This is a genomic window from Pandoraea thiooxydans, assembly GCF_001931675.1.
In the GTDB taxonomy this organism is placed as follows: Bacteria; Pseudomonadota; Gammaproteobacteria; order Burkholderiales; family Burkholderiaceae; genus Pandoraea; species Pandoraea thiooxydans.
Map to the genome: position 1 here is coordinate 2,107,393 of NZ_CP014839.1, position 115,343 is coordinate 2,222,735.

Here is a 115,343-nt window from a genome sequence, read left to right on the forward strand (position 1 = left end):
TGAATGCAGTCCTGACTGGAAAACCAGGCCGGCGTGTTCGCGCAGCGCGTGGAACGAGATCTTTTCCCAACGCTCCTTGAGCACGGTGAGTTCGGCGGCATGCCCGACCAGCACGACCGGCGCGTCGACCGCGTCGAGCGCGACCCGGTGCGCATTGGCGCTCATGAAGCGCTTGAGTTCCTCGGGGGATTCCGCGGTGACCCAGCGGGCCATCCGGTAGGAGCTCGGCATCAGGCGAGGCTCGACCCCATATTCATGCCGCAAGCGGTGCGCGACGACATCGAATTGCAGCGCGCCGACCGCGCCGAGCAGCAGCATGCCGCTGGTCTGCGGACGAAACACCTGGATCGCCCCCTCTTCGCCCAGATGCATCAGGCCCGTGCGCAAATGCTTGACGCGCATCGGATCGGCCACCTCGACGCCATGGAACATTTCCGGCGCAAAGAACGGCAGGCCGGTGAATTGCAGATTCTCGCCCTCGGTCAGGGTGTCGCCCAACTGCAGCAGCCCGTGATTGGGAATACCGATGATGTCGCCGGAATAGGCTTCTTCCATCAGATCGCGGCGCTGCGACAGGAACGATACGGCGTTATTGGTCCGCACTTCCTTGCCGTTGCGGCAGATCTTCAGCCGCATGCCGCGCTCGAAACGCCCCGAGCAGATGCGCACGAAAGCGATCCGGTCACGGTGCGCCGGATCCATATTGGCCTGGACCTTGAACACCACGCCCGAGAATTTGGCCTCGTCGGGCAGCACGGTGCGCTGCAGCGCCTTGCGCGGCCCGGGCGATGGTGCCAGGTCGACCAGCGCATCGAGCACTTCGCGCACGCCGAAGTTGTTGATGGCCGAACCGAACAGCACGGGAGTCTGGCGACCGGCCAGAAACGCCTCGCGATCGAACGACGGCGAGGCGGCCCGCACCAGCTCGACCTCCTGGTGCGCCTGCTCGAAGGTATCGCCGAACCGCTGCATGTTGGCCGGGTTGTCGATTCCTTGAATCGTTTCGGGCGGCTCGCTCACGCGGTCGCTGCCCGGCTCGAACACCCGCATGCAGTCGTGGCGAATGTCGAATACGCCGGCAAACTGCTTGCCCATACCCACCGGCCACGTGAATGGCACGGCCGGCATGCCCAGCACCCGCTCGATTTCGTCGATCAGATCCAGCGGCTCGCGCACCTCGCGGTCCATCTTGTTGACGAAGGTGATGATCGGCGTGTTGCGGGCCCGGCAGACTTCCAACAGGCGCAGGGTTTGCGCCTCGACGCCGTTACCGGCATCGATCACCATCAGCGCGGCGTCGACGGCGGTCAGCACGCGATAAGTGTCTTCCGAGAAGTCCTGGTGACCGGGGGTGTCCAGCAGATTGATGACGCAGTCGCGATACTCCATTTGCATCACCGAGCTGGCGACCGAGATACCCCGCTGCTTCTCGATCTCCATCCAGTCGGAGGTCGCGTGCCGGCTCGCCTTGCGCGCCTTGACGCTGCCGGCGATGTGAATCGCGCCGGCGAACAGCAGCAGCTTCTCGGTCAGGGTCGTCTTGCCGGCGTCAGGGTGCGAGATGATCGCGAAAGTGCGGCGCTGGGCCGCTTGTTGGGTCACACTCATCGTGCATTCCTTGCTGTCATGGTTGTCTTGCCTGGCCTATTCACGCTGCCGCCCAGGCGCCGCACATCGCTGCCGAAAACAGCCAAGTCGGCGCTAAAACGCGAACCGAGCGGCGACAACATGGGAAATGGCGCTATCGATTTCTGGTTTTGGCAAGACCCACGCGTGCCCGCCTGAAAGCGGCTCCGAGCCGATGGACACGTTCGTGTGCGAAATTTGGTTTATCGTGAACCCGGGCCGCCCAGGCGGGCAAGCCCGTTGCCGGGATGCGGCATATTCCGGAAAAGCCGGAGGACCGCGGCGGTGAACGGCGCCAAAGATAGCAAAAGTCGGCCGTTTTATCAACGCTCCCGCCCATATCTGCCCGCCGGGCCGGGAGTGCGCCCGAGCGCCGGTAATCCACTATAATTCGGCACCACCCCGTTCCTTTTCCGCGATCCCGGCAAGGGAAACGGCCGCCGCCCCGAGCGCCAGCGATCGGGCCGGCCCGACGCCTCAGACATACCGGCCAGACAGCCAAAATGACTTCTCCACTGTTATTCGCTACCGCATGGGCGCTTGCCCTGGTGTGCTGCGCGGCGGCCGGCTATCAGGCCTTCGCCGCGCTGAGCACATTCAAGGCGGCAAAGGCCCGGCGCGTCACTCCGGTCGGACCGGTGCCCGGCGCGGTGAGCGTACTCAAGCCGTTGTGCGGCGCGGAACCCCGGCTGTTCGAGAATCTCGCCACATTCTGCGAGCAAAGCTATCCAGAAATGCAGCTGGTGTTCGGCGTGAGCGCCTCGGATGATCCGGCCATCGCCGTGGTCGAACGGCTGCGTTCGGCCTATCCCCGGCAAGACATCGCACTGGTTGTCGACTCGACCGTACATGGCCAGAATCTGAAGGTCAGCAACCTGATCAATATGGCCGCGCAGGCGCGGCACGACCTCCTGGTGATTGCCGACAGCGACATCGCTGTCGAGCCGGACTACCTCACACGCGTGCTGGCGCCCCTGGCCGATCCCGCTATCGGGATCGTTACCTGCCTGTATCGTGCGCAAGCTGTCGGCGGCCTCTGGCCACGTCTGGGTGCGCTGTTCGTCAATCAGTGGTTCGCGCCGTCGGTGCGCGTGGCCCACGCCGGGGGGTCGACCGACTTCGGTTTCGGCGCGACGCTGGCGCTGCGGCGCGCGACGCTCGAGCGCATCGGCGGCCTGGCGGCATTGCGCGACGAACTGGCCGACGACTACTGGCTGGCCGAACACGTGCGCCGGCTCGGTCTGCGCACCGTCCTGTCGGACGTCATGGTGAGCACCGATGTCGTCGAACCCGATTTCGGTACGCTGTGGGCACGCGAGACGCGCTGGTTGCGCACCATCCGCTCGATCAACCCGGGCGGCTACGCGTTTTTGTTCATCACTTTCGCCTCGCCGTGGCTGCTGATGGCAGCCTGGCTGGGCTATGGGTGGGCCGCGGCCGTGCCGCTGGGCTGGCCGGCCCGGTTGGCCGCCGGCAGCCTTTGGCTGGGCCTGGCGGCCCGCCTCGCGGTGCATGCGCTGGGCTCGCGCAGCGCCAGGCACTTTTGGCACGACCTGGCCCTCGTACCTGCGCGCGACGCGCTGCTGGCGCTGGACTGGCTGATCGCACTGTTCGGCTCGCATGTGCGGTGGCGCAGCGCGCAAATGCGTGTGAACAGCCACACAAACACTCTCGAGATAACCGATGGCGCGTGATTTCCGCTGCGCGCCAGGGCTTCCCCCCGTGATTATCGAATCGCGAGTATCATAATCCCCTAATTTTTCCTTCGCGCTTCAGGCTCAATGATGATGAAAACGCTGTTCCTGCAGGCCCCGTCGTTCGACGGTTTCGATGGCGGTGCCGGCTCCCGTTATCAAGCAAAACGTGAAATCCGTTCGTTCTGGTACCCGACCTGGCTGGCGCAACCGGCCGCCATGGTGCCGGACAGCCGTGTGCTCGATGCGCCGGCCGACGGCCTGTCGGTCGAAGCCACGCTCGACATTGCCGCGCAATACGACCTGGTCATCATCCACACCAGCACGCCGTCGTTCCCGACCGACGCCCTGTTTGCCGAGCACCTGAAAAAGCGCAAGCCATCGCTGAAAATCGGCATGGTCGGCGCCAAGGTCGCCGTCGAGCCGCATAATTCGCTGGCCGCCAGCGAGGCGATCGATTTCGTGTGCCGCGAGGAATTCGACTTCACCTGCAAGGAAATCGCCGAAGGCAAGCCGTTCGCCGAAATCCTCGGCCTGAGCTACCGTTTGCCGGACGGCTCGCTCGAGCACAATGAAGCGCGCCCGATCCTGGAGAACATGGACGAACTGCCGTTCGTGGCGCCAGTCTACAAGCGCGACCTGAAAATCGAGAATTACTTCATCGGCTACCTGAAGCACCCGTACGTGTCGATCTACACCGGTCGCGGCTGCCGCTCGCGCTGCACTTTCTGCCTGTGGCCGCAAACCGTCGGCGGCCATCGCTACCGCACCCGCTCGGTCGAAAACGTACTGGCCGAGGTGAAATGGATTCGCGACAACATGCCTGAAGTCAAGGAAATCATGTTCGACGACGACACCTTCACCGATTTCAAGCCGCGCGTCGAGGAAATCGCCCGCGGACTCGGCAAGCTCGGCGTGACCTGGTCGTGCAACGCGAAGGCCAACGTGCCCTACTCGACCCTCAAGATCATGAAGGAAAACGGCTTGCGCCTGCTGCTGGTGGGCTACGAGTCGGGCGACGACCAGATCCTGCTCAATATCAAGAAGGGCCTGCGCACCGACATCGCGCGCCGCTTCAGCGAAGACTGCCGCAAGCTCGGCATCAAGATCCACGGCACGTTCATTCTCGGCCTGCCGGGCGAGACGCACGAAACGATCGAGAAAACCATCCAGTACGCCAAGGAAATCAATCCGCATACGATTCAGATTTCGCTGGCTGCACCCTACCCCGGCACCTCGCTGTACAAGCAGGCGATCGAAAACGGCTGGCTGGAAGAAAACAAGGTCATCAACCTGGTCAGCGCCGAAGGCGTGCAACTGGCCGCGATCGGCTATCCGCACCTGTCGCGCGAAGAGATCTACCATCAGCTCGAGCGCTTCTACAAGCGTTTCTATTTCCGCCCCTCCAAGATCTGGGAAATCGTCAAGGAAATGCTGATGAGCTGGGACATGATGAAGCGGCGTCTGCGCGAAGGGGTTGAATTCTTCCGTTTCCTGCGCTCGCACCAGGCTTGACGCGGTGGCATTGCCGGCACAGCGGGCGCTGATCATCACGGCCGACGACTTCGGCTTGCATGAGCGCGTGAACCGGGCGGTCGAACGGGCCCACCGGCAAGGTGTCCTGACGGCTGCCAGCCTGATGGTCGGCGCGCCCGCCGCGCCAGAGGCCGTGGCAATCGCGCGGCAAATGCCCAGCTTGCGGGTCGGCCTGCACCTGGTGCTGGCCGATGGCGCACCGACGCTGCGGCCGGCGGCAATTCCCGATCTGGTCGACTCGCAGGGCCGGTTTGGCGACGACATGGTGCGCGACGGCGTGCGTTTTTTCTTTCTGCCTGCCGTGCGCCGGCAACTGGCGCTCGAGATTCGCGCGCAATTCGAGGCATTCGCCGCGACCGGCTTGCCGCTCGATCACGTCAATACCCACAAGCATTTTCATTTGCACCCCACGGTGCTCTCGCTGATCGTCAAAATCGGCCGCGAATTCGGCATGCGTGCCATGCGCCTGCCGTTCGAGGCCCAAGCGCCGGTCTGGCTCAGGCCCTGGATCGCATTGGTGTGCAAGCGGCTCGATCGGGCGGGCATCGCCCACAACGACTACGTTGCCGGCATCGCACATACCGGGCGCATGGACGAGCAAGTGATGCTGCAAGTGCTCGGCCAATTGCCGCCAGGCGTCGGTGAAATTTACTGCCATCCGGCCGAATCCGGTCACGAGGCGATCTCCTCCGGCATGCGCGATTACCGCCACGACGACGAGCTGGCGGCCCTGCTCTCGCCGCGGGTGGCCGATGCCATCCGGTCGGCCGGCGTCCGGCGCGGCGGCTTTGCCGACATCTTCGCCAGCCCGGGACGGCCGTCATGAAAAAATGGTTGCGTTGGGCTGGCTGGCCGGTTGGGATTGCAATCCTGCTGGCGCTCGTCTTGCACGAAGGATTGGGCGACGTCCTCGGTGTGATCGAAAAGGCCGGCTTCAGGCAATTGTGGCTGGTGCCGTTTCACGCGCTGCCGCTGCTGCTCGATGCCTTCGCGTGGAGCCTGCTGCTCGATCGACGGGCGTCGCTGCTTTTTCTGTGGTGGATCGCGGCGGTGCGCGAGGCGGTCAGCCGCCTGTTGCCGAGCGTGGGCATCGGCGGCGAAATCACCGGCATCCGCCTGGCGTCATGGCGCGTGCCCGATACGAGCCTGGTCAGCGCCTCGGTGATCGTCGAGGTGCTGGTGACGATCGCCGTGCAGTATGCGTTCGCCGCGCTCGGACTGGTGCTGATTGCCGCGCACACGCCCCACAGCGACCTCTTCAGAACCGTCGGACTGACCCTGCTGCTGTCGGTACCCGTGCCCGTGCTGACAGTCGTGCTGCTGCAACGCGGCGGAATTTTCCATGCGATCGAGCGCTGGGCTCGTCACCTGCTTGGCGACGAACATCCGCTGCTGCAAAAAATCGACGGCAAGCGTCTGGATGCCGATATCGACCGCATCATGCGCCGCACCGGCCTGCTGCTCCGTGCGTTCCTGTTGCAATTCGGCGGTTACGCGCTGGGCGCCTTCGAGAACTACTGGGCGTTGTCGATGCTCGGCCACCCGGTGTCGATCGCCGGGGCGTTGGCCATTGAAGCGCTGACCCAGGCGGTGCGCCATGCGGCGTTCATGATTCCGGGCGGGCTGGGCGTGCAGGAGATCACCGTGATCGCGCTGGCCCAGGTGTTCGGCGTCGATCGCGACGTCGCCCTGTCGCTGGCGCTGGTCAAGCGCATGCGGGAAGTGCTGTTCGGCTCCCTGGCGCTGGGGACCTGGCAGCTTGCCGAAATGTTGCGCAGCCGCGGCCTGCATTCGACGCGGATGCGTGAGACCCGGCCGGCCAGTCTGCCCGATTAGCGCGCGAGGCTGACGTCAGGGCCCCGGGTGCCGCTCTCAGCGGCGCTCGTCCCCGCCTTTTCGTTCGCCCTCCTTCGCATCGCCCTTGCCGGTATCGACCGCGACCGGATCGCTCGCCGGAAATGTTTCCCGCAGCGCTTCATCCAATTCGTCTTCCTGCTGCGCATCCTCCGCCGCTTGCTGCTCCTGTTTGCGTGACTGTGTCATTTGCATCTCCTTGGCGCGCCGCGCCCTTGCCTGATTCCATGGTCCTCGCTCGGTGCGACGCGCACAAAAAAAGAGGCCCGGGTCACCCCGAGCCTCCGTTTCAAAATCGACGTTTGACCAATCGAGCGGTCACGCCGCCGATACTGAGCTTACTTGAAAAGCCCCATGGCCTTCGTCAGCGTGTTGATCACGCCCCATGCCAAAGGAATCAGGACATAGGCCCAGAATATCACCATCAGGACCTTGTTTGTCGGGTGTTCTTGCGTTTGCATCATGGCTCCTTGCTGTTATATCAAACGGCGTCCGCTGCCATATGGTGCTTCTCGTGCACCGGCTTGACCAGAAGATTGCAGATAAAGCCCACCACCAGCAGTATCACCATCAAATGCAGCGTCATCGTGTAGGCGCCGGATTTGGCGACGCCGTGCGCGACCTGATAGGCACGGATGTAGTTCACCAGCACAGGGCCGGCGATCCCCGCAGCAGCCCATGCGGTAAGCAACCGGCCGTGAATGCCGCCCACGTGCATGGTTCCGAAGATGTCAGCCAGATAGGCGGGCACCGTGGAAAAGCCGCCGCCGTACATCGACAGAATCACGCAGAAGGACAGCACGAACAGGACGGTATTGCCGCTCGACGCGAAACCGGGCACGAAGTAATAGAGAATGCCGCCCAGCACGAAGAACACGTAATACGTCATTTTGCGACCGAGCAGATCCGACGCCGAGGCCCACACGAAACGCCCACCCATGTTGAACAGCGACAGCAAGCCGACGAATCCGGCGGCTGCAGCCGCGGTGATGGTGCCCTTGAAGCTCTCCTGGATCATCACCGACGCCTGCCCAAGCACCCCGATGCCGGCCGTCACGTTGAGAAACAGCACCAGCCAGATCAGGTAGAACTGGGGGGTCTTGAGCGCCTGGTCGATATGCACGTGATGGCGCGTGATCAGCTTGTGCGAGGCTTCAGCCGGCGGCGTCCAGCCCGCGGGCTTCCAACCGTGGGGGGGAATGCGGATGGCCAGCGAACCGATCATCATGGAGATGAAATACACGACGCCCAGCACGACGAACGTCTCGGCCACGCCGATACTGGTGGCGCTCTTGAAGTGATTCATCAGCGCCACCGACAGCGGCGCGGCGATCATCGCACCGCCGCCGAACCCCATGATGGCCAGGCCGGCGGCCATCCCGCGCCGATCCGGAAACCAGCGGATCAACGTCGACACCGGCGAAACGTACCCCAACCCCAAGCCGATGCCGCCAAGCACCCCATAGCCGAAATACAGCAGCCAGATCTGATGCGCCCATACACCGATTGCCGACACCAGGAAGCCGCCGCCGAAACAAAACGCTGCGGTCATCATCGTGCGGCGCGGTCCGACCTTTTCGAGCCAGCGGCCGGCAAATGCCGCCGACAGGCCCAGAAAGAAAATGGCCAGCGAGAAGATCCACCCGAGCGTGGTCAGCTTCCAGTCGTCAGGAGCCGACTGGGTGATGCCGATGACCTTCGTCAGCGGCCCGTTGAACACAGAAAAGGCATACGCCTGGCCGATACATAGGTGCACCGCCAATGCAGCGGGCGGCACCATCCAGCGATTGAAACCGGGCCCCGCAATCGTGGCCTCTTTGGAAAAAAAGGAAGGAGCACCTAAGGTTACCCCGTTCGCATTTGCACTCATTGATACGTCTCCGTTCTTAGAATAGAGAAAGCGCCGCCTGTAGCAACGGCTTTAGAAAGCTTCCTGCGTTTTGCTGCTGTCCTTCCTCCCGTAAAAGAAGTCGATCAAAAAAAAGCGCGGTTACCGCGCCTTGGCACCTCGGGTCATGTCACTGGGGTGGAGTCAGCGATGTGCGGTGCGCCTGCAGCGCCTCGCGCACGATGGCCGACATCGATTCGGCCTCCGGTGTATCGAGCATGGCCAGAATCTGACGTCGCATGCGCGGCTCCCATGAACGACGAATATGACTGGCAATATCGGCTAACGCCTGTGTGTGGTCCGGCATGGACGCAAAGAATCCGCCGATTTGGTTTGCCATGATGACCAACTGTCGCCCATTCATTCAAACGCTCCCTTCGATTCTGTCAAAACCTGTATAGATCACGCATTCGTCGCCGCGCACGAAGCCCACCAATGTCATGCCGGTTTGTTCGGCCACTTTCACGGCCAGGTGGGTGGCGGCCGAGACTGCGGCGACGATCTCGATGCCCGCCTGAGCGGCCTTCTGCACGATTTCAACGCTGGCGCGGCTGGTCATCAGCACGAAGCCGTCCTTGCCACGCCAGCCGGGCGTGCGAGCCAGCGCGCCGATCAACTTGTCCAGCGCGTTGTGACGCCCCACGTCCTCGCGAAACAGCACGATCTCGCCTGCCGAAGAACACCACGCCGCCGCATGCATGGCGCCGGTGCGCCGCTGCAGTGCCTGGTTGCCGACCAGCGCCGCCTGCGCGGCGGCGATCGCCTGGCGGCTCACGCGCCGAGTCCGCCCAAGCGCAGCCACCTCGCGCAATACCTCGGCCAGATTCTCCGTGCCGCACAGGCCGCATCCGGTACGCCCGGCCAGATTGCGACGGCGCACCTTGAGTTGTGCGAACGCGCGTGCGGCAATGTCGATATGCATCGTGATGCCCTGCGGCGAGACGCTCGGCTCGGCGCCGTAGCACTCGCCCGGCTCGGCGATGATTCCTTCGGACAGCGCGAAACCCAACGCGAAATCCTCCAGGTCGGCCGGCGTGGCAAGCATCACCGCGTGCGAGATGCCGTTGAACTCGAGCGCTACCGGCACCTCTTCGGCCAGATCGTCGAGCGCGCTTTGCCAGGCGCCCCGCCGGAAGCGCCGAACCTCGCGCGGCGCGTCCGGCGCCGGCAGCGCATCCAGATCGAGCGGATCAGCCGGCATCATGATCGACGTACCCGTTGGTCATTTGGCCCCCGCCGGCGCGGCGGCCGACTCCCGCTCGCGCAGCAACGCCAGCTGCTGTTCATTGAAGCGCGAGTAAGAACGCTGCCAATCCGACGGCTGCGTCACATGGCTGACCTGCACCGCCGTCACCTTGTATTCCGGGCAGTTGGTCGCCCAGTCGGAACTGTCGGTGGTGATCACGTTGGCACCGGACTCCGGGAAGTGGAAGGTGGTGTACACCACGCCCGGCTGCATGCGATTGGAAATCTGCGCGCGCAGGACCGTGGTGCCGGCGCGCGATTCGATGCCAACCCAATCGCCTTCCTTGATGCCGCGATCCTCGGCATCGTGCGGGTGAATTTCGAGCAGGTCCTCATGATGCCAGTGCACATTTTCAGTGCGACGGGTCTGCGCCCCCACGTTGTACTGGGACAGAATGCGCCCGGTCGTCAGCAGCAGCGGATATTTGCGCGTCACTTTCTCCATCGACGGGACGAATTGCGTGATGATGAAACGCCCCTGCCCGCGAACGAATTCACCCACGTGCATGATCGGCGTGCCTTCCGGCGCCTCGTCATTGCATGGCCACTGCAGGCTGCCCATCGCATCGATCTTGTCGAACGACACACCGGCGAAAGTTGGCGTGAGACTGGCGATCTCGTCCATGATCTCGGACGGATGCGAATAATTCATCGGATAACCCAGCGCATTCGACAGCAATTGCGTGGCTTCCCAATCCGCATAGCCGGCCAGCGGCTTCATGACCTTGCGCACGCGCGAGATGCGGCGCTCGGCGTTGGTGAAAGTGCCATCCTTCTCCAGGAACGACGAGCCGGGCAGGAAAACGTGCGCGTACTTCGCCGTCTCGTTCAGGAAAATGTCCTGCACCACGATGCATTCCATCGCCGACAGGGCTTTGGCCACATGCTGCGTGTCCGGATCCGACTGCACGATGTCCTCGCCTTGCACATACAGGCCAAGGAAGCTGCCATCGACTGCCGCATCGAACATATTCGGAATGCGCAAGCCAGGCTCGGACTGCAGCTTGACGTGCCATGCCGCTTCGAACTGGCTGCGTACTGTCAGATCGCTGACATGCCGGTACCCGGGGAATTCATGCGGGAACGAGCCCATGTCGCACGAGCCCTGCACATTGTTTTGTCCGCGCAGCGGATTGACGCCCACGCCCTCGCGGCCGACATTGCCGGTGAGCATCGCCAGATTGGCGATGGCGATCACGGCGGTCGAGCCCTGTGCATGCTCGGTCACGCCCAGGCCATAGTAGATCGCGCTATTGCCCGGCGTGGCATAAAGTCGCGCGGCTTCGCGCACCCAATTGGCCGGCACACCCGTCATCGCCTCTGTCGCTTCGGGCGCGTGTTCGGGCCGGCTGATGAACTCACGCCATTGCCCGAACGCCTTCTGCTCGCAACGCTCGGCAATGAAGCGCTCGGCAGCCAGCCCCTCGGTCACGATCACGTGCGCCATGCTGTTGAGCAGCGCCACGTTGGTGCCGGGGCGCAGCGGCAAATGGTAATCGGCCTTGTAGTGCGGGCCGCTCACCAATTCGATCTTGCGCGGATCGGCAACGATCAGCTTGGCGCCGGCGCGCAGGCGCTTTTTCAGGCGCGAGCCGAACACCGGGTGGGCGTCGGTCGGATTGGCACCGATCACGAACACGACGTCGGTTTTGTCGATCGACGCGAACGTCTGGGTCCCGGCCGATTCGCCCAGGGTCTGCTTCAACCCGTAACCGGTCGGCGAATGGCATACGCGCGCGCAGGTGTCGACGTTGTTGTTGCCAAAGGCGGCGCGCACCAGCTTCTGTACCAGATAGGTCTCTTCGTTGGTGCAGCGCGACGACGTAATGCCGCCGATCGAGTCGCGTCCGTACTTGGCCTGGATGCGCCGGAATTCCGAGGCGGCGTAATTGATCGCCTCTTCCCAGCTGACTTCGCGCCACGGATCGCTGATCTTGGCGCGGATCATCGGCTTGGTGATGCGGTCGGGGTGGGTTGCATAACCCCATGCGAAACGACCCTTGACGCACGAGTGTCCCTCGTTGGCCTTGCCGTCCTTGTAAGGCACCATGCGCACCACTTCGCTGCCCTTCATCTCGGCCTTGAAGGCACAGCCCACGCCGCAGTAGGCGCAAGTCGTGACCACCGAGTGTTCGGCCTGGCCGAGCTGAATCACCGTCTTTTCCTGCAACGTGGCGGTCGGGCAGGCCTGCACGCAGGCGCCGCAGGACACGCACTCGGAGTCCATGAACGGCTGGCTCTCGCCGGCCGACACACGCGACTCGAATCCGCGCCCGGAGATCGTCAGCGCGAACGTGCCCTGCGTTTCCTCGCAGGCGCGCACGCAACGGTTGCAAACGATGCACTTGGACGGATCGTAAGTGAAGTACGGGTTCGACTCATCCTTTTTGTCCTGCAGGTGGTTCGCTCCGGCAAAGCCATAACGCACCTCGCGCAAGCCGGTCACGCCAGCCATATCCTGCAGCTCGCAATTGCCGTTGGCGGCGCACGTCAGGCAATCGAGCGGATGGTCGGAGATGTAGAGCTCCATCACGTTGCGGCGCAACACCTGCAGCCGGTCGCTTTGCGTGCGCACCTGCATGCCGGCCTCGACCGGCGTGGTGCACGAGGCCGGCGTGCCGCGCCGGCCTTCGATCTCGACCAGACACAGGCGGCATGAGCCGAACGGCTCGAGCGAATCGGTCGCGCACAGCTTCGGAATGTTCACGCCGGCCTCGACCGCCGCGCGCATCACCGACGTGCCCGCCGGAACCGTCACCGACTGGCCGTCGATCGTCAAAGTCACATCGGTATCGGCATAGCGACGCGGCGTGCCGTAGTCGATTTCCGAAACCATGCCTGCCTGGGTTTTGCATCCGCAGGATGCCGATCCACAACTCATTGTCTTGCTCCTGAGAAAGGCCTGTTGTCAGCGGCCTCAGGCCGCGGCAGCGTGTTGACCGGGAAGCCCGAAATCCTCGGGGAAATGTTCCAATGCCGACATGACCGGATAAGGGGTCATGCCGCCCATCGCGCAAAGCGACCCGCTGAGCATGGTGTCGCACAACTCGCGCAACAGCTTGACTTGCTGGGCGCGCTGTTCGCCGCGCTGAATTTTTTCGATGACCTCGACCCCGCGTACCGAACCGATCCGGCAAGGCGTGCACTTGCCGCACGATTCCTTCACGCAGAAATGCATCGCGTAGCGCGCCAGGTCGGCCAGGTTGGCGGTATCGTCATGCACCACCAGACCGCCATGCCCGACCACCGCTCCCACGGCCGCATAAGCCTCGTAGTCGAGCGGAATATCCCATTGCGACTCGGGCAGATAAGTGCCCAGCGGGCCGCCCACCTGAACCGCCTTGATCGGCCGGCCGCTGGCGGCGCCGCCGCCGTAGTCATGGAGCAGCTCGCGCAGGGTCACGCCAAAGGCCAGTTCGATCAGACCGCCCTGCTTGATGTTGCCGGCCAGTTGAATCGGCAGGGTGCCGCGCGAGCGGCCCATGCCGTAATCGCGGTAAAAGGCCGCTCCCTGGGCGAAGATGATCGGCACCGAGGCCAGCGTCACCACGTTATTGATGACGGTCGGCTGGCCGAACAGGCCTGCCAGCGCAGGGATCGGCGGCTTGGCGCGGACGATGCCGCGCTTGCCCTCCAGGCTCTCCAGCAATGCGGTTTCCTCGCCGCACACGTAAGCCCCGGCGCCCTTGGCCACGGTCAGTTCGAACGCACGGCCGGAGCCGAGCACATCCTTGCCAAGCCAGCCGGCGGCGCGAGCCCGCTCGATCGCCTCGTTGAGCGTGGCGATCGCATGCGGATATTCGCTGCGCACGTAAATGTAGCCTTCGGTCGCGCCGGTCACCACCCCGGCGATGGTCATACCCTCGATCAAGCCGAATGGATCGCTTTCCATCGACAGGCGATCGGCGAAGGTTCCCGAGTCGCCCTCGTCGGCGTTGCACACCACATATTTTTGCGCGGCCTGCGCCTGCAGCACGGTGCGCCATTTGATGCCCGCCGGGAATGCCGCCCCGCCCCGCCCGCGCAAGCCGGAATCGATCAGCAGCTCACAGGCCGCCGCACCATCGAGCGCCAATGCTCTGCGCAAGCCGGCCAGCCCGCCGTGCGCGAGGTAATCTTCGGTCGACAGCGGATCGGTAATGCCGATGCGCGCGAACGTCAGGCGCTGCTGGCGCTTCAGGTAGGGGTGCTCGTCGACCACGCCGATGCGGCTGGCGTGCTCGCCGCCCGCGAGCCAGCCGGCGTCGAACAGTTCGGCCACCCGTTCGGGTTCGACGTTGCCGTAACCGACACGGCCCTGCGCGGTCTCGACTTCGACCAGCGGCTCGAGCCACAGCAGCCCGCGTGAGCCATTGCGCACGATTTCAACCGACTCGCCACGACGTTGCGCCTCGGCGGCCACCGCGGCGGCGATTTCGTCGGCGCCCAGCGCCAGCGCAGAGGAATCGCGCGGAATATACAGTCGTGTCATGCCGAAGCTCCTTCTTCCTGTGCGCGGGCCAGAATGGCATCGAATTTGGCTGGCGTCACTTTCGCATACAGCCGGTCGTTGATCAGCAGTGCCGGCGACTGCGCGCATTGCCCCAGGCAATAGATCGACTCGAGCCCCAGTGCCCCGTCGCGCTTGCCGTCGAACCGGCAACCGGTGTGTTCTTCGATGTGCGCGGCCAGCGCTTCGGTACCCATGCTTTGGCATGCCTCGGCGCGACACAGCTTGACAACCACTCGCGGCGGCGGACTATCGCGGAAATCATGGTAGTAGGTCAGCACGCCGTGCACTTCGGCACGCGAAAGGTTGAGCTTGCTGGCAATTTGCGGCACCAGTTCGGATGGCACGTAACCGGCGAGATCCTGCAATTCATGCAGCAACACGAGTAGTGAGGCGGGCTTGCCGGCATACCGCTCGATCACCGGCAGCAATGTTTCAGACGATTGTGGGGCCATGCGTTTATCTCCGGCGCGTTTAATATGCAAATACATGCATATTTAATCTCGGCGTTTTCTGATATATCACGTACCGAACAGTAGTGGAAATCCGCTTTTCTTTCAATCCTAGGGAAACTACCTACGCCTTGAATTAAACGGATATATCGATGAAATTATAATAATTTTTCTGGAAAAAAGCTTGCCGCCGGAGATTCGATCGGGCTGCTTATCAAAACTCAAAAGCAGTGAAGGCGAAGAATTTTAATCGTATTTTTTTGCATATGAAGCACTATGATCGTCGCTTCGCCGCTCAAACCGCCAGTTCCGGGAATAGATCAGCCAGCAATGTGACCTTACCGGTATCGCTACAACTGTAGCCCGGAATGGCGGCGACGGCCTTCTGATACGCGGCGCTCTGCATGATCGCCAGCAATGCCGCAACACTTGGGTTGTCCATTGCGTCGGCGGGAAAGATCAGGCTGTAGCGCTCGGTCAGAATCGGCAGGAAATCCAGATCGAATTGCGCGGCCGACGCTTCGATGCCCAAGCCGGCATCGGCCTTGCCACTGGCAATGTAGGCAGCGACCGCGGCATGAGTGAGCTCGACCGTTTCGACGCCATGAATCGACGCGGGACCATGACCGGTCTTGGCCAGCAACAAATCGAAAATAATGCGCGTGCCGGAGCCGCGCTCGCGGTTGGCAAAGCGCAGCGCACTGCCCGGTAGATCGTTGAACGAACGGATGCCGTGCGGGTTGCCGCGTGCCACGATCAGTCCCAGGCTGCGGGAAGCCACATCGGCCAGCATGTAGGATTTGCCCCTGATCAGCGATGCATAATGCGCCAGCACGGGCTTCGCAAACTCTCCCAGAGGCATGTGAAAGCTGGCCATCTCGCATTCGCCGCGCGCCAACGCCGCCACCGCCTCCATACTGCCCCGATAGCTGATATCGAGCGGCACCTCGGTGCGGGCAGCGAACTCCGCGAGCGCGGCCACCGCCATGCCATGGCTGGCAAATACGCGCAACTGCGGGCTCAGGTCGGCAACGGCTTCGTCCAGTTCATGCTGCAACTCCGAGGCCATGGTCTCGAGCAACGGCCCCAGACGGGCCAGCAGACGCTTTTCGCCCCAAATCAGCCGGCGCGAAAATTCCGTGAGTTGCGCGCCGCGGCCGCGTGCGGTCTCCAGCAGCGGCACGCCGAACGCATGCTCCGCATCTTTCAAATGGCCCCAGGCACCACGGTAGGACAACCCCAGTTGCTGGCTGGCCGCCTGTAGATTGCCATGACTCTCCACGCTTTCCAGCAGCGCCACCAGCCGCTCCAGGGATTGCTCCCCCTCGGCCAGACGCAGACGCAGCTGCGGATAGATCGCCAGTCTTTTCATATGCTTCATAGGACATGAAATAAAAGATAAATTACTTTAATTTTTCGGATTAAAAGCTTGTTTTAAATCTATTTTTTAAAATAACGCACCTGCTTCTTCATGTAAATGAATACCGAAATGAGTCGATTTCGCATTCTAGCCCGCTGGACCTGCAACGCAAGCGCCATGTCGTCACCAGCTCCACGAGACGCATTCAATCCCGGCAATGTTTGCTGGACGATCGAAAAATCGCATGATATAAATGCGACTCATTTTTATTTCGATTTGCAATATGCTCTCATCTAATCCGAATCCGGACATCTCTATCGCGTGCCGCACTGGCGCGACCCCGGCCCCATGAGTCTGCTTGGCGTCGGACTGGCGTTCGCCAGCGCCTTGGCCGCTTGTGGGGCCGCCGAACGGCAGCGTTACTCAGGCTCCTTTTGCTGCTTGAGTCGCCTGGGGTGGATCACCGCCCTGCTCCTGGCACTGCTGTCGTGGGCCGGCTGGATCGCCGCCGAAGGCTGGACGGCCGGCAGCGCAGCGACACTTATGGCGCTTGCCGCCGGCAGTGTGGCCTGGCCGTTCGCCCGCTTGCTGGTGAGGCCCGCGCCCTTGCGAGACAGGCGTGCGCGCCCTGTGGGCTAAAGCCGCCGCCGGCGTGCTGCTCGGCCTGCCGCTGAGCCTGGCCGCATGCGGCGCGCTCAGCTATGCGTGGCCCGGCACGCGCTGGCAGAGCACGGTGAATGCGGTGCTGCTCGCCTTTTTCCCGTTATGGCTGGCCGTCATATCAGTCGCCGTGGGACAGCGCTCGGCGCGGCAGACGTGGCTGGCGCTCGGCGTCGCCAATCTGCTGGCGTTCTCGGCACTCTGGGCCGCACGCCTGTGGCACGGGTGAATCACTCGATCGAGGAGTTTTGAATTGCGTGCCGATACGCTAAAAGCTTACGGGGCCATCCACACCTGGGTCGGCATCGTCGGCGGCTTTGCCCTGTTCATCGGATTCCTGTGCGGCGCACTGACGATCTTTCACAAAGAAATCGGTTATTGGGAACGCCTGGGCGAGCGCCATGCCGCGCCTGCCGGCAACGACGATGCCCAGCGGTTGATCGACGCACTGCTGCGCGCGCAGCCGGCAGCCCGGCAGGCGTTCTGGCTGATACTGCCGAACGATGAAGAGCCCAGCCCTCGGGTCTTCTGGCGCGCGGCACAGCAATGGAAGCAGGCCCGTCTGGCGCCATCCGGGGCGAGCGGCGCAGCCCCCGGCTTGCTCGAGGCAGAGCCGCGCCCCGGTCTGGCCGACCTGATCGATACGCTGCATTACTCGTTGGCACTGCCCGGCGTCGGGCTCTATTTGATGGGCGTCGTCGCCCTGCTCTACGGTCTGGCGCTGATCTCGGGTCTGATCGTTCATTTGCCGCGCATATCGCGCGACCTCTTCGCGTTGCGCCCGGGCGCCAATTTGAAACGCTTCTGGCAGGACGCCCACAATGCGCTGGGCCTGCTCAGCCTGCCGTTCCATCTGGTGTTCGCCATCACCGGCGCCATCCTGTGCCTGGCCACCCCCTTGATCATGGTCTTCAACGGCCTGGTGTATCAACAGCAATTGAATGCTGCGCTGCCTGCCATCGACGGTGTCGTGCCGGAGCACCGGTTCGCCGCCGCAGCAGGCCGGCCCTTGAGTGTCGCGCGATTGACCCATCGCATTGCCGGTGTGGCGCCGGCACTCAAGCCCACGGCGCTGGGTTTCGTTCGCTATGGCGAGCCGACTGGCGCGGTGGAAATACGCGGGGAATCGCGCCACACGCTCGGTACCCTGGCTGCCGTCGGATTGCGCTTGAATGATGGCGCCGTGCTGGCGGATCAAAGCGTCGGGCGGCGCGACCTCAACCATGCGCTGCGCAGCGGCGTGTATGGCTTGCATTTCGGCAGCTACGGCGGCCTGCCAGTGCGGTGGCTTTATTTTGCATTGGGTCTGGCCGGCGCCGGTCTGGTCTACACCGGTAATCTGCTTTGGCTCGAGTCGCGCCGCAAGCGGCACGTCGCGCGGCAAACGCGTGCCTCGCGCGTCATGGCAAGCATCACGGTCGGTGTCTATCTCGGCAGTTGCCTGGGTATCGCCGCCGCGTTCGCTTCTGCCCTGGCTGCACCGCAGGTGTCGTCGCTTGCGCCGTTTCTGAGCGGCCTGCTGTTCGCGCTCGCGCTGGCGCTGTGCTGCTCGCCCGCCCGCGCGGCAATCACCTTGCTCACCCTGATCGCCATCGCCTGTGCGGCCACCCCGCTGCTCGACGCCGCGCTCACCCCGGACAACCTGATTCATTCGTTCATGCAGAGCAACTGGCGCTTGGCCGGCATCGACTCGGCGGCATTGGCGGCGGCGGCAGCGTTTGCCCTGGCCGCCCGGGTCACTTGGCGCCGCGCCTGTCACGGCGACCCTTGCAGTATCTGGGCTTTGCCGCGGCAATCGGCCTCGCCCGGCGCGTGCCCGATCGATGCCGGTGAGAGACACCGGCGATAACCCAACGACTCAGCGTATTTCCTGGAGCCTTGATTCATGCCTCGACCGAAAAAAAACCGTATTCGCCCTGCGCACACAGGTACCGCCAACTTGCCGGCCGGCAAGATGCCGCCACGTCTGCGCACATTGGGCCTGAGCCTGCCGCTGACCATCGCCAGCCTGACCCCGGCCTACGCGGACGACACCATGACCGAATCGGCGCTGCCCGCAACCGTGGTGAGCGCCAAGCGGTTCGACCCGTATCGGGTCGGCGTGATAGGCGGTGGCGCCCTGGGCGAGCGCGCGCCGCTCGACACGCCTTTCTCGGTCACGGCCGTGACCAGTGCGGCAATGGCGGACCGCCAGGTCACCACCCTCAACGATGTATTCCGCGGCGACCCGGCGGTGACACCGTTCTCGGACGGCTACAACGGCGAGAGCTCCTATTTTTCGGTGCGCGGCATGCAGCTTGACCTGCTCAACGGCTTCAAGCTCGACGGCATGGCGTTTCCCAACTGGAGCTCGGACCTGCCGCTCGAGAGCTTCGAGCGCGTCGAACTGCTCAAGGGCCTGGCCGGCTTCATGTACGGCTTCGGCACGCCAGGCGGCATCGTCAACTACGTGCTCAAGCGGCCGACCGACACGCCCACCCGCAACGCCACGCTGGGCTTCAAATCGGATGGCGTGCTGACCGAACAGGCCGATCTCGGCGGGCGCTTCGGCCCGCACCGGCAATTCGGCTACCGGCTCGATGCGGTGCACGAAGCCGGCGAGACCTATGTCCGCGACGGCAGCATCCGGCGCGACTCGATGTCGCTGGCGCTCGACTGGCGCATCACGCCCGACCTGACCTGGTGGGCCGACGGCATGTACCAGCGGCGCAAGACCCATGGGGTGCTGTATGGCATCTCGCTGGCCCCTGGGGTGGCAGTGCCCCGTGCCCTCGATGGCAGCGCCGCACTGGCGCAACCCTACACCTTCTACCTGACGCAACTGCAAACGGTCGGCACCGGCTTGCGCTACCGCGTCGCACCGAACTGGCATGCCAGCCTCGCATATCGCCTCGCGCAGGAAATCCGTACCAACCAGAACAGCTGGCTCGCGGTGCAGGACAACGCCGGCAACTACAGCGACACACAATATTTCGGACTGGCACGCTTCAATTACCAGCAATGGCAGGCCATGCTCCAGGGCAGCACGACGCTGGGCGGCATCAGGCATGAACTGGTATTCGGCGCCTCATGGCAGCAGCAGAGAAAATCGTCGGCGTTCATGTCGACGCTGCTCGGCGTGAGCAACCTTTATGCCCCCACACTGCTGCCGAATGCCGCCGTTTCGCCCGATCTCGATCCGCGGCCTAACGACCGCCTGACGCAAACCTCGGTATTCGCCAGCGACACCTTGCACCTGAGCCAGCGCTGGTCGGTCCTGGCCGGCCTGCGCTACACCGACTATCGCGACGTGAGCTACGGTGCCGGCGGCGCCCCCGGCGCCAACTACCAGCGCCGTCCGCTCACGCCGACCCTGGCGGTGCTGTTCAAGAGCAGTCCTCAGTCAACCTTGTATGCGAGCTACGTCGAGTCGCTCGAACAGGGCGGCACGGCCCCGCTCGGCACGGCCAATTACAACCAGAGCTTCGCCCCGCTCAAAAGCCGGCAGTACGAAGCCGGCTTCAAGACCGAGCATGGCCGCTGGGGAGGCAGTGCCGCGTTGTTTCGCGTCGAACGCGGCCTGGCCTACACCAATGCGGATAACCTCTTCGTGCAGGACGGCAAAGTGCGCTACCAGGGTCTCGAAATCGAGGGCTGGATCAAGCCGGCACGTGCATGGCAGTTGCGGGGCGGCGCCATGTGGCTCGACGCGAAGAACCAACAGGCGGCCGCCGGCGTCGACGGCAAGCGCGCTTATGGCGCGCCGCGCTTCCAGGCCTCGGGCCGCATCGAATACAGCGTCGCGGCACTGCCCGGCCTGACCCTTGCGCTGGGCGGCAAATATGTGGGCGATATCGCGCTGGAATCGAACAACACCCATACGCTGCCGTCGTACTACACGCTCGACGCCAGCGCCCGCTACCACACCCGTCTGGCCGGCCGGGCGGTGACGCTGCGCGCCGGCGTCAACAACCTGACCAATCGCCGCTATTGGCTCGGCAGTTGGGAATTCCTGATGTTGCCGGGAGCTCCCCGCACGTTCCTGGCCAGCGCGCAGATCGCCTTTTGACGCCCCAGCGGGCGACGCATTGCCGGCGTCCGTGTCATTCGGGCGTGTAGGGTATGCCGCTGAGCGCATCGGGCAGCATTTGATGATCGCGCTCGAGCGGGCCATTGTTGAGCACCAGATTGATCAAATCGCTGTACTGCCGGACGTAGGCGGCCTTTTGCGGATCGCCGTCGGGCAGCGATGCTATTTTTGGCTTGCTGACACCTGGCGTTGCCCGCAGGAAACCAGTTTGCGCGCTCACCCGGTCTGACAAGTCAAACATTTCCGTGTAATCGGCGCCTGCCAGGCGAGCATGCGCGGCACTGCGCGCGGCCGCGCTGGAGCCATGCTCGTAGGTATTTATATCGGACCTTATCGCCGCGTCCAGGGCCAACGCCTGTTTGATCACCTTCGGTGTCTGGGACAGCGATATCACGTCCGGCTGATTGCCGCCCGCCAGCGCTTCCTTGAGGTCGTGATCTTCTTGAGGACGCGCGCGCTCGTCCGCCGTTTGACTGTATTGACTGAAGTGCGGTGCGACACCGTCGCCGCCGGGGGTATTTGTTGCCGACGCATTGGTATCGTCCTGCCACAACCGGTCCGATAATTTCGCAGCAAGCCCCTGCGCCTGCTTGAGCATCGCAGGAGAAAGCTGACCGCGCTCATTGGCGGCGGCAACGCTGAACAGATGCTTCGACGCATCGTCTTCCAGGGCCGTCTGGCGATTGATCAGCGCCTGCTTGGCCGATTTATCGGAAAACCCGTTGAAGATCCCCCACCAGCCATGCGTCGCATTGGCGTCCTTGTAGTCGTTGGCGGTTACCTTGAGCGCGCTCAACTGTTTGAGATCGTTTTGGGCCTTCTGCAGGTCAGCCGCACCCACGTCATACGGCGAAAAGCCGCTGGAGCCCGCTTGCGCGGAAATCGGAGATAGGGACAAAACAGCACTCCTTATAAGACCGGCTTGGCCGAGAGAGGAGTCGACAAATTAGCGGAGGTGCCGACCTGTGCCTAGGCGGCACTTTCGTAGTTGTTTGCGCCGATGCGCATCGCTATCGAAGGCGATGGAAATGCGGCGCGTGGCTGAACCATTGACCATCGTGGTAGAGCGGGCCGCTGCCGGTTAGGCAGTCAATCAGATGATTGCGAGACACAGTGCAGCCGGCCTCAAGACCGGCCATGGTCACTGCGGCGGCCATGCGGCATCGATGCGGGCCGCGTTGCTTCTGGTCGAACGCGGCCCGGCGATACGACAACGCCCATAGCGTTTTTGTGCGGGACGGCAAGGCGCGCTGCCAGGATTTGAGAGCGAAGGCCGGGTGCTGACGCCGCGCGCCTGCGTCAACGGCCTGACCAACCGGCGCTATTGGCTCGGCAGTTGGGAATTACCGGCGTTGTCCGACGCGCCGCGCGGTATCCTCTCCCTTGATAAGCCGAGCCTTTCACGCTCTATCGAGAAACGCATTGAGGGCGCCCTCGCGACGGGCGCTTTGCCGGCGGCGCCGCTCAGCGCTTGTGTGAGCATTTGATGATCGTGTTCCAGCGAACCATTGCCGTGCACCAGATTGATCAGATCGCTGTACTGGTGAATATAAGCGGCCTTCTGCGGATCGCCATCGGGCAACGATGCGATTTTGGGGCCGCTGATGCCGCTCGTGGTGGAGCCGGAGCCCGTTTGCTCATCGACCCGGTCAAAAAAATCCGTCAGTTGGGCGGCATCGATGCCTGACAGCCGGGTCTTGGCCGCTTCGCGTATGGCCGGAGTCGCGCCATGCTCATAGGCGTTGACATCGGCTGTGATCGTCTTGTCGAGTGCCGAAACGTCCTTCATAAAGGCTGGCATATCGGCCGGTTTGATTGCGTCGGGCTGGTTGCCGCGCGCCAGCGCGTCCTGCAGATTGCGACCTTCATCGGGGTTGGCCCGCTCATAGGCTGTTTGACTGTACTGACTGATGTGCCAAACGTTGCCGCTGACGGTATCAGTGCTCGACGCATTGATGCAGTCTTGCGCCAGCCGGCTCGACAATTGACTGGCAAGGCCCTGCGCCTGCTTGAGCATCGACGGAGAAACCTGCCCACGCACATTGGCGGCAGCAACATTGGCGAGATGCTTCGAGACATCGTCCTCCAGGGCGGTCTGATATTTGATCAGCGCCTGCTTGGCCGATTTATCGGAGAAGGTATTGAAGATGCCCCACCATCCATGCGTCGCATTGGCGTCCTTGTAATCTTTGGCGGTCACCTTGAGCGCGCTCAACTGCTTGAGTTCGCATTGAGCTACCTGCAGATCTGAGTCGCCTGCGCCGCAGTGAGGCATGAGGTGGGGGTTCGAATAAGGGGAAATCACTGGCATGGTAAAAATCGCACTCCTGAAATTAAATAGGCTTTGCCGGGGGCGAGACTATGTGGGTGTGGGAATGGGAGGGCGGTGCAGCCTTGCTTCGCCTGCAACGCTGCCTGGTATACGCCAATTCGGATAACGCGTTCGCGCGGGACGGCCGGGTCACCGTCAGGGACTGGAAATCGAAGGCCGGGCGCTGACGCCGCGCGCCTGCGTCAACGGCCTGACCAACCGGCGCTATTGGCTCGGCAGTTGGGAATTACCAACGTCGCCCCGCGCACTGCGCGGTATCCTGACCATTGAGATGGTCGCCTTTTCGCGCTCTATCGTGCGACTCATTGAGGGCGCCCTCGCGACGGGCGCTTTGCCGGCCGCGCCGCTCAGCGCTTGCGTGAGCATTCGATTATCGCGCTCGAGCGAACCATTGCCGCGCACCAGATTGATCAGATCGCTGTACTGGTGAAGGTATGCGGCTTTTTGCGGATCTCCGTCGGGCAACGATGCGATTTTAGGGCCGCTGATGCCCGTGGTGATCGAAACATAGCCCGTTTGCTTGTCGACCTGATCGAAAAAATCGGTCAGTTGGGTGGAATCGATGCCCGACAGGCGGGCCTTGGCCGCATCGCGTATCGCCGGGGTCGCGCCGTATTGATAGGCGTTGACGTCATTCGTGATCGTCTTGTCGAGCGTGGCAACGTCCTTCATAAAAGCCGGTGTGCCTCCCAGCGTGATCGCATCCGGCTGGTTGCCGCCGGCCAACGCGTCCTGAAGATTATGACTCTCATCGGGGTTGGCGCGATCGTAGGCCGTTTGGCTGTACTGGCTAATGTGCGACACATTGCCGCTGAGGGTGTCGGTGCTCGACGCATTGGTATAGTCCTGCGCCAGCCGGTTCGATAAATCGGTGGCAAGGCCCTGCGCCTGCTTGAGCATCGACGGAGACACCTGCCCACGCTCATTGGCGGCAGCCACATTGAACAGATGCTTCGAGGCGTCGTCTTCCAGGGCTGTCTGGCGATTGATCAGCGCCTGCTTGGCCGACTTGTCGGAAAACCCATTGAAAAGCCCCCACCAGCCGTGCGTCGCGTTGGCGTCCTTGTAGTCGTTGGCGGTTACCTTGAGCGCGCTCAATTGTTTGAGATCGCTTTGAGCTTTCGATAAATCGGCGGCGCCGACGTCGTAGGGGGAAGAGTCGCCGGGGATCGTGCGACCGGAAATCGGGGCGAGGGACAAAATGGCACTCCTTCAATAAAACGGGTCTTGCCGGGAGGGGGAACCTATAAATTAGGCGAGGTGTCCGCGCTTGCCTAGGCGGTATTTTCGTAGTTGTCCGCGCCGATGCGCAGCGCTACCAAAGATGGTCCGGTGGCAGATGCAGCGCATCGTTAAGCCATTGACCATCGCGGTAGAGCGAACCGCTGCCGGTCTCCAAGTCGATCAAATCGTTGCGCTGCTGGAAGTAGCCGGCCTTTTGCGGATCGCCGTCCGGCAGCGCTACGGCTTTCCCCCAGGCAATGCCCGGCGCCTCAATGTCAAAGCCGGGGACAAAGCCGGTCTGCGCTTCGCTCCTGTCATACAAATCGGTCAGCGTGGCGCTATCGATGCCAGCCAGGCGGGCGTGCGCCGCATTGCGCGCGGCTGGGGTCGCCCCGTGCTCGTAGGTGTTGATGTCGGCCGCGATCGTTTTGTCGAGCGTGGCTGCCTGCCGCTCAAAGAGCGGCGTGTCGACCAGCCGAACCGCATCGGGTTGGCAGCCATCGTTCAATGCGTCGCTTTTGTCGATGGCATTCTGATCGCGCATGTAGGCGTCCCACGCCAGGCTGCTGTTGCCGCTGCGGTCCGCTTGCGTTGCCTTGTTGGAGTCCTGCAACAGGCGGCTCAACAATTTGTCCGAAAGGACTTGCGCCCGCTTGACCACCGATGGGGAAATCTCGCCGCGTTGATATGCCGCAGCGATATTGGACAGGCTTTTCGAGACGTCGTCCTCCAGTTGGGTTTGATGTCCGATCAGCTTTTGCATGTAGATTTTGTAGCCGCCCCAACCATGCTCCGCCGTCTTGTAGTCGCCAACGTTGAGTTTGAGCGAATTCAGTTGCTTGAGATCCGCCTGAGCCTGCCATAGATCGGCGGTGCCGACGTCGTAAGGAGAGAGATCGGGAGAGTACGAGCCGCCGCCGCGTGGAAATTCATTCATGATGAGGCCTCTGGGAGAGAGAATAAATCAGTTGATCCGGCGTCAAAATAGTGAAAAATTCCACCCCTGCCTAGACAGCGATTTCGTAGTGTGTTTCCGGCGTATCGAACCAGTGCGCCCAGAACCGCCGCCCCCGAAGGTCCATTGCACGAGCGATCCCGCTTGAAAGGTATCCGATTTCGGCGTAACCTTGCCGTGGCTGTGAATCAATCTCATTTACATTTGCATTGATTTCACCGTCTGGCCGTGCGCTCACAACGTCCCCCCAGAGAAATTCATGGCGCGCCGTTTTACCACTTAACGAAAGGAAATTTCATCGATGAGCATCGATAAGCCTCTGAACCGGCTATCGCTTCGCGCGGGGACGTTTCGCAGGATCCTCCTGGCTGGTCTCTGGAGCGGCACGTTGGCAAGCCCCCTGCTCGCCCATGCGGCGGACACCGGCAACGCGACCCCACCGGCTCAGGACGATCTCTGGACGCGCCAGACGCTGCTGGGCGACATGTGGGGCATCCGCCCCGCGCTGGCCCGATACGGCATCACTTTCAGCCTGAACGAGACCAGCGAATACCTGAACAACCTGCGCGGCGGCATCCGGCGCGGGGGCACTTACGACGGCGTCACCACCGCGACCGTGCAGGTCGATACGCAGAAAGCCTTCGGCTGGGCTGGCGGCACCTTCAACGTCAGTGCATTGCAGATTCACGGACGCAGCATCAGTCCGAACTACCTCGGCAGCATCCAGACCGCCAGCGGTATCGAGGCCGATGGCACGACGCGCCTATGGGAACTGTGGTACGAACAGGCGCTGTTGAACGATCGCATGAGCGTGCGCGTGGGGCAGCAGAGCATCGACCAGGAATTCATGAACAGCCCGAGCCTTGGCCTGTTCGTCAATACCATGTTCGGGTGGCCGACGGTGCCGTCTTATGACATGCCCTCGGGCGGACCGGCCTACCCGCTCTCGGCGCTGGGTGTGCGCGTGAGCTACAAATTGGCGAACAATCTGAGTGTGTTGGCGGGCGTGTTCGACGGTAACTCCACCGGCGCGACCCCCAGCCAGGACTCCCAGAAAATCGACGGCTCCGGCACCAAATTCAACCTGCATAACGGCGCACTGTGGATCGGCGAGTTGCAGTACAACCTCAATCCGGCCGATGGCGGCGCCACGAGCGGATTGCCGGGCGTCTATAAAGTAGGTGTGTGGTACAACTCCAACCGCTTCGCCGACCAAGGTTTCGACACCAATGGTCTGTCGCTGGCCAGCGCGCAAAGCAACGGCATCGGCTACGCGCACCGCGGCAACTACAGTCTGTACGGCATCGTCGACCAGATGATCTGGCGCGAGAGCCCGACCAGCGCGCGCTCGGTGAACTTCTTCACCCGCGTGATGGGCGCGCCGGGCGATCGCAATCCGATCAGCTTCAGCGCCAATGCCGGCCTGGTGATGCATGCGCCCTTGGCCGGACGCGACAACGACACCGCTGGCATCGGCATCGGTTACGCCAAGGTAGGCAACCACGCGGTCGCCCTCGACCGGGCCAACGCGAGCATCAACGGGGGGTTTTCGCCGGTGCGCAGTGACGAGACCTTCGTCGAGGCGACTTATCAGTACCAGGTTGCGCCGTGGTGGCAATTGCAGGCCGATGCCCAATACACCTTCAACGTAGGTGGCGGCGTCGTCGATCCGAACAACCCGACACAGAAAATCGGCAATACCTTCGTCGTCGGCGTGCGGACCAATATCGCCTTCTGACGAGGGATATACGCGGTGCGAGGCGCTGAGGATCAAGGGCGGCGGCGCGCGGCGGCATCAAAGTGATTGTGTTCGATGGAGGTTTGTCATGAGTAGTCATTGGCTGGCGCGCAAGCTGGCTCGTTTTACCCGCACTGCCCGTCTGGGTGTACTCGGCGCGAGCGTCGCACTGAGCGCCGTTGGCGTCGCGCATGCCGCGCCGACGCTCACGCTGTACAGCGCACAGCATGAACAACTGGTCAAATTGCTGGCTGCGGATTTCGAAAAGGCGTCGGGCATCGCCGTGCGCATTCACAGTGGCGAAGGGCCTGAAATTGCCTCTCAGTTGCTGGCCGAAGGCGCGCACTCGCCGGCCGATGTTTATTTCACGGAGAATTCCCCGGAATTGATGCGGCTGCAGGAAAAAGGGCTGCTGGCCAAGCTTGAGCCCGCTACCATGCAGGCCGTGCCGGCACGCTACAGTTCGGCGCAAAACGAATGGGTCGGCGTGCTCGCGCGCGAGAACGTGCTGGCCTATAACCCGGCATTGATCAAGCTGGCGCAGATGCCGGCCTCGCTGCTGGATCTGGCAAACCCGGCGTGGAAGGGCAAGGTGGCCATCGCGCCCACCGATGCCGACTTCCTGCCGCTGGTCAGCGCCGTGGTCGCGCTCAAGGGACAACCTGCCGCGCTCGAGTGGCTCAAGGGCTTGAAGGCCAATGCGCAGCTCTTTGACGACGACGAGGGGGTGGTTGCCGCGGTCAATCGGGGCGCCGTCGCCACTGGCATCATCAATAGCTACTACTGGGCGCGCCTGCATACGGAACTCGGCGACAAGGGTACTCACAGTCAGGTCTATCACTTTGGCCACGGCGATGTCGGCGCGCTGGTCAACGTGTCTGGCGCGGCCGTGCTCAAAAGTTCACGCCAGCCGGCGCTTGCCCAGAAGTTCGTCGCGTATCTTGTCAGCCAGCGCGGCCAGGAACTGATGGCCAAGAGCCGGATCGACTTCGAATATCCGCTGCGCCCGGGCGTAGCGCCCGACCCGCTGCTCAAGCCGTTCGGACAACTTCAGCCGCCCGCGCTCAGCGTCGAGAAGCTGGGCGATGACAGCGAGGCAGGCAAGTTGCTGCGGCAGGCAGGCCTGCTCTGATGAGCGCATTGCCCGGCACCGCGTTCGAGACCGCGCCGCCGGCTGGCGGCGCCCGGCATGCGCGCGCGCCACGCGGCCTGGTGCTCGCCGCTGCGCTCAGTGCATGTCTCGTACTGGTGCCGTTGCTGTTCATCGTCGCACAGGCCGTGCGAGCCGGCAGCGCGCAAGCGGTCGAATTGTTATGGCGGCCGTTGGTCGGCGAGCTGCTGGTGAACACCCTGGCGATCGTCGTGGCCGCCACGATCGTGAGCGCCGTCGTGGGCACCGCCGCCGCCTGGTTCGTCGAACGAACGGTTTTGCCGGGCCGGCGCGTCTGGGCGGTGCTGTTGGCCGCCCCGCTGGCGGTGCCGGCCTTCATCACCAGCTATGCATGGGTGTCGCTGAGCCAGTCGCTGCAGGATTTTGCCGGGGCGCTGCTGGTGGTCACCAGCGCTTACTACCCCCTCGTGATGTTACCGGTGGCGGCCGCCTTGCGCGGCCTCGATCCCAGCCTGGAAGAGACCGCCCGCTCGCTTGGATGCGGCGCATGGCGCTGCTTCCTGCGTGTGGTCCTGCCGCAACTGCGGCCGGCACTGCTGGGCGGCATGCTGATGGTCGCACTCGGCGTGCTGGCCGAGTTCGGCGCCTTTGCGCTGCTGCGTTTTCGCACCTTCACCACGGAAATTTACGCTGAATATCGAGCCGGCTTCGACGGACTGGGCGCGGCCATGCTCGCGTGCCTGCTGCTCGCCCTGTGCCTGGTCTGCCTGGCGGCCGAATGGCGGGTGCGCGGCGCGGCTCGCTACGATCGGGCCGGCCGGGGCGTGCGGCGCGCGGTAACCCGCTACGACCTGGGTGCCGCACGCTGGCTGGTGGTCGCGCTGTGCGCGGCGCTGGTATTGATAACGCTCGGCGTGCCGCTGGGCATGACCGGCTATTGGCTCACGCAGCACAACTCGGCAGCCATTTCGCCGACCGATAGCTCATGGCAGGACCTGCTCGGCGCAACACTCGCGTCACTGCGTTTCGGCCTGGCCGGCGCTGCGCTCACCACGGTCCTGGCGCTGCCGTTGAGCTTTTTGCTGGTGCGCTTTCCGAGCCGCTTCGCGGTCCTGCTCGAACGCACCGCCTACCTGTCGCAAGGCATGCCCGGCATCGTGCTGGCGCTGGCCATCGTTTCGCTGGCCGTGCGCGTGCTGCTGCCGCTTTACCAGAGCACACTGCTGCTGATTGTGACCTACGCGATCCTGTTTCTGCCGCTGGCACTGGTCGGCGTGCGTGCTGCCCTGATGCAGGTGCAGCCACGGCTGGAGGACGTCGCCCGCTCGCTCGGCCTGCGCTGGCACGAGGTGGCGCGACGCGTACTCCTGCCGCTGATCGGCCCGGGGTTGGGCGCGGCGGCCGCACTCGTATTTATCTCGGTAGTTACCGAACTGACCACCACCCTGCTGCTGGCGCCGATCGGCACGCAGACACTTGCCACCCAGGTGTGGGTCGATACCTCGACGCTGGCGTTTGCCGCGGCTGCCCCCTACGCCGCCCTACTGGTCGGGATTTCACTTGGCGGTTCCTGGTTATTGATGTCGCTGTTCGGCAAGTCGGCCGTATTGGGAGAGTCGCAGTGAGCGAATTGAAGATTACCGGGTTGAGCAAGACTTTCGATGGCCAACCGGTATTGCGCGACGTCGATCTATTGGTTGCAGGCGGCAGCCTGATGGCCATTCTGGGCCCGTCCGGCAGCGGCAAGACCACGTTGCTGCGGCTGCTGTGCGGCTTCGAGCGCGCCGAGGCCGGCACCATCCGGATTGGCGAGCGCACGGTGTCCGCGCCTGGCCTGCACGTGCCGCCCGAACAGCGTCACATCGGTTATGTGCCGCAGGAAGGCGCGCTGTTTCCGCATCTATCGGTGGCCGACAATATCGTGTTCGGCATGCCGCGCGCCCAGCGGCGCGCTCGACAACGGGTCGACGAATTGCTGGAGATGGTGGGATTGCCCACCGCCTACGCCGCCCGCCCACCGCAACATTTGTCCGGCGGCGAGCAGCAGCGCGTGGCGCTGGCCCGGGCATTGGCGCTCTCGCCATCGGTGGTATTGCTCGACGAACCGTTCTCGGCGCTCGATGCAGCGCTGCGCAGCGAAACGCGGCAAGCCGTCGCACACGCGCTCAAAGCCGCTGGCGCCACAGCGGTGCTGGTCACGCACGACCAGGGCGAGGCGTTATCGATGGGCGATCGGGTGGCCGTGCTGTGGCAGGGCAAACTGGCCCAGGTGGCGACGCCGCAAACGCTCTACCGAGCGCCCGCGACCCGCGAGCTGGCTTGTTTCGTCGGTGAGGCGGTGCTGCTGGAGAGTATCGTGGTCGGCCAGGAAGCCGTTTGCACGCTGGGTCACCTGCCGCTCGCGTCCCCCACCGCGCAAGGCCCGGCCGATGTGCTGGTGCGCCCGGAACAGATCCGCCTGATGACGGCGCAGCATCGTACCGGTGCGGTAGAGGCGCGCGTCGAGAACGTCACGTTTCTCGGCGCCGATGCCAACGTGCAATTGGTGTTGCCGGCCAGCGGCGAACATATCGTCGCACGCGTCGATGGCCAGGCATTGCCGACACCGGGCGCACGAGTCTGGGTCTGGGTCGACGGGCCGGTGATTGCCTACCCGCGCCAGGCCGGCGGCAGAGCCGCCGTCGCCAGCGCACCCTGGCTGTCGGTGGTCGGATCGAATTGAGGCGACGACCGACACACCGACCGACGGCGACCGTTCAGAACGCGTAGCCCAGGCCGACCAGGAAGCGTTGCTCGATGGTTTTCGAGTCGGGCTCGAAATAGACGCCGACCGGCGACTGACCATACTTGAACTCGGTGGCGCGGTAGCTCGCGCTGGCGTGCAGGCGCGGCGTCACCGCATAGTCCAACCCGACGCTCAGCGACGTCTGGGCCTTGCTGCCAAGACTGAAATCGCCGGTCGAGCCGGTGGTAAGGCGCGGGTTGATCGTCCTGGCCACGCTCAGGTCGGCGCTGCCGACCAGCTTGGGAGTAAATGAGTATTGCCCCAGCAGCCCGATGCCAAGATATTGATGGCTATAGGTTTCCTTGTCGCCATAGGGCTGCGCCAGATCGCGCACCCAGTTATGGTAGCCGTACGTGATGTAAGGCACGACCTGCGCCCGGGATTGCGCACCTAGCGCAAATGCCGGACCGACCTTCAGGTTGACGTCGAACGTGGTGTTGCGTGTGGTCGACGAATAGGGTACCGCGGTATGCGTGTTGTTATTGACAAGATAACCCTGGTAGTCGGTGTTGCCGTGCGAATAATCCAGCGACAGGCTGGTATAGATGTTCTTCAGTCCGAACAGACTGCCCTGACGCGTCAGGCCGCCGCCGAATGCCGCCTGGGTGCCGTGCTCGGAATCGAGCTGCCCGCCCGGCCCAACCAGCCCGGAGGTATTGTTCGTGTCGGTTTCGTGATAATTGAGGTGGTGCCCGCCGACCCACAGCGAGGCTTGATTGTTGGCACGAAGAATCGCTTCATCGGCACGCGCGGCGCCAGTTGCGCACAGCAGCCCTGCCGCCATGGCGAGGGCCAATCGCTTGGACATAATATCCTCCCAGATACCTTGTCGATTATTGTTTTAAAAACCGGGACAGCGGCCCGTCCCGCGTTGGTCGTCACATCGCTTCGACAACAATTTGTAACATTCTCATTTTTCCCGACGGCGGTCAATTTGATTTTTTCCTACAAGGAGTACTGAATGCCGGTGCGGGATCCGGCGTCCGCGACGTTGGCCTAGCGCTCGTCGTAACTGACCGCCACCCGGTCCGTTAGTGGATGGCACTGGCAGGTCAGCACAAACCCGTCCTTCACCTCCTGCGCTTCGAGCGTGTAGTTTTTGTCCATTTTGACGCTGCCCTCGGTGACTTTGGCCCGGCAGGTGCAGCACACGCCGCCCTTGCAGGCGTAGGGCAAGGCCAACCCCGCCCGCAATCCAACGTCGAGCAGGCTGATGCCCTCGTAGGGCAATCGCAGCTTGCGGGTCTTGCCGTCGATGGTGATCTCCAGATCCGCCGCGGGGGTGTCGTCGGTAATCTCGATCGGCGGCACACCGGCCTGCGGCAGCGGCGTGCCGAACCGCTCGACATGGATTTTCCCGGGCGCCACCCCGGCCTGCCTGAGCGCGGCTTCGGCAGCATCCATCATCGGTGCGGGTCCGCAGATGAACGCCTCGTCGATGGCATCGGCGGGCTCGAGCGTGGCAAGAAAAGCGGCGCATTTGTCCTGATCGAGCACGCCATTGAAGAGCGCGACATCCTGTACGTCGTCCGACAGCACGTGATACAACGCAAAGCGGCTCAAATATTGATTTTTAAGGTCCTCCAGCACCTCACGGAACATGATCGCGTCGACGCTGCGGTTACCGTAGATCAGACTGAATGTGCTGGTCGTCTCGACCGCCAGGGTCGTCTTCAACAGCGCCAGCACGGGCGTAATGCCCGAGCCGCCGGCAAATGCCACGTAGTGCTTGGCGTGATCGGCATTCAGGTGGGTAAAAAACCGCCCGTCGGGCGTCATGACCTCGATCATGTGTCCGGGCTGCAACGTCTCGAATGCGAAATTCGAGAAGCGCCCGCCACGCACGCGCTTGATGCCGATGCGCAGCTCGCCGTGCCGCTCGTATTCCGTGACACCGACGCAGATCGAATAGGAGCGGCGCGTCTCCTCGCCGTCGAGGTGAACCTTGAGAGTGACGAACTGCCCCTGAATGAACCGATAAGCTTCGCGCAGGGCATCGGGCACCTCGAAGGAAACCGTCACCGAATCGGCCGTCTCGGGGCGAACTTCGCGAATGCGCAGTGAATGAAACTGGGGGGCTGCCATGACAGACACTCCACGTGATCCGCGCGGCTTTCGATCCGGGGATGGATCCCCCGGGGCCAGCTGCTTGGCTGAAGTATAGGAAAATCGCCGCGCTTTGCCATTCAATCCGCGCAACCCCGACTAAGCAGCGGCTAAGTATCCGGCGCTACACTGAATTCAACACGGTAGATAACCGTGCTTCAGTCAATTTTTCTTGAATGGACATTAAGATGAAAACCACACAGACGTTAATCGCTGCAATCGTGCTTTGCGCGGCAGGTGTTTTGCCCGCCATGGCCAAGGACAACCACCCCGGCTCGACGATGCCCGCATGGGTCAACCAGATGTGGCAAAGCCAACATGCCGCGGCGCAAACCGGCGCGCCCGCGCCGGCTGCCGTCAACGGCCAATCCCTGCCGGCCGGCGAGCGTCATCGCCCCTGAAACGGCCGGCTAACCGTCGACGCGCTCGCAAGCACCCATCTCAAGCGGCAAGCGGGCGCGTCCCTATCAAACCAGCCAGATCACGTCTTCCAGCCAAGTTCTTTCCCGCTTGCATTGCATCGCCGCTGCGCCCATCGCTCCGCCCTTCCTCCTGACGTGCATGAAACAGCTGCGGCCGCGGTTCTGTGCCGCGCTCGCCTTGCAACGCGGTTTGAGTCCCGGCTCGAACATCGGAAAATAGCACTACATGCTAAGAGGCAACTAAGTCTGCCCGCCTAGACTGAAATCGAACGCGGCGCCAACGCGACTCCGCATTCAGTCTCTTAATTTGATTTGGAGGTCGAAATGAAAACCGGATATACGATTGCCGCGGCTCTCCTGCTTTCCATTGCAGGCTCCGTGCCCGCCCTCGCCAGCGATGCCTATCCTGGCGGTTCGATGCTTTCCTGGGTTCACGCGGGTTCGCCGGTGAGTCAAGCCACGGTATATACCCACCTCGTCAAGGCCGAGCAGCACGGCCTGCTCGATCAAGGCAATACCGTATTCCCGATAACCCCGCAAGTGCCCCATGGCGCATGGCATATGTCGAGTCCGACAAACGTTGCCAGTATCGCGACCCCGGTACACTATCGGCACAACTAAGCCGTTCACGGCAAACCGTGCGACGCCCTCCGAACGGCGCGTCGCACGGATTTGGCGCGCTTGCCCAATGCGCCAATGCGGCACCGCGGCGATGATGTGAATTTCCGGCCCGAAAATGTCGGATAATCACGAAAGCCGCCCGGCAAAAATCAGGGCATTGCCGGCATCGCTGCGAATCGGGCGGTTATTTTCAGTTGCATCAACCGCCGACAGTCAACGTATGAAAAATTCATTGCAATACCGGCTGATCAGCTGGATCGCCGGCTGTATTTTAGCGATCGGGGCGATTGCGGGCTTTTTCTCCTTTTTCGGCGCATTCCAGCAAGCCTACCGGTTTCAGGACGAACAACTCATTCAGGTCGCGCGCCTGATCAACTCGAACCGGCTGGCGCTCGCCGATGCCGGCGTGCTTTCCAGCCCCGGCGCAAATGGCGATTCGCCATTGATCGTACAGCTGCTCGGCAACCCTCAATACCGCGGCAATCTGCCGCTGCCTCGCAATCTGGCCAACGGCTTCCAGACGGTCGACATCGCGGGACATTCGTGGCGCCTGTACGTCAAGCAACTCAATTCCGGCGACCGGGTCGCCGTCGGGCAACGCACCGAGGGACGAACCCAGATCGCACGGGCCAGCGGCTTGCGCACCCTCATGCCGTTTGGCATTTTGCTGCCGGTTCTGATCGGCTTGGTCGTACTCGCCGTGCGAAAGACGCTGGGATCGGTCGATCGACTGACCTCCGAACTCGACGCGCGCAGCGAATCTGACCTGCGCCCGCTCGACATCGCCGCCGCGCCTCATGAAATCAAACCATTTCTACTGTCGATCAATCGCTTGCTGCAGCGCCTGGGGCGCGCGCCGACGCAATCCCTTCACCGGTAGTCCCCTGGCGCCCGGCGACTCAGGTCAACTTGAGCGGTGTCGCGCGCTGGCGCACACCAGTCAGGCGAAATAGAGCGTTGGCTACGGCGGGCGCGACCGACGGACTCGACAACTCCCCCACGCCGCCAGGCTTGGCGACGTCGCCTTGGATGAGCACGATATCGATCTCTGGCATCGCATCCATGCGCATCACCCGATAAGTGTCGAAATTGCCCTGCCGCACACGCCCGCCCTCGATATCGACGCGGTCGAGCAGCGCGTGCCCCAACCCCCACATCAATCCGCCGTAGATCTGTTCCTCTACTCCGGCGGGCGAGACCATCAGCCCGCAATCGACCACGCAAGTCAGCCGCTGCACCAAGACGGCCCCGTTCGCGCCGTCGCCCTGCCGTTGCACGCGTGCGACCACCGCCACATAGCTGCCATAAGCCTGGTTCGTCGCCAATCCCAGTGCAGTGCCCTCGGGCAGCTGCTGCGCCCAGCCGGCGCGCTCGGCCGCCTGCCGCAGCACTTCCACGTGGCGCGGCCGGCCATGCATATGGGCGAGCCGATACGCCAGCGGATCGATACCCGCGGCATGGGCGAGTTCGTCGATAAAGCTCTCGAGTGCAAACACATTGGGAATAAAACTGACCGCCCGATACCAGCCGGTCGGCACGCCCGTCTCGTGCCGCACCCAGGCAAGATCGAGGTTGGGGGCACGATAAGCGAAGTCCCACTTGGAAATCGCTTCGGTCGTGCTGTAGTCCATTTTGTCGGGGCGTTCGGTGTAACCCGGCTCCCATTGCTCCGGCGACGCGGGGCAGACCGCGCGCAGTTGCAGCGCATCGAGCTGACCGTCGCTGCCGAGCGCGCCGCGCAACTTGTGGTAGGTCGCCGCGTGGTAATAAAGCGCGCGCATTTCATCTTCGCGGCTATGCATCAGCTTGATGGGGCGGCCGGTCGCCTTCGCCAGATAAACCACCTCATAAAGCCAGTACTTCGACTCGTGCGCGCCGAAGCTGCCGCCCGAGACCATGTCGTGCAGCACCACGCGTTCGGCCGGGATGCCGGTTACCACCCGAGCCGCTTCGCGGGCGGTCGAGGGTACCTGCAAGCCGCCCCAGAACGTGACCGTGCCGTCCTTGACCTGTGCGCTCACGCAGATCGGCTCGAGCGGATTCTGGGCTTTGTATGGCATCACGTATTCCGCCTCGATCAGACGCCCAGTCTTGCGCAGCGCGGTTGCGGTATCCCCTTGCGACACCGTGCTCACCGGCGCGGCAGCGGGACTGCCCAGGAATTGCGCCTGCCGGCGCGGCAGTGCGGCGCTGTCGAAGTGCGCGAACGCACCGTCGTCCCACGTAATTTTCAGGCGCTGGCGAGCGCTTTGCGCCGCCCAGTACGTGTCAGCCAACACCGCAACGCCCTCCTGGTTTCCACCAAGCACCGACGCGGGTGCGGCCGGTATTTTCAGCACCTGCCGCACGCCCGGCACGGCAAGCGCGGCGCTCGCATCGATCGCCCTCACCCGTGCGTCGATCACCGGCGCATGTTCGACCACTGCCACCAGCATGTCAGGCAGCTCGACATCGATGCTATAACGAAAGCGTCCGGTCGATTTCTCAAAGACGCCGCGCTTTTTCATCAGATGTCCGATGTATTTGAAATCCGCCGGGCGCTTGAGCGTGACTTTATCGGGCACCGGCAAACGGGCCGCCTGTTCGGCAAGCTCGCCATAGCTGGCGCTGCGCCCGCTCGAGGCGTGCAGCACGCGGCCATTGTCGGTAGTGCATGCCTGCGCGGCGACGCCCCAGCGCTTTGCCGCCGCGGCGACGAGCATGGCACGGGCGGTGGCTCCGGCATGGCGCAGGCGTGTGTACTCAAGCGAAACGCTGGTACTGCCGCCAGTCGAGAACACATGCCAGAGCGGATGAATGTACGCGATGAAAAATGGATTTTCCGGTGTGATGACGTCCACTCTGAACGGGTCGACGTCGAGCTCTTCAGCGACCACTGCCGGCAATGCCGTATGCGTGCCGGTACCGGAGTCGTGCTTGGCCACCACCAGCTTGATGGTGTCGTCGGGAAAAACGCGCACCCAGGCATTCGGCTCGAAGGCCGAGGGATCCGCCTGCGCAGGTTCAGCCGCGCCGCTGGTGGCCACGGCGTCGCACCAGCGGAATCCGACCGCCAGGCCGGCCCCCAGCGCCGCGCCGGATTTGAGAAACGCTCGTCGGGCAGCGCTTGGGCTTTGCGGGTTGCCGGTATCGTCGTATCGCATATCAGTCCCCCTGCTTCGCCGTGGCGTCGGCCGATATTTGCGCGGCGTGATGAATTGCGCGGCGAATGCGGCCGTAGGTGCCGCAACGGCAGATGTTGCCGCTCATCGCCGCGTCGATGTCGGCATCCGTGGGATGCGGATTTTGCGCGAGCAATGCCGCGGCCGACATCAATTGCCCCGATTGGCAATAGCCGCATTGCGGCACGTCCAATTCGACCCAGGCCCGCTGCAGCGGATGGCTGCCGTCGGGCGACAGTCCTTCGATGGTCGTGATGCGATGCCCCGCTACGGCCGCCAGCGGCAGTTGGCAGGCTCGCGCCGGCTGGCCGTCTAAATGCACGGTACAGGCGCCGCAGAAGCCGCCGCCGCAACCAAACTTGACGCCCTTGAATTTCAGATGATCGCGCAACACCCAAAGCAAAGGTGTGTCCGGCGAGACGTCGCCGACGATGCGCATTTGGCCGTTGACCTGGAATTTGAACATGCTGTCTCCTGGCGCGTCGGCGCGCCGCGCACCTGTTGGTGCATCGCGCCGCACGCTCGTTGTACTACGTATCGGTTTGCGCCATTATGTGAACGAACCGCGACGGCGGCCAGGCAGAATTTCTGAGACAGCCAGTTAGCCAGGCTAACACCCATGCACAAACGCTATCCTTCGCTCCAGGCCATGCAGGCCTTTCTCCAGGCCGCCGGCACCGGCAGTTTCACGGCAGCGGCCAAACGCCTGGATTTGACGCACGGCGCGATCAGCCAGCAGATTCGCACGCTCGAGGATCATGTCGGACAGGCCCTGTTCGCACGACACGGCGGGCGCGTTCAGTTGACCGATGCCGGCCAGTTGTTCGCCAGCGGGCTGGCCGAGGGCTTTGCGCAGATCGACCGCTCGCTGGCCGCGATCAAGCAACCGCGCGTGCCGCGCCAGTTGCTGCTCGACGTCGATCCGGAGTTGTCGCAGAGTTGGTTGATTCCGCGCCTCTACGTGCTCGCCCGCGCGCTACCCGATCATCAGATCGTGATCAGCTCGGCTTCGCGCGCGCTTGGCCTGGATACCCTGCGTTTCGATTTGGCGCTTCGCTATGGTTATGGCGAATGGGGCGACTTCCCCAGCGTGCAGCTGTGCGACGACCAGGTGCTGGCCGTCGGCGCTCCAGCGCTGCTGCGGGCGCACCGCGTAACGCCGGATCTGACGCCCGAGAAATTGATGGCGCTGCCGTTGCTCAATTACACCAAGCGCTCATGGGTGCTGTGGCTGGAGGCGGCCGGGTTGCTTCCGGTGGAGCCGCCCGCGCAGGCGGTATTCGACGATGCGGCAAATCTGATGGCGGCCGCCGCGCAGGGCCTCGGCGTGTGCCTGGTGCGGCGCCTGCTGGCCGCCGACGCGCTGGCCGACGGCCGCCTGGTGCAGCTCACACAGGTGACGATTCCGACGCGCTACAACTGCTACGTGATTTGGCCACAGGACCGGGCCGACAAGGTCGAACCGGCCGTGCGCGCGTTACGCGAGGCCGCCGCCAGCACGCTGATGTAACGGCCTCGATTGCGTTGAAGCGGAGTTGCTCGACGATCGCGCCAGGCCGGCGTTCAGCCGACGAACGCTTTTTCGACGACGTAGTGTCCGGGTGACGCGTTGTGGCCTTCGACGAAACCCATGCTCTCGAGCAGATGGCGCGTGTCCTTGAGCATCTCCGGACTGCCGCACAGCATCATGCGGTCGCGTTCGATATCGAACGGCGGCAACCCGACGTCCTCGAACAGCTTGCCGCTGCGGATCAGCTCGGTGATGCGCCCCTGGTTTTCGAATGTCTCGCGCGTGACGGTCGGGTAGTAGATCAGTTTTTCGCGCACCAGCTCGCCCAGGTATTCATGGCTCGGCAATTCTTCGGCGATCATTTCCCGATAGGCCAGCTCGTCGACGTAACGGCAGGTGTGCGTGAGCACCACGTGCTCGTACCGTTCGTAGACTTCCGGGTCCTTGATGATGCTCATGAACGGCGCCAGGCCAGTGCCTGTGCTCAGCAAATAAAGGTTCTTGCCCGGCAGCAGATTATCGACGATCAGCGTGCCGGTCGGCTTGCGTCCGACGTAGACTTGATCGCCCACCTTCAGGTGCTGCAAACGCGAAGTCAGCGGCCCGTTCTGCACCTTGATACTGAGAAATTCCAGCGTTTCCTCGTAATTGGCGCTTGCCATGCTATAGGCGCGCAGCAGCGGCTTGCCCTCGACTTCGAGGCCGATCATGGTGAACTGGCCGTTGGTAAAGCGAAAGGAGTCGTCGCGCGTGGTCTTGAAGCTAAAAAGCGTGTCGGTCCAGTGGTGGACTTCGAGCACGGTTTGCTGATTCAGTTGGCTCATGGAATTCAATCAAATTTAGGGGCGCCGCCAGCGTTTTCGAGCGCTCCCGGCACGGAATCCCGCTATTTTACCTCGGATGAGAATGATTTTCTTTTGGCCGATATCCCGCCGGCTTGACTTTCGTCAAGCCGGCGCCGTGCTCAAGCGCCACAGCGGGCGCGTCTGGCCGCGCAATCCGTTACGGGATCAGTTTCCCGTCAGCGTCGTGGAACGGGTATGGTCCCTCGTAGGCGTCGCAAAACCCGGCATGGGTGACCAGTCCGGTATCCGCCTGCCACCAATGCAGCTGGTAACTGGGCGGCTCCATCATGAAGGCCGAGGGGGCGTCCGGGCGCAGATCGAGTGCCACCTGATGGGCGGGCGACGGGCACGTGGAGGCAATCGTGCCGGCAAAGCGCGCGTGGATCGGCCGGTGCAGGTGCCCGCACAGGATCCGTTCGACGTTCGAATGCCTTTGCACGATTTCCCGCAGGCGGTCGAGATCGGGTGAGCTCATGCCGATCTCGTCCATGTGACCGATGCCGGTCGGGAACGGCGGGTGGTGCATGGTGATGACCACCGGACGGCCGCCGGCCATCGCCAGTTGGTCGGACAGCCAGTCCAGGCGGCGTTCGCACAAGCGGCCGCCCGGATTGGGATAATCCTGCGTATCGAGCGAAATCAGGCGCAACGGGCCGAGGTCGACCGCATACTGCACGAACTCCGCGTTCTGCCTGAGGTACGTATGTTCGGGGAACGCCGCGCGCAGTGCAGCGCGACTATCGTGATTGCCCGCGCACAGGTAATAGGGAATTTGCAAGTCACCGAGCAATGCACGCAAGTGGGCATACTCGAGCGGATCGCCGCTGTCGACCAGATCGCCGGTCATGACGACGGCATCGGGGCGCGGCCATAGTTGATTCAGATGCGTCACGGCGCGCCGCAGATACGCCGCGGTATCGACGCGCTGATAGGCCCGCTCGCCGGGCCGCTTGATGTGCATATCGGAAATTTGGCAGAGAATCATCGCCGCTCCTGCTGCTCCTGCTTCATGACAACGGCATTACCACCGTTGACGCCAATGTAACACCGACGCGCGCACCAGGCGCGAGCTCCGCGCGCCCGGGCGCGTCGGCCAGCACCGGTGCATCGCCAAGGCCCGACAGGGTCAGGCGCGTGCGCTCGCCAAGGAATACCGCACTCTCTACCCGACCGACGAGCAGTGCGCCATCGGTCGCACCGATTACCGCATCTTCCGGGCGGAAATAAATCTCCCGCCATGCCGGATTGCCCTGCGGCAGCGGCATGCGTCCGCCAGCGCAGATGAAGTGTCCATCGCGCCACTCGCCATTGACACGGTTCATGGTGCCGATGAACTGCGCCACCGTCGGATTGGCCGGATGATAGTAAATCTCGCGCGGCGTGCCGATCTGCTCGATGCGCCCCGCGCTCATCACGACGATGCGGTCGCCCAGCGCCATTGCTTCGGCCTGGTCATGCGTGACATAGACCGTGGTAATGCCGAGTCCGCGCAGCAAGGTATTCATCTCGGCGCGCAGCAAATCGCGCAGCTTGGCGTCGAGCGCGGTCAACGGTTCGTCGAGCAGCAACACCCGCGGCTGCGGTGCGAGCGCGCGCGCCAGCGCCACGCGCTGCCGCTGGCCGCCCGAGAGTTGGGTGATCGCCTTGTCGGCATGCGCTTCCAGCCGCATCAGCGTGAGCATCTCGTCGACACGCTGACGCAGTTGCGCGGCGGGCATCTTCTTCACGCGCAGGCCATAGCCGATGTTGCCGCGCACCGTCATGTTCGGAAACAGCGCGTAGCTCTGAAACACCATGCCGACTTGCCGCTTTTCGATCGGCTGACGCGTCACGTCGTCATCGCCGAACAGCACTTGCCCGCCCGCATCGGGCTGCTCGAGTCCCGCGATCAGGCGCAGCGTGGTGGTCTTGCCGCACCCGGACGGCCCGAGCAGCACGAGGGTCTCGCCAGCGGCAATAGTCAGGTCGACGGGGTCCATCACGCGATGCGCGCCAAAGGTCTTGCCGCATTGCACCAGGCGAATCGGTACCGGCTGTAGTTTCATCAAGGCTCTCGCAAAGTGGAGGCGGACGGGCGCCGCGAACGTTCGAGGCCGCTGGCGCCGAACAGCTGCAGCAGCACAAGCAACGGAATGATCATCAGGAAAAAGACCACGGTGTAGGCGCTGCCCACTTCCAGGCGCATCGATGCGTAAGCATCGGCCAGCCCGACCGGCAGGGTCTTGTCGGTGGGCGTGTGCAGCATCCAGGTCAAGTTGAATTCACCGATCGACAGCGTGACCACAGTGAGCGCGCCGGCCAGTATGCCGGGTCGCACATTGGGCAGCACCACGGTAAAAAAGCGGCGCAGGAAACCGGCGCCCAGGCTGGCCGCGCCCTCCTCCAGCGTCTTCAGGTCGACGCTGGCGCACACGGCGCTCACCGCGCGTACCATGAAGGGCAGCGTGAACACCACGTGCCCCACCACAATGAACCACGGACTGACGCGAAATGCGGTCAGGCCGCCATAGACCACCAGCAGCGCCAGCGCGCTGGCCAGCCCCGGCACCGCGACCGGCAACACCAGCAGTTCTTCGAACAGGCGCGAGACGCGCCCAGGCGCGCGCGCCAGCACATAACCGGCCGGCACGCCCACCAGCAAGGTAATCGCGAGCGTGGCGCCGGCAACGTAAAACGACAGCAGAATCGCATCGTGGTACATGCCCCACACCTGCACCAGCCAGCGCAACGTCAGGCCGCTGGCCACACCACGGAAATAATTGACCGACAGGCCGGCCATGACAGACATGATCACCGGCACTACCAGAAACAGGCTCAGCAACAGCGTGACGGTCATCTGGCCGGCAAATAGTAAGCGTCTCATGCCAGCCTCCTCAAGCTGCCGCGCCGGTGGCCTGGCCACCCAGGCTACGAGCGATTGCCAGTACCACCCAGGTGACGATCCCCAGGATCACGCTCAGGCCGGCGGCCGTCACAAAGTTCGCGTTGAGGGTGAATTCGGTATAGATGGTCATGGGCAGCACGTCGATGTCGGTGGCCAGCGTAAAGGCCGTGCCGAATGCGCCCATGGCGGTGGCGAAACACACCGCGCCCGAGGCGATCAGGCCCGGCGTGAGCGCAGGCAGCACGACGTCGCGCGTAATCTGCCAGACCGACGCCCCGAGCGAGCGGGCCGCCTCTTCCAGCGCGGGATCGAGCTTCTCGGCCGCCGCCATGATCGTCAGGATCACGCGCGGCACCGAAAAATAAAGATATCCGATGAACAGGCCGGTCATCGAATAGGCAAATACCGTCCGGTGTCCGACCAGCGCTTGCGTGATGCTGCCGATCAGGCCCTGCCGGCCCGCCAGCATGATGACCATGAAACCGACCACGACGCCCGGGAAGGCGAGCGGAAAGGTCAACATGGACACCAGCAGGCGGCGCCCGGGAAACCGATGCCGGGTGAGCATCAACCCCGCGATGAGCGACAGCACCAGGGCCACGGCCGTCACCCCGAGCGACAACGCGACCGTGGCCAGCAAGCTTTGCAGGTATCGCGGATCGCTCAGCAACGCCCGGTAGGTGACAAGCCAATTGGTGCCGCCGCTGAGCCTCACCAGCGAGACCATCGGCAGCAGCCAGAAGGCGAGAAACACTGCCAGTCCTGGCGCGAGCAGCGCGGTGCGCCACGGCACCGGCAAGGTCGCATCGCGTGTCATCGGTTTCATGGTTGCGTTATCTCAGCGCACGTCGTTCAGATAGAGTTTGCCGAACGCTTCCTGCGCCTTGGCCATTTTTGCAAAATCAACCGGCTTGACGCGCGCGTAGTCGGACGCCGGCAGGAACTTCGCTGCCGCTTGTTTGCTCATCGCACCGGCACGCACCGGCCGCAGGAAAGCGTTGGCCCACAGCGCCTGCCCCTTGTCCGACAGGACGAAATCGAGCACCTTCTTGGCATTCTCCGGATGGGGCGCGCCCTTGACCAGTCCCATGACGTACGGCACCGAAATCGAACCCTCCTTCGGAATCACGAAGGCCACATTGGCGTGATCCTTGTATTTCGCGCGGTAGGCGTTGAAATCGTAGTCGATCAGGATTGGAATTTCACCCGAGAGCACGCGCGCATAGGCCGTTTGCTTCGGCACGATCGGCTCGTTTTGCTTGAGCTTTTTGAAGTAGGCAATCGCGGGCGCAAAGTTATCGAGGTTTCCTCCCATCGCCTGGTTGACCGCCACTGCGCCGACATACCCGACGAAGGCGCTGCTCGGATCGAGATAGCCCACCATGCCGCGATACTCCGGCTTGAGCAGATCAGCCCACGACTGCGGCACAGGCTTGCCGTCGAGCGCGTCCTTGTTGACGAAAAAGCCAATGGCGCCCGAATGAATCGCGAACCAGTAACCTTGCGGATCTTTCATGCCCGCGGGAATTTCGTTCCAGTGTTTCGGTTTGTAAGGCGCGAGCACGCCTTTTTCCTTGGCCAGAATGGCGGATGAGACGCCAAGATAAGTCACATCGGCCACCGGGCTGTTGCGCTCGGCAACCAGCTGCGCGAGCGCCTGGCCCGAATTTTTGTTATCGAACGGCACGGTGATGCCGGTCGCGGCCTTGATCGCCTTGATTTGGCTGGCCCAGTCGGCCCACTCGGGCGGGCAGTTGTAGCAGATCGCGACATCCTGAGCGTAGGCTGCGTGACCGCCCAGCAAGCCGGCCGCGGCAAGCGAGGCGGCGGCGACGAAGCGGGAAAAAATCTTTTTCATGCTGATTTCTCCAGGAGAGGACAACAAAAGCGCTGAGGCAGCGCAATAGGTTCAGGAGGACGGCGCCCCGATCGAATCGCCCGGGCGGATGCGATGTGGCAAGATCACACCCGGGCGTTGTTTGGCGCGCGAGGCCGGCGCGCCACCCATGCGCGACGCCAGTTCCTGCCAGGCGCGCGCACCAATTTCATAATTCGGCTGGCAGACCGTGGCCAGCGACGGCGCCAGCAATTCTCCAACCGGCAATCCATCGAAGCCGACGATCGACATTTGCGCCGGCACCGCCATAGCGGCCTCGCGCAGCGAGCGCATGGCCACCATCGCGAGCAGATCGTTGCCGCAGAAAATCGCACTGGGACGATGTGGCGAATCACACAGCGCGGACAGCGTGCGCGCAGGCAACCCCTGCGCATTGAAGTCGATTTCATGTGCCGGCAGCGCCTTGAGGCCCGCCTGCCTGAGCGCGTCGCAATAGCCCTGGTAGCGCTGGCGCGCGCGATCGGATGCGCTGAGCGTGCCGGTCAACATGAGGATGCGGCGATGGCCCTGAGCCGTCAGCAGACGCACCGCATCGGCGGCCGCCGCCCGATTGTCGACCGACACCGAGGGCCGCTTCATGCTTTGGTTGTAGGTCAATACGTAGGGAATGCCGTCGGCCTCGAGCCGGTCGAGCAGCGGGCTTTGGGTGGCATCGGCGACGGTCAGGATCAAGCCGTCGACACGCTGGTTGGTCAGGGTCTGCGCGGCGTGCGCCTCGGATTCGGGGTCGTAGCGCGAGGTCATCAGCAGCAGACGATAGCCGGCTTGCGCGGCGGCCTCCTCGATGCCCTGCACGCATTCGGCGAACACGGGATTGGCCAGCGTCGGCAACAGTACGCCCAGCAATTGGGTGCGCCCGGCGCGCAATTGCTGAGCCAGATAATTGGGTTGGAACGACAGAGCTTCGATTGCCGCATGAATCTTTGCCAGGGTCGCCGGACTCACCATGTGCGGCGCGTTCATCGCGCGCGAGACCGTGGCAATCGAAAAACCGGCATGCTCCGCGACATGCTTGATCGTGCTTGAGTTCATCGCGTACCCATCGCCAGGGAGGCTGGCATGGTCCTGGATGAATCGGGAAGTCGAGCGCTCTTCATATTTCTACTTGGGTCAATTGCCGGTCGTATTGTCATCGCCCGTCATGAAATCGTTTTCATCATAGTGCCGATTCGTGACGCGACGATGACAAGCCATGCTGTCTCAATTGCAATGCCGCAAGCCGCGGCATCTCGTAAACCTCTCGGGAAGCCTTTACCGTAAGCCGCGCCAGGGTTTGGTGTGATAGGGAGTTTCCCGGATAGCTCCGACCTGCGCATCGGCATGCACGCCAATCACTGCGGCTGGCCGATCCGGTTCCGGCAAATCGTCCGGAGACCGGCAAAACACCGGAAAATCACGCCCAGACTGGCTTTCCGGCGGTTGGAGGCCCTATAATGCGGCCAGCCGGCCCGCCCCGCGGTTACGCAGGCGCCATTCGGTCGAACATATCGCGTCACTCGATCGACCGAGCGGGGTCCGAACCAAGTGCGCGGATACAACACCCGCGTCTGGCCTTGCGCGAGACGAAAGTGTTAGAGTTGACGCCGGTATTCACCACCTCATAGGAAAACGAATATGAACAAACAGGAATTGATCGAAGCTATCGCAGGTAAGACCGGTTCGAGCAAAGCGCAAACTGGCGAAATGCTCGACACGCTGCTGGAGACCGTCAAGAAAGCTGTTTCCAAGGGTCAAAGCGTTCAACTGGTCGGCTTTGGATCGTTCTCGTCGGGCAAGCGTGCCGCACGTATCGGCCGCAACCCGAAAACTGGCGAGGAGATCAAGATTCCGGCGGCCAAGACCGTCAAGTTCACGGCCGGTAAGGCGTTCAAAGACGCAGTGAATAAAAAGTAAGTCGTAGCAAAACCACTCGAAGGCCGGCTTGCGCCGGCTTTTTTTTTGCGCCGCAATTGTGCACCAATGGCCCGCGGCAAGTTGCCATCGTGCTATTGTGAAAATATTTTCAGCGTCTTGGGTCAGCGCAATGTCCCCCCACGATGGCGCCCGAACCTCCATCGCCGCCAACTTTCGATACCAACTCGATCAAGTCGCCTCGCATTGGCAAGCCAGCTCGGCACGCCAGGCCGGGCTGGACGCTGCCGAATCCCTGCACCAGCTGCGCGTGGCACTGCGCCGCATGCGCACGCTGCTGACACTTTTCCGGCCCTGGCTCAAGCGTGGATGGCGTCACCGGTTGCGCTCGGATATCTCGTGGATTTCTTCCGCGCTGGGTGCGGCACGCGACTATGACGTGCTGATCGGCGTCACCTTGCCGGCGCTCGCCGCGGCGCATCCTCATCTGACCGATTGGCCGGCCGTGCTCGGCGCGGCGCGCGCTGGCCAGCATGCCGCGCATGGCCGACTGGCTCGTGCCCGCTCACGGCAGCGCTATGCGAGATTTCACCGGCGCATGCAACGCTGCATCGACGGCGCGTCCAATCCGTTTCGATCGAGGGCGCGCTCGATGCTCGATCGCCGCCGCAGCCGCTTCCTCGACAGAGCGCGCCGCTTGCTTCGCGAGTACTATCGCGCGCTTTATCCCGCGGCAGAACACGCGACACAATTGTCGGCCGACGCATGCCATCGCCTGCGCCTTCGCGTCAAACGCCTGCGCTACACCAGCGAAGCACTGACACCGCTGCTCGCCAAAGCGCAGCACGCCAGCTTCTTTACTCACCTGAGCGCATGCCAGGATGCGTTGGGCCAGCGCAACGACGCGGCCGTGGCGCAGCGCCTGCTCGAGGATTTACCGCTCGACGCACCGGCGCGTGCACAGGCGCAACAGTGGCTGCAGCGTAAAATCGCGCAGGCCATGCGAGCCGCCGAGGATGCTCTCAAGCAGTTGCCCGAGCCCCGCATGCGATCTGGCAAACGACGCTGAGCGAGCCAATCCGGCGAGCGGTCGCGCCCGGCTGCGCCGCCAGACGCCGCACCTGATTTACAATGTGCCCTCACGACAATACCGATGACATTTCATTGCTGGCAACCGCCAGTTTTCTCTCAGGAGATTTTTCATGCCGCACGATGTAACCCCGAATCCGGCCACGCCGCAGGGAACGCCTCAAGACGTTCCGGATGTGCTGATCATGGGTGGCGGCGCAGCGGGCATCGGCCTGGCGGCCAGCTTGCGCAAACGGCGGCCCGCACTGCGTATATCTCTGATCGAACCCAGCGACACCCATTATTATCAACCCGCCTGGACGCTGGTCGGCGCCGGCGAGTTCGAGAGCGCCAAAACCGCGCGCCGCACTGCAGAATGCATCCCCTCGGGTGTCACGTGGATCCAGGCGGCCGTAACCGGCTTCGCGCCGGAACAGAATCGCGTCATGCTCTCCGACGGCCGGCAGCTGAACTATCGTTACCTGGCCGTGTGCCCGGGGCTGCAGTTGAACTGGGAAGCGATTGACGGCTTGACCGATACGCTCGGCAAGAACGGCGTTACGTCGAATTACCGTTTCGATCTCGCACCCTATACCTGGCAGCTGGTCAAGGAATTCCGCGGCGGCAATGCGCTGTTTACCCAGCCGCCGATGCCGATCAAATGCGCCGGCGCGCCGCAAAAGGCAATGTATCTGTCAGCCGACTACTGGCAACGCCAGGGGTTGCTGAATCAGTGCAAGACCGAATTCCACCTGGCCGGCCCCGCGCTGTTCGGCGTCAAGGATTACGTGCCCGCGCTGATGGAATATGTCGAGAAATACCGTGTCGATCTGAACTTCGGCTCCCATTTGCGCGCCGTCGACGGCCAACGCAAGATCGCCCGCTTCGAGCTCAAGGATGCCGACGGCAATTCGCAGACCGTCGACAAGCCGTTCGACTTGCTGCACGTGGTGCCGCCGCAAAGTGCGCCCGACGTGATTCGCGCCAGCGCGCTGGCCAACGAGGCCGGCTGGGTCGACGTCGACCCGAACACCCTGCGCAGCGCGCGTCATGCCAATATCTTCGCGCTCGGCGACGTGATCTCGGCGTCCAATGCGAAGACAGCGGCCGCGGTGCGCAAGCAAGTCGTAGTGGTGGCGGAGAACCTGCTGGCGGCGCTCGACGGGCAGACCTTGCCTACCCGTTACGACGGCTACGGCGCCTGTCCGCTGACGGTCGAACGCGGCAAGGTCGTGCTGGCCGAATTCGGCTACAACGGCAAGTTGCTGCCGACATTCCCGCTCGACGGCACCAAGGCAAATCACATCGCGTGGGTGATGAAGAAGCACATCTTCCCGTGGGTCTACTGGGAATGCCTGCTGCGCGGCCGGGAATGGCTGGCGCGTTCGACCAACTGACGGTCAACCCCAGACAACCCTGAAGAACACAACGCCGCAACCGCCCTCGTCCGATTCGACCGAATCGGACGATTTCAGCGACGGCGGGCCGAGTCGGGCAGCCAGATGGCAATATTTTTGGCCGCTACTCGCCGCCGTCGGCATCGTGCTTCTTTGCTCGACCGTGGCGCAAGTGACGGCCAACGCGCTCGTGAGCCATCGCATGTTGCGCTCGCTGGTGGAGGAGCGCGATCTCTCCGGTCGCCTGTCGGATAACGTCGCGCGCAACATCGACCAGGATATGCTGATGGTGCGCGGCATCCCGTCGCTGCTCGCGCATATCGAACAGATCCAGAATGGGCTGGCCCGCGTCTCGACACCGAGTCTGACCCATTTGTCGCCGCAGGCGGCGCGCAATCGCCTGCTCAACGACCCCGATCTGGAGAGACTCAATCAGCTGCTGTATTCGGCCCAGGTCTACTTTGGCGTGGCCCACGTCTGGCTGGATACGCCCGACGGCTATTGCGTCGCATCGAGCGACTATTACGAGCGGCAAACAGTGATCGGCACGCGCCACCTCGATCGCGACTATCTGCGCGCCGCGTTGCTCGGCCGGCCCGGTCAGCAATACGGCGTCGGAAGGATCAGCGGCACCCCCGGCATTTTTCTCTCGTCTCCCGTCTATCGCAACGGTGATATCGTCGGCGCGATTATCGTCAAACTCGGACTGGTGCAAATGGAGCACTGGGTCAACACCGGCAAGTCGTTCATTGTCGATCCCAACGGCGTGATCATTCTTGCGAATGACCCGAGCTTTGTCGGCAAGGCGATGCCCGATGCGAAAGTGTTGTCGATGACGGTATGGCAACGGGCCGACCTTTATCAACGCACCACTTTCGCAACGCTGCCCCTGGCGCCATACCGCGCATCGCTGCCGGCCGAGGTGAAGAAGCTTCTGCCGGACGACGATCACGCATCGCTCGTTACGTTCGGGCCGGACGGCCCACCGAATCTGCTCAAAATCACCAGTGCGCTCGACGGGGGCCTGTCGGTCTACACGGTGACTCCCACGCCCGATCTGGAAACCTTCCAGACCGAGCGCCGGCGCTATACGTTCTTGCTCAGCGCCCTGCTCGTCAGTCTGTGCGCCTTGGCCACACTGCTGGTGCTGTACCTGTCGCGCGGGCGGCGACATCTGGCCGCCACGCTTGCCCTGAATGCAACCCTGGAGCATGAAGCCAAGTACGACGCGCTGACCGGCAGCCTGACCCGTCGTCATTTTCTCAAGCGCTTGCGGCAGGAAATGGCCGATACCGGTCACCGTGCGGCCCTGATCCTGGTCGATCTGGATAATTTCAAGCAGATCAACGACACTTGGGGCCATGCCGCCGGCGACGCCGTACTCGCAGCCTTCGTGCGCCTTTGCTGCAACACGCTGCGCGGCGAAGACATCTGCGGCCGCATCGGCGGCGAGGAATTCGGCATCATTCTCGACAATAGCGATGAAGCCGTCGCTCTGGCGGCTGCCGAACGCCTGCGCGAGGCGGTTTGCCAGTTGAGCGTGCCCACCGCGGAGGGTTTGATCCAATTCACCATCAGTGCCGGCGTTGCCGAACTCGTTGCCGGCGACGACGACAAACATTGGTTACACCGCGCCGATGCGGCGCTTTACCGCGCCAAATCACTCGGCCGCAACCGGTGCGTCCGGTATGCGGATATTGCGTAGCGGAGCATTGAAAATACGTAACCGGCGGGTTTGAATCGGGTCGGGCCAGCGCAGGAATCGGCGCGTATGCGACACATATGCGTATTCCGGGCACTGCCCGCCCCGAGTCCGGCACGCGCAGCAGTTTTTCAATGCCCGCAAACATCCCGCCTCGCGCCGTATGACGAGGTCTTATTTCGGAAAACGATGGCTTCATACCTCAGCAAACCGCGCGCGGCACGGCGCGCCATCGCCACGCCATTGGTCTTCGCCGCAGCGCTGCTGGCTGCAAATCAGGCGCACGCCAGCCTGACCCTGCTGCAACCGCCGCGCACGCTTCACGGTGACGCACCACTGATCATCACGGTGCTGATCGATAACGACGAATCGAAAAGCGAAACCTATACGCTGCCGGCCAGTATCGAAGCATCGGTCTCCAACGCCGACAATCGTCCGGTTGCGCTGACACTGAGCCGCGACGCACAGGCGCCAGGCCGACTCACGCTCTCGCCCGGTCAATTCCGCAAGGTGCGCTACAGCGCGGTGCTGCCCGCCCGAATGCGCGGGTCCGCCAGCGTGTCATTGCTGAAGTGGGACGCCGCCACATTCATCGTGCTGCTCGACCGTGCCGCGCCATCCGTGCCGGTGGCCAGCGCGGCGCCGCTACCCGCCTCCGCCTCGGTGACCGGCACGCCCGCCGCTCGCTCGGCCGAAGTCGCGGAAAATGCCCCGCCCGCCAGTACGCCCCACGATTTCGTCACGGCGGATTCGAGTATCGCCAGACTGCAGTCACGCCTGTCGGTGAACGAGCCGATCTATTTTGCCGTCGGTAAAAACGGCGATACCAACGCAAAATTCCAGTTCAGTTTCAAGTTTCGCCTGCTGGCCCCCGAGGCGCCGAATTCGAAGGCGTTTCTCGATAACCTCTATTTCGGCTATACGCAGCTCGCGATGTGGAACCTTGAGGCGCCGTCCAAGCCATTTCGCGACAGCAACTATCGCCCCAGCCTGTTCTATTACATTCCCGACACCGGATGGCACAGCCGCTGGTTTACCCAGCTTGGCGCGGCAGCGGGTCTCGAACATGAATCGAATGGACGTGGCGGAGCGGATTCGCGCAGTTTGAATATCGCTTTCGTAAAACCGATTTTCACGTTCGGCAATCCAAGTGACTATCACTGGACCGTCGAGCCCAAGCTCTACGCCTATCTGGAGAAAGGTGAAAACCCCGATATTGCGCATTACCGGGGCTACATGGATCTGCTGTTGATTTACGGCAAGCCCAACGGGTGGCAACTGGCCACCACGCTGCGCAAGGGCACGCGCGGCGGCTACGGCAGTATCGACGCACAATTGACATATCCGCTCGGCAAGCTGCTGAGCGGGGCCGGCGGGTACCTCTGGGTGGGCTACTTCAATGGCTGGGGCGAGGATCTGCTCGACTACAACCAGCGCAGGCACAGCCAGTTCCGTATCGGTTACAGCGTCGCGCGGTGGTAATCCGCAGTCATTGAAAAAGCGCCGGCAGCACTGGGCACGCGGTGCGATAATGGCGTGCCGCGCCGCCCCATGCCGGACTGCGGCTGCCCGTCAACCGTGTTTTTGCGTCAATCCCATGTCTTCAGAATTGCATGACCGCCCCGATAGCCCCTGCATCGGCGTTTGCTCGACCTTGTTCGACGAGGTGTGCAAGGGCTGCGGGCGGACCGCCTTCGAAGTATCGAACTGGGTTTTTCTGAGTGAAGCGGAGAAACAGGCGATCTGGGATCGGATCACGCAGGAAGGCACCGCCATGCGCTTCGCGCCCGAGCGATCCTAAAGCGGCACGCCCGCCAAGCGGGCGCACCGCATCCGGATGACGATCGCAAGTCGGGCTCAGCGGGCGCGGAACTGCAGCGACTTGTACTCCAGAAACTCTTCCAGGCCGTACACGCCATTCTCGCGCCCATTGCCGGACTGCTTGAAGCCGCCGAACGGCGCCTGCATATTGAACTGGCCGCCGTTGATGTCGACCTGCCCCGTGCGCATCCGGCGGGCAATCGCCAGTGCCCGGGTCTCGTCGCCGGACCATACGCCGCCGCCCAGCCCGTAGATCGAGTCGTTGGCGATGCGCACCGCGTCGTCGTCGTCCTGGTAAGTGATGATCGTCAGCACCGGACCGAAGATTTCCTCCTGGGCAACCGTTGCGCGCGGCGCGACATTGCCAAGCACGGTGGGCCTGACGAAAAAGCCCTTGTCCAGCCCCTCGGGCCGCTCGGCCCCGCCCGTCACCAGTTCGGCGCCCTCTTCCAGCCCTTTGCGGATATAGGCCAGCACGCGTTCGCGTTGCGCGGCCGACGCCAGCGGGCCGAGACGCGTGGTTTCTTCGCGCGGATCGCCCAGCACGAACGATTCGGCGAGCTGCCTGGCCAGCGCCTTGACCTCCTCGTAGCGGCTGGCCGGCACCAGCATGCGGGTATGCGCCGAGCAGGTCTGTCCGGAGTTGAGGTAACAGGCGTTGAGCGTGCCCTTGACGGCGGCCGGTAAATCCGCGTCGTCGAGAATCACCGAGGCAGACTTGCCGCCCAGCTCGAGCGCGACCCGCTTGACCGTCTGCGCGGCCAGCTCCGACACCCGCTTGCCGGCCCGGGTGGAGCCGGTGAACGAAACCATATCGACGTCCGGGTGGCTGGCCAGCACCTCGCCGACCACCGGCCCATAGCCGGTCACAAGATTGAACACGCCGGGCGGCAAACCCGCCTCATGAATCACTTCGGCCAGGATGAACGCGTTGAACGGCGCGACTTCCGATGGCTTGAGCACGACCGTGCAACCGGCTGCCAGGGCCGGCGCGACCTTCAAGGTGATCTGGTTCAGCGGATAGTTCCACGGTGTAATCGCGCTCACCACGCCCACCGGTTCGCGCACCACCAGCGAATTGCCTACCCGCTCCTCGTAGGAATAACTGCCGGCGAGATCGGCATAGTAGCCCCAGTTGTAGACCGGGCCGCCGACCTGAATCGCGCGCGAGAGCTTGATCGGCATCCCCACTTCGCCGGTGATGCTGCGCGCCAGTTCATCGGTGCGCGCACGCAGGCCCTCGGCAATTTTGCGCAAATAGGCGCCGCGCTCGAGCGCGGGCGTGGCCGCCCATGCATCGAACGCAGCACGGGCTGCGGCAACCGCGGCCTCGGCGTCGGCTTCGATGCCGGCCGGAATTCGCCCCATCGGCTCTTCGGTCGCAGAGTGAAACACCTCAATGGTGTCGCCGCCGCGCGGCGCGACCCACTGGCCATTGATATAGAATTTATCGTAACTCTGCATGGCAATGCACTCCCGTGCGCAAACAAATAGGGGCTCATTGTAGCGCCGCCGACTGTTGCCGTCAGCGCTGGCGGGAAAGCAAAACGCCGGCGCGAGGCCGGCGTTTTGCGAACGGGTGGCAACCTCGCCGGTCAGACTTCGACGCCCTGGCTGCGCAGGTATTCGTCGTAGGTGCCGTGGTAATCGACGATTTCACCGCCCGGCTTGATCTCGATGATGCGGGTGGCCAGCGACGAGACGAATTCCCGATCGTGGGACACGAAAACCAGGGTGCCGGCGAACTTGTCCAGCGCGATCTGCAGCGACTCGATGGACTCCATGTCCATGTGGTTGGTCGGCTCGTCCATCATCAATACATTGTGCCGGCCAAGCATCAGCTTGCCCCAGATCATGCGGCCCTTCTCGCCTCCCGAGAGGACCTTGACCGACTTGCGCACGTCGTCACCCGAGAACAGCAGCCGACCGAGCGTGCCGCGAATCATCTGGTCGTCGTCGCCTTCCTGAGTCCAGAGGTTCATCCAGTCGGTCAGCACCTTGTCGTCGGGGAACGCCTCGGTCGTATCCTGCGGCATATAGCCCACGCTGGCGTTCTCGGCCCATTTCACGGCGCCCGCGTCCAGTTCCAGGTCGCCCAGCAGGCTACGCAGGAAAGTTGTCTTGCCGACGCCGTTCTCGCCGATGATGGCAATTTTCTCGCCGGCCTGCACCGCGCCCTCGTACTGCTTGAAAATTACGCGGTCATACGATTTGGTGATGCCCTCGATCCGCACCGCGTGGTTATGCAGCTTTTTCTCGAACTCGAACCGGATGAAAGGGTTCTGTCGGGACGACGGCTTGATGTCCTCGACCTTGATCTTGTCGATTTGCTTGAGACGGCTGGTGGCCTGCCGGGCCTTCGACTTGTTGGCGGAGAACCGACGCACGAAATCCTGCAGATCTGCGATGCGTTCCTTCGCCTTGGCATTGGCATTTGCCTGCTGCTCGCGAGCCTGCGCCGAGGCCAGCATGTAGTCGTCGTAGTTGCCCGGGTAGATCTTGAGCGTGCCGTAGTCCATGTCGGCCATGTGCGTGCACACGGCGTTCAGAAAGTGACGGTCGTGCGAGATGATCACCATGGTCGAATTGCGCTCGTTGAGCACGTCCTCGAGCCAGCGAATGGTGTTGATGTCGAGATTGTTGGTCGGCTCGTCGAGCAGCAGTACGTCCGGGTCGGAGAAAAGCGCCTGCGCGAGCAGCACGCGCAGTTTCCAGCCGGGCGCCACAGCGCTCATCGGACCGTTGTGCTGGTCGATCGGAATACCCACGCCGTGCAGCAACTCGCCCGCGCGCGCCTCGGCGGTATAGCCGCCGTATTCGGCGAAGCGAGCCTCCAGTTCGGCGGCGTGCATGTAGTCGTCGTCGGTCGCCTCGGGATTCGCGTAGATCGCATCGCGCTCGCTCATTGCCTGCCACATCTCGGTGTGGCCCATCAGCACGACGTCGAGCACTCGCCGGTCTTCGTAGGCGAACTGATCCTGTTTGAGCTTGCCCAACCGAACATTCGAATCAAGGATGACCGAGCCGCCGCTGGGCTCCAGGTCACCGCCCAGAATCTTGATGAAAGTCGTCTTGCCGCACCCGTTCGCGCCAATCAAGCCATAGCGGTTACCCCCTCCAAATTTGACGGAGATATTCTCGAACAAGGGCTTGGGCCCGAATTGCATGGTGATGTTGGCGGTGGACAGCACTGGGGATTTCCTGAAGGACAGACCGGGGGAAGAACCTGTTATTTTAGCATAGCCGCCACCACGGCCGTGGCCCGGCGATGGGTTCGCGGCTACGTCATGCCGGCCGCCGCACGCCCCCCGCTCATGCTCTTTTCAACGTGAACCGGAAACAGCCCGCCAGCGGCTGTTGCGCGGCCGGATAGATCTCGGCGGCGTAGGTGGCCGGCGGCAGATCGTAATAGGCCCAGCCATTCGCGTCGGTCGGGTCATGGGCGATCTTCGTGCCGCCCAGATACAGGTCGAAATACGGCAGCGGCACGTCTTGCGGACTGCCCGCAGCCACCTCGCCGATGACGCGGTAGTTGCCCCGCCGCGCCAGTGTGAAGCGCAAAAATCTCCGGTTGCCGACGCAGCCGCGGGTTGCCTTGCCTGCCTCGCTGCGATTGAATTTGTCCGTCAGACACAGCGGCGGAGAAGGCTCGTCGAGTATCAGTTCCGTGTAGATCGGCAGCAAATAGCGCTGCTCGCTCGGCGCAACCACATCGGCTGGCAAAACGCGCTGGCGCGTGCCCCATTCGTCGAGCGACGCGCCTTCGACCGTATTGAGAGCGCGCAACAGCCGATCGATCTCGCCCTGTCCGGCGATCCCGACCCGCTTGCGCAAGCGGGCGGCAAAGCTAAGCAGACTCGTAAATGCGCCCACGCGCTTCTGCTCGTTGACCATCACATCGTAAATCGGCTGAAAACCGATATGCGGCGACTTCGCCCACTGGTAAAGCGCATGCGATATCGGCATCTCGCCATACCAGGTTCGGGGCGTGCCGATTTCGTCGAGATCGAATGCGGCGCCTGTGCTGGCCTGCTTCTGGCCGCAAGTGGTCGCGTAGATCGGGGTGCCGCGCACAATGCTCGACAGCGCGTTGGCCCACGCCTCGGTAAAGCCGGAGCGCATGTCGGGATGCTCCTCGTGCGCGCCGCCGCCGTTGTCGGCGCGAGAAAAAGCATTTTCGAAGTAATGCGCCCATTCATGGATGATGGTTGCCGGGTGATATTCGTCGGTATCCAGGTTCTGCGCGCCGAGCAGATAAATGCCGGAGCCCGGCGGGGTGACCTTGAAGAAACTGGTGCCGATGTAGCCGCGCGACAGACGTTCGAGCGGATCGTCCGGCGTCGCTTCCTCCTGATGCGGATTGCGGGTCTCGGGTACGTTATGCGGGTGCCAGAAGACGTTCAGCGGCGCAAAGACAGCCGCCCGGTCGACCAGGAGCACGCGCTGAATGGCCTGATGAATCGCCGCAAGAATCGCAAACGGCGCCGCCGGTCGGCTCGCCGGGTAGCGCTGCAGATCGCGGCTCCATCCCGAGCCCGCATGCAGCGCGACGGTGCGCCCGCGTGTGCCGGTGTCGAACGGCTCGCTCTCCAGCGCATACACGGTTGCCTGCTCGGGCACGCTGCGGAACTCCTCGGAGTGGTTGTCGCGCACCGCGACCTCCCACGCCGGGCGCCCGTCCGGCGCGATATCGGCCGACATCATGCGGGCCTCGACTCTGACCATCGCGCGCACGTTGGGCGGCACTGCGACGGCGTAGGCGCCGGCAACGTCGCTCAGGGTGTCGGCCAGTACGCGCCGCGTCTGCGGATCGACGACCATCACCACGGCGTTGGCCACCGCATAGCGCGCGGTGGCGTCATAGTCCAGCTTCGCTTGCAGCTGCCCCTGGGCATCGCGCGACACGGCCACGGGAATGCAGTCGTAGGTGATGTTTCCGGAAATCGTGACGTCGGCGGCGCTCGGCCGGTCGGATGAGAGGGCAGCGGGCGCAGCGGCGGATCGGACATTCGGCATCGACTCTCTCCAGAAAATTCGATGCCTCGAAAATATCCAATTAGCTTTCCATATGCAATCCTAAATTATTAATTTTGGACTGCTTTAGGTAGAGAATACCTGCGCGCTACGGCCTCTCGTAGGGCGGCCATGGACATTTCGGTCAGGCGGCCGGCAGGGCCCCCTCGACGCCCTCGACAAACCAGTTGATATTGTGCTTTTCCGCATCGTCCAGCGTTTTGCCGGCGGGCACGCGCAAGGTTCCGGCCTGATCCTTGAGTGGGCCGGCAAACGGATCGTAGGCGCCATCATGGAATGCATCGTAGCGCGCGGCTTCGGCCTTTTGCGCGACCTCCGGCACGACCCTGGCGTTGATGCTGACCAGGTCGACGGCATTGTGCCGGATGCCGTTCCAGACCGGCTGGTTGGTCCACTGCCCTTCCATCACCTGTTGCACGGTCTTGATGTAATACTGGCTCCAGTCGATCACGACCGAGCCCAAATGCGCCTGCGGACCGTATTTGCTCATGTCGGCGTCCCAGCCGAACGCATGGATCCTGTGCGCCTGCGCGGCCTGCATCACGCTTGCCGAGCCGACGTTCTGCATCAGGATGTCCGCCCCCTGCCCGATCAGCGCCTCGGCCGCCGCCCGCTCCTTGTCCGGGTCCGACCAACTGTTGGTCCACGCCACCTGCACCTTGATGTCCGGATTAAGCGCGCGCGCGGCGATCGTAAACGCGTCGATGTTGCGGATCGCCGCGGGAGTCGGCATCGAGGCGACGTATCCGATGATGTTGCGCTTGGTCACGTAGGCGGCAATCACGCCCGCCAGACTCGCGCCTTGATAGCCGCGCACGTCGTAAGTGCCCAGGTTGGGCGCGCTTTTGTAGCCGGTCGCATGTTCGAAAATGACATGCGGGAATTCGGCGGCAACCTTGAGCATCGCATCCATGTAGCCGAACGACGTGCCGAAAATCAGCCGGCTGCCTTGACTGGCGAGATTACGGAATACCTGCTCCGAAGCGGCGCCGTCCGGTACGTTGGGCACACGCGTGACTTTGATCCTGTCGCCGAATTTGTGCTCGACGGCCTTGGCACCAAGCTCGTGCGAGCCAACCCAGGTGTTGTCGTCGGCGTTGCCCGCATACACGAATGCCACCCCCATCGGCCCGGCGGGCACAATCGCGCCGGATGCCGCAACAGGTGCGCTGGCTGGTGCCGCGCCCGCCCCTTCGCCGCCCTCGCGCCTGCCGCATCCGCTCAACAACGTGGCTGCCGCGGAGCCGGCCAGCGCAATCAAAATGTCGCGACGTCGCATTGAAACTACTCCTGTCCCAGATATTGCTTTCAAAATTTGCCGCTCGACGGGAAAGGAGAACGCGACTCGCATGCGAGGCGTCTCGGCATGTCGAGCCCCGCCCCGGATAGTACCGCAGGAAGCGGCGCGCCGACCCGGCGCCGTGCCGCGTCGGCCTCAGGAATTTCGGTATGGCTCGGCGCGCAGTTATGCTTCATAATGCTTTGCTTATGCAACAAGCATCAAATCATTAGCAAACGGATATAACGATCATGAGCCAAACTCGCGAACCCATCGATACTTATTTGCTGCGGGTATTGAACACCCTGATGATCGAGCGCAGTGTCACCCGGGCCGCCGTCAAGCTCAATCAGTCCCAGCCGGCCATCAGCGCGGCGTTGCGCCGCCTGCGGGATATCACTGGCGATCCGTTGCTGGTGCGCGGCAAGTCGGGCATGGTGCCGACCGAATATGGTGCGTCGCTGCTCGAACCGACCCAGAACGCGTTGCGCGAAATCGAACGGATCACCGTCCAGCAATCGACTTTCGACCCGGCCACGACAGTGCGCACCTTTCGCATCGGTTCGCCGGACTATCTGAACGTCTACTTCGTACCCACGGTCGTCGAGCGTTTCCGGCAGCAAGCCCCCAACGCGCAACTCGAGCTGCATTCGCTGGGGCCGGCCTTCGATTACGAGCATGCGCTGGAGGAAGGCAAGGTCGACATCGTGATCGGCAACTGGCCCGAGCCGCCCGAGCAGCTGCACCTGAGCAACCTGTTCGTCGACCAGATCGTCTGCCTGATGCGCAGCTCGCATCCGTTTGCCAAGCGCGAACTCACGCTCGATCACTATCTGCAGAGTCCGCACCTGGCGCCGTCACCCTATTCGGTGGCCCAGCGCGGCGCGATCGACATGCATCTGGCGCGTGAGCGGCTCAAGCGCAACGTCGTCGTTACGATTCCCTACTTCAACCTGGCGCCTTACGTGCTGTTGAAGTCGGACCTGATCTTCACCACCACGCGGCTGTTTGCCGATTACTACGCCGACTTTCTGCCCCTGACGGTGGTCGAGGCGCCGATCGATTTTCCGCCGATGCAGTATTACCAGCTTTGGCACGAGCGTACGCACTACTCCGACGAAGTGCGCTGGCTGCGCAGCGTCATTTCCGACGCCACGCGCACGCTGCTCGAGCAGCGCGGCCAGTCCTGAATCATCCCGCCACCAGACGCTGCGCCAGCCGGTTGTGCCGCTCGATCGTGGCCGGCAGGTCCAGCGTGGCGATCTGTCCTTCGCGCACCACCACCCGGCCGTTGATCACGCTGTAGGCGACCGCTCCAAGGTTGCAGAACACCAGCGCCGCGAGCGGATCGTGCAGCGCGCCGGCCAAACCGATTTGGCGCAGATCGAAAGCGGCGAAGTCAGCTGCCATGCCCGGCGCCAGCGCCCCGATATCGTCGCGATTGAGCACCTTGGCCCCGCCCAGCGTGGCGATCTCCAGCGCCTCGCGCGCCGTCATCGCGTCCGGTCCGAACCCGACGCGCTGCAGCAGCAACGCCTGACGTACCTCGCTCATCATATGGCCGGCATCGTTCGAGGCCGAACCGTCGACGCCGAGGCCGACCGGCACCCCGGCGTCGCGCATCTTGCGAATCGGCGCAATTCCCGAGGCCAGCCGCATGTTCGAGCAGGGACAATGCGCCACCCCGGTACCGGTGCGCGCGAACAGTTCAATGCCCTGCGCGTCGAGCTGGACGCAGTGCGCATGCCAGACATCGTGGCCGACCCAGCCCAGGTCTTGCGCATACTCGGCCGGCGTCATGCCGAATTTCTCGCGGCTGTAGGCAATATCGTTGACGTTTTCCGCCAGATGGGTGTGCAGCGACACGCCATAATGGCGCGCCAGCGCGGCCGCCTCGCGCATCAGGTCGCGACTGACCGAAAACGGCGAGCATGGCGCCACCACCACGCGCTGCATCGCGTAGCGATCGGCGTCATGGTAGGTTTCGATCAGGCGTTGCGTGTCGCGCAGAATCGCCGCTTCGTCCTCGACCACCGCATCCGGCGGCAATCCGCCCTTGCTTTGCCCGACGCTCATGCTGCCGCGGCTGGCATGAAAACGCATGCCGATCTGCGCGGCGGCCTCGATGCTATGGTCGAGCTGGCAGCCGTTCGGATAAATATAGAGATGGTCGCTGGAGGTCGTGCAGCCCGACAGAATCAGCTCCGCCATCGCCGTGAGCGTCGACACGCCGATCATCTCCGGGGTCAGGCGCGCCCAGATCGGGTAGAGGTTGCTCAGCCAGTTGAACAGCTCGCCGTTTTGCGCGGCCGGCACGGCGCGCGTCAGGCTCTGATACATATGGTGATGCGTATTGATCAGCCCCGGAATGACGATATGTCCTCGCAGGTCGATGACTTCATCGGCGCTGTGCGGCAAGGTCTCGCTCGGGCCGACCGCCACGATGCGGTTGTTCTCGACGAACAGGCCGCCCTGTCTGATTTCGCGCCGCTGGGCATCCATCGTCACCAGCGACTCGGCATTGCGGATCAATAAGGTTTTGTTTGGCATGCGTTAATCGACATATAAAAAAGGGGGCTTACGCCCCCAACGCATCTCGCTGGAGATCAACCGCGCGATGTCAGTGCACTTCACCCAATTGGCCGGCTATCTCACCGGCCGAATGCTTTTTTTCGTCTTTGAATCCATTGAAATAAGCGTTGAGCACCACCGCCGAGACGGCCGCCAGCAGGATCCCGCTATGCAGCAGCGGGGCCAGCTGCACCGGCATCTTGCTGAAGAACTTGTTCGACACCACCGGGATCATCGCCATGCCGATGCCGATCGCGACGATATACAGGTTATAGCGGTTTTTCTCGTAATCGACCTTGGCAAGGATCTTGATGCCGGTGGCCATCACCATGCCGAACATCACGATGCCCGCACCGCCCAGCACGAACTGCGGAATCGAAGCCACGACGATCGACATCTTCGGCACCAGGCCGAACATGACCAGGATGACACCGGAAGTGGCACACACCCAGCGGCTGCGCACCCCGGTAATGCCGACCAGACCGATGTTCTGCGAAAACGAGGTGTGCGGGAAACTGTTGAACAGGCCGCCGATCACCGTGGCCAGGCCATCGACGCGCAAGCCGCGCACCAGTGTCTTCTCGTCCACCGGGCGCTCGCAGATCTCGCCCAACGCCAGGAACATCCCGGTCGATTCGATGAAGGTGATCAGCATGACCACCACCATGGTGGCGATCGACCAGGGATCGAACTTGGGCAGCCCGAAATGGAACGGTGTCACCAGCGCGAACCACTTCGCCTGAGCCAGGCCGGCGAAGCTTACCTTGCCCATCATCAGGGCAATGGCAAAACCGAACATCATGCCCAGCAGCACGGCAATGTTGGCGAAAAAGCCGCGTACATAGCGTGTGATCAACAAGATGAATACCAGCACGGCCAGTGAAATGCCCAGATAGACGGGGCTGCCGTAATCGGGGTTGCCAACGCCGCCGGCGGCCCAGTCGATACCCACACCGACGATGGTCAAGCCGATCGAGGTGATCACGATGCCGGTGACCAGGGGCGGGAAAAAGCGCAGCACCTTGCCGATGAGCGGCGCGATCAGCGTGCCGATGATGCCTGCGGCGATCGTCGATCCGTAAATGCCGGGCAGGCCCAGCGCGGGATTGCCGGCCATTGCGAGCATCGGCCCGACCGCGGCGAAGGTCACCGCCATGATGACGGGCATGCGAATACCGAACTTGCCGATACCGATCGACTGCAGCAGCGTCGCGATGCCGCAGCACAGCAAATCGGCGCTGATCAGAAAAGCCACCTGGTCCTTGGGCAGGCCGGCGGCCCCGCCGATAATCAGGGGAACGGCAATTGCGCCGGCATACATCACCAGCACGTGCTGCAATCCGAGAGTCAACAACTTGCCCAACGGCAATACTTCGTCGATGGGGTGCACCGCGGCGTTACTCATGGTTCTATCTCCTCCTACTTGTTCCTTTGTGTATGACGCAAGGCAAAGGTACCTGCCCGGCACGCGTCGTGACAAGCCGTGCCGGGCATATATTGCTTTTTACATAGCCCATATGCGCAAAGCCTGATATCGAACCTCGGGTTTTCCCGATAGGCTCAAGCCCGGTGGGGCATAACGGCCGATTTTCCGGCAAGCCGGCCGCGCCGATATACGCATTTTGTTATTCGCACTATTTGCCAAAGCAATAATTACGCGTTAACCCGCAGCCTCTGCGATCCGTTCGGGCGCATTGCGATGGCGCTCATTGACGATATGCGCGCCGTTTTATCTTTGTTATTGCTTGCGTTATGAAGCGGCAATCTCCCTACAATTCAGGCATTCAAGAGAGGAGGATTTATGGGACGACTGACCACGCATGTGCTCGATACGGCGCATGGCAGGCCGGGCGCCGGCATCCGGGTCGAGCTGTATGCCTGCGAAAACGGCACGCGCAGTCTGCTAAGAGACGTGCAAACCAATCACGACGGCCGCTGTGACAAGCCGCTGCTCGAGGGTGACGAATTCCTGCGCGGCGAATATGAACTGGTGTTTCACGCCGGCGATTACTTCGCCGCCCAGGGCGTCGACGTGCCCTCGCCGCGCTTCGTCGATCGCGTCGTTCTGCGCTTCGGCATCGCCGACACCCAACAGCACTACCACGTGCCGCTGCTGGTCTCCCCGTGGAGCTACAGCACTTATCGCGGCAGCTAAGCAGTAATCAGGAGACACAAGATGGAATCGTTTGTTACCGATTGGCTCAATTTGGCGCTGCGCTGGCTGCACGTCGTGGCCGCCATTGCCTGGATCGGCGAGTCGTTTTATTTCGTTATGCTTGACAACGGCCTGAAGGCGCCGCAAGACGCCGAGGCTCGCCAACGCGGCGTATCGGGAGAAATGTGGTCGGTGCATGGCGGCGGCTTCTACCACTCGCAGAAGTATTTGGTTTCGCCGCCGAAAATGCCGGCCGAGCTGCACTGGTCGAAATGGAAATCCTACGCCACCTGGATGTCAGGCTTCGGCCTGTTCACGGTGCTGTACCTGATGCAGCCCGAAACCTACCTGATCGACAAGAGCGTGGCGAACATCACCCCGAGCGCGGCGGTGATCATTGCGCTGGCGTTCCTGGCCGGCGGCTGGATCGTCTACGACGGGCTGTGCCGCCTGCTCGGCAAGAACGACCGCGTGCTGGGCGTGGCGGTGGCGATCTTCATCGTTGCCTGCACCTATGCCACCACGCACATCTTCTCGGGCCGCGCGGCGTACCTGATCATCGGCGCAATGATGGCGACCTCGATGTCGGCCAACGTGTTCTTCTGGATCATCCCCGGCCAGCGCAAGATGGTCGATGCACTCTCGCGTGGAGAAACACCCGATCCGCGACCGGGCAAACTGGGCAAGCAACGTTCGGTGCACAACACCTATTTCACGTTGCCTGTCGTGTTCATCATGATCAGCAACCACTACGCGTTCACCTACACGAACAAGTACAACTGGATCATGCTGTCGCTGATCATGCTCGCCGGCGCGATGATCCGTCAGTTCTTCGTGCTGCGTCATGCGGGCAAGAACGTCTACGCGCTGCCGGTTGCCGGCGCGGCGCTGCTCGTCGGCGTCGCCGTGTGGGCCGCCCCGCGTCCCGCGGCCGTCCCGATGCCGGCCAACGCCTCGGCCAAGCCGATCCGGCTGGCCGATATCCAGCCGATTTTGCAGGCGCGCTGCATCGAATGCCATTCGGCTAAACCGACGATGATGGGCAGTGCGCCCGCCGGCGTCATGTTCGACACGCCTGACGAAATTTCGGCCAATGCGGAGCGCATCTACCAGCAAGCGGTACAGCTAAAGGCCATGCCGCTGGGCAATGTCACGCACATCACCGCGGAGGAACGCACCAAGCTCGCGCAGTGGTTCACCGAAGGCGCACAAAAATAACGAACTTTCATCTTGCTAGACCCAAGCTTGGAGGCGCTTCGTGCGCCTCTTTTTTTGAGCTCGGGGCCAACCATGCCGATGACCCTCGCCGGCAATGCTTCGGCACTGCCGGCCGCGCCTGAAACAATGGCGCCAGGCGGCGCCATTCCGGGTTCCGGCGTGAGGGCGTCCAACCCCACTCACAAACCGAGATAGGCCCGCCTTACTTCGTCTGAGGCGCCAATTTCATCGGCGTCGCCATGCAGCGCGATCCTGCCGCTTTGCATGACGTAAGCCCGTTTGGCCACTTCCAGCGCCTGCGCCATATTTTGTTCGACCAGCAAAATGGTCGTACCCATCTTGTTGAGGTTGGCCAGTGTGTCGAACACAGTCTCGACCAACAATGGCGAGAGCCCCAGGCTGGGTTCGTCGACCAGCAACAGGCGCGGCCCGCTCATCAGGGCCCGACCGATGGCCAGCATCTGCCGCTCGCCACCGGAAAGCGTCCCGGCGATCTGGGTGCGCCGCTCGGCCAGGCGCGGAAACAGCGTGTAGACCTGATCGATGCGCTCGCGATACGTAGCGTCGTTGGCGACCACGTAGCCGCCCAGGCGCAGGTTCTGCTCGACCGGTTGGCGCGCGAATACGCGACCGCCCTCCGGGATCAACGCAATGCCGCGCTTGACCAGCACGTCCGGCGTCAGTCCGGTGATATCGCTGCCGTCAAAGGTGATGCGCCCGGCCTTGGGCTTGACCGAGCCGACCAGCGAGAGCAGCGTGCTCGATTTGCCGGCGCCGTTCGCTCCGAGCAAAGCCGTGATCTCGCCCGCGGAAACCTCGAGCGAAATGCCCCGCACCGCCTGCACGCCGCCATAGGCAACCTGCAGGTCCTCGACTTTGAGCAACGTCGTATTGTTGTTCTCAGGCACGGTACTTTCTCCCCAGATATGCCTCGATGACGGTCGGGTTGGATACGATTTCCTTGGGCTCGCCCGATGCAATCAGCTTGCCGAAATTGAGCACCATGACCCGATGCGCCAGACGCATCACGACCTCGAGCACGTGCTCGACGATCACCAGCGTGACACCCCGCGCATGAATCTTGCGAAGAATTTCCGCCAATTCGACCGCCTCGGTAGGATTCAGGCCGCCGGCCACCTCGTCGAGCAGCAGCAGCTTGGGCGAAGTCGCCAGCGCGCGTGCCAACTCGATTCGCTTTTGCCCGGCCACGTTCAACTCGCCCGCCTTGACCTCGGCTCGCTTGTCCAGGTCCACCAGCGCCAGCACCTCGTGTGCCGCCTCGCGTGCGCCGGCCAGCGTCGGATGATGCAGCAATGCGCCGACCATGACGTTTTCGAGCACGGTCATCGCGCCGAAGCTGCGCGGAATCTGATAGGTCCGCATCAAACCTCGGGCCGCGACCGCTTCGGGCGTCAGCCCGACGAGTTCTTTGCCGTCGAATGTCACGCTGCCCGAGGTCGGCGCAAAATGTCCGGCCAGGCAATTGAACAGCGTGCTCTTGCCGGCACCGTTGGGGCCGATGATCGCGACGATTTCTCCGCTCTCGACCCCAAAGCTGACGTCGGCATTGGCAACCAGCCCGCCAAAGCGTTTAGTGAGTTCCTTAACTTCGAGCAGAGCCACGACGTAACCTCAATGTGATTAAACCACTCGGCAAAAACAAACTGACCAGAACGATCGCCAGCCCATACAGCAGCAAGTCCATGCCCTGGCCGGAGCTGCCCAGCGCGACCCGCGTGCCTTCGGCCAGAGGAATCAGCACCGCGGCGCCCAGCCACGGCCCGGCGATGCTGCCGACCCCGCCGAGAATGGCGACCAGCACGATCTGCACGGAAAGCGTCAAATTGAACGCGGAATCCGGGTCGATGAATCCGATATAAACGCCATAGAAGCCGCCCCAGACGCCGGTGAGCGCGGCCGACAGCACGAAGGCGCGCATCTTGTAGCGCTCGGCCGGCACGCCCAGGCTGCGCGCGGCGGCCTCGTCGCCGTTGATTGCCCGCCAGTAGAATCCGGTCTTGGAGCGCACCAGTGCGATCGTGGCCCACAGCGTAAATAGCGCCAGCGCGAAGGCAATCCAGTAATACGGCGCCTTGGAGCGAAACAGCAGCAGCCACGCGCTATTGGCGATCGGCGCTTCGACGCCGGTCGCGCCGCCGGCCCAATCCCAATTGACGACCAGCAGTTGCGCGACCGACAGCACGGCGATCGTGGCCATCGCAAAATAGTGCCCGGTCAGCCGCAGCGTGGGCCTGCCGACGACGAAGGCAACCACGGCGGCGACCACGCCACCCAGCGGAATTCCGAGCCAGGGGCTGAGATGGGCGTGATGCAGCAGCAGCAGCGTGGTGTAGGCGCCCAGACCGAGAAACACGGCATGGCCGAACGAGACGCGCCCGAGGAATCCGCCCACCAGATTCCACGCCGCGCCCAATGCGCCGTACATCAACGCCATCACGACGATCTGCTGCGAATAGGGATCGGTCACGATGAATGGAAACACAATCAATCCAAGCAAGACCAATCCGAGAACCCATTTGATCCAAGGTTGGCCGGTGGGGGCTGTTGCCTTCATTTCGGCCACGTCCTTTCTTTGCGAAGAAAACACTTGCACCGGTTGCGGTTCGATTTCCAATTGGGATTCGTCCATGTCACCACCGCCCGAAAAGACCGCGCGGCCGATACCAGAGGACCAGCAGGAAAATCACGAAAATACTGACCATCTTATAGGCGGGCTCGACCAGGTAACCGGTCATCGACTCGACCACCCCGATCAGGATGCCGGAAATGAAAGCACCCGGCAGCGATCCGAAACCGCCCATGGCCACCGCTACGAAAGCCAGCAGTCCGAATACGCTGCCGACCGACGGAAATACGTAGAAAAAGCTGGTGAGCAAAGCGCCTGCCAGCCCCACCGCCGCGCTGCCCAGCATCCATACTTGCGCGTTGATGCGGTCCGCGGCAATGCCGACAAACGACGCTGCCTGCCGGTCCTCGGCCACCGCCTGCAATGCATGTCCCCAGCGGGTCCGATACACCAGCAGGAACAGCAGCCCGGTGACCACCAGGGCCACCAGGCCGGTGGCCACCTGGGGACGCCCAAGCGAGACACCGGCGAGATTGACCGCCCCCGAGAGCCAGGTATCGGGCAGATTGCGGTAATCCGGCGAGAACGCGATGAAAGCAAGCTGGCGCAGCACCAGCCCCAACCCGAAGGTCGCCAGAATCACGATCATCGGTGAGCCGCGCTGCAGCGGCCGGATGATCACCGCATAGGACAGAAACCCCACGAAAGCCAGCAGGCATGCGGCGATCGGTGCGGACAGGGTCGGATCGACGTGCCCGAGGGTGAACATCCAGTAGGCGGCATACATGCCAAGCATCAGAAAGTCACCGTGCGCAAAATTGATGACATCCGTGATGCCCCATATCAACGCCAGACCCACCGCGATCGCTGCGTAGATCAGGCCGTTGAATAAACCCGTGGCGAGAGCCTCGAACACATCGTTCTCCTTGCTTTATCAGACTGTCGGCAGCAACCCGCTTACTTCTTCCAGGTGAACGGAAGGATCGGCAGGTTCTGTTTCTTTTTGTAGTTGGCAGGCCACACGGTTTGATATTGCTTGCCTTCCAGCTGCAGAATCAAACCCTGCCCTTTCAGGTTCTGCCCGTTGCTGTCGAACTTGACGCCCGCCCACGGCATGATGATTTGATCCGCGCTCAGGTTGGTATCGGCCAGCGCCTTGCGGATCGCCTCCGGATTGGTCGAGCCGGCACGGTTGATCGCATCGGCCAGCACCAGCACCCCTTGCAGGGAGCGCGCGCTGTTACCGTTGAGATCCTTGCCGGTCTTGGCCTTGAACATGTCGTTGACTTGCTTGATGATCGGCTTGACGGTGTACAGATCGTTCGACCACACGTCACGCGTGAGCACGCCTTGCACCTGCGGACCCACCTCGGAGATGAAACGCGAATCGATAAAGCCGGCGTCGTTGGCCAGGAAAATCGGCGGAGCGTAGTTCATTTGCCGCATCGTGCGCACGAACAGCATGGCGTCCGACGTATAGCTGGCGAAGATTGCCACGTCGGGTTTGGCCGCGGCGAGTTTTTGCGTCTCGGAGTTCAGCGACGGAGAGCCGGCCGAGTAGGCGATGTTCGCGACGATTTCACGGCCCGATTGCTTGGCGAACTTCTGCACGGCCTTATAGGTATTCACGCCGAAGTCGGTGTTCTCGTACACCACCGCGATCTTCTTGGTCGGCTGATTCTTCAGGCCATCGAGAAACTCCATCATGTTGTGAATGAAGGTTTCGTCGTTCGGCGTGGTGCGGAAGAACCACTTGTAGCCACGTTGCGTCAGATCGGGGCTGCTCGATTCCCCGTTCAGATAGGGAATGCCGCGCTGCTCGGCAATACGGCTGGCGGTTTTGGTCACGTCGGACTGATAGGCGCCGGTGAGCGCCACCACATGCTCCTGATCGATCAGGCGCTCGGCTTCGGCCTGCCCGATGCCGGGCTTGCCCTGCGAGTCCGAGAAAACCACCTGGATCTTCGCCCCGCCCAGCTTCGGCAGGCCTGCGCCGGCGGCAAGCGGAATGCCCTTGAGTTCGGGATGCGGATTGTTGATGATGTCCTCCGCGAGCTCGATGGCCTGCTTGAGCTCGCCTCCGGTCGACGCCAGCGCGCCGCTCAACGGATAGACCGCCCCGATCTTGATCACCTTTTGCTGCGCGGACGCACCCTGCGCCAGCGCGATCCCCAAACTCGCCATCAGTACTGCAAACAGTTTCTTCATTGCAATTTCCCCTGAGAAAGAAATACGGTCACAGTCGACTCGACCCTTTGCTGCCCTTGATCCGACGCTAGTCCGCGCGCCCCCTGTCCGGGGACAAAGCCGGCATTTCCTGCAAAAACCGCCGCGGATCCGTTTGCCACGGCCCGCTATACCCGAGCGTGCGGGATACCTCCTCGGCCGTTTTCGATACTGCCTCCAAATACCCCAGCAACGATGCCTCATCGGCAAACACCGCAGCGGTTCCCGCCAGACTGATCGCAGCGACGAATTCACCGCCCAGCCCGAATACCGGCGCCGCAATTTCGGCCGAATGCGGCTCGAGCTCGCCAAAGCTGGCAGCCAGCCAGGTGCGCGCCGACAAATCGATCAGCGCCTCCAGCTCGGCCGGGGCACACGGCGTGATTTCGGTATAGGCGCGCATCGCTCCGCCGAGGATTTCCGCCTTGAGATGCGCATCGGAAAACGTAAGAATCAGGCGGGTGGACGCACCAGCATAAAGCGGCGCGCGCCGCCCCGGTGCGATATACATGCGTACCCGGGCACGCGACTCGAATACGTCGAGATAGATGCCCTCGTTGCCGTCGCGTATCACCCATTGCGTCGACTGCAGCGTCTGGTCGCGCAATTGCTCGAGAAAAGGCATGGCCACGCGCCGCGCCGGATAGCTCGCCTGAACGATTCCGCCCAGCTCCAGCAGGCGCGTACCCAGACGATAGCCGCCCTCGAACCGCTGGATCACCGCGAAGCGCTCCAGTGCCCGCAGCGCGCGCAGGCAGCTCGCCTTGGGCAAGCCGGAGACCCGGGCCAGATCCGCCAGGGTCCAGACCGGCTTTTCATGCGAAAAAAAACTGGTCAGAAAGAGCGGGCGCTCCAGCGACGATATCGGCGTTGTCTGTTTCATTGAATGAACCGAAGTATTGCTCCATGAAATAATAGGAAATTTCTAACTCGTTAACCAATTAGTGTTACTACTGAGAATCGTGAATCTCGCGCAACGCCGCTCATCGAGTTACCGATTGTCGGAATAGTCCCCCTTAAATTCAGATTTCCCTCAAAAATAATCCTGTCCGAGGCGAATTAACATGGCAAATCGCGCGCCCATGGCTGATTCGGAACCCGATATTTTCACCAATCTCGCTGCGCCCCAAAGCAGCAAGGTTCATGCCAGGCATGGGCGATGATCGGCACAACGGGCCGGCCACAGCGCCCGCCCACGAGCATGGAGACACAATCAATGCATCACAGCCAACCCGGACTCAAACGCAGTCTCGGCGAACGCCACATTCGGCTCATGGCGCTCGGCACGGCAATCGGCGTCGGCCTGTTCCTGGGATCAGGCGAAGCGATTCAAATGGCCGGCCCGGCAATCATGCTGGCCTACCTTCTGGGTGGATTCGTCGTTTTCGTCATCATGCGCGCGCTGGGCGAAATGGCGGTACACAATCCCGTGGCCGGCTCGTTCAGCCGGTACGCGCAGGAAGCGCTCGGCCCGCTGGCCGGTTATCTCACCGGCTGGACCTACTGGTTTCTGTGGATGGTGACCTGCATTGCCGAAATCACCGCCGTGGCAATCTACATGGGCGTCTGGTTTCCCGAGGTACCCCGCTGGATCTGGGCACTCGCGGCGCTATCCATGATGGGCGCGGTCAATCTGGTCGCCGTCAAGGCATACGGCGAATTCGAGTTCTGGTTCGCGTTGATCAAGGTCGTCGCCATCATTGTGATGATCATCGGCGGCCTGGGCATGATCGTGTTCGGCCTGGGCAACGACGGCGTGCCGATCGGCATCGGCAACCTGTGGCGTCACGGCGGATTTTTCCCGAACGGTGCGCAAGGCCTGTTGACCTCGCTGCAAATGGTGATGTTCGCCTATATCGGCGTCGAGTTGATCGGCCTGGCCGCCGGCGAAGCGGCCAAACCCGAGAAGTCGATTCCCGGCGCCATCAACTCGGTACTGTGGCGCATTCTGATTTTCTATGTGGGCGCCCTGTTCGTTATTCTGTCGATTTACCCGTGGCACCAGATCGGCGCGAGCGGCAGTCCGTTCGTCGCCACGTTCGAGCGCCTGGGGCTCAAGTCCGCTGCCGGCATCATCAACTTCGTCGTGCTGACAGCGGCGCTGTCCTCCTGCAACGGCGGCATCTTCAGCACCGGTCGTATGCTTTATAACCTCGCGCAGCAACGCCAGGCACCGGGGGTATTTGGCCGCACCGCGTCCAACGGCGTGCCCCGCCTGGCGCTGCTGGTGTCCATGGGAATCTTGCTGTTTGGCGTGCTGCTCAATTACCTGGTGCCCGGCAAAGTCTTTGTCTGGGTCACGTCGATCGCCACGTTCGGCGGCATCTGGACCTGGATCATGATTCTGCTCACGCAGATGAGATTCCGCCGCAACCTGTCGCCGGAAGAACGCCGTCAGTTGGCATTCCGCATGCCCTGGTGGCCGTATGGGTCGTGGCTCACTCTGGCATTTCTGGCGCTCGTTATCGGTTTGATGGGCTATTTCCCCGACACGCGCATCGCACTGATCGTCGGTCCGGGGTGGCTGCTGCTATTGATTGCGCTCTATTACGGCTTTGGCCTGGCCAAGGGCAAGGCGGCGGCTCCGGTGCGCTGAGATCCGATCTGGATCAGCCTTTTCTATCCGCCAGGAACCGAGGGCTCGATTGATTTGGCCCGAGCGGCTGGTGGCGGCGCTCCCGAATGCGGGAGATGCGCCGCCCGCCGAAACGCCGTGCTAGCCAGCCAGCGCGCGCTCGAGCGCGGCCTCGGTGAGCCACCAGGTTTGCGGCAGATCCTGCTCGTCGCAGTTGGCGCCCTCGCCGCCGCGATCGACCACGATGAAGTCGCTCACCCGGCGCAGCGCCAGCAGCGGATGGTGCCACACCCCGGCGGCGTAGTTCACCCCCTGCCAGCCGCTCGTGACGAACGCGCGCATGCCGCGCACGTCCAGCTCGCCGGCCGGCGCCACCACCACCAGGTACGGCGTGTCGGCCAGCGGCACGAACGCCTGGCTGCCCAGCGGATGGCGCTCGAGCATCTTCACCTCGAACGGCAGGGGCCGCGGCTGGCCCCGGAACAGGTTCAGCAGCGCGTGCCCGCGACCCACCTCCACCCTGGCCAGATCGTGATAGCGCTCGGTGTTGCCGCCATTGATCGGGTAGTGGCGCGCACCGGCCAGCTCGATCACGTCGCCAAACGGGGCGAACGCTTCGCGCGTCAGGCGCTCGATCCTCAACTCGTTCATGCCCGGCTCCTCACGCCTTGGCGCCGCGCGCGAGCCGGCCCCACAGCCGCAGCCGCGAGACCCCGCCGTCGGGCACGATGTTGAAGCGAATGTGGGTGATCGGCCCGAGCCGCGCAATCTGCTCGGCAAAGCCGTGCTGCTTGTCCATCGCCAGCTTCTGCTCAGGCAGCAGCACCGGCCAGAACATCGACTGCGTGACCAGCGACTCGGCCGTGCCGCCGGTGACGTACGCGGCCTGCACCGAGCAGCGGTCCGGGTAGTTGCCCTTGAAGTGCGCCGTGTCCACTTCGATCTTCTCGATCTCGCCCGGGTGCGCCAGCGCGATGATGCACCAGTCGTTGCCCGGCTCGCGGCGCCGCCGCGTCTCCCAGCCGTCGCCCATGTTCACGCCCCGGCCCGGCATCAGCAGGTTCGAGGCCAGCCCGAAGTGCTGGTTGTTGACCCCCACCACGGTGCCGCCATTCTCCATGGCGATCAGGTCGATCAGCTCGTCGGCCCCGCGCGCGGCCCAGTCGCACTGCGGCAGCCCGTACAGGCGCAGCCGCGCGAGCCCGCCGTCCGGGTACAGGTTGACCCGCACATGGGTGTAGGCCCGCTCGCCGGCCAGCGCGTGATAGTGGTGGCTGTTGCCCTGCAGGCTCACCGAGGGCAGGATCTCGTGCCACTCGGTGCGCTCGTCGGGCGCGCCCGACGGGCAGTAGCAGGCGTCGAGCGAGGCCGCCGGCGGAAAGTTGCCGGTGAAGTGGCTGGTGTCCAGGTCCACCCCGTGCAGCACGCCCGCGCGCGCGAGCTTGACGATGCACCAGTCGTAGCCGGTGGTGCGCTTGCGGCGCGTCTCCCAGCCGTCCATCCATTTACCGTTCTCGTCGTATTTGCCGACAATGAACACCGCCGGCTCGGGGTTGAGCATGCGCTCCTTGGCCGCGAAGAATTCGTCGGTGGCATACAGGGCTTGCGCGCCCAGCCGCGGATCGGCCAGGTTCACGTAGCGGCGCACATACTCCGGTGCGTTCGGGTCGAGGGTGACAACTGCCATGAGTGAGTCCTTGGTATCGATGATGCGGGTGCGGTGCCGGCTACGGCCGCCGCACCATCGCTTGGTTGATGGATATTATGCGCGCACGAGATCCTGCAGGCGCAGCAAGGCGATACGGAAAATCTGCTGCAGGCACTCCTCGATCTCCTGCTCGCGGCTGTGTGCGAGCCGCTGCGTAAAGTTCTCGATGATGCTGTGCCGGGTATGGCCGCGCACGGCCAGAATGAACGGAAAGCCGAATTTCTCGCCATAGGCCTGGTTCAATTGCTGCAGCTGCGCAAACTCTTCCGGCGTGCACTGATTGAGCCCCGCACCGCTCTGCTCGCGCGTGGACTCGGCCGTCAGTTCGCCACGCACGGCCAGCTTGCCGGCCAGCTCCGGGTGCGCGCGAATCAGTTGCAGTTGCGCCGCCTGTCCGCCATCGCGCACCGCCTGGCACATGATTTCGTGCAATTGCGCGACGCTGGCGAACGGCCGCTGGTGCCATGCCGCTTCGGCCACCCAGGGGGAGTGTTCGAAAATGCCGCCCAGGGCGGCCACGAAATCGTCCTTTGGCAGGACGCCGAGTTGTTCCAGCGTAGTCATCACGATCGGTGCGTTCATGCACGCCCCCCCTGCGTCTGCGCCTGATACGGGTGACGGGCTTGCCAGTGACGGGCAATGTCGATCCGGCGGCACACCCAGACGCGATCATGCTGCTCGATATGATCGAGAAAACGCTGCAGCGCGCGAAACCGTCCGGGGCGGCCCAGCAGACGGCAGTGCATGCCGATCGACAGCATTTTCGGGGTCTCCTCGCCTTCGGCATACAGCACGTCGAACGCGTCGCGCAAATAAGTGAAAAAGTGATCGGCCGTATTGAAGCCCTGCGGCGCGGCAAACCGCATGTCGTTGCTGTCGAGCGTATAGGGCACCACCAGATGGGGTTTGCGCTCGCCGCCGCCGACTTCCACCTCGGTCCAGAACGGCAGATCGTCGCCGTAGTTGTCGGCGTCGTAGGCAAAGCCGCCGTGCTCGACCACCAGCCGGCGGGTATTCGGGCTGTCGCGCCCGGTGTACCAGCCCAGCGGCGCCTGACCGGTCATTTGCCTGATGATCTCGACCGCCGCGCGCATATGCTCGCGCTCGGTCGCCTCGTCGATGTTCTGATAGTGAATCCAGCGCAAGCCATGGCAAGCGATTTCGTGGCCGAGTTCGACGAATGCCTGGGTGGCCTCCGGATTGCGCTGCAACGCCATCGATACGCCGAAAATCGTCAGCGGCAGACCACGCCGCTCGAACTCGCGCAAAATCCGCCACACCCCCGCCCGCGAGCCGTACTCGTAAATCGACTCCATGCTCATATGGCGCGCCTCGTACGCCTGGGCACCGATGATTTCCGAGAGAAACTGCTCGGACGCGCGGTCGCCATGCAGCACGCAATTCTCGCTGCCCTCTTCGTAGTTGAGCACGAACTGCACCGCGACGCGGGCTCGGCCCGGCCAGTCGGCGTGCGGAACGTTGCGGCCATAGCCGATCAGGTCGCGCGGGTAGTTTTTATCGTAGGCCATAACAGTCGGGGGTCCTGGTAGACGCAAATTGTTCGAGGCAGTTTAGCGAAAAGCGCATTCGCAAGACATAGCGCAGGACGGATATTGAGCCTTTGCGCCAGCATATAGTGGGTCGGTCCGGCGAGACCGACCCGCCGCCTTAAAACGCATGGCGTATGCCAACATTCGCGACGACCTGGCTTTGGCCGGCCAGGCCGTCGCCGTAAAAGGACTCCGCCGAATTGTGGCGATTTTTCAGCAAACCCAGATTGGCAAAAACGCCGGTCTGCTTCGACAGGCTGTAGTCGGCGGTAAAGCGCCCTGCCACGGCACTGTCGTCGGTGCCGAACTGCTTGCGGTAAATGGCATCGGCCGACAGCGTCAACGCGCCGGTGGCGTAATAGTCCATGCCCAGGTCATACACGGCGGCGTGCAACGCCGCGCCATTGGCGTCCGGATAGCCGCTATTGCCAAAGCCCAGCCGCACCCGGACCCGCCCGAACGAATAGTTAGCGCCGAGCTCCCACAACTCCGACGAAAACGGTGCCAGCGCATCGTGCCGATGATGGTAGACCGCCCCCAGGTTCAGCGGGCCGCTCGCGTAGCTCAGCGCAGCCTCATAAACACTGTTCGACGCAACGCTGCCCGGTACATTGCCAAACCCATACAAACCGGAGGCGCGCAGGCCATCCCAATCGGGCGACTGGTATTTCACCGCGTTGTCGACCAGATCGCTGACCTCGTCGAAACCCGTCAGGCGAAATACCGACAGGTTATACCCTCCTCGGAAAAACGGCCCGACCATCGTGCCGTCGCTCAGATTCCATTGCCGCCCGATCGTGAGGGTGCCAAGCCGTTCGCTTTGCAGCCCCACGAATGCGCCTCGATTGAAAATGCCGGTGCCGGCAAATCGCCCGTTGGGGACGTCGAAACCGGATTCCAGCGTGTAGATGGCGCTCAAGCCGCCGCCCAGATCCTCGCGCCCCTTAAGGCCAAAGCGCGACGTACCCCACGAGATGCCATCGCCCAGGGCCAGCATCGTGCCGCTGGTGCCGGTCGCCTTGTCATAGACGTTCGAGGCCGACACGATCCCGCTATCGATAAAGCCATACAAAGTTACGCTGCTTTGGGCGTGCGCGGTGGCGAAGGCGCAAGCGCAGAGCGCCGCCGCGAAAGGCAGTTTCTTGTTCATCGGTGTTCTCTTGTTTTGAAATGTTGGCCGGTTCAGCAAACCGGCGACGCTCAGGCCGCGTTCAGCTGGTTGGCGTGGCCCGCATAAGACTTGGGCAGCGGATAGGCGAAATCGCCCCGCTTGCTGGTACGCAATCCCATGGCCACCAGCGCTTCGACCTGCTTGACGGCGGCCACCACCCCCTCCACCACCGGCGCGCCGATCTCGCGGCCGATGCTCTCGCACAACTCGGCCATGCCGGCGCAGCCGAGCACGATGACCTCCGAGCCATCTTCGGCGAGCGCGCGCCGGCATTCGTCGGTAATCAGGCGGCGCGCATCGGATTGCGGGTTTTCCAGTTCCAGCACCGGGAGATCGACCGCCCGCACATTGCGGCAAAAGCGCTTCATGCCGTAGTTTTCCGCCAGGTGCCAGGCCATGCCGCAGGTGCGCGCCAGCGTCGTTACCACGGAAAAACCGGTGCCGAGCATGCTGGCGGCATGCATGGCCGCCTCCGCGATTCCCACCACCGGCCCGCGGGCCAGCTCGCGAGCGGCATACAGTCCCGGGTCGCCAAAGCAGGCGATCACGTAGCCGTCGTAACCGGCCTGCTCGCCGCGCTTGATTTCTGCCAGCAGGCCAGGCAGCGCCATGGCCTCGTCGTAGTAGCCCTCGATCGATGCCGGGCCGGTGGCGGGGCTGACCGCGTCGAGCTCGGTGCCGGGGGCAACGACCCGGCGCGCGCAGCGGCCCATCGCCTCGGTCATGCTGACGGTCGTATTGGGATTGATCAGTTTGATACGCATGATGATGCTCACACCGCAGGTTGTGCGCGCCGCGCCTTGGCGCAGAACAGGTGATAGAACAGGCCGCCGCAGAACAGGCCGATGAACCAGGAGAAATTCGCCAGCGGCTCGAGCACCGGCACCAGCACGCAGGTGGCCGACGTGACAGCGGCCAGCACGGTCGCCGCGACGGCCGCGCGATTGACGCCGTTGCTGTACCAGTAGCGCTTGCCGGGCTCCATCGAATACATATCGTCGACGACGACCTGCTGGCGCTTGACCAGGTAGTAGTCGACGATCAGGATGCCGTACAGCGGGCCGATGAAGCTGCCGAGCATGTCGAGCGTGTAGTGAATCACCGCCGGGTTGTTGAACAGATTCCACGGCGTGATGAACACCGAGCCGACCGCCGCGATCATGCCGCCGGCGCGCCAGCTGATATGGCGCGGCGCAACGTTGGAGAAATCGAATGCCGGCGAAACGAAGTTGGCGACGATGTTGATGCCGATCGTGGCGATCATGAAGGTCAGCGCCCCCAGGATGACGGCCGTCGGGCTATCGATGCGACTCACGGTCTGCACCGGATCGGTAATCAGTTGGCCGAACACCGGCAAGGTCGCCGAAGTGGTGATCACCGTGACCAGCGAAAACGCCAGGAAATTGACCGGCAAGCCCCAGAAATTGCCGACCTTGACCGAGCGAAAACTTTTGCCATAGCGGGAAAAGTCGCCGAAATTGAGCATCGGCCCGGAAAAATACGACACCACCAGCGAAATCGCCGTGATCATTACCGGCACCGCGTGCCAGCCCGAGTACTTCACCTCGCCCAGATTCAGGCCGATGTTCTTCCAGCCCGCCTTATAGACCATCCAGCCGGCCAGCAGGAACATCACCGCATACACGGCCGGGCCGGCGAAGTCGATGAACTTCTTGATCGTCTCCATGCCGTTCCAGAACACCAGCGCCTGCAGCACCCACAGCACCCCGAAGCCCGCCCAACCGAGATACGACAGGCCGACGAAGCCGAACCGGTGAACGTCGGCATAGGGTGCCAGCGTGGGGGCGAACTTGAGCAGCACCACCACAAAAGCGGCCGAAGCCAGGTATGTCTGGATGCCGTACCACGCCACGGCGATCAGACCGCGAATGATGGCCGGCAAATTCGCCCCCAGCACGCCGAAAGAGATCCGGCACATGACGGGATACGGCGTGCCGGTGGCCTGGCTCGGCTTGGCCACCAGATTGCAGAAGAAGTTGACGATGCCGATGCCCAGCAGCAGCGCCACCAGCACCTGCCAGCTAGACAGGCCCAGCGCGAACAGGCTGCCGGCAAACACATAGCCGCCCACGCTGTGCACGTCCGACATCCAGAACGCGAAAATGTTATAGGCGCCCCAGTGCTGATCCTGCAGCGGCGCCAGGTCCGCATTGGTCAGGCGCTCGCTGTAACCGGGCGGCAGGACATAGTCGCTGCCATGCGTGGCGCCCGCCTGCGCCCCTGCGACGGCCATCTCCGCCACGACAGGCGGACTGCCGAATTGCTCTTGCTTCATTGTCGTCTCCATAATGCCCCTCCTTGGGTGTTCGCCGCATCGCGGCCCATCGGGCCGTGCGGGTATTTTTTATAACGCTGCCTCTGACGGCTAAAGCCCGACAGAGAGCACGTCGGCCAAATCGACGGCCTGTTCGGCCGGTCGATCCAGCATTTTCAATTCGCAACTGTCGAGATGCCGCTTCAGCAGCGCAACGGCACGCGCCGCATCGCCGAGTTCGACCGCCTGCAGGATTTCCTCGTGCTCGTCGAACGAGCAGGGACTGCGGCCCAGCGATTCATACAACGCCGAAATCAGTGTCGAGCGAGTCACCAGCCCCGTCAGGCAGTCCAGCAGCACGGTATTGCCGGTCATCTCGGCCAGCCGCACGTGAAACTCGCCCGAGAGCCGGATCCAGACCGGGAAGTCGCGCGTGAGGTAGGCGTCGCGCTCGCGCACGATCATCCCGGCCACCTCCCGCAAGCCGCTTTTGTGGCTGGCATGGCAAATCCGCTCGACCGCGGCGCCCTCGACGATCCGGCGCATCTCGAAAATCTCATGGACCTCGCGCAACGACGGGCTGGCGACGAAAGCGCCTCGATTCGGCTCGATCGTGACGATCTTTTCCTGCTGAAGCATTGCCAACGCCTGACGGATCGCGCCTCGCTTGACATCGAAAACATCGCATAAGGCCGCCTCGGTCAGCTTGGTGGCCGGCGGTAGCCGGTGCTCCAGGATTGCATCGCGAATCCGCTGGGCAATCCACTCGGCGCGGTGTGCTTCCTTGGCGGTATTGGAGGGCTTGGGCATCAGCTGAGCGAAGAAATATGTGCTTTTGTTTATACTAGTCATCAAAAAATAATTGTCAACAATTCTTTTTTCTTTTGTCGACAAATACTTTTTGTATTTATATATTTTAATCAATTATTTATATTAAATAATTCAAGTAAATTTTCACGTAATAATTGAAAAATTACAGGTAAACACCGATGTCACCGAATTAGATTGTTGACAATTTTTGACGCGCGCGCCGGCATTCACGCATGTCGCGGCGGTTGTCGGGCGCACTGGCCCACGACGCTATCGCGCCGGCAATGCAGAAGGCAGGCGCCGCCACGCGACCATCGCGAGGGACGATCGCGTTACCGTGCCAGCAGGAAGGGGATGCAGAAAGGGAGGGAAATGCTGCAGCGTTGTCGTGCGCACCCCTGGCCCAGGCGGCCAGGGAGTACCAACGGGTGTGGCGTGAGGCGGGGGGGCTGCCTCAGGCGGCTCGGGCCAGCGCGGGTTCGGTGGACATGTCCTCGAGCATCGGGGTTGCGGCGGCTGCGGCCGGCGCCGACGCATCCGCGCCGCTCAGGCGAAACACCGCGACCGCATTGCGCAGATGCCGGGCCTGCTCTTCGAGCGAGCCGGCTGCCGCGGCAGCCTCTTCGACCAGCGCGGCATTTTGCTGCGTCATCTCATCCATCTGCGTGACCGCGCGATTGACTTCTTCAATGCCGGTGCTTTGCTCGGTCGACGCGGCGGAAATCTCGCCCATGATGTCGGTCACCTTGGTGATCGACTTGACGATCTCGTCCATCGTCTGCCCTGCCCGCGCGACCAGCGCCGAGCCGGCCTGCACGCGCTGCGCCGAGTCGTCGATCAAGCCCTTGATTTCCTTGGCCGCCGCGGCACTGCGTTGCGCCAGCGTGCGCACTTCGCCGGCGACCACCGCAAAACCCCGCCCCTGCTCGCCCGCCCGCGCCGCCTCGACCGCGGCGTTGAGCGCCAGGATATTGGTCTGGAATGCGATGCCGTCGATCACCGACAGAATGTCGGTGACCTTGTTCGAGCTCTCGGTAATGCCGTGCATGGTATCCACCACCTGACTCACCACCGCACCGCCGCGCGCGGCGGTTTCGGACGCCGTGACGGCCAGCTGGCTGGCCTGCTTGGCATTATCCGCATTCTGTTTGACCGCCGAAGTCAGCTGCTCCATGCTGGCGGCCGTTTCCTCCAGCGACGAGGCCTGCTCCTCGGTACGCGAAGACAGGTCGGCATTGCCATTGGCGATTTCGCCCGCGCCGCTGCTGATCGCCTCGCTGCTGTCGCGCACCACCCGCACTGTTTTGACAAGCGCCTCCTGCATGCGCTTGAGCCCGGCCAGCAGGTTGCTCATTTCGTTCTTGCCCGACACGGCGATGGCGGTGCTCAGGTCGCCGCTGGCGATTTTTTCGAAGTAGGAGACCGCCTGATTCACTGGCTTGACGATTGCGCCGATCAGCGCCTGGCGGGCAAATATCCCCACCAGCAGCGCCAGGGCGACCGCGCCGCCGAGAATCGCGCGCATCATCATGAAGGTATGCTGGGCCGATTCATACAAGTCTTTCTGGTGGGCCACATGAATCGCTTGAAGCGCGTTCAGCGTTTTGGTGAATTTGGCCCACACGGGCGGCGCCGACGACGCCTGCAAGCCATTGAAGGTCGACAGATCACCCGACTTGAGCGCACTTGCCGTGGGTGCCAGGATGTCATTGACGAAATGCGTTCGAGTGACGTCGGCCTGTTTGGCGAGCGCCTCTTCCTGCGCGTTCAGTTTGGGGCGATTCATGTATTGCTGCCACAGCTTGTCGGAGACCGTGCGGTAACCGTCATAACGCTTCATGACAACGGTCAGTTCGGCGGTATTGCCGGCCGACAGATAAGACGACATCGTCGCCAATGCTTGCCGCATGCGCTGCAGCTCTTCGGCGCTGTTCCTGAGTTCGGTCAGCGTCGGCGTGTCTACCGCATAAATCGATCTGAGGGAATCATTGCTGGACTTCAGGGACGTCATGCCCAGCACGCTCGCGACGACCAGCAGTACGACGAACAAGCTGATGACGAGTGTAAGACTGGTGCGGATCGTGAGATTTTTGTGAATGGCGGTCACTGCTTTTGTCTCCAGGAAAACGTGGGATCCGGCAACCGCCCGGTGTGCGCTCAACCGGGCATCCCACTTACTTCCTTATCGGCAGCGATTCGCTCGAACTTGATGGTCAGACGTCGTAAATATCGGGTCAGATCGTCCCGAATTTCAAAATTCAAAAGGTTTTAACAATTCTCTAAGTGTTTGCCGGATAAAAGACGCCGCTCCCGGCGCGCGGGCGCGGGCCCGGGCGCCGGGGCGCATTACGAGGGCAAATAGGGATATTGGCTCAACACCAGGCTCGCCTGGTCGCCCTGTGCCCGCAGCCGGGCCAGACCGCCGAATGGCAACGTCAGCTTGTTCTCGCAATGGCCGAACGGCAAACCGGTCACGATCGGGATGCCAACGATCGGACGCAGATGCGCGAGCATCGCGCTGAAGTTATAGCCATTGTCATAATCGGTCAGGCGATGGCCCGAAAAATCGCCCAGCACAAGCGCCCGCTGGCGCGCCAGCACACCTGACAAATGCAGTTGGTACAGCATGCGCTCGATCCGGAACGGATGCTCGTTGATGTCTTCGACGAACAGGATGCCGCCGGCAATATCGGGAAAGTAAGGCGTGCCAAGCAGGCTGCACAGCATTGCCAGATTGCCGCCCCACAGGCGCCCCTCCGCGTCGATGTTCTTCCTGCTGGTGTCATCGGGCCAGACAGTCCATGACACGGTCACGGTCGGCGACGTGATGGTGCGCCAGAAATGCGCCATGGTGAATTCGCTGGGCGTGGGCGCGCCGAAATCGTACGCCAGCATCGGTCCGCCGAAGGTCGTCAGGCCGGCGCGCTGCCACAGCGCCATCTGCAGCGCGGTGAAATCGCTATGCCCCACCAGAACCATGGGTGCCCCCGCCAGACGCCGGCGCAGCGCATCGTAGTCGAGCGCCGGCAAAACATGCACGGCGCCATACCCGCCGCGCACGGCCAACGCGACATCAGGCAGCATATGCCCTGCCTGCGCCAGCCGATTGATCTCGGCCGCGCGCTGCGCGGGCGTACCTGCAAAGCGCTGGTAGCGACGCTGCGTCGCTTCGATATTCCTGACCACACAACCGGCCTGCTCGAGCCGGCCAATGCCGCGGCTCACCACCGCCTCATCGGGGGGATACCCCGACGGCGCAATCAATTCAACGACTCGGGACTTCGGCACGTCAGGCGGCTCCATGAGGTAAGGTGATAGCGGATGCGGCATCGTCGGTAGCGTTCTCGGCGGCCGCTTGCCGCCGTTGCCGTGCCATTGCGCGCCGTTGCGCGAAGAAACTTTGCAGCAGCTGGGCACAGGCCGCTTCCTGTACGCCGCCGAGCACCGCCGCGTGATGATTCAGGCGGGTCTCGGCAAACAGGTCGACCACGCTGCCGCACGCGCCGGTTTTGGGGTCTCGCGCGCCAAAGACAACCCGCGCAATGCGCGCGTGCATGATCGCTCCAGCGCACATCACACAGGGCTCCAGGGTCACGTAAAGCTCGCACGACGGCAGCCGGTAATTGCCCAACGTCTGCGCCGCGGCCCGCAATGCCTGCATCTCGGCGTGCGCGGACGGGTCGTGGCCGCCGATGGGACAGTTGTATCCCGTGGCAACGATGCGCCCCTCACACACGACGACCGCCCCCACCGGCACTTCGCCATGCGCCATTGCCAGGCGTGCCTGCTCGAGCGCGGCAGTCATGAACGCCGCGTCGTGGTCGGATGCGGCTATCTCAGTCATGGGCAGTGGCATCGGAACAGGAAGAAACAGCGCCCGGCACGCCGGCCAATCGCTCGGCGACGGCCAGACGATAGGCGCCGGGCACCTGCAGTTGCCGGCCAAGGGTGGCCTCGAGCGCGGCGTTGAGTGCTTGCCAACGCGCTTGCAGGCGCATCAGCGACGGTTTGTCGAGAGTTTGTGTCAATTGCGTTTCGATCTCGCGCAGTTCGCGTAACTGCAGAATTTCAGGCGGCACGAAGCCGGCGTTTTTTAGGACACGGTACGCGGCGCGACGTTCTTCCGGAACCAGCAGGTCGTCGTCCAGCGCCTGCGGGCGCCCGGCGCCGGGCAAGTCGTCAAACTCGCCGCGCCGATAAGCCGCGGCGATCCGCTCTTCGATAATTGCGTCGAATATTGCCATTCCGGGAAATCCAAAATCAGGCCACTCCGCCCATCAAGCGAATATTTTCGCATAAGCACATGGGGGCAGTCCGGGTCGTCAATGCCGCCCCGCGGTACCGAAAGCTGCGGCGAACTCCGAGGCAAGCCACGCAATGCCCGGATCCTGCGCGTTGGATGCGGTCCACAGCAGCGAGACTTCATAGCTCGGCACTTTCAGCGGCAGGGGGCTCACCGCCAGTCCCAGCGTATCGCGCCAGGCGCCCGCGATGAAGTCCGGCACCGTCGTGATGGCAGGCGTGCGCTGCACGATGAACGGACTGGTGGCGAAGTTGGGGCTGGAGAAAACGACTTGCCGGCGCTGATTCCGCACCTCCAGTTGTTCGTCGATATAGCCGTGCAGGCCGGCATTGAACGAGGTCAGCAAATGGCGGTGCTGCAGGAACTCGTCCATCGACAGAGCCTTGCCGCGCACCGCGACCAGCCGCGGGTTGTAGACGCACACGAAACGCCAGCGAAACAACGGCTCGCGTCGATGCCATGCAGCGCACTCCCGGAACACACCGACGGCCAGTTCGATCACGCCCTCATCGAGCATTCCAGGCGCACTCGATGCTTCTGCCGTGCGCATGATCAATTTGACGCCGGGCGCCGAGCGCGCCACTCGGCTCATGATTTCAGGCATCAGAGCAACTTCCAATGCGTCGGTCAAGCCCACCCGGAATACGCGCTGTGCGCTCGACGGGTCGAATACCGGCGGCTGCGTCAGCGTGCGGTGCAGCGACACCAGCAGCGGCTCTATTTGGCGCGCCAGTTCGAACGCCCGCGGCGTCGGCTCGATGCCATGTGGCGTGCGGACGAACAGTTCGTCGCCGAAGGCGGCGCGCAACCGCTTCAACGCGCCGCTCACCGCCGGTTGCCCGAGGAACAGGCGTTGCGCGGCGCGCGTCACGCTGCGCTCCTCCAGCAGAGCCCGGAAAGTCAGCAACAGATTGAGATCGAGGCGTCTCAAATCATTTTCAATGATATCCATTATCGAATCAAACAATTTGAATGATATGAGCTTAGCACGCATCCTGTCATACATGCAGTGCAGCGCGGGACGCACTCCCGCACCTCGTCATCGAATCGCCAGGAGAGCAATCATGGATATGAGCAAGCAAACGGTCGTGGTCATCGGAGGTTCGTCGGGCATGGGGCTCGCGACGGTCAAGCGAATGGCGGGCGCCGGCGCGCGTGTCGTCGCGGTGGGTCGCGATCGGCGGAAACTGGACAGCGCGCTCGCCGGCCTGGGCGAGCGTGTGAGCGGCGTGGCCCTCGATGCCAGCGATCGCGCAGCGCTCGAACGGTGCTTCACTCAGTTGGGCGGCATCGATCATCTGGTGCTGACGCTCAGTGGCGGCGAAGGTGCCGGCACGTTTGCCGAACTCGATCTGGCCGCCCTGCGACGTGGTTTCGAAGCGAAATTCTGGCCTCAGGTCGAAGCGGCCCAGGCCAGCTTGCCGATCCTGCGACGCGGCGGCAGCATCACATTCCTGACCGCCATCTCGGCGCGCATCGCGAATCCCGGCACGGCCGGACTCGGCGCCATTAACGGCGCGCTCGAAGCCATGATCGGCACGCTCGCGCGCGAGCTCGCGCCAAGCCGGGTCAATGCCGTTTCGCCGGGCGTGATCGACACCGCGTGGTGGGACCGCTTTCCGACCGAAGTCAAGGAGAACCTGTTCCGCCAGCAAGCCCAGACGCTGCCTGCCGGCCGCGTCGGCCAGGCCGACGATGTCGCCCACGCGGTTCAGTTCCTGATCGAGAACACCTTCATGACCGGTGCCGTCATTGAATGCGACGGCGGCCTGCGGCTGCTGTGACGCCGGCCGCTTTCGCTTGCCGCGCCACACATGAAAATCGGGCCGGTCATACGCTCATGCGCTTCAACCGTGCTTGAGTTGGTACCAGTGTTGCGAGCGCTTGACCACGCCCACCACCAGCAGCATCACAGGCACCTCGATCAGCACGCCGACCACGGTGGCCAGCGCCGCGCCGGAATGAAATCCGAACAGGCTGATGGCGGTGGCCACCGCCAACTCAAAAAAGTTGCTCGCGCCGATCAGGCTCGACGGGCCAGCTACGCAATGAGCCACGCCGAGCTTGCGGTTGAGCCAATAGGCCAGGCCGGCATTGAAAAAAACCTGAATCAGAATCGGCACGGCCAGCATGGCGATCACCAGCGGCGCTTCGAGGATGGCTTGCCCCTGGAACGCGAACAGCAGGACCAGCATGGCGAGCAGCGCAGCGATCGAGTATGGGCCGAGGTGCTGCACGACATACTGGAAATGCGCTTCGCCCTTGGCGAGCAGCATGCGGCGCATGAGCTGGGCGAGGGCCACCGGCACGACGATATACAGGCCCACCGAGGTGATGAGCGTGTCCCACGGCACGGTAATGGCTGACAGGCCAAGCAACAGCGCCACCAGCGGTGCGAAGGCGACGATCATGATCGAATCGTTGAGGGCGACCTGCGACAGCGTGAAGTAAGGATCGCCCTTGCACAGTTGCGACCAGACGAACACCATCGCCGTGCACGGCGCGGCCGCCAGCAGAATGAGCCCGGCAATATAACTGTCGAGCTGGCCGGCCGGCAGCCAGGCAGCGAAAACGTGGCGCACGAAAATCCAGCCGAGCAGCGCCATCGAAAACGGCTTGACCAGCCAGTTGACGAACAGCGTGACGCCAATGCCGCGCCATTGCCGGCCGACCTGCGTCATCGCGGTGAAATCGATCTTGATGAGCATCGGGATGATCATCACCCAGATCAGCACGCCCACCGGCAGATTGACCTGTGCGAATTGCATGCGCCCGATGGCCTGGAAAACCCCGGGTGCCATTTGCCCGAGCGCGATGCCGGCCACGATGCACAGCGCGACCCACACCGTCAGGTATCGTTCGAAGAAGCTGATCGCCGGGCGCGTATCGAGCTGCAGCTGATCCGGCTTACTCATGAGAGGCCTCGACCGGCTGCGCGCCGATCTCGCGCATTTCATGCTGGATCGCGCTGCGATCGAGCAGGTGCAGCGGCAGATTGACGAACTGGCTTACCCGGTTGAGGATTTGCCGGTACACCTTGCGGAATACCTTGCGCGTTTGCTCCTCACTGCCACGGAAGGCGGCGGGATCCTCGAAGCCCCAGTGCGCGGTGAGCGGATGCCCCGGCCAGATCGGGCAAACCTCGCCGGCGGCCTGATCACACACGGTAATGACGAAATCCATATGGGGCGCATCCGGCGCGCCAAACTCATCCCAGCTTTTGCTGCGCAACTGAGATGTGTCATACCCCAGCGTCTCGCACAGTTCGATGGCATAGGGATTGACTTTGCCGCTCGGGTGGCTGCCGGCGCTGTAAGCCCGGAAACGCCCTTGGCCAAGCACATTGAACAATGCCTCGGCCATCACGCTGCGCGCGCTGTTGCCGGTGCAAAGAATCAGAATCGAATAGGGCTTGTCGCTCACGTGCGGCTCCGGAAGGCAATGGTTGCGGCGCTCGGCGTGCAACACGCCGCCGACGCCGGCTCGCCGGCATCTCTCGCCTGCCCGAAGGTCGGCGCGCTCTCCAGTGTCAGGAAGGTCTCCCAGGCAACGCCTTGCGGATCGATGGTCCATGCCTTGTCGGACTTCGCATAGCAGCATGTGGTGCCGCTTTGAGCCTCGACCGGCAGGTCCGCCGCGGCAAAGCGCGCGTTCATCTCGGCCAGCTCCGCTTCGGTCTGAACCTGGATGCCGACATGGTCGACACCCGGCTTCGCGCCCCGCTGGGAAATCGCGAAATTGACCGCCGGGTCGTCCAGCTCCCACTTGCAGTAGTCGACCTTGCGCACCGTCGGTTCGGCGTTGCCGAACATGGCGCGATAAAACCGGATGCTCTCGTCCAGGTTTTGGACGGATACGTGAATATGCATGCGCTTCATGCTTGATCTCCACAGCAAAGAGGAGAATCGCTGGCCGCGCATGCCGCGCCTGCACAGCAGTTCTCGGTGAGAAAACCGACCAGACCGTTCATCGCATCGAAATTGGCCGAGTAAAAAATGAAGCGGCCGTCCTGCCGGGCCCTCACCAGTTCGGCATGCGACAGATCTTTCAGATGAAACGACAGACTTGAAGGCGTCAAGCCCAATCGTTGCGAAATTTCGCCAGCCGCCAGCCCATTGGGCCCCGCCACGACGAGAGCACGAAAGATCGCCAGGCGCGATTCGTGGGCCAGCGCGCTCAGGGCGCGAACGACGAGATTTTGATCCATGGCGAGAGCATAGCGCCATTAATTCAACATTTCAAGTATTATTGAAACATTGGTTTTTTTACCGATCACTCCGCGATCAGGCTATCGCGCTGGGAGTCGATAATGACCAGATATCTGCCGGCGTAATGGCTCGATACATGGTCCTGATCGAGCACCCACAGCTTGTCTCCGGCGGCCAGCAGCGCGTCGTAGTCGGCATCGAGAATGCCATAGTGATCGAGGAACCGGTTCAGACTCGCGGGAATGCGGATACAGCCCTTGGAAGCCTGATGACCGAGACGTTGAGCCAGCCGGTCCGGATCGGTCGCGTGCATCTGCAATCGCATGGCGCTGGTGCCGCCCTGCCCCCAGCCGCGTTCGCCATCGACCCAGCCGAAATCGAAAACACGCATGCCGCGCACGCCATAACCTCGAATGCCGTTTTCGTTGAATGTTCCTTCGGCGCGAAAATCCATATTGTCCGGCGTGTGACGAAACACCCCGAGCGGCGTCAGGAAATGGTCGTAGGTCCCGGGCAGTCCGGTGGACACCGGTGAGGCCCCGATCAGTTGCCAATCCGCGTTCGGCCCGCCACGGTAAAACAGGAAAATCGCCTGTACCTTGGGAGCGCGGTCGACCAACGCCACGTATTCGCCCGCCAGATCATGCAAACCCGCCCGGTCCAGCGCCTGCTGCAGGAGCTTCCCATACGTGGCCCGGGCCGCGGGCGGCACCGCGAGACGGCGCCTGACTTCATGTGTATAGGCTTGCGCCAGCACATCAGGCGTTTGGGCGAATGTCGGCGCTGGCGCAAGCGCCAACATCAGCGCCCCGAGTACGGCAAGTTTTACAAAGTGGTTAGTCGAAATTTTCATTGCTCAAAGAAAAAACAGCCTCGGCGCGATTCGATCCTGTGGCCAAGCAAGCAAGATGCCGACTCGCCAGGAACCGCGCCATATTTATATTGATTCTAGAATGGACGATTCGATCCCGCCGGCGGTTGACGTAGATCACCAGCGCGCAGGCTCGATCGCCAAGGGCATCCATGCGTGAATAGCACGCCAGCGAACCGGCGTCATCGAAATCCTGCGAACCCTTGTCCGAAATCAATCATCGTCCCATGCAGGCGGCATAGCCTGAACCGGAAACGAGCGGCTCTCCCGCCGAGCCACTCACTCTGGAGATTCGCCATGTCCGCTCCCGCCACGCCTTTTCTCGCCGTGCGCGATTTCGCGCGCCGGCTCGACGATCGCGATGAAGACTACGATGAATTGCTGGATATGGCCGGCAATCGCCAGTTCGTGCTTCTGGGCGAGGCCACGCATGGCACTCAGGATTTTTACCGGATGCGCGCGGCCATCACTCGCCGCCTGATCGTCGAAGGCGGTTTCGATGCGCTCGCCATCGAGGGAGACTGGCCCGACACGTGGCGTGTCAATCGCTTCGTGCAAGGCGACAGCGACGAAGACGCCAGCACCGCGCTGGCCGACTTCGAGCGCTTCCCGACGTGGATGTGGCGCAACCGCGAAATGCTCGAATTCATCACTTGGCTGCGCGCACACAACACAGACAAAGCGCCCGCGCAGCGCGTCGGCGTCTACGGGCTCGATCTGTACAGCATGTACCGCTCTGCCGATGCGGTGATCCGCTACCTGGAACAGGTCGATCCCGAACAGGCCGCCATCGCCCGCCAGCGCTATGCCGCCCTCGATCACGTGCGTGAACCGCAAGCGTATGGCTACGCGGCGGCGTTCGGCGCGCGCCCCGACGCCAGCAAGGAAGTCGTTGCGCAACTGATGCAATTGCGCGACGCGACGCTCACGGCTTTGCCGCACCACGACCTTGCCGCCTTCGATGCACACTTCTTCGCAGAACGTAATGCCGAAGTCGTGGTGCACGCGGAAAACTACTATCGGTCGATGTTCGGCCGGCGGGTCAACACCTGGAATTTGCGCGATGCCCACATGTGCCGCACCTTGACGGCGCTGGCGCGCTATCGCCAGCAGCGCGGCGGGCATGGGCGCATCGTCGTGTGGGCGCACAATTCTCACCTGGGTGATGCCCGAGCCACGGACGCGCATCGGCAGGGCGAATGGAACCTCGGGCAACTCATGCGGGAAGCGGTAGGCGCGAATGCCCTGCTGGTCGGCTTCAGTACCTATACCGGCCACGTGACCGCGGCGTCCGAGTGGGACGGCCAGACCGAACACAAATGGGTACGGCCGGCGCGGCACGACAGCTATGAATACCTGTTTCACGCCACGCATCTCGATCGCTTCTTTCTCCCGCTGGCCGCCGAGCCGGCCGAACGATTGCGCGAGCCCATGCTGGAGCGCGCGATTGGCGTGATTTATCTGCCGCAAAGCGAGCGCCAAAGTCATTATTTCGAAGCGTCGCTGGCCGACCAGTTCGATGCCATTTTTCATCTCGACGAAACCAGCGCCGTGGAGCCGCTCGAGCCCTCGCACCAGTGGCACAGGCGCGAGGAGCCAATGGCAACGCCATGAACCCGGGCAACACCGAGACCCAGCTGCTGGCCACGGTCGAAGCGCTTGCCGGTGAATTGCAGGGCAGCCCGCTGGCGCCGGGTTCCGTGACGCTGGACACCCACTTCGAGCGAGACCTCGGCCTCGATAGCCTGTCGCGGGCCGAGTTGATGAATCGCGTCGAGCAGACCTGCCAGGTACACCTGCCAATCGATGCATTCGCCGCCGCCATGACGCCGGCGGATGTGCTGCGCGTCATCGCAACCAGCGCGACGCACGCCGAACCAGCAACCAGCGGCGATCACCCCCGGCTAGTTCCCGCCGACGAAATAGACGCCCCCAGGGATGCCCGCACGCTGGTCGACGTGCTGCTCTGGCATGCCGAGCGCCATCCCACGCGCACGCACATCGTTCTGGTCGAAGACGGTGTTACGGCCACCGCATACACTTACGAAGCACTCCATCGGCATGCGATGCGCATCGCATTCGGCTTGCACCGGTATGGCATCGGTCCGGGCGACACGGTGGCGCTGATGCTGCCCACCTGCTTCGAGTATTTCATTTCGTTCATGGGCATCATGCTGTGCGGTGCCGTGGCCGTGCCGATCTACCCGCCGACGCGGCCATCGCAGCTCGAAGAGCACGTGCGGCGGCACACCGCCTTGCTCGCCAACGCCGGCGTCAAGGCGCTGATTGCCTCGCCGGAAGTAGTTGGCGTGGCGCGCCTGTTGCGCCTTAACGTACCGACGATTCGACAGGTATTGACACCTTCGGCCATCGCCACCGAGGCAGGCGGCGTGCTCGTCAGGCCACGCGCGGAAGACACCGCATTTCTGCAATACACCTCGGGCAGCACCGGGGACCCCAAGGGAGTCGTGCTGACACACGCCAATCTGCTGGCCAATATTCGCGGCATGGGGCAGCGCGTCGATATCGCCGTGACCGACGTCCTGGTGAGCTGGTTGCCGCTGTACCACGACATGGGATTGATCGGCGCCTGGTTTGCCCCGATGTATTACGGCTTGCCGCTCGTGGTGACCTCCCCGATGACCTTTCTTGCCCGCCCAGCCAGTTGGCTGCGGCTGATCGATCAATACCGCGGCACCATGACCACCGCACCCAACTTCGCTTACGAGCGCTGCGCTCGACGCCTCAAGGACGACGAGTTGCGCGGTCTCGATTTGTCTTCGCTGCGCTTCGCGGTTTGCGGCGCCGAACCGGTCAGCCCCGACACCATGCGCGCCTTCGCCGCACGCTTCAAGCCGTGTGGATTCGACGAACGCGCGCTGACGGCCGTCTACGGTCTGGCCGAAAACTCGGTGTGCCTGACCTTTCCGCTGCCCAGGCGCGGGTTGCGCATCGATCGCATCCAACGGCAGGCGCTGGCGCTCGCGCAGCAGGCGCTGCCGGCGCAGCGTGATCAACCCGCCGTCGAAATCGTCGGCTGCGGGCACCCACTGCCCGGCAGCGAGTTGCGCGTGGTCGACGAGCGCGGGCTCGTGCTGCCCGAGCGCCATATCGGACGCATCGAATTTCGCGGCACGTCAGCCACCTCCGGCTACTACCGCAACCCTGCACAAACGGCTCGCCTGATCCGGCAGGGATGGCTCGATACCGGCGATCTCGGCTATCTGGCCGAAGGCGAGCTGTTCATCACAGGACGCGTGAAGGACCTGATCATCCGCGGCGGACGCCACTTCTTTCCCTATGAACTCGAGGAAGCCGTCGCACGCGTGCCCGGCGTGCTGCCGCATGGGGTTGCCGTATGCGGCGACACCGATCCCGCCGGCGGCACGGAACGCATGGTGATTTTGGCGGAAACGGCGGAAACCGATCCATCCAGGCGCGCACAGATCGTCGCGCAGATCAACGATGCCACGCTGAAGCTATTCGAGACGCCAGCCGAACAGGTATCGCTGATTCCCCCGCACAGCGTGTTGAAAACCTCCAGCGGCAAGATACGTCATGCGGCAACCTTCGAGCTGTTTCGCCGCGGCGGCGACCAGTTGAAGGTGCGCCCGCGCTGGTGGCAACTGGCAAGCCTGGCGCGCGCCAGCCTCGGTCCGGCGCTGCGCCGTGGCTGGCAGGCGCTCGTGCATGCGCTGTATGGCATTTACTGCTGGGCGATTCTGATCATGCTCGGGTTGCCGGTATGGTGTGCGGTGGTCTCGAGATCCGATACACACCGCAATTGGCGGCTCGCCGGGCGTGCCTGCCGCGTGTTTCTGCGCATGATCGGGATACGTCTGCAGACCGACTTCAGCGCGCCAACGAACCCGGCCAAACCGCCAATCATGGTCGCCAACCATGCGAGTTATCTCGACGGCCTGATACTGCTCGCGGCGCTGCCGCAGCCCGTCAATTTTGTGGCAAAACGTGAGCTGGCCGAGCAAAGGATCGCCGGCCCGTTCCTGCGCGCCATCGGCACCCGTTTTGTCGAGCGGGACGACTATCAGGGCAGCCTCCAGGCGCAGGCGCTGCTGAGCACCCAAGCGCGCCATGGCGACACGCCGTTCTTTTTCCCGGAAGGCACGTTCGGCCGCGCCGCGGGGCTGCGCACCTTCCGGCTCGGCGCATTTCGGGTCGCCTGTGCCACGCAGCGCCCAATCGTGCCGATTGCGCTGGCCGGCGTGCGCTCGATACTGCCCGACGGCGACTGGGTCCCCCACCGAGGGCGGGCCGTGCTGACCCAGTTGGCGCCGGTCATGCCCGACGGTGACGATTTCGCCGCCGCGCTGCGCCTGCGCGACGCGGCGCGACGCGCCATTCTGGCCCACTGCGGCGAGCCGTCGGCATCCGGCTATGGCCTTCGGTGAGCAGCGGAGAACGTCGCTCCTCACTTGGCACTTTTCCGTCGAAGACCCGCTGCGTCATCCTCTTCTCAACCCTGCCTGACAGTGCTTCGACAAGGAACGTACAGGGTGCGATCAAGCGTCAATCAGACGAACCCGAAACGCGCAATTTGTTGTTTCCAGTCAACGGCTTATCAAATTTCCCTGAGTGGCCTTCCAGGCGCTCTGTAAGCTCACGACGCATCACCAACGCACGGGCGGGGGCCGCGTCGACGAGAATGAATCGGAATACTTATTGCGTGGTTTATTCCAGGCTGCGAGGGATGGTGGTGACGGTTGCCGAGACGGCGACGATCTGGGGCAAGGCCGCCAGCGGCAAGCGCGCGGCGCTCGTGCTGGCGGCCGTGGCCGGCGCGCTGCCGCTGCGCGTGGCCGCGCAGATCGTCGGCGCGGGCTCGCACGCGTCGGCGGTAACCCAAACGCCGAACGGGCTCGCGCCAGTCGACATCAACCGGCCCGACAGCTGCGGCGTATCGATCAAGACTTACCGCCAGTTCGATGTGCCGCAGGACGGCGACGGTGCGGCCCCGGGCATGGCGATCGACGTGAGCCAGTTGGGCGGGATGTACGGCAACCGGATCTTCCTCGCCGCGACCGAGTTCGGCGTGGAGGTGGCCAATGCCGTCATGATCGCCGCACATCTCGTCGATCGCTTCAATGGGCAGTTGCATCCCGAGGAGAAGAAATGGATCGACAAGAATGTAATCGTGTATGCGAAAGCATATGGATTAACACTTGAACAAGCGCGAGCCGAATTGACAACGCGGGCAAATCTGCAAGTGCAGAGTGGTTCGTCCGGGCGGCGGAATCAACGAGCGGCCATATTCCTGCGGGAGGCCCACGGAATGCTGCCGGCAGACGGCGATAGCGGGCCTGGATATATGTTCTATGCAACGCCGGAGCAGAAGGCCAATACGGGGATGTACGCGAAGTATTACCCGGATAGCGTTGGCTTGAATGCGCCAGACGCATCGTCCATCGAGAGTGCGGCGAATCGGGACAAGGCGTATCAAACCAAGTACAGCAAGCTCACGCTGGCGGCAGCAGTAGGTGCGGCGATGCTCACAGTGGCTGGTCCGATCGCTGCATTGCGATGGAAGACGCCCTCTCAATTCGCCCGTCAGCGCAGGTCTCGGGCCGAATCGGCCCAACCCGAAGAGCCGGAAATTTCCACTTCAGAACGGCCCTGATTTGGGGTCAGCCTCACCGGCATCGCAGAATATCGCGAACACACAATCTCGGATGCTTCATGCATCGACTTCATTTCCGATAAGAGTAAAAAATAACAAGTAACCCGGACAAATCCTGTATGACCGAAAACGTGCGACTTGGAAAATAAACAAGTCGCCGGAATTCGATTTTCAGTCAGCCAAGGTACGTTGGGCTTCGATTTCGCGACACGTTTGCCCCAACCCGCAAGGTCGAACCAACACCACCACATCCATGAAAAAACGCGCTCCGGCCGCCCTGCTTTCGGCCGCATGGCTCATTCCCGTGGCCGTGTCGGCCCAAGAAACGCCGCGCCTGGGTATGCCCGGCAATGACCAGCAAACCCTGCAGCGGGAAGAAGAGCGCGAGCGCAAACGAGCGATCGCGGCACCTGGTGTGCGTTCGAGCACCACGCCAGGCGCCGGGTATCCAACGCTACCGGCCGAAGCGCCCTGTTTCCGTATCCATCGTTTCATGCTCGACGTGCCTGCTGCGCTGCCGGCGGCCACGCGAACGCAAGGCGCGTCGGCGTTGCCGCTGGATCGCTTCGCGTTCGCGCGCGATTGGCTCGGTCACTACGCCGGCCAGTGCGTCGGCAAACAGGGCATCGACGTCCTGGTGAAAGGACTATCGCAGGTAATTCTGGCGCGCGGGTACGTCACGACGCGCGTGCTGCTGCCCGAGCAAGATTTGTCCGCCGGCGCCCTCGCGCTTGCGTTGATCCCCGGCACGATTCGTCACGTGCGCTTCGCCGATGAGGCGCTGCGCGGCACCTGGAAAACCGCCTTCCCGATGCGCGACGGCGACCTGTTGAACGTTCGCGACCTTGAACAAGGCCTCGAGCAGATGAAACGCATGTCGAGCCAGGACGTGTCGATGCAGATCGTACCGGCCGACGCACCGGGGCAAAGCGACGTCGTGCTTAACGTGAGGCGCACTAAACCTTGGACCCTCGTCGCATCGGTCGATGACGCCGGCGCGCGCGCGACCGGCAGGCGGCAGGGTAACCTGTCGCTCGGCATCGACAATCCGTTTGGTCTGAACGGCGTGTTCAACGTCGGCGTGAGCCACGATCTGGAGTTCGGCGAGCGTCTGCGCTCGCATGGCTGGAACGGCTTCTACGCAATTCCATGGGGCTATTGGACCGCCACGTTGTCTGCGTACACAAACATGTATTACCAGCAGATCGCCGGCGTGAACCAGACCTTCATCGCCAGCGGCAATTCGAAGACTTTTGAACTCAAGTTGCATCGCGTGTTGTGGCGCGGCCAAAACAACGTGCTTGGCGCTCAGTTCCGGTTGTCGCGCCGGTTCGGCCAGAGCTTCATCGAAGGTACGGAGATTCCGCAGCAGCGCCGCAACACCGCATTCATCGAGGTCGGCCTGACCGATCGCCACTATCTCGGCAATGCGCAGTTCGACGGTTCGCTCGCATACCGGCAAGGCATCGGCGGATTCGGCGCGCACGACGACAATCTTGCGACCGTTGGCGGCCCAACCTCCCGCTACAGGATGGCCATACTCGACGCAAATCTTTCGGCACCATTGTCCATCGCCGGGCAGCCTTTGCGATATGTGACGACGCTGCACGGCCAGCACACAGCCGACATGCTGCCCTACATCGACAACCTGACCATCGCCAGCCGCTACACGGTGCGCGGTTTCGATGGGGAGACGATGCTTGCGGGAGCGCGTGGCTTCTACTGGCGAAACGAGTTACAGATGCCGATCAAAGCGACCGCGCACGCGGCATACATCGGAGTCGACTACGGACGCGTCTGGGGGCCGAAGCCAGTCGCACTCGTCGGCACACAACTTGCCGGCATGGCGGTCGGCGTCAAGGGCGGCGTTGCGTCACGCTTTGGGACCTACAGCTACGATTTGTTCGCCGGCAGACCGGTTTATAAGCCACCCCATTTCCCGACGGCGCGCATGACGTTCGGTTTTCGGCTGGCGGCGCAATTCTGATTGCGCTGAGAGTTCGACGCTGCATTCGGAGCCGGGCGCCGCAAGCGCGAGACTCGGCGACCTGCCATTGCGGCAAATGCAAAGTCATCGTCCGGCAGTACTTGCCTTGCTGGCCGGCGATGGCAACCGATAGCCGCCGCAACGTATTCTTTTGATATCTCAATACGTTGCGGCGATATTTCGATTGCTGTCGACGGTTCTTGAAGAGCTTAAAATCACTCCCAGCCCATAATAGATAAAATGAATTTTTCGTTTTTAATCAATGAGTTATTTTTAAAAACGCACATGCCATGAAAAATACCAAGTTCAACGCAATCGTCCGGTGCGCCTTTCATCTAAGGTAACTCTTCCCGTGCTTCCAGCACACTGAGCCGTATTACGATGGCCCTGAACAGATTGCCCGCCCGACCATCGGTGAGCTCGATCTGCGGCCAGGCCCGAATTGCGCGAAGAAGACCACGGCCTAGCCCGCAATAAGGAACGAGCTTGGCCGCGAAGGAGGCGAGGATGGGATTGCGCATATTGGAGTTTCCGGCCTTGACTGAAGATTTTGGAGAGCTGAGCCATGAGATTGCTGGACGCCTATGAATTGTGTGATTTTCTGGCGCTCGCGAGCGCCTTAATGTTGGCCGGGTTGATGACGGCGCTCTCGACCGTTATGCGCAAACTCTGGCGCGGCCAGGCCGACGCCGAAGCGGCGGCGGGATTTAAAGGCTTTTTGCGGTGGGCTGCGACTGACCGCTTCTTGTCGACCATGTCGATCGTGCCGGTCATCGCCCCATTCGCTATGGCGCTGGCAGCCAAGCCGAAAGAAGCGCAGGCTGGATACGCCTATTGTGGTGGCGCGGTCTTTTTCATCGGTTTCTTTCTTTGGACCGCGATCTTCAATCTGCCAATCTATAAGGCAGTGCGGGCCTGGACGCCGTGCCCAACACCCGCCGACACGCGCGTACAAATTCGTCGGTTCCATCGCTCCAACTTGGTGCGGCTCGGGTCGGCTTTGATGACCGCAGCACTGTTTTTCATGGCCGCATGAGCCGCTGACAAGATCACCAGCCGGATTTCCAGCGGCGACAAGGCGCGGTCCTTGGGCACGAAGGTGGCTATCGAGGAGGCTCTCACGCTTTCCGCAGGGTTCTCTACCTTCTCGCCATGGGCGATGGCGTAGACATAGACCTACTTCACGATGTCGCGAATCTGGACGGCCGTGGCCGGCGCCCCACGCTCCTTGACCTTATTGCACAAGGCTCGCAGGTCCTCGGCCTGGATCTCGGTCAGCAGGCGATTGCGGAAGACCGGCAGGATGTCCCGGTCGATGATGTGCTTGCGCATTGCGCGGGTGCCGTCGGCCAACCGTGCATTGGCCAGCCATGCTTCCATCGCCTCGCCGAACGTCTTGATGGCGACCACCCGCCGCTTCTCGCGCTGCTTTTCAAGCGCTGGGGATATGCCTGCCTGAACGGATTTGCGCGCCTCCAGGAGTAGTTCACGCGCCATCGCCAGCGAGATACCACCCGGGCCGTGGCGTCCATGGTCAGCGTCTCGCGACGGCCGTGGAGCCGGTAGTCGTAGCGGAAGGTGACGGTACCGCTGGGCGATACCGTCACATACATCCCGTCTCGGTCAGAAGCCTTATAAATCTTTGACTTAGGCTTCAGATTTCGCAGTGCAGCGTCGGTCAGCATCGAGGTTTTCCTCCGGTTTTTCGACGGCTTTCACCGTCAGGGACCTGGAGGCCTGCTGATGCTGGAAAAGCCGCGAAAAACAAGCTTTCCCGAGAAGACTTTTACCGTCAAAGACGGTAAAAGTCTGGATAGTGAACGAGAATGTCTTAATCCAACTTCGATTTTTACCGTCAGATCTACCGCCAACTTGTTTTGCTGGCTGGCGATAGTCACCGATAGCCGCCGCAACGTATTCTTTTGATATCTCAATACGTTGCGGCGATATTTCGATTGCTGTCGACGGTTCTCGAAGAGCTTAAAATCACTCCCACTCGATCGTCGCCGGCGGCTTGCCCGAGATGTCGTACACGACACGATTGATGCCGCGCACTTCGTTGATGATGCGGTTCGACACTTTGCCGAGCAGCTCATGCGGCAGATGGGCCCAGTGCGCGGTCATGAAGTCCTGGGTTTGCACGGCGCGCAGCGCGACGACGTATTCGTAGGTGCGGCCGTCGCCCATGACGCCGACGCTCTTGACCGGCAGGAATACCGCGAATGCCTGGCTGGTGAGGTCATACCAGCTTTTCTGGCTGTTTTCCTCGATCGTGCCGCGCAATTCCTCGATGAAAATCGCGTCGGCGCGGCGCAGCAGGTCGGCGTATTCGCGCTTGACTTCGCCGAGAATGCGCACGCCCAGGCCCGGGCCGGGGAACGGATGCCGATAGACCATGTCGGGCGGCAGGCCGAGCGCGACGCCGAGTTCGCGCACTTCGTCCTTGAACAGGTCGCGCAGCGGCTCGAGCAGTTTCAGCCCGAGCGTTTCCGGCAGGCCGCCAACGTTGTGGTGGCTCTTGATGGTGGTGGCCTTTTTGGTCTTGGCGCCGCCCGATTCGATGACGTCGGGGTAGATGGTGCCCTGCGCGAGCCATTTGGCCTTGCTGAGTTTTTTCGCTTCGGCCTGGAAAATTTCGACGAATTCGCGACCGATGATCTTGCGCTTCTGTTCCGGATCGGTGACGCCGGCCAGGTGCCCCAGGAACTGCTCCGAGGCATCGACGTGGATCACCTTGGCGTGCAGGCGCCCGGCGAACATTTCCATGACCATCTTGCCTTCGTTCAGGCGCAGCAGGCCGTGGTCGACAAACACGCACGTGAGTTGGTCGCCAATCGCACGGTGGATCAGCGCCGCGGCGACGCTGGAATCGACGCCGCCGGACAGCCCGAGAATGACCTCCTCGTCGCCGACCTGCTCGCGAATGGTTCGCACCGCTTCTTCGATATGGTCGCGCATGATCCAGTCCGGCTTGGCCCCGGCGATGTCGAGCACGAAGCGCTCCAGAATCTGCCGGCCCTTGATGGTGTGCGTGACCTCCGGGTGGAACTGCACGGCGTAATACTTGCGGGCTTCGTCGGCGATACCCGCGATCGGGCAACTGGGCGTCGAGGCCATCAGTTTGAAGCCCGCGGGCAATTGGGTGACTTTATCGCCGTGGCTCATCCACACCTTGAGCATGCCATGGCCTTCGGCCGTGCGGAAGTCTTCGATGCCGTCGAACAACGCCGTATGTCCGTGCGCCCGGACTTCGGCATAACCGAACTCGCGGTGGCTGCTGGCCTCGACCTGCCCGCCGAGCTGCACGGTCATGGCGAACATGCCGTAGCAGATGCCGAGCACCGGCACGCCGAGATCCCAAACCGCCTGCGGCGCGCGCAAATCCTGGGCTTCGTAGGTGCTGGCGTGACTGCCGGAGAGAATGACGGCTTTGGGCGAGAAGTCACGGATGAACTCGTCGGAGACGTCGTTCGGATGAATTTCGCAGTAGACGTGCGCCTCGCGAACTCGCCGGGCGATCAGTTGCGTGACTTGCGAGCCGAAGTCAAGAATAAGGATTTTGTCGTGCATCTTGGGAGACGGAGGGTTTGGATTCGGTAGTCGACATGCCCGGGGCTGCCGCCGGCGGCATTGTGCCGGCATACGGCTCGGTGCGCTGGTTGCCGAGCGCGCCGGCAGATCCCGCGGATTTGTCGCTTTTGACGTTTTGTGCTTTTTCCCGCGTGTGCACGTTGTGCGAGAGCTTGATCAGGAACAATGCGAAAACGATCAGCACGACCGCGAGCGCCGGCAGGAAGACCATGCCGGCACCCTTGGGATGCAGGCCCAGCGCGAGCACCCAGGCAAGGATCAGTGCGCCGCTGATCCAGTTGACATGGCCCGAGACACGGGCCACCGCAATGGTCAGCTGGCCGTTGATCGTGGCATGCCACTGCAGCCATGCCACGCCGACGAGCAGCACGCCCAGCAGCTGGCCGTACAGCGCGGGATCGGCCTGTGGAATCTGCAGCGACACGTAAAGCTGCTGCCACGGCGAAGCGAGGAACAGCAGGCCAAGCGCGAGATTCAACACCGCATCGAGAAACAGGACGGTACGCAGCACTGCTTTCATGAGGCGTTACTCCACGTGATAGTTGGGCGCTTCCTTCATGATCTGCACATCGTGCACGTGCGATTCGCGCATTCCGGCAGCGGTGATCTGGACGAATTGCGCGTCGCGGTGCAGGTCGTCGATAGTCGCGCAGCCGCAATAACCCATGGAGGAGCGCACACCGCCATTGAGCTGATGGATGATCGCCAGCACGCTGCCCTTGTAGGCGACGCGCCCTTCGATGCCCTCGGGCACCAGCTTGTCGGCGTTGTTGGCCGGGTCCTGGAAATAGCGATCGGCGGCGCCGTCCTTCATCGCGCCGACCGAGCCCATGCCTCGATAGCTCTTGTAGGAGCGGCCCTGGTACAGGAAGACTTCGCCAGGCGCTTCTTCGGTACCGGAGAACATGCTGCCCATCATCACGGTATGGGCGCCAGCCGCGAGCGCCTTGGCCACGTCGCCCGAATAACGGATGCCGCCGTCAGCCACCAGCGGCACGCCGGTTTCCTTGAGCGCTTCGGCGACATTGGCGATGGCAGTGATCTGAGGAACACCGACGCCGGCCACGATCCGGGTCGTGCAGATCGAGCCGGGGCCAATGCCGACCTTGACCGCGTCGGCCCCATGATCGACCAGTGCGAGCGCGGCGTCCGCGGTGGCAATGTTGCCGCCGATCACTTCGATTTGCGGGAAATGCTTCTTGACCCACTGCACTCGATCGAGCACGCCCTGGCTGTGGCCATGCGCGGTATCGACGACGATGACGTCAACCCCGGCGGCGACCAGCAGTTCGACGCGCTCCTCGTTTTCAGGCCCTACCCCGACGGCGGCGCCCACGCGCAGCTTGCCGTGCTCGTCCTTGCTGGCGTCGGGGTGTTCGGTCGCTTTCATGATGTCTTTGACCGTCACCAGGCCGCGCAACTCGAAAGCGTCGTTGATGACCAGCACGCGCTCGAGCCGGTGGTGGTGCATCAGCTGCTCGGCCTCGGCCAGCGGCCGGCCTTCCTTGATGGTGACGAGCTTTTCCTTGGGCGTCATGATCACGCGCACCGGCTCGTCGAGCCGGCTTTCGAAGCGCAGGTCACGGTTGGTGACGATGCCGATCAACTGGGCGCCTTCGACCACCGGAAACCCGGAAATGCCGTGCTGGCGGGACAGCGCGATAACGTCGCGCACTTTCATGTGCGGCGGGATGGTGATCGGGTCACGCAGCACGCCCGACTCGAATCGCTTGACGCGCGAGACTTCGCGCGCCTGCTCGGCCGGCTTGAGATTCTTGTGAATGATGCCGATACCGCCCTCTTGCGCCAGAGCAATCGCCAGGCGGGCTTCGGTCACCGTGTCCATGGCGGCCGACAGCAACGGCATATTCAATGTGATGTTGCGCGTGAGCTTGGTTCTAAGGCTGGTGTCGCGCGGGAGAACGGCGGAATACGCCGGGACGAGGAGCACGTCATCGAAGGTGAGTGCTTGTTGGATCAGACGCATGGCAAATCCTATAGGCGCAAAAGCGAATTATACAGAAATCGCCCTTTTTCGGCATGGCCCGCCGTGCGCATTTTCGCATCCCGTCGCCAACCGGCACGCCTTGCAGGTTAGCGCAAAAGATCGCCGGACACCGCAAGAAGACGCCCTGGGGCCATGCTATTCTGGCGCCTCTTTCGCTCCCGGGCAGACGGCTCGCAAAGGCTATTTCGACATCATCATGTGGCAAGGCATCGCTTATGGGCTGGCGGCGGGCGCGCTGTGGGGCTTCATTTTTCTCGCGCCACAGTTGCTGTCGGCTTTTTCCGCGCTCGAGCTGAGCGCCGCGCGTTATTTACTGTATGGCGCGATTTCACTGTGCCTGCTGGTGCCCCTTTGGCCGCGCCTGCGTCACAAGGTGACCCGGGCGGACTGGATCGCGCTGTTCTGGCTCAGCCTGGCGGGCAATACCATCTATTACCTGTTTGTCGCCGGTGCGGTGCAATGGGCGGGGATTGCCCCCGCCTCGCTGATCGTCGGGGTCCTGCCGGTGACGGTAACCCTGATCGGCAGTCGGGATCATGGTGCCGTGCCGTTGCGCAAGCTGGTCTGGCCTTTGTTGCTGGTGGGGCTGGGCATCTTGAGCGTGAACCTCGACGTCTTCATGCATGCGGGTTCAAGCACCCATGGCTGGGGGATCAAGTTGCTCGGCATCGTGTGCGCGGTTGGCGCCCTGACCTGCTGGACCCTGTACGCGGTGGGCAACGCGCGCTATCTGGCACGCAACGGGCATTTCAGCAGCCACGAGTGGTCGGTGTTGACGGGGGTGGTGACGGGATTGCAGGCGCTGTTGCTGGCCGTACCCGCCTTTTTGCCGCCATTGATGGGGTTGCATCCAGCCAGCGGCGGCGACTGGCGGCTTTTCTGGCTGGTGTGCATGGCCGTGGCCGTCGGCGCATCGACTATCGGCAATGCATTTTGGCATGCGGCGAGCCGGCGGCTGCCGTTGACGCTTTCGGGCCAGATGATCGTGTTCGAAACATTTTTTGCCCTTTGCTACGGCTTTCTCTTCGATGCGCGCTGGCCTCGCATGCTGGAACTGGTTGCGATCGTCTCGTTGCTGGCAGGCGTCAGTTGGTCGGTGCGGCTGCATGCCCCCACGCGCGACGCGTGAATGCACGCCTGCCTCAGCGACGCCCCTGCCACTTGTTGCCCTCGCGTGAGCCTTCGGCACGCTTTTTGGCCACCCGGCGTTGCCGGGCTTCTTTCGGGTCGACCTTCAGAGGCCGGTAGATTTCGATACGGTCGCCCGTCTGCAGCGGCGTATCGAGCGGCTTGAGCTGTCCGAAGATGCCCACCCTGTGCTGCGCCAGGTTGATCTCGGGATGACGCTCCAGCACCCCGCTGCGGCGAATCGCCTGCTCGATGGTGGCCCCCCGCGACACGCTCAGCGCGAGCAGCGTCTGCGTATCGGGCTGAGCGTAACAGACCTGGATCTGTAGCACGTCATTGGGCATAGACAGTCTCCGCCCGCTTGACAAAAGAATCGACAAACGTATTGGCGATGTGGCTAAATACGGGGCCAATCACCTTTTCCAGCAGCAGGCTGGAAAACTCGTAGTGCAGGCGAAACTCGATCTTGCAGGCGTTTTCGCGCAACGGCGTGAAGCGCCACGCGCCGGAGAATTTCTTGAACGGCCCGTCGACGAACTCCATGTCGATGGCGGTAGGTCGATCATGACGATTGCGCGTCGTGAACTGCTGATGCAGCCCCTTGAATGCAATTCGGATCGAAGCTTCCATCGAAGTTTCGTCTTGATGGCGAATTTCGACCCCGCCGCACCATGGAAGGAAGTTCGGATAATCGGCGACATTGGTTACCAGATCGAACATCTGTTGCGCCGAGTGCTGGATCAGCACGGTTTTGATAACTTCTGCCATTGGGTTTGCGGTCGTGGTTTGATAGTAGCCCGCGCGCCTTCGCCAAGCCACACCGCCGAGACTGTTTGTTAAAATTGTAATTTTACCCGAGCCTAGCGCCGCTTTACGTAAAGTCTTCCCCAATGACCATAATCGACAATAAAAAGGCCTTCTTCGACTATTTCATCGAGGAGCGCTATGAAGCCGGATTGGCGCTCGAGGGATGGGAGGTCAAGTCGATTCGCGCCGGGCGCAGTCAGATCAAGGAGGGCTACGTGGTGATTCGCGATGGCGAGTTGTACCTGATCGGCGCGCACATCAGTCCGCTGCCGACCGCCTCGACCCACATCCACCCCGATCCGACCCGCACCCGCAAGCTGCTGCTGCACTCGGAAGAAATCAAACGGTTGATCGGCAAGGTCGAGCAACGCGGCTACACGCTGGTGCCCCTCAACTTCCACTACAACAAGGGCCTGGTCAAATGCGAAATCGGCCTGGCCAAGGGCAAGAAGCTGCACGACAAGCGCGAGACAGAGAAGAAGCGGGACTGGGAGCGCGAAAAGGCGCGGCTGATGCGCAACCCGCGTTGAGGCGGGACAGTCTGCCCGCCGCGCAGGTCGGCGGCAACCGGATCGATTGCCGCCCTGGCAACTAGGCTTTGGTGGAGTCGGTAGCAGCGGCCGAGTCGCTGCCGCGAACGATCTTGAGTGCCGCCGCAACCATGCCGCTGATGTCGCTCAGATTCCCTGGCACGATCAAGGTATTGCCGGTCTTGGCCAGATTGCCAAACGCGCCGACATACTGTTCGGCCACTTTCAGATTGACCGCATCCATGCCGCCCTGGGTCTGGATGGCATTGGCGATTTTTTGAATCGCTTGGGCATTGGCTTCGGCCACCGCCAGGATCGCCGACGCTTCGCCCTGGGCACGGTTGATGAAAGCCTGCCGTTCCCCTTCCGACTTTTGAATGGCCGCTTCGCGCGCGCCGTTCGCCAGATTGATCTGCTCCTGGCGCTTGCCCTCGGAGGACGCGATCAACGCGCGTTTTTCGCGCTCGGCGGTGATCTGCGCCTGCATCGCATGCAGGATTTCCTTGGGCGGGGTCAAGTCCTTGATTTCGTAACGCAGCACCTTGACGCCCCAGTTCGCTGCGGCCTCGTCCAGAGAATCCACAACGCTTTGATTGATGTGGGTCCGCTCCTCGAAGGTCTTGTCGAGCTCCATTTTGCCGATGACGCTACGCAAGGTGGTCTGCGATAGCTGCGTGATCGCCGAGACAAAATTGCTGGAGCCGTACGAGGCCTTCATCGCATCCGTGACCTGGAAATACAGCACCCCGTCAACCTGGAGTTGGGTGTTGTCCTTGGTGATGCACACCTGGCTCGGCACATCGAGCGGAATTTCCTTGAGCACGTGCTTGTAGGCAACGCGATCGATAAACGGCACGACGATCGACAGGCCTGGCGTCAAGGTGGTGTGATACCGCCCGAGCCGCTCGACGACCCACGCATGCTGTTGCGGCACGATCTTGACCGCTCTAACGACGATCAGGACGGCGATCACAAAAATGATTAGTGCAACGCTGTTGATATCGAACATCTTGCCCCCTGACGGTGGAGACCGGCAATTGCCGGTGATTGAATGAGTGTCGCGTCGCTCGCCAGCCGTGCTTCGTTCAAGCCTTGTGCGGATCGACAGCGGCGACGATCAGGCGGCTGCCCCGCACCTCCCGAATCTCGAACCAGCCGCTTGCGGCGACTTGCCCGGGGGCCAGATCAACGTCCCAATCGGCGCCCCGGTATGACACGCGCGCGTGTCCGTCGGCCTGCCAGGCCTCCACCCGCAGGCGCTGGCCGATATCGAGATTGACGCCCGGATCACGCGCGGCCTCCAGTTTGCGGCGCCGCCCGAAGCGACTGCGCCGCAGCAAAAGGACTGCTGTCGCCGCGATCACCGCGCTCAGCACGACCTGCAGCGGGTGGCTCAGGCCGACGATGGCAGCCAGACCGCCAGCCATGAAACCGATGGCGATCATCAGCAGATAAAACGTACCGGTCATCAACTCGGCGACAACCGCCAAGCCGGCCAGCCCGAACCAGAACAGCATCATGTCCACCACATCGCTCCCCGGTAACGATGCCAATAAAAAACCCCGGCAACATCTACCGGGGTTTATAACATGGATTTTCGTGCAACTGACGGCGCGGCACCTCGCCGCACCGCTTTTCATCCTGCGCTTAGAGCTTGAGCTTGGCCAGATGCTGCCAGGTATCGATCACCGTGTCAGGGTTGAGCGACATCGATGCAATGCCTTCCCTGGCCAGCCATTCGGCCAGATCCGGATGATCGGACGGCCCTTGCCCGCAGATGCCGACGTATTTGCCGTTGGCCAGACACGCCTTGATCGCTCGGCTCAACATGAAACGCACTGCCGGGTCGCGCTCGTCGAAGTCTTTGGCGAGCAGTTCCATGCCGGAATCGCGATCGAGCCCCAGCGTCAGTTGGGTCAGATCGTTCGAGCCGATCGAGAAGCCGTCGAAGAATTCGAGGAATTCCTCGGCCAGGATCGCGTTGGACGGCACTTCGCACATCATGATCAGGCGCAAGCCGTTTTCGCCACGCTTGAGGCCATGCTTGGCCAGCAGGCCAACGACTCGCTCGGCCTGGCCGAGCGTGCGCACGAACGGCACCATGATCTCGACGTTGGTCAAGCCCATCTCTTCGCGCACGCGCTTGAGCGCCAGGCATTCCATTTCGAAGGCCAGGGCGAAATCGTCGGCGATGTAGCGCGAGGCGCCACGGAAACCCAGCATCGGGTTTTCCTCGTCCGGCTCGTAACGCGAACCACCGATCAGTTTCTTGTATTCGTTCGATTTGAAATCGGACAAACGCACGATGACTGATTTCGGGTAGAAGGCAGCAGCAATCGTGGCAATTCCCTCGGCCAGCTTGTCGACATAGAAAGCCCGCGGGGAAGCATGCCCGCGCGCCACCGATTCGACCGCCTTTTTCAGATCGGCGTCGACATTCGGATACTCGAGAATCGCTTTCGGGTGCACGCCGATATTGTTGTTGATGATGAACTCGAGACGCGCCAACCCCACCCCCTGATTGGGCAGTTGGGCAAAATCGAACGCCAGCTGGGGGTTACCCACATTCATCATCAGCTTGATCGGGATGTTGGGCATCTCGCCGCGCTGAATTTCGGTGACTTCGGTCTCCAGCAATCCATCGTAGATCTTGCCTTCGTCGCCTTCCGCGCAAGACACGGTGACCAGCGAGCCGTCCTTCAGGCGTTCGGTGGCGTCGCCGCAACCGACCACCGCGGGCACGCCGAGTTCGCGCGCGATGATCGCCGCGTGGCAGGTGCGGCCACCGCGGTTGGTCACGATCGCCGAAGCGCGCTTCATCACGGGTTCCCAGTTCGGGTCGGTCATGTCGGCCACCAGGACGTCACCCGGCTGCACGCGCTCCATCTCGGCGGCATCACGCACCACCCGGACGGGGCCGGCGCCGATTTTCTGACCAATCGCCCGGCCGGTGGTCAGCACCGGTGCGGCGCCCTTGAGTTTGAAGCGCTGCTCCACGGTACCGGCGGCCTGGCTCTTGACGGTTTCGGGCCGGGCCTGGAGGATGTAAATTTTACCGTCCTTGCCGTCCTTGCCCCACTCGATATCCATCGGGCGACCGTAGTGCTTCTCGATGATGACGGCATACTTGGCGAGCTCCACCGTGTCGCTGTCGTTGATGGCGTAGCGGTTGCGCATTTCGAGCGGCACGTCGACGGTCTTGACGCGACCGGCCTCGCCCGGTTGCGTGAACTCCATCTTGATCAGTTTCGAGCCGATCGTGCGCCGAATGATGGGGTACTTGCCTTGCTGCAGCGTCGGCTTGAAAACGTAGAACTCGTCGGGATTGACGGCGCCCTGCACCACCGTTTCCCCCAGACCGTAGCTGGCCGTGATGAAAACGACGTCTTTGAAGCCGGATTCCGTGTCGATGGTGAACATCACGCCGGCCGCGCCGCAATCGGAACGCACCATACGCTGCACGCCGGCAGACAGCGCCACTTCCGCATGCTCGAAGCCCTTGTGCACGCGATAGGAGATCGCGCGATCGTTGTAGAGCGAGGCGAACACGTGCTTGATGCGATCGAGCACATCGTCGATGCCGACCACGTTCAAGTAGCTTTCCTGCTGTCCGGCGAACGATGCGTCGGGCAAATCCTCTGCCGTCGCGGACGAGCGCACCGCAAATGACATTTCACTCGAAGAATCGCCGGCAAGTTTTTGAAAATGCGTGCGGATTTCTTCTTCAAGCTTCGGCTGAAGCGGCGCTTCGACGATCCATTGCCGAATTTCGGCGCCAGCCTGGGCCAGCGCCTTGACGTTATCGATGTCGAGCCCGACAAGACGCTGCGCGATGCGCTCGGTCAAGTTGTTATGCGCCAGGAAATCACGGAAGGCGTGCGCCGTGGTGGCAAAGCCGCCCGGCACTCGCACCCCGGCTTCGGCAAGCTGGCTGATCATCTCGCCCAGCGACGCGTTTTTGCCGCCAACCGAGTCGACATCCGTCATTCGCAAATGCTCAAACGGCACCACGTAGGCGCCGTCGTGTGCTGCGTTAGTCATAAAAGCCCCTAAAGTGAGAAAAAATTCTGGGCGGTATGTCCGGGCTTTGCAGTGCGACACACAACCTGTTGGATAAGGAATCGACTGGCGCCGAAAAGTCCAGCGGCGCCGCGCTGGTTCGGCGTCTGAGGCAATTGCTTATCCAACAAGTTGCCGCTATTCTACCGTGCGAAGCTGCATTTTGCGATGCAAAAAACCGAACCGCCCCTCGCTTGGCCACCTCCCATATGAGCTCCTCCGACCTGCCTGCCGTGACCGATCGCCCGCCCCGCCCTGTCTTTTTGGTATCGGACGGCACCGGCATCACGGCTGAAACCTTTGCACATTCCATTCTCACGCAGTTCGAAATGCGCTTTCGCCTGATCCGGCTGCCATTTGTGGACTCGGTCGACAAGGCCTATGAGGCGGCCAGCCGAATCAACGAGGTGGAGCGTGTCGAGGGGGTACGCCCAATCGTCTTCACCACGCTGGTCAACAGCAAAGCCAATGCGATCGTCACGCGCACGCGCGGCCTGGTGCTCGATATGTTTCAGAAATTCATCGAACCGCTGGAGCACGAGCTGGAGCTGAAGTCGACGCACGCGATCGGACGCTTTCACCAGAACGCGGATAGCGACGCCTATAAGAACCGTATCGAAGCGATCAATTTTTCGCTGGCTCATGATGACGGCCAGTCCGACAAGAATCTCGAGAGCGCCGACGTCATTCTGGTGGGTGTGTCGCGCAGCGGCAAAACGCCGACCAGCCTCTATCTGGCACTGCAATATGGCGTCAAGGCAGCGAATTATCCGCTGATCCCGGACGACTTCGAGCGCGGGCGCCTGCCGTCGACGCTGACCCACTTCAAACACAAGCTGTTCGGCCTGTCGATCAATCCGACGCGGCTCTCCGAAATCCGCAACGAGCGTCGCCCGGGCAGCAAATATGCGTCGATCGAGAACTGTCGCTATGAAGTGAACGAGGCCGAGGCGATGATGCGGCGCGAAGGTATCAAGTGGCTGTCGTCCACGCACAAGTCGATCGAGGAAATCGCCACGACGATCCTGCAGGAAGTACGCCTGGAGCGCGACGGCTACTGAGCCGGCATGCGGCCGGCCTGTCAGCCTATCAGGGACGGCTGCGCTGGCGAACCGCCTCGAACAGGCACACAGCCGCGCTGGCCGCCACATTGAGCGACTCCATGCCGCCTGGTTGCGGAATTTTGACCGGGTGGGTCACGACGCTCATCCAGGCTTCGGAGACGCCCGCCCCCTCATTACCGAAAACCCATGCGACCGGTTGCGTCAGATCCTGTTGATAGATGGTCTGGTCGGCGTGGGAAGTCGTTGCCAGAATTTGCCCCGATAGTCGCGGGGCCAGCCCTTCGAATGTGCAGTGCTCGACGATATTGAGCAGGAATTGCGCCCCCATGCCGGCCCGCAATACCTTGGCCGACCAGCAAAAGGCGGTCCCCGCGGTGCAGTAGACGTCCGGAATACCGGCCGCGGCCGCGCTGCGCAGAATCGAACCGACGTTACCGGCGTCCTGCACGGCGTCGAGAATCACGCAGTCCGTGGATTGATGCTCCGGTAACCGGCCCGTTGGCACCGTTACCACGAATAGTAGGTCGATGCCGTTGACGACGGTGCTCAGGCCGTGAAACAGCGCCTCGGGCAGGCAGACCAGGCGCTCGCTGTCGACCCGCGCGAGCACGTCCTGCACGCCAGCGTTGTCCAGCGCAGACTCCGACACCACGCAGTGCAGCGGCTGGCCGCAGGCACCCAGATAGGCATCGGCCAGATGGATGCCTTCGAGCAGCGCATTGCCGGCCCGGCGCCGCTGCTGGCTGGAGTGCGCCAACTGCTTCAGGTGCTTGAAAAACGCGTTGTCTTTGGAAGTGATGTGCTTCATGCCGAGCTCTTAAGCGTTGGTCGCCGCCAATACGTCACGCACCGGGGCAAAGGATCGCCGATGATGAGGGGTCGCACCGAATTCACGCAACGCGGCCAGATGCTGCGGCGTCGGATAGCCACTATGGACATCGAAGCCATACTGCGGGTAGCTTGCGTGCAGCGTGCACAGCATCCGATCACGCGATACCTTGGCCAGAATCGACGCGGCGGAAATCGCGGCGACTTTGTCATCGCCCTTGACAATGGCCTCGGCTCGCATCGGCAGGATCGGGCAGCGGTTGCCGTCGATCAGGGCCAATGTCGGCTGCGGCTGCAATCCGCCGACTGCACGCTGCATCGCCAGCATGGTTGCATGCAAAATATTCAGGCGATCGATTTCCTCGACGTCGGCCTGCGCGATATGCCATGCCAAAGCCCGTTCCTGGATTTGCTCGTAAAGCACCTCACGCCGCTTTGCCGTGAGTTTTTTGGAGTCGGCCAAGCCGTCGATCGGCCGAGCCGGATCGAGGATTACCGCAGCGGCGACCACCGGCCCGGCAAGCGGGCCGCGCCCAGCCTCGTCGACACCACACGCGAGATCGTCGGGAGCGTCGAACGCAAGAGCGATTTGCGAAGTATTGTGCCGGCGGCTCATCTTACGCTCGTGGCGGATGGCAGCATCCCGACGATCACGTCGGCCGCGCGCGCGGCGGCATCCCGCTTGAGCGTGACGTGCATTTCGGTAAACAAATCGGCCAGGGCGCGTCGATTACCATCGTCGTTCAGCTGCGAGAGTGTTGCCTCGGCGAGCGCCTCCGGCGTGGCTGCCTCCTGCAGCAGTTCGGGCACGACGAAGCGTCCGGCAAGCACATTCGGCAAGCCGACGTAGGGCAAGTACCCCATTCGCTTCATCAGTTGCGCGGTAAGCCAGGGCACCTTGTAGGAAATGACCATCGGCTTTTTGTATAGCGCCGCTTCCAGGGTTGCCGTGCCGCTTGCCAGCAGCACGGCATCCCCGGCTTCGAGGGCGTCGTGGGAAGCGCCCTCGGTGATTGTCAGGGCGAGATCCGGATAGGCGGCAACCAGCGGCCGCAGCTGCTCGCGCAATGCCTCCGACGCAGCGGGCAAGACGAACCTCAACCCTGGCTGACGCGCCTGCATCAGTGCCATCGCAGCGAGAAAGGCCGGTGCGAGCAACGCAATTTCCGCTCGACGGCTGCCGGGCAACACAGCGACGATCTGCCCTCCCTCAGGAAGTCCGAGACGTCGGCGCGCGGCAGCCGGATCGGGGTGCATTGGAATGACGTCCGCCAACGGATGTCCGACGAAGGTCGCGGCAACGCCTGCGCGATGATAAATTTCCGGCTCGAACGGAAACAGGCACAGCATATGGTCGACGGCGCGTCGAATCTTCTTTATCTTGCCGCCGCGCCATGCCCAAATCGACGGGCTGACGAAATGCGCGACGGGCACGCCGGCCGAGCGTAAGGTTTCCTCGACCGAAAAATTGAAATCGGGCGCATCGATGCCGATAAAAATATCCGGCGGCGTAGCGAGCAGACTGCGTCTCAGATCACGGCGAATTGCCAGGATGTCTCGCAGATTGTGCAGAACTTCGACGTAGCCACGCACGGCCAGCTTGTCGATCGTCCAATTTGCGCGAAAACCAGCCGCGCTCATTTTGGGGCCGCCAATGCCGAAATAGCTGGTATCGGCAGGCAGCCGCGCCGACAAGGACGACAGCAAGGCGCCGCCCAACAGATCGCCAGAGGGCTCTCCGGCGGCCATTGCCAGGCGTAGGCCCCCCGATGGATTGGTCATCGTGCGGCCTGGAGGTCAGCGAATAATGCCGCGTGTGGCCGTATTCAGGAAATCGAGCCAACTGCGCAGGGCGTCGGCCACGGCCCCGGTCTCAGCGGCTGTCAACGCGGAAATCTGCGATTTGGCCTCTTCGAGTGTCAAGCCGCTCTTGTAGACGAGTTTGTACGCGTTGCGCAGCGCGGCGATGGTCTCGGGCGCAAACCCTCGACGCCGCAGGCCTTCGACGTTGATGCCATGCGGCACGGCCTTGTCGCCCGCAGCGATCACGAAAGGCGGGATATCCTGCACGAGCGCGGAAGCACCCCCGAGCATCGCGTGCGCGCCGATGCGCACGAACTGGTGCACCCCTGCCATGCCACCCAGAATGGCCCAGTCACCGACATGCACGTGCCCCGCAATCTGGGCATTGCTCGAGAACACGGTATTGTTGCCGACCTGGCAATCGTGCGCGATATGCACGTAAGCCATGATCCAGTTATCGTCGCCGATACGGGTGACGCCGACATCCTGCGCGGTGCCCGTATGAATCGTAGTGAATTCGCGGATCGTGTTGCGGTCGCCGATCTCCAGGCGAGTGGGCTCACCCCGATATTTCATATCCTGCGGCATGCCGCCGACCGAGGCAAAGTGGCCGATGCGGTTGTCTTTGCCAAGCGTGGTATGTCCTTCGACCACGCTGTGAGAACCGATTTGAGTACCGCTGCCCAGCGTCACATCAGGGCCAATGACCGCATAAGGACCGATCGAGACGTCATCTGCCAGGTTCGCCTTCGGATCGACAATCGCGGTGGAGTGGATATTCGCCATCTTGTTCCGGTACCCGTCAGTTGGCTTCAGGGTTCTTCTTGATCATGCACATGAACTCGGCTTCCGCGGCAACGACGCCGTCGACCATTGCCCGCCCCTTGAACTTCCAGATGCCGCGCAAAAAGCGCTCGAAGTCGACATGGAGCACCATTTGATCGCCCGGCTCAACGGGTCGCTTGAAGCGCGCGCCATCGATGCCGACGAAGTAGTACAGTGAGTCCTCGCCATGCTCGGTATCTTCGGAGAACGTCAGCAAAGCCGCGGTCTGCGCCAAGGCCTCGATGATCAGCACGCCGGGCATGACAGGCCGCTGCGGGTAGTGACCGGTAAAGAATGGCTCGTTGATGGTCACGTTCTTGATCGCCGTAATGCTCTTGTGCGGCTCGAGCTCGATGACGCGATCGACCAACAGCATCGGATAGCGGTGCGGCAGCAGCTTGAGAATCTGGTGAATATCGATTTTGACGGTGTTCTGGTTCATTTGGTGTTCTGCAAATCTTTGACGATGGCCTCGAGTTGTTTGATTCGATCGCGCATCTTGTCGAGATTGTGCACGATGGCGGCATTTTTATTCCACTCGGCGTGGGGGGTCGCTGCGATGGAGCCGCTGTATATGCCCGGCTTGGAGATCGATTTGGTGACGCCGGATTTTGCCGTGATCGTCACTCTATCAGCAATCGTGACGTGCCCTGCGATACCCACCGCCCCGCCGATCATGCAGTAGCGGCCGATCGTCGTGCTGCCGGCGATACCCGCGCAACCCGCGATAACCGTATAAGCGCCCACTCGGACGTTGTGGCCGATCTGTACCTGGTTGTCGATTTTGCAGCCTCGCTCGATCACGGTGTCGGCCATCGCGCCGCGGTCGATGCTGGTGCTCGCGCCAATCTCGACATCGTCCTCGAGCACCGCGCGACCAACCTGAGGGATTTTTACCCACTCGCCGCCCTGGGCGGAGAAATCAGGAGCGAATCCAAATCCGTCGGCGCCGATCACGACACCGGCATGCAGAATGTTACGTGCGCCGATCACGCTGCCATGATAGAGCGTGACATTTGCATAGATCAGCGTGTCGTCGCCGATCACGGTACCGCGCCCGATGAAGCAATTGGCCTGGATGCGCACGCGCTCGCCGATCCGTACGCCATCTTCGATGACTGTGTTCGGTCCGATGCTCGCACTGGCAGCAATTTGGGCCGACGGATCTATGGTTGCGCTGGCATGCACTCCGGGGACCACTGCAGGGGCATTGGAGGCGGCAAGCAATTGCGCGACACGAGCAAAGTAAGCGTAGGGGTTTGCCGCAATAATCCAGTTACGGTCCGAGGGGCGCTCGACTTTTTCGAAATCGCCGCGCGCCAAAATCACCACTCCAGCGCGGGACGATGCCACCTGATTCAGATACAGCGGGTTCGACAGAAATGCCAGTTGACTGGCATCAGCACGATCCAGCGGCGCCAGCCCCGTGACTGTCGTCCCGCCGTCGCCGATGAGTTCACCACCGAATTTCGCGACCAGATCCGCCAGCGAGAACGACGTCATCTCAGCAATCTCACTTGCTCGGCGCGCTCGCGGCGTTCGGCGACAGTGTGCCGCCATTCATTACGCGCAGTACCTGGTCGGTGATATCGATCCGAGGACTGACATAAACGGCTTCTTGCACGATAAGATCGTATTTGTCCTTCTCGGCTATCTGCTTGATGACACGGTTCGCCTGATCGAGAATCGACGCCAGCTCCTCATTGCGGCGCTGATTCAGGTCGTCGCGGAATTCTCGCTGCTTGGTCAGGAACTCGTTATTCAGATCATTCAGCTCGCGCTGACGATTGGCGCGATCGATCGGCGACAGCGTCGGGCCATCCTTGTCCAACTTCTCGGACATGGTCTTAAGGCGTTGCGCCATCAGTTGAAGATCGTGATCCCGCTTCGAAAACTCTTTTTCGAGTTTGGCTTGCGCTACCCTGGCCGGCAAAGAGTCTCGCAGGATGCGGTCGGAGTTCACTGCGGCGATGCGAGCTTCCTGCGCAAACGCGGGAAGCATGGTGCACGCGAGCAGCACCGCTGCCAATCCGGTAGTCCAATGCTTGCGTATTCTGTTCAATCTCATACCCCTTCAAGAGCGACGCGTCCAGACGCGTCGCCTATCGCATTTAGAACGATGTCCCAACCTGGAACTGGAATTTCTGATACTGATCCCCGGCTTTGCGAACCAGCGGGAAACCCATGCTGATTTTCAGCGGGCCGATCGGCGAGATCCACGACAAACCGAAGCC

General features: G+C 62.6%; 103 protein-coding genes and 3 pseudogenes (2 of these 106 only partly in view). 34 read left to right on the plus strand and 72 right to left on the minus strand.

The features are described 5' to 3' along the window. Positions 1-1,608 carry the 5' portion of a peptide chain release factor 3 gene (locus tag PATSB16_RS09680; RefSeq protein ID WP_047213948.1) on the minus strand. 3 nt of this gene lie to the left of the window's left edge, so the window shows 1,608 of its 1,611 coding nt (coding positions 1-1,608); it begins with the start codon at positions 1,606-1,608; the stop codon falls past the left edge of the window. A 521-nt stretch (positions 1,609-2,129) separates the two neighbouring features. On the opposite strand from PATSB16_RS09680, the gene hpnI reads away from it, so the two are divergent. From hpnI to PATSB16_RS09700, 4 genes are all read left to right on the plus strand, one after another. Continuing rightward, on the plus strand, positions 2,130-3,320 hold the full coding sequence (gene hpnI, locus PATSB16_RS09685) for a bacteriohopanetetrol glucosamine biosynthesis glycosyltransferase HpnI (protein WP_047213949.1): 1,191 nt from the start codon (positions 2,130-2,132) through the stop codon (positions 3,318-3,320). 90 nt (positions 3,321-3,410) lie between these two features. Further along, the gene (gene hpnJ / locus PATSB16_RS09690; protein WP_418303896.1) at positions 3,411-4,835 is read left to right on the plus strand and encodes a hopanoid biosynthesis associated radical SAM protein HpnJ; all 1,425 of its coding nucleotides are present in this window, start codon (positions 3,411-3,413) and stop codon (positions 4,833-4,835) included. Between the two features lie 4 nt (positions 4,836-4,839). Beyond that, on the plus strand, positions 4,840-5,682 hold the full coding sequence (gene hpnK / locus PATSB16_RS09695) for a hopanoid biosynthesis-associated protein HpnK (RefSeq protein WP_047213950.1): 843 nt from the start codon (positions 4,840-4,842) through the stop codon (positions 5,680-5,682). After that, positions 5,679-6,692, plus strand: a complete 1,014-nt coding sequence (locus PATSB16_RS09700) for a lysylphosphatidylglycerol synthase domain-containing protein (protein ID WP_047213951.1) — start codon at positions 5,679-5,681, stop codon at positions 6,690-6,692. Before hpnK ends, PATSB16_RS09700 begins: the two co-directional genes overlap by 4 nt. Positions 6,693-6,728: 36 nt before the next feature. On the opposite strand, the gene PATSB16_RS21010 is transcribed toward PATSB16_RS09700, so the two are convergent. The 9 genes from PATSB16_RS21010 to PATSB16_RS09740 form a co-directional block, all read right to left on the minus strand. Then, positions 6,729-6,899, minus strand: coding sequence for a hypothetical protein (locus PATSB16_RS21010; protein WP_169834598.1), 171 nt, complete (start codon positions 6,897-6,899; stop codon positions 6,729-6,731). Between the two features lie 149 nt (positions 6,900-7,048). Next, entirely contained in the window at positions 7,049-7,171 is a 123-nt protein-coding gene (locus PATSB16_RS09705) for an MFS transporter small subunit (protein ID WP_047213952.1), read from the minus strand. A gap of 20 nt (positions 7,172-7,191) precedes the next feature. Next, positions 7,192-8,580 carry an L-lactate MFS transporter gene (locus tag PATSB16_RS09710; RefSeq protein ID WP_047213953.1) on the minus strand — a complete coding sequence of 463 codons (1,389 nt, stop codon included), beginning with the start codon at positions 8,578-8,580 and terminating at the stop codon, positions 7,192-7,194. 148 nt (positions 8,581-8,728) lie between these two features. Next, positions 8,729-8,962, minus strand: a complete 234-nt coding sequence (locus PATSB16_RS09715; RefSeq protein ID WP_047213954.1) for a formate dehydrogenase subunit delta — start codon at positions 8,960-8,962, stop codon at positions 8,729-8,731. Beyond that, positions 8,963-9,802: a formate dehydrogenase accessory sulfurtransferase FdhD gene (fdhD, locus tag PATSB16_RS09720; protein ID WP_052892643.1), complete on the minus strand. Its 840-nt coding sequence runs from the start codon at positions 9,800-9,802 to the stop codon at positions 8,963-8,965. 18 nt (positions 9,803-9,820) lie between these two features. Further along, entirely contained in the window at positions 9,821-12,724 is a 2,904-nt protein-coding gene (gene fdhF / locus PATSB16_RS09725; RefSeq protein ID WP_047213955.1) for a formate dehydrogenase subunit alpha, read from the minus strand. Between the two features lie 36 nt (positions 12,725-12,760). After that, entirely contained in the window at positions 12,761-14,314 is a 1,554-nt protein-coding gene (locus tag PATSB16_RS09730) for a formate dehydrogenase beta subunit (protein ID WP_047213956.1), read from the minus strand. Beyond that, positions 14,311-14,787, minus strand: a complete 477-nt coding sequence (locus PATSB16_RS09735; RefSeq protein ID WP_047213957.1) for an NAD(P)H-dependent oxidoreductase subunit E — start codon at positions 14,785-14,787, stop codon at positions 14,311-14,313. Before PATSB16_RS09735 ends, PATSB16_RS09730 begins: the two co-directional genes overlap by 4 nt. Before the next feature lie 292 nt (positions 14,788-15,079). Continuing rightward, positions 15,080-16,156, minus strand: a complete 1,077-nt coding sequence (locus tag PATSB16_RS09740; protein ID WP_047216446.1) for a substrate-binding domain-containing protein — start codon at positions 16,154-16,156, stop codon at positions 15,080-15,082. 607 nt (positions 16,157-16,763) lie between these two features. On the opposite strand from PATSB16_RS09740, the gene PATSB16_RS09750 reads away from it, so the two are divergent. From PATSB16_RS09750 to PATSB16_RS09760, 3 genes are read left to right on the plus strand one after another with little or no spacing between them, the layout of a single operon-like run. Then, the gene (locus PATSB16_RS09750; protein WP_237170331.1) at positions 16,764-17,033 is read left to right on the plus strand and encodes a hypothetical protein; all 270 of its coding nucleotides are present in this window, start codon (positions 16,764-16,766) and stop codon (positions 17,031-17,033) included. A gap of 24 nt (positions 17,034-17,057) precedes the next feature. Beyond that, entirely contained in the window at positions 17,058-18,653 is a 1,596-nt protein-coding gene (locus PATSB16_RS09755; RefSeq protein ID WP_047213959.1) for a PepSY-associated TM helix domain-containing protein, read from the plus strand. Between the two features lie 36 nt (positions 18,654-18,689). Beyond that, complete coding sequence (locus tag PATSB16_RS09760) at positions 18,690-20,852, plus strand: TonB-dependent siderophore receptor (protein ID WP_237170332.1); 2,163 nt, start codon at positions 18,690-18,692, stop codon at positions 20,850-20,852. Between the two features lie 34 nt (positions 20,853-20,886). On the opposite strand, the gene PATSB16_RS09765 is transcribed toward PATSB16_RS09760, so the two are convergent. The 4 genes from PATSB16_RS09765 to PATSB16_RS09780 form a co-directional block, all read right to left on the minus strand. After that, on the minus strand, positions 20,887-21,771 hold the full coding sequence (locus tag PATSB16_RS09765; RefSeq protein ID WP_047213960.1) for a hypothetical protein: 885 nt from the start codon (positions 21,769-21,771) through the stop codon (positions 20,887-20,889). 423 nt (positions 21,772-22,194) lie between these two features. Continuing rightward, positions 22,195-23,088: a hypothetical protein gene (locus PATSB16_RS09770; protein WP_156884696.1), complete on the minus strand. Its 894-nt coding sequence runs from the start codon at positions 23,086-23,088 to the stop codon at positions 22,195-22,197. 321 nt (positions 23,089-23,409) lie between these two features. Further along, positions 23,410-24,405, minus strand: coding sequence for a hypothetical protein (locus PATSB16_RS09775; protein ID WP_047213962.1), 996 nt, complete (start codon positions 24,403-24,405; stop codon positions 23,410-23,412). 115 nt (positions 24,406-24,520) lie between these two features. Next, positions 24,521-25,366 (minus strand): hypothetical protein, encoded by an 846-nt coding sequence (locus PATSB16_RS09780; RefSeq protein WP_047213963.1) that lies wholly within the window; start codon positions 25,364-25,366, stop codon positions 24,521-24,523. A 319-nt stretch (positions 25,367-25,685) separates the two neighbouring features. On the opposite strand from PATSB16_RS09780, the gene PATSB16_RS09785 reads away from it, so the two are divergent. The 4 genes from PATSB16_RS09785 (at position 25,686) to PATSB16_RS09800 (ending at position 30,955) form a co-directional block, all read left to right on the plus strand. After that, a complete protein-coding gene (locus tag PATSB16_RS09785; RefSeq protein WP_047213964.1) occupies positions 25,686-27,122 on the plus strand; it encodes a carbohydrate porin in 1,437 nt (478 codons plus the stop codon). Between the two features lie 88 nt (positions 27,123-27,210). Further along, the gene (locus PATSB16_RS09790; RefSeq protein ID WP_047213965.1) at positions 27,211-28,254 is read left to right on the plus strand and encodes an iron ABC transporter substrate-binding protein; all 1,044 of its coding nucleotides are present in this window, start codon (positions 27,211-27,213) and stop codon (positions 28,252-28,254) included. Beyond that, complete coding sequence (locus tag PATSB16_RS09795; protein ID WP_052892645.1) at positions 28,254-29,858, plus strand: ABC transporter permease; 1,605 nt, start codon at positions 28,254-28,256, stop codon at positions 29,856-29,858. The genes PATSB16_RS09790 and PATSB16_RS09795 overlap by 1 nt, the downstream gene beginning before the upstream one ends. After that, positions 29,855-30,955, plus strand: coding sequence for an ABC transporter ATP-binding protein (locus PATSB16_RS09800; RefSeq protein WP_047213966.1), 1,101 nt, complete (start codon positions 29,855-29,857; stop codon positions 30,953-30,955). The genes PATSB16_RS09795 and PATSB16_RS09800 overlap by 4 nt, the downstream gene beginning before the upstream one ends. Positions 30,956-30,989: 34 nt before the next feature. Here PATSB16_RS09800 and PATSB16_RS09805 read toward each other — a convergent pair whose 3' ends face one another. Next, positions 30,990-31,826 (minus strand): outer membrane beta-barrel protein, encoded by an 837-nt coding sequence (locus tag PATSB16_RS09805; RefSeq protein WP_047213967.1) that lies wholly within the window; start codon positions 31,824-31,826, stop codon positions 30,990-30,992. Between the two features lie 188 nt (positions 31,827-32,014). Beyond that, positions 32,015-33,103: a 1,2-phenylacetyl-CoA epoxidase subunit PaaE gene (gene paaE / locus PATSB16_RS09810; protein ID WP_047213968.1), complete on the minus strand. Its 1,089-nt coding sequence runs from the start codon at positions 33,101-33,103 to the stop codon at positions 32,015-32,017. Between the two features lie 209 nt (positions 33,104-33,312). On the opposite strand from paaE, the gene PATSB16_RS09815 reads away from it, so the two are divergent. The 3 genes from PATSB16_RS09815 (at position 33,313) to PATSB16_RS09825 (ending at position 35,047) form a co-directional block, all read left to right on the plus strand. After that, on the plus strand, positions 33,313-33,525 hold the full coding sequence (locus PATSB16_RS09815; RefSeq protein ID WP_083659390.1) for a hypothetical protein: 213 nt from the start codon (positions 33,313-33,315) through the stop codon (positions 33,523-33,525). A 345-nt stretch (positions 33,526-33,870) separates the two neighbouring features. Then, positions 33,871-34,167: a DUF4148 domain-containing protein gene (locus tag PATSB16_RS09820; RefSeq protein ID WP_047213969.1), complete on the plus strand. Its 297-nt coding sequence runs from the start codon at positions 33,871-33,873 to the stop codon at positions 34,165-34,167. Positions 34,168-34,387: 220 nt separating this feature from the next. Further along, positions 34,388-35,047: a sensor histidine kinase family protein gene (locus tag PATSB16_RS09825; RefSeq protein ID WP_062551266.1), complete on the plus strand. Its 660-nt coding sequence runs from the start codon at positions 34,388-34,390 to the stop codon at positions 35,045-35,047. Positions 35,048-35,066: 19 nt separating this feature from the next. Here the strand turns inward: PATSB16_RS09825 and PATSB16_RS09830 are convergent, their stop codons facing one another. After that, positions 35,067-37,310, minus strand: a complete 2,244-nt coding sequence (locus tag PATSB16_RS09830; protein WP_047213970.1) for a xanthine dehydrogenase family protein molybdopterin-binding subunit — start codon at positions 37,308-37,310, stop codon at positions 35,067-35,069. Between the two features lies 1 nt (position 37,311). Next, complete coding sequence (locus PATSB16_RS09835) at positions 37,312-37,794, minus strand: (2Fe-2S)-binding protein (protein ID WP_047213971.1); 483 nt, start codon at positions 37,792-37,794, stop codon at positions 37,312-37,314. Between the two features lie 153 nt (positions 37,795-37,947). Between PATSB16_RS09835 and PATSB16_RS09840 the strand changes: the two genes are divergently transcribed. Further along, on the plus strand, positions 37,948-38,838 hold the full coding sequence (locus PATSB16_RS09840; protein WP_047213972.1) for a LysR substrate-binding domain-containing protein: 891 nt from the start codon (positions 37,948-37,950) through the stop codon (positions 38,836-38,838). A 53-nt stretch (positions 38,839-38,891) separates the two neighbouring features. Here PATSB16_RS09840 and PATSB16_RS09845 read toward each other — a convergent pair whose 3' ends face one another. From PATSB16_RS09845 to PATSB16_RS09875, 7 genes are all read right to left on the minus strand, one after another. Continuing rightward, positions 38,892-39,662 (minus strand): ferredoxin--NADP reductase, encoded by a 771-nt coding sequence (locus PATSB16_RS09845; RefSeq protein WP_047213973.1) that lies wholly within the window; start codon positions 39,660-39,662, stop codon positions 38,892-38,894. Between the two features lie 178 nt (positions 39,663-39,840). After that, positions 39,841-40,668 carry a phosphodiesterase gene (locus tag PATSB16_RS09850; protein WP_047213974.1) on the minus strand — a complete coding sequence of 276 codons (828 nt, stop codon included), beginning with the start codon at positions 40,666-40,668 and terminating at the stop codon, positions 39,841-39,843. Positions 40,669-40,690: 22 nt separating this feature from the next. Beyond that, positions 40,691-41,728 carry an ABC transporter ATP-binding protein gene (locus tag PATSB16_RS09855; RefSeq protein ID WP_047213975.1) on the minus strand — a complete coding sequence of 346 codons (1,038 nt, stop codon included), beginning with the start codon at positions 41,726-41,728 and terminating at the stop codon, positions 40,691-40,693. Beyond that, positions 41,728-42,546 carry an ABC transporter permease gene (locus PATSB16_RS09860; protein WP_083566747.1) on the minus strand — a complete coding sequence of 273 codons (819 nt, stop codon included), beginning with the start codon at positions 42,544-42,546 and terminating at the stop codon, positions 41,728-41,730. The genes PATSB16_RS09855 and PATSB16_RS09860 overlap by 1 nt, the downstream gene beginning before the upstream one ends. 10 nt (positions 42,547-42,556) lie before the next feature. Continuing rightward, positions 42,557-43,384 carry an ABC transporter permease gene (locus PATSB16_RS09865; protein WP_156884857.1) on the minus strand — a complete coding sequence of 276 codons (828 nt, stop codon included), beginning with the start codon at positions 43,382-43,384 and terminating at the stop codon, positions 42,557-42,559. Between the two features lie 21 nt (positions 43,385-43,405). Further along, a complete protein-coding gene (locus tag PATSB16_RS09870) occupies positions 43,406-44,425 on the minus strand; it encodes an ABC transporter substrate-binding protein (protein WP_047213978.1) in 1,020 nt (339 codons plus the stop codon). 51 nt (positions 44,426-44,476) lie between these two features. Then, entirely contained in the window at positions 44,477-45,496 is a 1,020-nt protein-coding gene (locus PATSB16_RS09875) for a LacI family DNA-binding transcriptional regulator (protein ID WP_047213979.1), read from the minus strand. Positions 45,497-46,066: 570 nt separating this feature from the next. On the opposite strand from PATSB16_RS09875, the pseudogene PATSB16_RS09880 reads away from it, so the two are divergent. From PATSB16_RS09880 to PATSB16_RS09905, 6 genes and pseudogenes are all read left to right on the plus strand, one after another. Beyond that, a pseudogene (locus tag PATSB16_RS09880) lies at positions 46,067-46,357 on the plus strand (HU family DNA-binding protein); the annotation flags it as partial. A gap of 130 nt (positions 46,358-46,487) precedes the next feature. Continuing rightward, positions 46,488-47,384 (plus strand): CHAD domain-containing protein, encoded by an 897-nt coding sequence (locus tag PATSB16_RS09885; protein ID WP_047213981.1) that lies wholly within the window; start codon positions 46,488-46,490, stop codon positions 47,382-47,384. A 133-nt stretch (positions 47,385-47,517) separates the two neighbouring features. Next, entirely contained in the window at positions 47,518-48,780 is a 1,263-nt protein-coding gene (locus PATSB16_RS09890) for an NAD(P)/FAD-dependent oxidoreductase (RefSeq protein WP_047213982.1), read from the plus strand. A gap of 202 nt (positions 48,781-48,982) precedes the next feature. Continuing rightward, positions 48,983-50,485, plus strand: coding sequence for a sensor domain-containing diguanylate cyclase (locus PATSB16_RS09895; RefSeq protein WP_062551268.1), 1,503 nt, complete (start codon positions 48,983-48,985; stop codon positions 50,483-50,485). Between the two features lie 186 nt (positions 50,486-50,671). Further along, entirely contained in the window at positions 50,672-51,964 is a 1,293-nt protein-coding gene (locus PATSB16_RS09900) for a phospholipase A (RefSeq protein ID WP_047213984.1), read from the plus strand. 115 nt (positions 51,965-52,079) lie between these two features. Next, positions 52,080-52,283, plus strand: a complete 204-nt coding sequence (locus PATSB16_RS09905) for a DUF1289 domain-containing protein (RefSeq protein ID WP_047213985.1) — start codon at positions 52,080-52,082, stop codon at positions 52,281-52,283. A 56-nt stretch (positions 52,284-52,339) separates the two neighbouring features. Here PATSB16_RS09905 and PATSB16_RS09910 read toward each other — a convergent pair whose 3' ends face one another. From PATSB16_RS09910 to PATSB16_RS09925, 4 genes are all read right to left on the minus strand, one after another. Further along, positions 52,340-53,767, minus strand: a complete 1,428-nt coding sequence (locus tag PATSB16_RS09910) for an aldehyde dehydrogenase family protein (RefSeq protein WP_047213986.1) — start codon at positions 53,765-53,767, stop codon at positions 52,340-52,342. Positions 53,768-53,898: 131 nt separating this feature from the next. Continuing rightward, positions 53,899-55,494 carry an ABC-F family ATPase gene (locus PATSB16_RS09915; protein WP_047213987.1) on the minus strand — a complete coding sequence of 532 codons (1,596 nt, stop codon included), beginning with the start codon at positions 55,492-55,494 and terminating at the stop codon, positions 53,899-53,901. Between the two features lie 121 nt (positions 55,495-55,615). Then, entirely contained in the window at positions 55,616-57,319 is a 1,704-nt protein-coding gene (locus tag PATSB16_RS09920; RefSeq protein WP_047213988.1) for a hypothetical protein, read from the minus strand. 142 nt (positions 57,320-57,461) lie between these two features. After that, complete coding sequence (locus PATSB16_RS09925) at positions 57,462-58,616, minus strand: BMP family ABC transporter substrate-binding protein (RefSeq protein ID WP_072628633.1); 1,155 nt, start codon at positions 58,614-58,616, stop codon at positions 57,462-57,464. Between the two features lie 251 nt (positions 58,617-58,867). Here PATSB16_RS09925 and PATSB16_RS09930 point away from each other — a divergent pair, with 251 nt between their 5' ends. Then, the gene (locus PATSB16_RS09930) at positions 58,868-59,806 is read left to right on the plus strand and encodes a LysR substrate-binding domain-containing protein (protein WP_047213989.1); all 939 of its coding nucleotides are present in this window, start codon (positions 58,868-58,870) and stop codon (positions 59,804-59,806) included. Position 59,807: 1 nt separating this feature from the next. Here PATSB16_RS09930 and PATSB16_RS09935 read toward each other — a convergent pair whose 3' ends face one another. Continuing rightward, the gene (locus tag PATSB16_RS09935) at positions 59,808-61,166 is read right to left on the minus strand and encodes an 8-oxoguanine deaminase (RefSeq protein WP_047213990.1); all 1,359 of its coding nucleotides are present in this window, start codon (positions 61,164-61,166) and stop codon (positions 59,808-59,810) included. Positions 61,167-61,236: 70 nt separating this feature from the next. Continuing rightward, positions 61,237-62,592: a nucleobase:cation symporter-2 family protein gene (locus PATSB16_RS09940; protein ID WP_047213991.1), complete on the minus strand. Its 1,356-nt coding sequence runs from the start codon at positions 62,590-62,592 to the stop codon at positions 61,237-61,239. Positions 62,593-62,988: 396 nt separating this feature from the next. Here PATSB16_RS09940 and uraH point away from each other — a divergent pair, with 396 nt between their 5' ends. Together uraH and PATSB16_RS09950 are read left to right on the plus strand one after the other, a co-directional pair. Further along, positions 62,989-63,342, plus strand: coding sequence for a hydroxyisourate hydrolase (gene uraH, locus PATSB16_RS09945; RefSeq protein ID WP_047213992.1), 354 nt, complete (start codon positions 62,989-62,991; stop codon positions 63,340-63,342). A gap of 21 nt (positions 63,343-63,363) precedes the next feature. Then, on the plus strand, positions 63,364-64,560 hold the full coding sequence (locus PATSB16_RS09950; protein ID WP_047213993.1) for a urate hydroxylase PuuD: 1,197 nt from the start codon (positions 63,364-63,366) through the stop codon (positions 64,558-64,560). Between the two features lie 179 nt (positions 64,561-64,739). On the opposite strand, the gene PATSB16_RS09955 is transcribed toward PATSB16_RS09950, so the two are convergent. The 6 genes from PATSB16_RS09955 to PATSB16_RS09980 all read right to left on the minus strand — a co-directional run bounded on the left by PATSB16_RS09955 (position 64,740) and on the right by PATSB16_RS09980 (position 70,256). Beyond that, on the minus strand, positions 64,740-65,444 hold the full coding sequence (locus PATSB16_RS09955; protein ID WP_047216452.1) for an ABC transporter ATP-binding protein: 705 nt from the start codon (positions 65,442-65,444) through the stop codon (positions 64,740-64,742). 16 nt (positions 65,445-65,460) lie between these two features. Further along, positions 65,461-66,183 carry an ABC transporter ATP-binding protein gene (locus tag PATSB16_RS09960; RefSeq protein ID WP_047213994.1) on the minus strand — a complete coding sequence of 241 codons (723 nt, stop codon included), beginning with the start codon at positions 66,181-66,183 and terminating at the stop codon, positions 65,461-65,463. After that, positions 66,164-67,210, minus strand: a complete 1,047-nt coding sequence (locus PATSB16_RS09965) for a branched-chain amino acid ABC transporter permease (RefSeq protein WP_418303887.1) — start codon at positions 67,208-67,210, stop codon at positions 66,164-66,166. Before PATSB16_RS09965 ends, PATSB16_RS09960 begins: the two co-directional genes overlap by 20 nt. A 1-nt stretch (position 67,211) precedes the next feature. After that, entirely contained in the window at positions 67,212-68,063 is an 852-nt protein-coding gene (locus tag PATSB16_RS09970; RefSeq protein WP_047213995.1) for a branched-chain amino acid ABC transporter permease, read from the minus strand. 41 nt (positions 68,064-68,104) lie between these two features. Further along, on the minus strand, positions 68,105-69,355 hold the full coding sequence (locus PATSB16_RS09975; RefSeq protein ID WP_047213996.1) for an ABC transporter substrate-binding protein: 1,251 nt from the start codon (positions 69,353-69,355) through the stop codon (positions 68,105-68,107). Between the two features lie 67 nt (positions 69,356-69,422). After that, positions 69,423-70,256 carry an IclR family transcriptional regulator gene (locus PATSB16_RS09980; protein WP_047213997.1) on the minus strand — a complete coding sequence of 278 codons (834 nt, stop codon included), beginning with the start codon at positions 70,254-70,256 and terminating at the stop codon, positions 69,423-69,425. Positions 70,257-70,589: 333 nt separating this feature from the next. Between PATSB16_RS09980 and PATSB16_RS09985 the strand changes: the two genes are divergently transcribed. Then, positions 70,590-71,969: an amino acid permease gene (locus PATSB16_RS09985; protein WP_047213998.1), complete on the plus strand. Its 1,380-nt coding sequence runs from the start codon at positions 70,590-70,592 to the stop codon at positions 71,967-71,969. 120 nt (positions 71,970-72,089) lie between these two features. Here PATSB16_RS09985 and PATSB16_RS09990 read toward each other — a convergent pair whose 3' ends face one another. The 13 genes from PATSB16_RS09990 to PATSB16_RS10050 form a co-directional block, all read right to left on the minus strand. Further along, positions 72,090-72,599, minus strand: a complete 510-nt coding sequence (locus PATSB16_RS09990) for an ureidoglycolate lyase (protein WP_047213999.1) — start codon at positions 72,597-72,599, stop codon at positions 72,090-72,092. Between the two features lie 10 nt (positions 72,600-72,609). Next, positions 72,610-73,635, minus strand: a complete 1,026-nt coding sequence (gene alc / locus PATSB16_RS09995; RefSeq protein ID WP_047214000.1) for an allantoicase — start codon at positions 73,633-73,635, stop codon at positions 72,610-72,612. Positions 73,636-73,710: 75 nt separating this feature from the next. Then, positions 73,711-74,238 (minus strand): 2-oxo-4-hydroxy-4-carboxy-5-ureidoimidazoline decarboxylase, encoded by a 528-nt coding sequence (gene uraD / locus PATSB16_RS10000; protein WP_156884698.1) that lies wholly within the window; start codon positions 74,236-74,238, stop codon positions 73,711-73,713. Continuing rightward, the gene (puuE, locus tag PATSB16_RS10005) at positions 74,235-75,185 is read right to left on the minus strand and encodes an allantoinase PuuE (RefSeq protein ID WP_047214001.1); all 951 of its coding nucleotides are present in this window, start codon (positions 75,183-75,185) and stop codon (positions 74,235-74,237) included. The genes uraD and puuE overlap by 4 nt, the downstream gene beginning before the upstream one ends. 139 nt (positions 75,186-75,324) lie before the next feature. Then, positions 75,325-76,356, minus strand: a complete 1,032-nt coding sequence (locus tag PATSB16_RS10010; protein ID WP_052892647.1) for a porin — start codon at positions 76,354-76,356, stop codon at positions 75,325-75,327. Between the two features lie 50 nt (positions 76,357-76,406). After that, positions 76,407-77,141 (minus strand): aspartate/glutamate racemase family protein, encoded by a 735-nt coding sequence (locus tag PATSB16_RS10015; protein ID WP_047216456.1) that lies wholly within the window; start codon positions 77,139-77,141, stop codon positions 76,407-76,409. A gap of 8 nt (positions 77,142-77,149) precedes the next feature. Continuing rightward, a complete protein-coding gene (locus PATSB16_RS10020; protein WP_047216457.1) occupies positions 77,150-78,631 on the minus strand; it encodes an NCS1 family nucleobase:cation symporter-1 in 1,482 nt (493 codons plus the stop codon). A gap of 132 nt (positions 78,632-78,763) precedes the next feature. Further along, positions 78,764-79,462 carry a GntR family transcriptional regulator gene (locus PATSB16_RS10025; RefSeq protein WP_047216458.1) on the minus strand — a complete coding sequence of 233 codons (699 nt, stop codon included), beginning with the start codon at positions 79,460-79,462 and terminating at the stop codon, positions 78,764-78,766. Positions 79,463-79,916: 454 nt separating this feature from the next. Further along, positions 79,917-81,560: a methyl-accepting chemotaxis protein gene (locus PATSB16_RS21240; RefSeq protein WP_047216459.1), complete on the minus strand. Its 1,644-nt coding sequence runs from the start codon at positions 81,558-81,560 to the stop codon at positions 79,917-79,919. A 248-nt stretch (positions 81,561-81,808) separates the two neighbouring features. Further along, positions 81,809-82,750: a muramoyltetrapeptide carboxypeptidase gene (gene ldcA / locus PATSB16_RS10035; protein WP_237170333.1), complete on the minus strand. Its 942-nt coding sequence runs from the start codon at positions 82,748-82,750 to the stop codon at positions 81,809-81,811. Position 82,751: 1 nt separating this feature from the next. Then, entirely contained in the window at positions 82,752-83,306 is a 555-nt protein-coding gene (gene tadA, locus PATSB16_RS10040) for a tRNA adenosine(34) deaminase TadA (protein ID WP_047214003.1), read from the minus strand. Then, entirely contained in the window at positions 83,299-83,706 is a 408-nt protein-coding gene (locus PATSB16_RS10045; RefSeq protein ID WP_047214004.1) for a DnaJ family domain-containing protein, read from the minus strand. The genes tadA and PATSB16_RS10045 overlap by 8 nt, the downstream gene beginning before the upstream one ends. A gap of 78 nt (positions 83,707-83,784) precedes the next feature. Continuing rightward, positions 83,785-84,696 (minus strand): LysR family transcriptional regulator, encoded by a 912-nt coding sequence (locus PATSB16_RS10050; protein WP_237170334.1) that lies wholly within the window; start codon positions 84,694-84,696, stop codon positions 83,785-83,787. Between the two features lie 133 nt (positions 84,697-84,829). On the opposite strand from PATSB16_RS10050, the gene PATSB16_RS10055 reads away from it, so the two are divergent. Beyond that, positions 84,830-85,549, plus strand: coding sequence for an SDR family oxidoreductase (locus tag PATSB16_RS10055; protein ID WP_047214005.1), 720 nt, complete (start codon positions 84,830-84,832; stop codon positions 85,547-85,549). Between the two features lie 63 nt (positions 85,550-85,612). Here the strand turns inward: PATSB16_RS10055 and arsB are convergent, their stop codons facing one another. The 5 genes and pseudogenes from arsB to PATSB16_RS10080 form a co-directional block, all read right to left on the minus strand. Next, entirely contained in the window at positions 85,613-86,680 is a 1,068-nt protein-coding gene (gene arsB / locus PATSB16_RS10060) for an ACR3 family arsenite efflux transporter (protein WP_047214006.1), read from the minus strand. Further along, the gene (locus PATSB16_RS10065) at positions 86,673-87,188 is read right to left on the minus strand and encodes an arsenate reductase ArsC (RefSeq protein ID WP_047214007.1); all 516 of its coding nucleotides are present in this window, start codon (positions 87,186-87,188) and stop codon (positions 86,673-86,675) included. Before PATSB16_RS10065 ends, arsB begins: the two co-directional genes overlap by 8 nt. Beyond that, positions 87,185-87,643 (minus strand): ArsI/CadI family heavy metal resistance metalloenzyme, encoded by a 459-nt coding sequence (locus PATSB16_RS10070; RefSeq protein WP_047214008.1) that lies wholly within the window; start codon positions 87,641-87,643, stop codon positions 87,185-87,187. Before PATSB16_RS10070 ends, PATSB16_RS10065 begins: the two co-directional genes overlap by 4 nt. Further along, positions 87,640-87,972 carry an ArsR/SmtB family transcription factor gene (locus PATSB16_RS10075; protein ID WP_047214009.1) on the minus strand — a complete coding sequence of 111 codons (333 nt, stop codon included), beginning with the start codon at positions 87,970-87,972 and terminating at the stop codon, positions 87,640-87,642. The genes PATSB16_RS10070 and PATSB16_RS10075 overlap by 4 nt, the downstream gene beginning before the upstream one ends. Before the next feature lie 86 nt (positions 87,973-88,058). Further along, positions 88,059-88,727 (minus strand): annotated as a pseudogene (locus PATSB16_RS10080) (L,D-transpeptidase); the annotation flags it as partial. A 414-nt stretch (positions 88,728-89,141) separates the two neighbouring features. Here PATSB16_RS10080 and PATSB16_RS10085 point away from each other — a divergent pair. The 5 genes from PATSB16_RS10085 to PATSB16_RS10110 all read left to right on the plus strand — a co-directional run bounded on the left by PATSB16_RS10085 (position 89,142) and on the right by PATSB16_RS10110 (position 97,502). After that, positions 89,142-90,458: an erythromycin esterase family protein gene (locus PATSB16_RS10085; protein WP_047214010.1), complete on the plus strand. Its 1,317-nt coding sequence runs from the start codon at positions 89,142-89,144 to the stop codon at positions 90,456-90,458. Next, complete coding sequence (locus PATSB16_RS10090; RefSeq protein WP_047214011.1) at positions 90,455-93,253, plus strand: AMP-binding protein; 2,799 nt, start codon at positions 90,455-90,457, stop codon at positions 93,251-93,253. Before PATSB16_RS10085 ends, PATSB16_RS10090 begins: the two co-directional genes overlap by 4 nt. After that, positions 93,250-94,479 carry an ESPR-type extended signal peptide-containing protein gene (locus PATSB16_RS21120; RefSeq protein WP_237170335.1) on the plus strand — a complete coding sequence of 410 codons (1,230 nt, stop codon included), beginning with the start codon at positions 93,250-93,252 and terminating at the stop codon, positions 94,477-94,479. The genes PATSB16_RS10090 and PATSB16_RS21120 overlap by 4 nt, the downstream gene beginning before the upstream one ends. 253 nt (positions 94,480-94,732) lie before the next feature. Beyond that, entirely contained in the window at positions 94,733-96,466 is a 1,734-nt protein-coding gene (locus PATSB16_RS10100) for a ShlB/FhaC/HecB family hemolysin secretion/activation protein (RefSeq protein ID WP_047214013.1), read from the plus strand. 565 nt (positions 96,467-97,031) lie between these two features. Beyond that, positions 97,032-97,502: an anthrone oxygenase family protein gene (locus tag PATSB16_RS10110; RefSeq protein ID WP_072628634.1), complete on the plus strand. Its 471-nt coding sequence runs from the start codon at positions 97,032-97,034 to the stop codon at positions 97,500-97,502. An 11-nt stretch (positions 97,503-97,513) separates the two neighbouring features. On the opposite strand, the pseudogene PATSB16_RS10115 reads toward PATSB16_RS10110, so the two are convergent. The 4 genes and pseudogenes from PATSB16_RS10115 to guaB all read right to left on the minus strand — a co-directional run. Next, a pseudogene (locus PATSB16_RS10115) lies at positions 97,514-98,151 on the minus strand (tyrosine-type recombinase/integrase); the annotation flags it as partial. Between the two features lie 301 nt (positions 98,152-98,452). Next, a complete protein-coding gene (gene guaA, locus PATSB16_RS10120) occupies positions 98,453-100,036 on the minus strand; it encodes a glutamine-hydrolyzing GMP synthase (protein ID WP_047214016.1) in 1,584 nt (527 codons plus the stop codon). After that, positions 100,011-100,577 (minus strand): hypothetical protein, encoded by a 567-nt coding sequence (locus tag PATSB16_RS10125; protein WP_047214017.1) that lies wholly within the window; start codon positions 100,575-100,577, stop codon positions 100,011-100,013. The genes guaA and PATSB16_RS10125 overlap by 26 nt, the downstream gene beginning before the upstream one ends. A 6-nt stretch (positions 100,578-100,583) precedes the next feature. After that, positions 100,584-102,044 (minus strand): IMP dehydrogenase, encoded by a 1,461-nt coding sequence (gene guaB, locus PATSB16_RS10130; RefSeq protein ID WP_047214018.1) that lies wholly within the window; start codon positions 102,042-102,044, stop codon positions 100,584-100,586. A 217-nt stretch (positions 102,045-102,261) separates the two neighbouring features. Here guaB and PATSB16_RS10135 point away from each other — a divergent pair, with 217 nt between their 5' ends. Further along, positions 102,262-103,194 carry a DMT family transporter gene (locus PATSB16_RS10135; RefSeq protein ID WP_047216462.1) on the plus strand — a complete coding sequence of 311 codons (933 nt, stop codon included), beginning with the start codon at positions 102,262-102,264 and terminating at the stop codon, positions 103,192-103,194. 13 nt (positions 103,195-103,207) lie between these two features. Here PATSB16_RS10135 and PATSB16_RS10140 read toward each other — a convergent pair whose 3' ends face one another. Beyond that, positions 103,208-103,537, minus strand: coding sequence for an RnfH family protein (locus tag PATSB16_RS10140; RefSeq protein ID WP_418303888.1), 330 nt, complete (start codon positions 103,535-103,537; stop codon positions 103,208-103,210). Continuing rightward, the gene (locus tag PATSB16_RS10145; protein ID WP_047214019.1) at positions 103,527-103,961 is read right to left on the minus strand and encodes a type II toxin-antitoxin system RatA family toxin; all 435 of its coding nucleotides are present in this window, start codon (positions 103,959-103,961) and stop codon (positions 103,527-103,529) included. Before PATSB16_RS10145 ends, PATSB16_RS10140 begins: the two co-directional genes overlap by 11 nt. Before the next feature lie 122 nt (positions 103,962-104,083). Here PATSB16_RS10145 and smpB point away from each other — a divergent pair, with 122 nt between their 5' ends. Next, on the plus strand, positions 104,084-104,530 hold the full coding sequence (gene smpB / locus PATSB16_RS10150) for an SsrA-binding protein SmpB (protein ID WP_047214020.1): 447 nt from the start codon (positions 104,084-104,086) through the stop codon (positions 104,528-104,530). Between the two features lie 61 nt (positions 104,531-104,591). Here the strand turns inward: smpB and PATSB16_RS10155 are convergent, their stop codons facing one another. The 3 genes from PATSB16_RS10155 to ppsA all read right to left on the minus strand — a co-directional run bounded on the left by PATSB16_RS10155 (position 104,592) and on the right by ppsA (position 108,571). Then, entirely contained in the window at positions 104,592-105,539 is a 948-nt protein-coding gene (locus PATSB16_RS10155; RefSeq protein ID WP_047214021.1) for an SPFH domain-containing protein, read from the minus strand. A gap of 76 nt (positions 105,540-105,615) precedes the next feature. Then, entirely contained in the window at positions 105,616-106,050 is a 435-nt protein-coding gene (locus tag PATSB16_RS10160) for an NfeD family protein (RefSeq protein WP_047214022.1), read from the minus strand. Positions 106,051-106,177: 127 nt separating this feature from the next. Then, positions 106,178-108,571 (minus strand): phosphoenolpyruvate synthase, encoded by a 2,394-nt coding sequence (gene ppsA, locus PATSB16_RS10165; RefSeq protein WP_047214023.1) that lies wholly within the window; start codon positions 108,569-108,571, stop codon positions 106,178-106,180. A gap of 227 nt (positions 108,572-108,798) precedes the next feature. On the opposite strand from ppsA, the gene ppsR reads away from it, so the two are divergent. Then, complete coding sequence (gene ppsR / locus PATSB16_RS10170) at positions 108,799-109,650, plus strand: posphoenolpyruvate synthetase regulatory kinase/phosphorylase PpsR (protein ID WP_047214024.1); 852 nt, start codon at positions 108,799-108,801, stop codon at positions 109,648-109,650. Between the two features lie 28 nt (positions 109,651-109,678). Here ppsR and PATSB16_RS10175 read toward each other — a convergent pair whose 3' ends face one another. The 8 genes in view from PATSB16_RS10175 to bamA are tightly spaced (at most 43 nt apart) and all read right to left on the minus strand, a layout consistent with a single transcriptional unit that may run on beyond the window. Beyond that, positions 109,679-110,461 carry a TrmH family RNA methyltransferase gene (locus tag PATSB16_RS10175; protein WP_047214025.1) on the minus strand — a complete coding sequence of 261 codons (783 nt, stop codon included), beginning with the start codon at positions 110,459-110,461 and terminating at the stop codon, positions 109,679-109,681. 9 nt (positions 110,462-110,470) lie between these two features. Beyond that, positions 110,471-111,097: a ribonuclease HII gene (rnhB, locus tag PATSB16_RS10180; RefSeq protein WP_047214026.1), complete on the minus strand. Its 627-nt coding sequence runs from the start codon at positions 111,095-111,097 to the stop codon at positions 110,471-110,473. Continuing rightward, positions 111,094-112,263 (minus strand): lipid-A-disaccharide synthase, encoded by a 1,170-nt coding sequence (gene lpxB / locus PATSB16_RS10185; RefSeq protein WP_047214027.1) that lies wholly within the window; start codon positions 112,261-112,263, stop codon positions 111,094-111,096. The genes rnhB and lpxB overlap by 4 nt, the downstream gene beginning before the upstream one ends. Before the next feature lie 15 nt (positions 112,264-112,278). Further along, positions 112,279-113,070: an acyl-ACP--UDP-N-acetylglucosamine O-acyltransferase gene (gene lpxA / locus PATSB16_RS10190; RefSeq protein ID WP_047214028.1), complete on the minus strand. Its 792-nt coding sequence runs from the start codon at positions 113,068-113,070 to the stop codon at positions 112,279-112,281. Between the two features lie 16 nt (positions 113,071-113,086). Continuing rightward, on the minus strand, positions 113,087-113,551 hold the full coding sequence (fabZ, locus tag PATSB16_RS10195) for a 3-hydroxyacyl-ACP dehydratase FabZ (RefSeq protein ID WP_047214029.1): 465 nt from the start codon (positions 113,549-113,551) through the stop codon (positions 113,087-113,089). Further along, a complete protein-coding gene (lpxD, locus tag PATSB16_RS10200) occupies positions 113,548-114,612 on the minus strand; it encodes a UDP-3-O-(3-hydroxymyristoyl)glucosamine N-acyltransferase (RefSeq protein WP_047214030.1) in 1,065 nt (354 codons plus the stop codon). The genes fabZ and lpxD overlap by 4 nt, the downstream gene beginning before the upstream one ends. 10 nt (positions 114,613-114,622) lie before the next feature. Beyond that, the gene (locus PATSB16_RS10205; RefSeq protein WP_047214031.1) at positions 114,623-115,177 is read right to left on the minus strand and encodes an OmpH/Skp family outer membrane protein; all 555 of its coding nucleotides are present in this window, start codon (positions 115,175-115,177) and stop codon (positions 114,623-114,625) included. 43 nt (positions 115,178-115,220) lie between these two features. Continuing rightward, positions 115,221-115,343: the 3' portion of an outer membrane protein assembly factor BamA gene (gene bamA, locus PATSB16_RS10210; RefSeq protein ID WP_047214032.1), read on the minus strand. The gene runs 2,184 nt beyond the window's last position; 123 of the gene's 2,307 nt are visible here — the last part of the coding sequence; the start codon falls outside the window, past its right edge; it ends in the stop codon at positions 115,221-115,223.

Excerpts from the sequence above, each read along its gene's own strand:
- PATSB16_RS09895 (WP_062551268.1), top strand. The coding sequence starts at position 48,983 with ATGTTGCGCTCGCTGGTGGAGGAGCGCGATCTCTCCGGTCGCCTGTCG.
- PATSB16_RS09900 (WP_047213984.1), top strand. The coding sequence starts at position 50,672 with ATGGCTTCATACCTCAGCAAACCGCGCGCGGCACGGCGCGCCATCGCC.
- PATSB16_RS09920 (WP_047213988.1), bottom strand. The coding sequence starts at position 57,319 with ATGCCGAATGTCCGATCCGCCGCTGCGCCCGCTGCCCTCTCATCCGAC.
- fdhD (WP_052892643.1), bottom strand. The coding sequence starts at position 9,802 with ATGATGCCGGCTGATCCGCTCGATCTGGATGCGCTGCCGGCGCCGGAC.
- PATSB16_RS09885 (WP_047213981.1), top strand. The coding sequence starts at position 46,488 with ATGTCCCCCCACGATGGCGCCCGAACCTCCATCGCCGCCAACTTTCGA.
- smpB (WP_047214020.1), top strand. The coding sequence starts at position 104,084 with ATGACCATAATCGACAATAAAAAGGCCTTCTTCGACTATTTCATCGAG.
- PATSB16_RS09935 (WP_047213990.1), bottom strand. The coding sequence starts at position 61,166 with ATGCCAAACAAAACCTTATTGATCCGCAATGCCGAGTCGCTGGTGACG.
- PATSB16_RS10175 (WP_047214025.1), bottom strand. The coding sequence starts at position 110,461 with ATGAAGCACATCACTTCCAAAGACAACGCGTTTTTCAAGCACCTGAAG.
- PATSB16_RS10145 (WP_047214019.1), bottom strand. The coding sequence starts at position 103,961 with ATGGCAGAAGTTATCAAAACCGTGCTGATCCAGCACTCGGCGCAACAG.
- PATSB16_RS09910 (WP_047213986.1), bottom strand. The coding sequence starts at position 53,767 with ATGCAGAGTTACGATAAATTCTATATCAATGGCCAGTGGGTCGCGCCG.
- PATSB16_RS10205 (WP_047214031.1), bottom strand. The coding sequence starts at position 115,177 with ATGAGATTGAACAGAATACGCAAGCATTGGACTACCGGATTGGCAGCG.
- PATSB16_RS09990 (WP_047213999.1), bottom strand. The coding sequence starts at position 72,599 with ATGAACGAGTTGAGGATCGAGCGCCTGACGCGCGAAGCGTTCGCCCCG.
- PATSB16_RS09710 (WP_047213953.1), bottom strand. The coding sequence starts at position 8,580 with ATGAGTGCAAATGCGAACGGGGTAACCTTAGGTGCTCCTTCCTTTTTT.
- PATSB16_RS09705 (WP_047213952.1), bottom strand. The coding sequence starts at position 7,171 with ATGCAAACGCAAGAACACCCGACAAACAAGGTCCTGATGGTGATATTC.
- PATSB16_RS09950 (WP_047213993.1), top strand. The coding sequence starts at position 63,364 with ATGGAATCGTTTGTTACCGATTGGCTCAATTTGGCGCTGCGCTGGCTG.
- PATSB16_RS09975 (WP_047213996.1), bottom strand. The coding sequence starts at position 69,355 with ATGAAGAAACTGTTTGCAGTACTGATGGCGAGTTTGGGGATCGCGCTG.
- PATSB16_RS10025 (WP_047216458.1), bottom strand. The coding sequence starts at position 79,462 with ATGCCCAAGCCCTCCAATACCGCCAAGGAAGCACACCGCGCCGAGTGG.
- uraD (WP_156884698.1), bottom strand. The coding sequence starts at position 74,238 with ATGAACGCACCGATCGTGATGACTACGCTGGAACAACTCGGCGTCCTG.
- PATSB16_RS09730 (WP_047213956.1), bottom strand. The coding sequence starts at position 14,314 with ATGACACGACTGTATATTCCGCGCGATTCCTCTGCGCTGGCGCTGGGC.
- PATSB16_RS09815 (WP_083659390.1), top strand. The coding sequence starts at position 33,313 with ATGAAAACCACACAGACGTTAATCGCTGCAATCGTGCTTTGCGCGGCA.
- PATSB16_RS09850 (WP_047213974.1), bottom strand. The coding sequence starts at position 40,668 with ATGATTCTCTGCCAAATTTCCGATATGCACATCAAGCGGCCCGGCGAG.
- rnhB (WP_047214026.1), bottom strand. The coding sequence starts at position 111,097 with ATGAGCCGCCGGCACAATACTTCGCAAATCGCTCTTGCGTTCGACGCT.
- PATSB16_RS09890 (WP_047213982.1), top strand. The coding sequence starts at position 47,518 with ATGCCGCACGATGTAACCCCGAATCCGGCCACGCCGCAGGGAACGCCT.
- lpxD (WP_047214030.1), bottom strand. The coding sequence starts at position 114,612 with ATGACGTCGTTCTCGCTGGCGGATCTGGTCGCGAAATTCGGTGGTGAA.
- PATSB16_RS09795 (WP_052892645.1), top strand. The coding sequence starts at position 28,254 with ATGAGCGCATTGCCCGGCACCGCGTTCGAGACCGCGCCGCCGGCTGGC.
- tadA (WP_047214003.1), bottom strand. The coding sequence starts at position 83,306 with ATGACTGAGATAGCCGCATCCGACCACGACGCGGCGTTCATGACTGCC.
- puuE (WP_047214001.1), bottom strand. The coding sequence starts at position 75,185 with ATGGCCTACGATAAAAACTACCCGCGCGACCTGATCGGCTATGGCCGC.
- PATSB16_RS09865 (WP_156884857.1), bottom strand. The coding sequence starts at position 43,384 with ATGACACGCGATGCGACCTTGCCGGTGCCGTGGCGCACCGCGCTGCTC.
- paaE (WP_047213968.1), bottom strand. The coding sequence starts at position 33,103 with ATGGCAGCCCCCCAGTTTCATTCACTGCGCATTCGCGAAGTTCGCCCC.
- PATSB16_RS09735 (WP_047213957.1), bottom strand. The coding sequence starts at position 14,787 with ATGGCCCCACAATCGTCTGAAACATTGCTGCCGGTGATCGAGCGGTAT.
- PATSB16_RS09855 (WP_047213975.1), bottom strand. The coding sequence starts at position 41,728 with ATGAAACTACAGCCGGTACCGATTCGCCTGGTGCAATGCGGCAAGACC.
- PATSB16_RS10100 (WP_047214013.1), top strand. The coding sequence starts at position 94,733 with ATGAAAAAACGCGCTCCGGCCGCCCTGCTTTCGGCCGCATGGCTCATT.
- fdhF (WP_047213955.1), bottom strand. The coding sequence starts at position 12,724 with ATGAGTTGTGGATCGGCATCCTGCGGATGCAAAACCCAGGCAGGCATG.
- PATSB16_RS21010 (WP_169834598.1), bottom strand. The coding sequence starts at position 6,899 with ATGACACAGTCACGCAAACAGGAGCAGCAAGCGGCGGAGGATGCGCAG.
- guaA (WP_047214016.1), bottom strand. The coding sequence starts at position 100,036 with ATGCACGACAAAATCCTTATTCTTGACTTCGGCTCGCAAGTCACGCAA.
- PATSB16_RS10075 (WP_047214009.1), bottom strand. The coding sequence starts at position 87,972 with ATGGATCAAAATCTCGTCGTTCGCGCCCTGAGCGCGCTGGCCCACGAA.
- guaB (WP_047214018.1), bottom strand. The coding sequence starts at position 102,044 with ATGCGTCTGATCCAACAAGCACTCACCTTCGATGACGTGCTCCTCGTC.
- PATSB16_RS09980 (WP_047213997.1), bottom strand. The coding sequence starts at position 70,256 with ATGAAACAGACAACGCCGATATCGTCGCTGGAGCGCCCGCTCTTTCTG.
- ppsA (WP_047214023.1), bottom strand. The coding sequence starts at position 108,571 with ATGACTAACGCAGCACACGACGGCGCCTACGTGGTGCCGTTTGAGCAT.
- PATSB16_RS09940 (WP_047213991.1), bottom strand. The coding sequence starts at position 62,592 with ATGAGTAACGCCGCGGTGCACCCCATCGACGAAGTATTGCCGTTGGGC.
- PATSB16_RS10055 (WP_047214005.1), top strand. The coding sequence starts at position 84,830 with ATGGATATGAGCAAGCAAACGGTCGTGGTCATCGGAGGTTCGTCGGGC.
- PATSB16_RS09740 (WP_047216446.1), bottom strand. The coding sequence starts at position 16,156 with ATGAAAAGACTGGCGATCTATCCGCAGCTGCGTCTGCGTCTGGCCGAG.
- PATSB16_RS10015 (WP_047216456.1), bottom strand. The coding sequence starts at position 77,141 with ATGCGTATCAAACTGATCAATCCCAATACGACCGTCAGCATGACCGAG.
- PATSB16_RS09905 (WP_047213985.1), top strand. The coding sequence starts at position 52,080 with ATGTCTTCAGAATTGCATGACCGCCCCGATAGCCCCTGCATCGGCGTT.
- PATSB16_RS09715 (WP_047213954.1), bottom strand. The coding sequence starts at position 8,962 with ATGAATGGGCGACAGTTGGTCATCATGGCAAACCAAATCGGCGGATTC.
- ppsR (WP_047214024.1), top strand. The coding sequence starts at position 108,799 with ATGAGCTCCTCCGACCTGCCTGCCGTGACCGATCGCCCGCCCCGCCCT.
- PATSB16_RS09825 (WP_062551266.1), top strand. The coding sequence starts at position 34,388 with ATGAAAAATTCATTGCAATACCGGCTGATCAGCTGGATCGCCGGCTGT.
- PATSB16_RS09845 (WP_047213973.1), bottom strand. The coding sequence starts at position 39,662 with ATGAGCCAACTGAATCAGCAAACCGTGCTCGAAGTCCACCACTGGACC.
- uraH (WP_047213992.1), top strand. The coding sequence starts at position 62,989 with ATGGGACGACTGACCACGCATGTGCTCGATACGGCGCATGGCAGGCCG.
- PATSB16_RS09760 (WP_237170332.1), top strand. The coding sequence starts at position 18,690 with ATGCCTCGACCGAAAAAAAACCGTATTCGCCCTGCGCACACAGGTACC.
- fabZ (WP_047214029.1), bottom strand. The coding sequence starts at position 113,551 with ATGAACCAGAACACCGTCAAAATCGATATTCACCAGATTCTCAAGCTG.
- hpnJ (WP_418303896.1), top strand. The coding sequence starts at position 3,411 with ATGATGAAAACGCTGTTCCTGCAGGCCCCGTCGTTCGACGGTTTCGAT.
- PATSB16_RS09700 (WP_047213951.1), top strand. The coding sequence starts at position 5,679 with ATGAAAAAATGGTTGCGTTGGGCTGGCTGGCCGGTTGGGATTGCAATC.
- PATSB16_RS09860 (WP_083566747.1), bottom strand. The coding sequence starts at position 42,546 with ATGAGACGCTTACTATTTGCCGGCCAGATGACCGTCACGCTGTTGCTG.
- lpxB (WP_047214027.1), bottom strand. The coding sequence starts at position 112,263 with ATGACCAATCCATCGGGGGGCCTACGCCTGGCAATGGCCGCCGGAGAG.
- hpnI (WP_047213949.1), top strand. The coding sequence starts at position 2,130 with ATGACTTCTCCACTGTTATTCGCTACCGCATGGGCGCTTGCCCTGGTG.
- PATSB16_RS09790 (WP_047213965.1), top strand. The coding sequence starts at position 27,211 with ATGAGTAGTCATTGGCTGGCGCGCAAGCTGGCTCGTTTTACCCGCACT.
- PATSB16_RS10110 (WP_072628634.1), top strand. The coding sequence starts at position 97,032 with ATGAGATTGCTGGACGCCTATGAATTGTGTGATTTTCTGGCGCTCGCG.
- PATSB16_RS09805 (WP_047213967.1), bottom strand. The coding sequence starts at position 31,826 with ATGTCCAAGCGATTGGCCCTCGCCATGGCGGCAGGGCTGCTGTGCGCA.
- PATSB16_RS09835 (WP_047213971.1), bottom strand. The coding sequence starts at position 37,794 with ATGTTCAAATTCCAGGTCAACGGCCAAATGCGCATCGTCGGCGACGTC.
- PATSB16_RS10140 (WP_418303888.1), bottom strand. The coding sequence starts at position 103,537 with ATGCCCAATGACGTGCTACAGATCCAGGTCTGTTACGCTCAGCCCGAT.
- lpxA (WP_047214028.1), bottom strand. The coding sequence starts at position 113,070 with ATGGCGAATATCCACTCCACCGCGATTGTCGATCCGAAGGCGAACCTG.
- PATSB16_RS10160 (WP_047214022.1), bottom strand. The coding sequence starts at position 106,050 with ATGATGCTGTTCTGGTTCGGGCTGGCCGGCTTGGCGGTTGTCGCCGAG.
- PATSB16_RS09785 (WP_047213964.1), top strand. The coding sequence starts at position 25,686 with ATGAGCATCGATAAGCCTCTGAACCGGCTATCGCTTCGCGCGGGGACG.
- PATSB16_RS10155 (WP_047214021.1), bottom strand. The coding sequence starts at position 105,539 with ATGTTCGATATCAACAGCGTTGCACTAATCATTTTTGTGATCGCCGTC.
- PATSB16_RS09925 (WP_072628633.1), bottom strand. The coding sequence starts at position 58,616 with ATGCGACGTCGCGACATTTTGATTGCGCTGGCCGGCTCCGCGGCAGCC.
- PATSB16_RS10010 (WP_052892647.1), bottom strand. The coding sequence starts at position 76,356 with ATGAACAAGAAACTGCCTTTCGCGGCGGCGCTCTGCGCTTGCGCCTTC.
- PATSB16_RS10020 (WP_047216457.1), bottom strand. The coding sequence starts at position 78,631 with ATGGCCGTCGCAGGGGCGCAGGCGGGCGCCACGCATGGCAGCGACTAT.
- PATSB16_RS09820 (WP_047213969.1), top strand. The coding sequence starts at position 33,871 with ATGAAAACCGGATATACGATTGCCGCGGCTCTCCTGCTTTCCATTGCA.
- PATSB16_RS10045 (WP_047214004.1), bottom strand. The coding sequence starts at position 83,706 with ATGGCAATATTCGACGCAATTATCGAAGAGCGGATCGCCGCGGCTTAT.
- arsB (WP_047214006.1), bottom strand. The coding sequence starts at position 86,680 with ATGAGTAAGCCGGATCAGCTGCAGCTCGATACGCGCCCGGCGATCAGC.
- PATSB16_RS09985 (WP_047213998.1), top strand. The coding sequence starts at position 70,590 with ATGCATCACAGCCAACCCGGACTCAAACGCAGTCTCGGCGAACGCCAC.
- PATSB16_RS10125 (WP_047214017.1), bottom strand. The coding sequence starts at position 100,577 with ATGAAAGCAGTGCTGCGTACCGTCCTGTTTCTCGATGCGGTGTTGAAT.
- PATSB16_RS10085 (WP_047214010.1), top strand. The coding sequence starts at position 89,142 with ATGTCCGCTCCCGCCACGCCTTTTCTCGCCGTGCGCGATTTCGCGCGC.
- alc (WP_047214000.1), bottom strand. The coding sequence starts at position 73,635 with ATGGCAGTTGTCACCCTCGACCCGAACGCACCGGAGTATGTGCGCCGC.
- PATSB16_RS09830 (WP_047213970.1), bottom strand. The coding sequence starts at position 37,310 with ATGCGATACGACGATACCGGCAACCCGCAAAGCCCAAGCGCTGCCCGA.
- PATSB16_RS09965 (WP_418303887.1), bottom strand. The coding sequence starts at position 67,210 with ATGGACGAATCCCAATTGGAAATCGAACCGCAACCGGTGCAAGTGTTT.
- PATSB16_RS10135 (WP_047216462.1), top strand. The coding sequence starts at position 102,262 with ATGTGGCAAGGCATCGCTTATGGGCTGGCGGCGGGCGCGCTGTGGGGC.
- PATSB16_RS10070 (WP_047214008.1), bottom strand. The coding sequence starts at position 87,643 with ATGAAGCGCATGCATATTCACGTATCCGTCCAAAACCTGGACGAGAGC.
- PATSB16_RS09840 (WP_047213972.1), top strand. The coding sequence starts at position 37,948 with ATGCACAAACGCTATCCTTCGCTCCAGGCCATGCAGGCCTTTCTCCAG.
- PATSB16_RS09780 (WP_047213963.1), bottom strand. The coding sequence starts at position 25,366 with ATGAATGAATTTCCACGCGGCGGCGGCTCGTACTCTCCCGATCTCTCT.
- PATSB16_RS09870 (WP_047213978.1), bottom strand. The coding sequence starts at position 44,425 with ATGAAAAAGATTTTTTCCCGCTTCGTCGCCGCCGCCTCGCTTGCCGCG.
- PATSB16_RS09930 (WP_047213989.1), top strand. The coding sequence starts at position 58,868 with ATGAGCCAAACTCGCGAACCCATCGATACTTATTTGCTGCGGGTATTG.
- PATSB16_RS09875 (WP_047213979.1), bottom strand. The coding sequence starts at position 45,496 with ATGAACTCAAGCACGATCAAGCATGTCGCGGAGCATGCCGGTTTTTCG.
- PATSB16_RS10090 (WP_047214011.1), top strand. The coding sequence starts at position 90,455 with ATGAACCCGGGCAACACCGAGACCCAGCTGCTGGCCACGGTCGAAGCG.